The following is a 115,343-nucleotide window of genomic DNA, read 5'->3' as shown; positions in this document are numbered from 1 at the left end:
GCTCCATAAGCGGAAGCGGATCGATATTATCGTTCGTGACGGAAGAATCGAGGCGAGGACGTCGCAAAGTGTCTCCTTATGGGAAATCGGCCCCGGCTGTTTCCAAGGAGCTGAGCTGAAGCGCCTTCGCTGCTTTTCGATTCCATCCGGAGCGGGGATTGCGGATGCGTCGCTGCAGGAGACAGGGTTATTTGAGACCGTGGGCGGAATCGATTACTGGAATGCGGCTTGTGATACCTTTCGTTTGAATCACGGCCACTCTGCAGTAACGCTGATGTCGGACATTCGGCACATCCACAGCGACTTTATTCCGCAGGCGGACGTCGCTTGGCTCTCTTGCGAATGTGACGAATACTCAACGTTAGGAATGGCTTACGGTGGCACGGTGAGCGGCTTATCCCCTCATTATGCCAGGCTCGTGGCCCATTCAGGCGCCCGTGCTTGCATCATCGAGCAGGTTCCCGGCTTCTTTTCGTCGCGAACGTATCGGCAGATGCAGGGTCTTCTTCAAGCTGCGGGCTTCCGTTCGTTTTACGAGACCGTCATCGATGCCCATTCGTTCGGATCCGTACCGTCCCGGGTAAGAGGGTATGCGGTTGCATTCAAAGACGATATCGACTTTGCATGGCCGGCTGCCCCCAGTATCCCGGAACGCTTCCGGCCGACGGTGGGGAAGGTAATAGGTAGTGATTGGGAAGAGCGGGGGGCTTTTCTCCCCATTGAAGGGACGTACATGAGTAAGATTCTTGCTAAAGACGGGAAGACGAACAACTTTACCGCGGAGCACAACCATACGCTTGTTTCGCTGGACTCAACACGTATGGCGGCCATTCTGCAGTCTTACTCTCGCACCAATGCCACATCGTCGTATCTTCTGCATCCGGACGGCAAGCGCTGGCGCAAGTTCGTTTGGCAAGAGCTTGCCAGCTTCCTCCATATTCCGGAATGGTTTCAATTCCCGGAATGGATGTCGGAAAACCAAATCACGCAGCTCATCGGACAATCGGTCGATGCCAACGTGGTGAAGGCGATTGCGGTTGAGGTCGCTGTCTCTCTCATGAAGTTCGAGCTGGGGAAGAAGGTTCAGTCGGCCGTTTCATATCTGCAGGATAAAAAAGGGCAGTACGCCTTTTTATTCTAAGAAGAGGAGCAGCCGAGATGAACCGATATATTTTATTTGAATTCGAAGGGGTAACGTGTGTTGCGAAGAAGCAGCCCTTTGCCAAAGAAGAACAGCTCAATGGTTTCTATTATTATGACCTTGAGCATGTGGAGGAAGACGAGTATTTCCCTGCTTGGATCAAGAAGCGGGCCATTCTTTATTACTGGGGCAGCATAATGACCAGCAAGCCTCTTGAGGATGTGGAACGCAGCGGAAGCATGGATTTATTCGACTTGGATATAGGCGAGGATGGCGAAGAAATCTTTGTTCCCCATGAAAGCTTTGTCACGGATGTGCATTTTTACGACCTGAACTTCTACAATAAGGGCACGGCGAACTGCATTCTTGGCAAATCAACTGACTTTCATTCTATCCTTGCGGTTTGGGAGTGTGTCGATCCACACTTCTACGCTCCCGAGGAACTTCAGATGGATAGGGTTTGGGCGATGCCGAACAAAAACCCCTACATCTTGGGTCCCGTCAAGGATTTGCTCAAGGAAGAGCTCAAAGGTGGGTTTGTTATCGACCCCTTTGCAAATGAAAGCAGATGGGCACATTTAACGAATGATCTCAACCCAGAGATGGATACCAACTTCCACCTAGACGCCTACGATTTCCTGAAGCTTTTTCCGGATGAATCGGTCGATGTCGTTCTGTTCGATCCGCCCTATTCTCCACGTCAGGTCAAGGAAATGTATGAGTCTGTTGGAATGGATACCATGAGAGGGGAGAGGACCCGTTCATCGTATTGGTCCTTACTAAAAAAAGAGGTTGCCCGGGTTTTACGAGTAGGTGGAAAAGCTATTTCGTTTGGGTGGAACAGCATGGGTATGAACGACAAAAAACTGTTTCATATCAATCGCATCCGGCTCGTCCCACACGGCGGCGCGCGTAATGATACGATCGTTACAGTCTCCGTCAAAACGGCAAAGATGCAGACCAAACAAAGGCGAAAAAATAGATCAGCAGAGGAGCTGTCGGTGTGAAATTACACACTGCCACTGAAAATAAGAATGGATATCGATCGATATGGTGCAGGCTGGCCGAAAATGGTGGCTTCGTTTCGATGCGGACCTATTCGGCTAGCACGAGCGAGCGCTTGGTCCGAGAGCTCAACGAGATTGCAGAACCCGGGCGCCGGTACTTTGCTTTTCCGGAAGGGTTCAATGTAAGGGTGCTTCAATCCCATGACTTTTCTCTCGTTGTTCTTCAAGCGATTGAAGATCACCTGAAGCTTCCTGATGATACGAAGTATCTTCGCATCAAAGAGCAAGTCATCGAGCTTGCGCTGCGGGAGCACAGCATGTCCTCGGAAGCTATTGAGTTGATCGAAAAGGAAACCAGAAAATTCTTTGGTGGACGGCAATAAATAGAGCAACTGCAGACGTTTTGTTGGGTAGTTCGCTTTGACTTCCCTGCACGGAAGGACTTTATTCTTGTCCTTCCGGTGCAGAGGAGGACATTGGAGGATTATAAAGATGAAACAGGAGATTCTCGCGAACCGAATTGCTGACGTCTTGACGCGGAACGGTCGCCCGATGAATATCAAAGAAATTGCTCGCCATATACCGGACAAGCCAGAGACTACGATACGAGGGAGACTCTACGACGGCCTGATTAAGAGGTTCCAACGAGTTGCTCGTGGCGTTTATACGCTCATCGGTGAGAAAGCGATCGTCGTGGAAGGTGACGGCCGGGACTTATCGATATTCGATAATGAGAGTATCGACGCCATAGTCACTGACCATCCTTGGCAGGATGAACTATCCAATGCGGGGACGAATCGGCGCTTCGACAAGTCGTATAATGAAACCTCATTTCGGTATACAGTAGAAGATTTCAAGGAAAAGGCTCGCGTGCTGAAGCCCGGAGGTTTTCTCGTGGAAGTGCTGCCGGCAGAGAACGAGAATAACTTTAGATATTTGTACCAAGTCAAGGAGATGGCGATCGAAGCTGGATTTTCTTATTATAGCAAGGTTCCTTGGCGCAAAGGGGATTGCGTATTCAATACCGGCCGAAAATCCAAGAATACTGAAGATTTGATGTTTTTCGCGAAAGGGAAGCGGGCAAGGGCGCTTCGACCCGACCCGCAGCGTGGAGGTTTTATGAGTGGAACGGCGTTCATGCTGCCGACCGAGTTTAATTTTCAGCCAACGGCACCAAATAAACGGATCCATCAGGCTGAGAAGCCGGTTGAGCTTTATGAGGCCGTTCTGGAAGCCATCACGAAGCCTGGAGAGGTTGTCGTTGACCAATGCGCGGGAAGCGGTAATCTCGGTAAAGCTGCGATCAATCGCGGACGTTTCGCAGTCCTCTTTGAAATCTTAAAGGAAAACGTAGCTAAGATCGTTAAAAATCTGACGGACGAGAAAATTCCTGCCCTTTTCTAATCATCACTATACCCCTGCACGGGAGCGAACAAAAAATCGACTCCCGGTGCAGCGGGGTCAGTGGAGGTACTAAAAATTCATGCGAGAGGATTTTAACGAGCAGGTTTCGTTTATTCGGAATATCGGTACTTCGGTCAAAAACGGGAAAACATGGCTGTTCTTTGAAAGTCTCGTTTGTGAGGCAGCCGGACTTCAGCCCGGAGACCGAATCGAGATGACTGTTCTCACCGAAAAGAGGGCGCTAGTCTTTAAAAAATCGGATGCCGGTACCCATGTAGTGTCCCGCCGAAAGCGTGCAGGGCGATCAAAAGAGCGGCCGATTATGGATCGCTGCAACGAGGAAATCTCGGGAATCATCCGGCTGCGCAAACGAATTGACATCCTGGTTGCGGACGGCATCCTGATTGTCCGCGAAGAGCAGACGTTTGACTTCTGCGTCTTCGACAAGCCCGCTCTAAGGGGAAATGATCTCAAAAAGTTCAGGCTTCTAAGCCTACCCTCTGGAGCGGGATTCGCAACGAAGGCGCTCGAGTCCACCGGTTTTTTTGAGCCTGTCTTTGGCGGAGATATCCTTCCGGAAGCAGTCGAGACCTATACATACAATTTTGACGGGGCAGCTTACTGGGGCGACCTTCGCAGACTGTTCCCGGGCTATATTGACCCGGTGGATGCTGCGTGGCTCTCTCCGTCCTGCACGAACTATTCCATGCTGGTAGGGCAGGGGAGTGCCGGCGGATTTTTAGAGGGAATGGGACCGTTTTATGCAAACCTGGTCCTCGCCAGTCAAGCAAAAATCGTACTTATTGAAGAGGTTGTGCCGTACTTCGGGAGCCGAAGCTACGAACATTTACGTTCGCTGCTTCAGCATACGTACCCATATATCACAAGCAGGATGAACCTGAACGCGTATGACTTCGGGAGCCCAGCAGGCCGCAGTCGCGGATATGTTGTAATGTCTCAGTTCCCCTTGGATAACTTCAAGTGGCCAGAGCCTAAAATCCCGGATCACCGCCGGCCTACGATTGAACAAGTCATCGGCAAGGATTGGGAAAAGCGCGCTCCGTTTCGTGAAATACGCGGTACCGTGATGGAAGGGCTCCTGTACAAATCCGGTAACAACAACTTCAAAGCGGACAAAAACTATACACTGGTAAAGCCGACTGATACGCGGATGGCTGCCCTCGTTGCGTCGTATAGCAAAATTCAGGTGACGAGCTCTTATCTGCAGCATCCGGACGATCCGAATCTCTGGCGACCGTTTACGTCTTGGGAAGCCGGAAGAATTCTCGGCATCCCCGAGGACTTTGAATTTCCGGAAACCATATCCGAGACGAAACGGATGTACATGCTCGGTAACGGGATCGATAGCCGGGTGGTTAAAGCCCTCGGCATTGAGGCAGCATATCACATGATGATAACGCGCCTTAACGCCGGCATCGGGAGCCGACCCACTCCGGAACACGCTCTTTCTTATCCAGAGAGTTTGCTGACAGTAGAGGCAGACGGCCAGTATATATTCGACTTAGACGCATAATGTTCCCAACATCCCCTGCACGGGAGGGCTAATGATCAACCCTCCGGTGCAGCGGAGAGGTATGGGAGGAAATCGAGATGCTACATACGGATATTATAGATCAACAAAAACCGGAGATACCCGCTCCAAGCCTCAAAAATTCAATTTTGAAGCGGGCTTATAAGATCAAGGAACGCCTATACCTCGAAGCCAAGTATCTCGCTGAATATGGATTTGGCATCGGTCAGCCAATCACTTACCGCATCGATAACGAGGCCAAGTCCATAACAGTCTTTCCATCTGATGCCGGAGCCAAACGTCGCGTGGCCAAGACGACCCAAAAGTCAGGGAATACGGTACCTGTCATTGACATCAAAGTCGATGAAATTAAGTCCTTCTTTGTGAAGCATAACCAGGTCGAAGTAGAGATCCGCCGAGGGAAGATTATCTTTAGTGTTGATGAGAAGGAGAGCAGCGCGGAGAACGTCATTTCCTTGGAGGATGCGAAAACCGAAATAGAGTCCCGGCGAAAGCTTTTCTGCACCGTAGACATTGGTGAGATGGCCCAAGCGGCCAATATGAGCCCGAGCGGCCTATACGGTCTATTCCGCTGCTCACGAAGTGAGCTTGCTGCCTCGGAGGAGCACAAGGTCCCGCCGGCTTTTCGACGGAAACCCATTCGCGTTCTATCCCTATTCTCGGGCTGCGGCTCATTTGACCTTGGCTTTCGTGACGAAGGCTATGACATTATCTTCGCGAACGATCGCTACGATCAACGCACGATGAAGGACAGCCATGTACGGACATACCGGCATAACCTGGGCGAGCATATTGTCATGAAGGACATTATGCATCTTACAGAGTCCGAGATTCCGGAAGCCGATATCGTGATCGCCGGAATCCCTTGTGTTCGGTTTAGCACGCTCAACACGATCGACAATATTCGGAACGATGAATCGGATACGTACAACCTCTTGGAGAAAACAATGTTGATCATCAAATGGTCGAAGGCCAAGGTCCTTCTGTTCGAGAACGTCAGGAATTTTTTGACTGTGAAAGGCGGCATGTTCTTAAACCGTATAAAGGAGTTTCTGCCCGGCTTTCACGTTGCGGCCAATACCATTGATGCAACAACGCTCGGATCGCCCCAGAAGCGGGTAAGGGCCTTCGTTTTGGGCCTGTTCGGGCGGTTTCCGAACCTATCGGTGATACCTGTTCAGAAAAAGACGACAGTGAGAGACGCTTTTGCCAACATTGAGGGAGTCCATCAGCAGGATATCGGCTTTCTACCAACGGCCAAGACGCTCGAGCGCATGTTGCACGTGCCACCCGGGGGCAATGTTAAGTCCGTCCCGCTTGAGCTGCGTGCTCCGAACAAAAAGTTCAGCAATTACTTGGCCCGTCTCCGGCTAGACGGCTTTGCGCCGACGATTACCCACGTTCACGACGAAGCATTTACGCATCCAATCGAACACCGTTATTTGACGGTCAGAGAGACAGCGCGCCTGTACAGTTTGCCAGACGACTTTTCATTCATCGGCAGCCTGACGGCGATCTTCGAAATGCTGAAAAATTGCGTCGATTACAAGGTTTCGCGGTTCCTTGCCAAATCCATCAAGCAGCAGTTATTGCCGCTTCTGTAAATCCTATATCCCCTGCACGGGAGGTAAATCAAACCCTCCGGTGCAGCGGGGGGTATGGGAGGAAATAAAGATGTTCGACATGGAGGAAGAACAGCATTATCGGTTTGAAGACGCGCCAAACAAAATCAGTCCCGCTCCGAATCTAAAAAAACAGACCAACGAGACGCGGACAGTATGGCGGCTGCTTCAGGAGTTCGGATTGGAGTTTTTTGGTGTCGTTAGGCAGTGGAGCGCTATCTTCGGCCGAGACGGGACATATATCGTTTTGCATCATTTTCTGAACGAGGACCCGATGGACGAGCTCTTCGGAAAGGATAGCACTTATGCCTATTCACAAATACCGATGGGTGGAGGGCTATTTGATTTCCTTAACGCTCTATCGACGAGTGGGTACTCCATAATGCTTCCGGAGCAGGCGTATCTCGATGCTTTGGAAGCGGAGCTGACCGGCGCTTATGACTGGCATATGGACTCACCATGCCATAAGCTGTTGTTTGTCGCAAAAAAGAGCTCAACCACGCTGACGGTGGAGGTTTTCGGGGATAACATACCGTTTCCCCCTTATGGGGTGAAAGAGGCCATGCCTTGGCCGTCGTTGCGGCGGGTAGAAGAACAGATCGAGCTTTTTCCGATCGATCCATACCTTACTACGCCGCCGGCTTTACCGGAGCTGCCTAAGGGCGAACCAATGGCAATCGCCGAGTGTGTTCCGCCTGAATTGGAGCAGGAAACGGACGAAGCCATCGCCCGGGCGTTCCGCGAAAATGATATCTGCGTCGTCCCGGTATCGGGCGGCAAAGATAGCTCCGTCGTCATGCAAAAAAGCATTCGCTTTAAGATGCTAAACCCGGAATCCCGTGGGAAGCTTGTCATCGTGTCGGCTGGTACCGGCGTCGATAATGTGCTCATGCAAGCGCATGTTCGGCGCCTGATGCAAGCCGTGGAAAGTCTCGGCATGGATATCCCTTTCCTGATCGTGGAGCCACGGGTTGAGGACAGCTACATGGTCACCGTGTTCGGGCGCGGGTATTCAACCCCGTCTGACCCTAACCACAAATGGTGTGTCAGCCGCCTGAAGACAGGCCCGGGAAGGCGAGCGCTCGAGGAACTGGTGTCCGAAGGGCAACAGATCTGCCAGCTTCTGGGCCTACGCCAATCTGAGAGCCAGCGAAGGGCGTCCATCATCGAGCGGCATTACGCAGAAGAGTTCTACGGCAGCCATATTGTGTCGGGGATTCGGACGGTCGCACCCATCCGCTGGTGGACCGCCACGGACGTCGTTACCTACCTCGTCCGAAACGATACGCCATGGGAAGGGTATGGGAATCACCACCTGATCAACCTCTACGGCTCAGCGATGGCCGGTGGAAGTACTGCTGAATGTCCTGTGGGAGCAGCAATCCTTAGCGAAAGTGATGTGCGAACCTGCACGGGTGGTGGCCGCGCGAGCCGCTTCGGCTGCTGGGCCTGTACAGTTATTTCCGAGGACAATTCGCTTCGGAATCTCTCCATCGGCGCCGACGGCACCGGTGGTGATTATCCCGAACTGGAGCCTTATTACCGGATGCGTTCTTTCCTGAAGGCGTCCCAGGATATCCGCTACGGCGGAATGACTGGCTTCAAACGCGATAATCATGGCCGCCCGCGGTTTGAGAACGGATTTGGCAATTTGGGCCTCGACATGAGGACTATACTTCTTCGGAAAATGTTCGAGCTTGGCATTTCCATGAAGGATAAGGAAGTAGACGAAATTTTTAAAGAAGTCACGAGGCGCGAGCTCACCGAAGGAATCGCTGTCACGAATCGTTTCCGAAATGCGCTGCGCGCATTCTATTCGGTAGATCCGCTCGTCATGGCGGGCAGGTTCGACCCGATTTTGAACCCGACGGGAATGATCGATCGCCGAACCGATGAGGATGCAGCATCCATCGATCGGGTGCTGGCGATGATTGATTCCGGCGAGATCGTTCCATATTGGGCAAATGAGACAACTACCGATCAAAGGGGGAAAGAGGCACATGGAGACCGTTACTGTGTATATGCGCCTTGAAGATTTTCTGAGCTACCAAAAATATGGACAGGGCCATGCCGTCTTGAACCGTTATGCGTATGTCGAACGGTTTCAATGCGAGCTGGTGCAACTGCAAGTGCCTCTGTCTTTTCTTAGTGGGGTTGAGGACGATCTATCCTGTGAAGTAATTCGGAGAACATAGAAGGCAAATGAACCGGAGCGGGTAGTCCCGCTCCTTTATTAATAAATCAAATATGTCATAAAAACCCCTTGTATATGGATTAATTTTGATATATATTTATTTTGTCGTAAATATCCCTATAATGATATTTTTTATTCCACTTATTTAAGGGGGACTACCGGTTGATTAAACTTTTTCCTGATCTACTTGAGGAGTATCGTAAAAGAAAAAACCTAACACTTGAAAAACTGGGGTTCCAAACCGGTTATTCATCGGGTTATCTTGGAAAAATCGAAAGAGGCGACATATACGATCCGTCGGAAAAAGTAGCCAGGACAATCGCAGAAAAATGTGACTTTTCTCTGTACAGTACCTTAGTTTCTTATCGAAAGCACAGAAATCCAGTAAAGTTAGGCATTGACGTCATTGAGGAAGGCGAACCGGTTTCTGAAGAAGTAATGTTGGAAGCTTTAAGATTGAGAAAATATAGAATCTCTGCATATGTTAATCCATTTAAGAAGAACTGGGTTCTGGAGGATGATGACTGGAAGATTAAGAACTTGTTAGACTTAAGTTCCGAAACGGGTATTACTGAGTCAAGACTAGAGGAAATTGTAAGGAGCAACGATTCCTACTACCCAACCGAAGTTCAAGAAGCCGTTATGGTATGCGCTGCAATGAATAAAAAATTTCAAGAAGTGTTCGCACTTACATGTCCCGATATCCATGATAAAAGCATCTATCATTTTGCAGTTGCAGTCGATGAATATGTTGAAATGGAAAAACCGAAGCTCTTAAGAAAGTTCGATATTGTCAGCGATCAACTCTCTGCGGATGAAATCAATTTTTTGCAGGAAATGTTAAAAACATATCGCAAGCTCAAACTAAGGCCGGACAGGGAATAATGCATGCATTACTAAGGTATCATCATGCATAACTCCGACCGTAAGGAGAGAGTCATGAACGCAATGATGAGCTAAAAAAGGCCCGCGAAGAGATCGACCATCTTAAAAATCTTTGCTTCGAGCATTTGCAAGAAATCGTAAATTTGAGAACTGAAAATCGACATTTAAAAGATCAACTGGAAAGCCTAAAGCCCGAGAATTATTTAAACGAAAAAGGCAAAAAGCTCTTAAAGATAGCAAAAGACATTATTAAGGATTTGGATACCTATTAATACGCTGAGTACCTGGGAGGTCGGTAAAATATGATCGATTCGGAATATTACAAAGGTGTATTGTACGGGCATACGAAAGAGCCAGTCGAAGGATTTTCTATGGATGGCGAACAGCGGATCGTACCGGCTAAAACAAAGTTCCGCCATGTCAGCGCCGGAACGGATCGCAAACTCGCGCGGGCCATGATCGAAGGCGTGGACTACTTTTTTAACTTCGAACTGGATCAAGTCCATTTTCGTGGCCAGAAAAGTCACAAGACAACATAATGAATAACTTTGAACATGGAGGTTGAGTATGAGCAAACAAGAGATTTTAGACCAAATTGGTGATTTGATAGAAGATCTGCTGGACGAAGTGACTAAAGACCAGGAGGATTATGTACGCGATCTCCGCCGCAAATTCCAAGAGGTTGAAGCGCTCGTTAAGTAATTCAATGAATAGCTTTGAACTTCGAGAGGGGCGAAAAATCTCTATGGAAATAGTTGCTGGTAATAAGTACAAACGCGGGGAATACGTAGTGTTAGTTGTTAACGTTTCGCCTACCATAGTCTCTTACAAAACAAAATCAAAAAGATCAAAGTCAGGTTGGTCTAAGCGCGTGTTACTTGATCTTAAAAAGGATTTCGAAGTCGAGTTTTGCCAAGTATCTGAGTGAATAGATTTGAACATTAGGAGGTTCGCCATGAGCGCGTTGAAGAAAGTTGTGACCGAATTATCCGATGAGGATTTAAGAGTGGCATATTTCGAAATAAAAGAGTTTAGATATGAAAGTGGCGTGTTAAAGGATGGAATTGTAAGACAAGCACATAGAATGTTTGAAAATCTGATTGGTTCTGACCAAAGTCTTGGTGTTACCCCGAAGATGCAATTTTATTTGAAATTGCGAAGCGGAATTATGAGAGAGATACAACATATTGAATAAAGTTGTCCGTGAGGAGGGGATTTATCCGTGTTAAAAGCAGGTGACAAAGTTTTCCTAAGCCGCGATATTTTGCGGGGGCTTGGAACTGTTATAGCAATATCGAAAACCGAGAAAACAGCTAAAATACAGTGGCCCAATCCTTACAATATCAAGAGTCTCGCTAAGCCAGCTTACTATAAAATCAAGAGCCTTCTTGATGAAAATGCTAGGGAACTAAGAGATACAACATTTTGAATAAGGTGAGAACACAATGAATGGTTATTTTGAAAATTGTTCGTGCTGCGGCAAGAAGTTGAGATATGACATGGTAGAAAATATAGATTATTTTGAGCATCAAGAAAAGGACGGAGAAAGGTATTTTCTTTGTTCCGATTGTGAAGTATCTGAATGAATAAAGTTGTCCGTGAGGTGAAGCTATGGAAAATGAGACTAATGTAAAGCTGACTAAGCGAGAAATCGAATACATTCGAGAAATATTAATGAATATTGATACTTGGGAAGGTGACGAAGAAGAGGTCTGTCGCACAGCTTCCCGAAAGATGGAAAATGCCTATAAACGAGCGGTATTTCCAAGAAAGCGAAGTCAAGTCATTCAATGAATAGGAAGTACCATAAATGGCTAATGAAATAATTAGAAATCGTCGTTTGTAAAAAATGCCCCAAATACGGAACATTAATCACCCCGGACTGTACAGTGGCTTATTTATTATGAAGGTGATTGGTGTCCGTGCGGATTCAATCATCCTAACAACGCAATAAAATGAATATCAAGTGTACAAGGGAGTGTGAATGAGAATGGATAAGCAACAGGACCGGGTAAATGTAATTTTGGGAATGATGCTCGATGCTGGTGTGATTGATGATCGGAATAGAGAACTGAGTAGGGACTTGTTGACGGTACTCTATCAGCGGGCTTATGAAGATGGTCAAGTAACAGTCTGAATAAATTGTCCGTGGGGGAACTGACGAATGAACCGAGGAGATAGGGTCATTTTCCTTGAAGATATTTTAAACTGGAACAATTCGAATCGCAGAGCTAAAAAAGGAGATACAGGAAAAATTGTTTTTGTGTATGGCAATACCGCAACTGTAAAAAGAGATGATATAAGAAAACCTTGCCATGATGTACCAGTAACTTGTCTTAAAGTCTTTCAATGAATATACAGCGTACTATGGAGGATGCTATGTCCGAACCAATTTGGAAGCAAGAGATTAACAAGATCAATGACTGTCCACAAAGACAAGATTCAACTACCGATCAGATGTTGGACCTGCATTATGTCGCTATTAAGCTGGGTTTTTACGATGCTGCTGATTACATCAAAAAAGTACTTATTGAGAAGCGTTAGGTAATTCGCTGAATACGCTGCGTACTAGAGGGGCGATAGAATTTGTGGGCTAAATTCAAATACGGCGGCCGATCAGCTCATTGGTTTCCCGATCCAAAAAGAGCAGTAACGGCCTGTGGCAGAATTGTCATAGAAGGTCGCGTTCGGGTGATAACGGAACTGTCTAGTGACACAAATCCACCTACATTCATTAGGTGTTAGATCGGCCAGAAAATAGCGGTTATGCAGGGAAATTTGTGTCGTTAGACAGGAACGTTTTAAAAACCGTTGCTGCCGGGAGTGTCAGAAATCTACTCATACAACATTATGAATATGGAGGAAAATGGGGGGCCCAGGGTGCGTAATCAGATCATTCATGGAGACTGTCTAAAATTCATGCCACTAATACCGAGCGGCAGCATAGATATGATTCTCTGCGATCTTCCGTATGGTACGACCAAAAGCAAGTGGGATACGATAATCCCGTTTGATCAACTTTGGCTTCAATACGAGCGAATCATAAAGGAAAATGGAGCGATCGTTTTATTCGCAAAAGCACCTTTCGATAAGATGCTTTGGGCAAGCAATCCAAAACTATTCCGTTATGAATGGATTTGGGCGAAGAACAAGGCGACTGGGCACCTGAATGCTGAGCATATGCCAATGCAGTCGCATGAAAATATCTTGATATTCTACAAAGCTCTCCCTGTTTACAACCCGCAGAAAACAACAGGGCATAGACCAATGAATTTCACCCAGCGAGCGAACACCAGCACGGTCTATGGTAACGTTGAAGGAATTAATAAAGCGGGAAGTACGGAACGTCATCCACAATCGATATTACATTTTCCAGTAGTGAACAACGATGATCCGCGCCGCATCCATCCTAATCAAAAGCCAGTAGAATTGCTGCGGTTCTTGATAAGGACCTATACGAATGATGGGGATTTAGTTCTCGATAACTGCTCGGGCAGCGGTGCGACTGCAGAGGCTTGCATAAGTACAAACAGGGAATTTATTTGTATTGAGAAGGATCAGGAGTTTGTAGAGAAGTCCCAGCGTCGCATACGGAATGTGCAGACTTTAATTAACTTTTGACGATCCCGCTATGGGAATTGTACTGATGCTATCCGAGGATATTGAGCAGGGTAAGGAGTGTGTGCGAGAGGTCAGGGTCTTGCGGGATGTGCAAGAAATTCTTCCTGACGTCGCCTTCAAATCCCTCGCGTTTCTACATTATGTTATTTCAAAGCAGCAAAAGCTCGCGAACTAGAAGAGACAGCCGTTAAGTAATTCAGTGAATTTAGCCGAACATAAGGAGGGAAATCTCGTTGATTCAGAAAATTAAATCTTATCTAAAGCCAATACATCTCCACGCTTATAAGAAACCTGCGATGAAATTGCCGGAAATCACAGGATTATTTTATGTAATACCAGATCCAACACTACCGAGCAGATTGTGCTATGAAGTTATCTACCCTGATGGTGAGGTTGATTATGTTCCTCTCAGTGAAGTTGAAAATGGAAATCACCAAATTGTTTCACAGGATACTGAATGAATATCAATTTTCCACGAGGTGATTAAGGATGGTAAAACGAACATAGGAGGGTGAAAGTTAAGGGACCATGACGAGAACCGAAAGTGTGCGAAAACGATGAATTGGTAGAGGAGTTTGAGCTGGCTTGCCGCGCCGGTGACTATAAGTTTGCCGAGGAATACAAAAAAAGAGATTATCAGACGCTTGGACATGCTCAATAAGGTTGAGTCAACAACAAACAGTCAATGAATCATTATCTTCGACCCAGTTGGTGAGCAACGTCGTATGGAAGAGCTAGACAAATGGTTATCAAAAGAAGCTTCGGATCACGAATGAACTTCGATGAATAACATGCCAATAAGGGAGAACATGAGCATGACTAAAACTTGTTTAGGTTGCAACGCAGAATTTTCCGGCGACGTTTGCGATATTTGCTATGACGCTGCTGGGAAGACAGTAGAAAGAATCGATCATTATAAGGGATACGCTATCTTGAAGTATAGCTTTGAGGATGGATTTAGAGTTGATTTTGGAACAATGCGCTCTAAATTGGTTCCAGCGATAAAAGATGCGCGGGAACTGGTTGACTATAGTTTGTCGCCTGATATATGGGGTGGCGATGATCCTCAGTGAATATCAATTTTCCACGAGGTGAAAAGTAACGCGGCACGAACGGAAAGATGGAAACGAACGACTTCACGATGCCATGTAAGGAAATGGAGATTTTCAAACGGTTATTAGTAGCGGAGAGCAACAGATGCTTCAGCCTTTCATTGATGGGATTATGGACGACCTTTCCTGTCTAGTGATGATGGAAACATAGTGTTAATGAACCGGAGCGGGACCCGCTCCGGTATTTATTTTTAAAGCATACCTTTGCCGATTCGGCAAAACTATGCCGGATTTTACTCGCGGCAAACTTATGCTTTAATTCAGAAATTCCCGATAAAACGGACATTTAGGTCAAAAAAACAAGCCAAAACCCAACGAATTTGCGGTAAAGATATGCTTTAATAAAATATTTCCAGCAAACTTATACTTTACTACCTTCCCTAGTAACCGTTCCTCGATCGCTCTTTTACTTCTTACTTTGCTTCGGCGGGATCAGCTTTTCTTCAGCCTTTTTAGCTAACTGCGCAAATTGTGTGGCTAATTTTTTATCCATGCTCATGTCCTCCCAGGGCAGATATTTACTTACCATCCTTGCCCAATATTTCGAAAAATATACCCCACAATACTCATAATATCCCTGCACCTTCTCATATGCTTGTACCAATATGAAATTTGGATTCTTGGAATTATGTCCCTAGAGCTAATAGGGGGCAACCATCCTTGAAGGGAGTAGTGGAGAGGTGCTGAATAAAGATTTTTTTCGTCCGAATCAGTCATTGCCGAAAATCATTGCGGATCCTGTTGTTCCCTCCAAGGAGCGGGTTCGTCAGGTACGGGGAGACAAAATTAAAGACGTAAAATTCCCCGTTACAGAAGAGCAGCGTAAGGAGCTCCGCCGTCGTGCCGGGGCAGTCAGAGGGCAGGCCAAAAAGGAGACTGAATCGAATACCGAAATCCTACTTGCTGCTCTCAGAGAATTTCAGTTGCATCCGGAGAAGTACCCGCCCATTCCCTATAAAGACACTGGGACGTACATGCACGCGAAACCCCGCATGCGTGATTATCGTCTGTTGGAAGAACTGTATGTCAACCTGAACGAAAAGTCACGCCGCAGCTTCATTTATCGGCTCATGATGAACCAAATTGGAATGGGGGGCGGGCGACCGTGAGGGAAAAATTCAGTCGAGTCGATACAATCGGTAACCTGCTCCAAGAGATATCGCAGCCCCCGCGCAGACAACGATTTCTTGATAAATTGCTCGATATGATAGTAAAATCTAGCGAACCGAATCCTTGGGTCACGCTATACATTCGGGCGACAGATCTCGATTTTGCCCGGGCCGAATCGTTCCTTGATGATATGGAAGAGCTAACTGGGGGACTTCAGGTCACGTTATCGCAAATGATCGCCATATTGTACTATGATTTTATCACCCAGTTGCGGAAGACAAGTCAGCTGCACGAGATATTCAAATCGCTCGTCGAGCTGCGAAGAACATTTTCGCTGAAGCCGAGCGTGCTTGAGCTTTCCGAGAAAAACCCGAATCACTGGGCGCTGGAGGAGCGAAGAGTCGTGCTGAAAGGCGCAAAGATTCTGCAGCTGGAAGTTCCTATGTATGAGAAGTACGTTCGTCGCGGCGAATTCTTCTTGATGGAACTGCGCCAATTCGACGCTTCGTTTAGGATGACCGTTGAAGAACTGATATCCCTGCAGTTTCGTAACATGCTCGAGCATATCCGCCGCGGGAAGCATAATGATTTCATTCAGGATATCGTAGATAACTTATCCAGATATTCGTAGGCCGGCGCCGATCCGCCGCCAGTCCATTCCACCATGGTTAATATTTCCTCCATTTTTGCCGATAACATTAGTGAAAATATTAAATTTGGAGTGAATGATTATGGGGAAATTGTATGGTGTTATTGGAGTTTTGAGCATTAGCTTGCTGCTTGGAGCATGTACAGGGAATGGGGGCACGGATACCGCCGCAAAGAAACCAGCTGCTGACGCTACTGCTCCTGCTAGCAATTCAAAACCGACTGCATCCAACGTAACGGTCAATATGGGTGACCCGAAAGGCTTTAACGCCTATGAGAAGGGACAGACAGTTTCTTTTAACAATAACAGCACGGACCCGGATAAAAACCAAATCGTGTACTTCTGGGAATTTTATCGCGCCAGCGAATCCGACTCGTGGAAGCTTTTTAAAGAAGAAAAGGGCAATCCTGCTTCTTTCACCTTTACGGCCCCGGAGAAGGGCAAGTTTCAGGTCGGAATTGCCGTTATTGACTCTTATGGGGCTATCGGAGGGACCGATCCGGAATTCAAGAAGTTCATTGCTGATAACCAGTATTTCGGGTTGTATAAGGCACTTCCAGACATGAAAGCAACGATCGAGAAATCCGGCGCTATTAATAAATAATCTTAGTCGTCCTTTCCAAATTAACAAAACAAGGCCCGGAGCTCTCGGGCTTTTTTTCATATTGGGCTTAATTGATGATCGTTACGCCTAATGGCACCCAGAGACGCGGAATGTAGCCAAACGTGAACAGGAGCGGTACGGTGAAGCCCGACGAGAGCTCTCAACCATCGCAGAGTTTAGGACTCAGCCTGTGTGCTGTATAAGATTCGAAGGCGAAGAATAACCTTCCGAACAACCGCGGGCAAGCTGTCCGGCATTATGCTGCGAAAGGAACCGGCGTCCTGAGAGGCCGCGGCGGCGTTACCACCAATCTAATAGCTGGCGTGGCTAGGATGTCGGTATAGGTGTTGCAGAAGGAACCAGCGTGCTGCGACGGAGCCAGAGATCGACGTGGAGACTGGCGATAGGCTTGCAGCAGTGGGGCCGGGGGTGTTTGTTCCTACGACGGCGGACCAGCTATCAGCTTACGTGATGCGGGGGCACCTGCATCAATAGACAAGCGGCGCTAAACGATCGTTCCGCCGGAGGTAGTTGGGAAAACATCATACGTTCAGCAGGCAGCGGCGACGCGAAGGCGTCGTTCATCGATCATTACGTTGTGGCGGCCAGGGCCAAAGTGCGGTGATGATCGGTGATAGTTACGTCTCCGGGCGTTGCGGGACAACGGCATACGAACTTCAGGCGAACACAAGCGCGGCGATGGATGATTGGTCCAGAAGTAAGATTGTACTTTTGGAAAAATTAATCATTGCTACTTGACACTGAAGTTGGTATTGATTTATTATGAGGAAAATTTAGGTATGTAGGAAGGAGCGTGAGCGAGGATGAAAAAGGCATTTGGATATGAGCGCATTCAACAGTGGAGCCCATCGGAAGGCGACCATTTATTTATAAATGCCAAAAGCCTTATACCTCGCCACGCGGCCTTTTTTCGATATCCCTAACTCCCTGACGACAGGGAGGAATTGCAGGCAAAATTGCGTCATTTTTGACGCATTTGTCCGGATATGAAAAGACCGCTGGAGTCCAGCGGTCTTTTTGTTTTTATAAGGCGATGAGGGAATAAAGAAAAAAAATATAAAAAAAAAAGGGTTGACAGCAAAAATAACCCATGATAAGATCATAATCAGTAAAGCGGTAAAACATTAAAGCGATAAAGCACGAAAGCAAAAAAGTGTAACATTGTAAAAACTACGAAGAAAGGAAGGGATAGGCCATGAGAAAGCCATTATTTATGAATCCATGCGAGCAGTCTAATCAGCAACAGCCATTTGGCTATCATGAGATATCGATCATTCATGAGCATGCCGATATTTGGCGCGAGAGCGGCAGTAAAGGGGCATTTAGCAACCTTCTTAAAGCCTATATCCAGCCAATCAAAAGTAGTTTTTACGTGCCACGTTTGGGCCGTGCAATCCTAAAAAGAGGAGGAACGGCTCTAACGTGATCATGAATCGCGGACCGTTCTGAATCTGAATCCGTTGATCCATAGATTTGTACGTAAAAGGCTACTTGCACCCTTGGCGAGTGGTCCATTTGTGTTTGTCGTAATTCCGGACTACCGGGTTAGGCGAAACGATACAAGTGGAACCGCAATGGGCGAGTAGCCTTTTCTACACCGCAATAACGAACATATGTTTCATTGAGAGCGGGGTTATTGCACTCGTATTGAAAACGAGCGCCTCCAAGGGTTCAAAAGACCAAAGGTGAAGCCGGCTAACTCGCAATCAGCAAAATCGTCGATCACAGGTCAAATCCTGCTCGACCCTCCAAATACTTGGCGCATTAGGCAAGCGGTCTAAGCCACAGGACTTTCAATCCTGCATTCGCTCGGTTCGAATCCGGCAGGCGTCACCAAAATGCGGAATTAGTTTAACGGAAGAACGGGTGCCTCCCAAGCATTCGGTATGGGTTCGATTCCCGTATTCCGCTCCAATGGTTGGATAGCTCAGTTGGTAGAGCGATGGTTTGAAGAGCCATGCGTCGTCGGTTCGATTCCGGCTCCAACCGCCATGGAGGTCATGGCGAAATGGCCAACGCGACGGGTTGTGACCCCGTTATCACCGGTTCGATTCCGGTTGATCTCCCTATATTGCCTCTTAGCCAAGTTGGTAAGGCAGCGGCCTTTGAAGCCGCGATCCCAGGTTCAAGCCCTGGAGGGGCAGCCATGCGGCTGTGATGGAATGGCAGACATACGAGCCTCAGATGCTCGTGCAGCGAAAGCTCACCTGTGGGTTCAAGTCCCATTGCCGCACCAAAAAGTACATAAATGAACGGTTCGCAGAGTGTGAGTCGACCATGAGTTGGGTTCAGAGTTGTGGTTGAACGAAACACAAGCTGTAAAAAATCTGCCGGAGATTAACCCGCTCCAAGCAAGGATTTACCGTGTCCACAAGCTGGCGTAGCTCAATTGGCAGAGCAACTGACTTTTAATCAGTAGGTCAAAGGTTCAAATCCTTTCGCCGGCACCAATAGGGGAGAGTAGCGAAGAGGCTAAACGCAGCTGACTGTAAATCAACTCCCTTCGGGGTTCGGCGGTTCGAATCCGTCCTTTCCCACCATATCGGGATGTAGTTCAGCTTGGTAGAACGCTAGTTTCGGGTACTAGAGGTCATCGGTTCAAGTCCGGTCATCCCGACCATATGACGTAGTGGTGAAGCGGCATAACACACCTGTCTTTCGAACAGGGATACACGGGTTCGAATCCCGTCTACGTCTCCAATTCGGTTCCATAGTTCAGTTGGTTAGAACGCTGCGTTGTCAGCGCAGAGGTCAGGGGTTCAAGTCCCATTGGGCCGTCAATATGCTGTCGTAGCTCAGAACGGTTAGAGCATCCGGCTGATAACCGGAAGGTCGGTGGTTCAAGTCCACTCGACAGCACCATATTTAGGGTTATAGCCGATTTGGTAAGGCAGCGCACTGTTAATGCGTGCAATGCAGGTTCGAATCCTGCTATCCCTGCCATGGGATCGTAGCTCAGTTGGGAGCGCAGCTGCTTTTCAGGCAGCAGGTCGGAGGTTCGAGTCCTTTCGATTCCATCATTTATGTAGGGGTCCATGTTCCTCGGCGGCGAGTCTGCCTCCAAAGTAGACTGTGGTGGGTTCGATGCCCACGCCCCCTGCCAATCTTCGGGGTATAGAATAGCGGACTAATTCACGGGACTTTGACTCCCGCATCTCCGGTTCGAATCCGGATGCCCCTGCCACCGGGACGCTCAAGAAGTACATTCGACGATTTTGTTCGAATGGTTCGGTTCACTGCCGAACGTTCCGACAATTTGTTTTTCTGTCCATTGAAGCATGAACGACGGTTCAGATCGACAGGTTCTATTTGAGAGCTGACATCGTTAAAATGGACGGTCGCGTGGGCTTGTAGTTTAACTGGTAAAACACCCGACTCTTAATAGGTGAGAGTGCAGGTTCGAGTCCTGCCAGACCCGCATTTCTTCTGAGCGCCTCTGACGGAACGGCAGACGTAGCGAGCTTAAAATTCGTGGTCGAAAGACACTGAGGGTTCAAATCCCTCGAGGCGCACCAATATCGGGAAGTAGCTCAGCTTGGTCAGAGCACCTGCCCTGGGAGCAGGGGGCCGCATGTTCGAATCATGTCTTCCCGACCATATGGGATTGTGACGGAATGGTAGACGTAGTAGCTTAAGGAGCTGCGGATTGAAAGATCGTGGGAGTTCAAGTCTCCCCAATCCCATCATCATGAGGGCCTTTAGCTTAATGGCGAAGCAGTCGGCTCATAACCGGCCAAACGATGGTTCGATTCCATCAGGGCCCGCTAATCCAAGTACGAAAGGAAGAAGCCAACCTTGCATTACAGGTGAATCCCATGAAGACAAAAATACGACAATTCCCATTGATTCATGAAACGACGTTCCACAATACGACTGAAAAGGACCTTGAGTTTAGTGACGTTCTGGACCGAATTTCTCGTTTCATCGAGAGCGATCCGAGGGCTGTTTATCATCTCGTGGTTACGACGGATGCTCAGACCCATTCTGGCCACACGAAATTCGTAACATACATCGTAATATATCGTGTCGGCCGCGGCGCATGGCTGTGCAGCCGGCAAGTGATTCTCCCGAGGGAAATCCATTCTGTTCAAGAAAAATTGTCATTGGAAACAACCTTCTCAAGCGAGATTGCTGCCCATATCGGTTATGCTGAACGGAATCGCCTCGAAGACATCATTTTGCCGTATATCGACCAAGGGGCAGATATTCGTTTTATGGTCGATATCGATGGTGGTACGGGGGCGAAGAATAAGACGGCAGCCTACATTTCTGAAATGGTTGGTCGAATTGAAGCAATGGGTTTGATCGCACGGGTAAAGCCCGAATCGGTAATGGTGAGTGTTGCTGACCGCGAAACGAAAAGGCCATATCGGTTACGAGCTGCTTCTACTTAATTATAACGGCTTCCGGGTGAAAGGGGATTCCTCCAATTAGAGTCATGGACTTATACGTGTGAGCATGTACGAAGCACGGCCATGGTGACCAAATTCTCCTTCACCTTACGACCTTACATCAAGTGCTAAAATAGATCATTGCAGAGATGAAGGAAAAGAAGCCCATGTTACGGAAAAAGAAACCCCACCCAGTGTTGCTGTCCAAATGCCTTTCTTACGACCAAGATGAGCGCGACATAAATGTAAATCACAAGTATCAGATGATGATAGATTGCTGCAGGCATATCGGCAACTCCTTACATGTTGGTTTCGATATGCTTATTTACAAGTCATATGATTTTTGGTTTCGGTTGCTAGCTGATCAGGTCGTAGTTTTTTGCTACCTGCAGTGCGGTCACTAAAGCTTTGTTTTCCGCCCAAAGCTTTTGGTTCGATTTCTCCATTTCGGCATACTTTTGCGCTTCACTACCGACCAGCTCTTCCCATTCCTTGTTTTCATTCCGAAGACGAACAATTTCCTCTTGTGCTTCCTGCAGCTGCTGCACTAGCGAAGCATCTCTCTCTTCCGGAGCAAGGGCTTGAAGGCTGTTTCGCTCCTCAAGTTGCTTCTCTAAACTCGCATTTTTTTGTTGTAGACCTTCAATAAGAATGTTTTTTCCTTTGAGAAGTTCTTTGTTTTTTTGATACGTATGGTTCATATATTCATATTCGGCTTCAATTGCTCGTAAAGCGGCAGACAAATTACGAAATGAGGGTTGGCCATCGTCTTTAGATGGCGCGGAGTAAGTAGGCAGTGTAGAGAAATATTGCTTTATGGCCGGATCCTGATAGTCAATTTTTACAACGCCATTTTCGATATTACCGTATCGAATCGAGCAAGCTTTTTCGGTGCGGCCAAACAAAATCGAGGCTTGGGGAAAAATGTACTTATCCATGATATTCTTTGCTCTTCGCGAGTCCACAAACAACTTCAAGAGCAACATATCCAGATTCGACCACATTTTATTCTCATTCAAGAGCAATTCATTTTCATTCGAAACCGGATTTCCCTTCATTATATTCAGCTCCCATGGCTCATTTTATTATCATTCTTGCCGACAGGAACAAATATAAACGTTGCCCAGGGAAAAAGTTCTCAATTCATTCCTCAATTCATGACGAGGAATAAATTGATATCTATAAGTAATAATTCACTCCTTGGTTTCTGCCGGAAGCCTTGTTCATTCTGGGATAGGAAATCTACCGCGTTCATGTTACGGTCGCATGCAGAGATATCGATTATGTGGCCGTCCCTACCAACAAGCATGATACAGCAATTTTCATCCCCCTTTTCGAGAAGCAAGATAAAGATCGACCGGAGGAGTGGAAAGAAACATGGTGGAAAATGATTCTGTTTTCCACTGAAGAGCACGGAAGAATCTATAACAGCAATGTGGAGCATTATGCATTTAGCGGTGAGTATATCGTATTCAGCGAATGGGGGCGATACCGTAATGACAGGTTTACAATTCCTTTAGTGGACCCCAAACTATGGAATCAAATCCTCCCCTTTATCCTGGAAAGTGACTCCATGGATCAATACCATATGGGTGCGATATTAAAGCAATTGGGGGTGGAATGGGATTGGTACAATGGAGAGGATTTATACTATATGGACGGATTCTTAGATGCCTGGTTTTACGTCAAGGGGAAATCAGTCCCGCCGCTGGTTCCCGTTTTGAGCCTATAACCTCAATGGAAGCCAATTCGATGTTCCCCTCTTTTTTCAAATCAAGCTCTATGATATAATAATTGCATTACGATTCACAAAATTTTCCCTCCGTCCATTGCAAAATGATTCGTGTAGGGAAGGGTCAAGGCTACTAGCTAGCTAATAAACATAGGTTCGCACAATAGGAGACTATAAGGCATACGGGATACGTATGTCTTTTTTGCGTCTCCTTTTTGTCGTTCCGGAAAACATGGAGGTAATTAAAATGATGAAAAATCTCGCTGATCTCGTGACGTATGTGGTGGAGAAAACAAACGAGCGTCCCTTAAAAAACCTTGAATTTCGCACGTTCGTTTGCAACAACGGAACAGTTGTAGTTTGGGAGGACGGATCAGATACGCTTCAAATTCGTATCGTTAAAGGTGCTCCTGAACGAATTGACTTCACGTTTCCGAATGATCCTTCAGATAACAATCTTGTTAACTGAAGGAATTCGAGTACGTCAATGGTGAACAAGAGGACCGCTTACTTATCCACTTGAACCAAATGAGTAAACTGATGAGCGCATGCTTAGGGTGATAAGAGGGCTTGGCATATTTCATGTGCCGAGTCCTTTTTATTTCAATCGAGATATGGGGGGAGCATGCTTATGCAAATGGCAACGGCTTGTTGTCTGGCAGAACATGCTCAAAGAAGCGGGACTGAGTTCCCTTTGACTAGCGCGTCCCTCATTCGGGTGAGGACCCCGGTTTATACAGCATGCGGAGACGAACATCCAGAAATGGAACAGCTCCGCGATTGCTGCGGCAAACCCGCTCCACTCGACCCAACTACCCTTGGCGAGATTGGTGCGTCACCTGCAGGGAGGAGTTCAATAGCGATTTAAAGAGAAGTTCGATAGCTCACTGTCAAGAATTGGGTAATAAACAAGAATCAGGAGGATGGATAAAGATGGGTAAAGAGACGAGAGCAGGTTACGGGTACGGCATGCATCAACATGAAGCGGAGCGATACTTCATTGATTGGCTGAACAGGACTTACGGAGAGGACTCCTATCGGGGTGGCGGAAACGACATCACGGAGTGGTTGTCCAAGGATTGCGTCGAAATGCCGGTACCCGCTCAGGCTGCGAACAAGGCGAAAGCCACGAAACATTCGCGGGGGAGCGGTAAGCTGGTAAACGGGTTTCGGGTTACGAACGAAACGCCGGCGCTGCTGCGCCTTCAAATTTCTGCACAGTATGGTAGCCCTGTTGTCGTACCTGATGTTGTCGAGGAATACGCCCTAAAGCTTACTGACGCCAGGAAGATCGCCGACCGCATCGCTTTGAAGCATAATGCCGACGTGCATATCATCCCTTGTAGGCTCTGGCAGGATGAGCGAACCAAGCGCTTGTCCATAGCCGCCTGCTGCCTTGAGGTTACTCCTACGGGCGGAAAAGCGGCGAAACCGGGGAAGTGGCGTTTCGAGGTCGAGGTAAAGATTTAGCACCAATTGGGACCATAAATAAAAACGGGAGCGTGCAGGTATGAAACTCGCGGTCATTAGTTGCACCAAATTAAAGCAATCCTACCCATGCAGCGCGCAGCAATTGTACCAGCCCTCTTCTTTATTCCGCAAGTGCTGGCAGTACGTACAAACCCAGCGGTTCGATAAAGTCTATATTCTGTCCGCAAAGCACGGATTGACGGATCCGGATACGGTCATTGAGCCCTACGACCAAACTCTGGTTGGAGCGGGGAAGCAGGAGCTTATCCGCTGGTCCGAAAATGTTGCAAAGGATATAGTCGCGCTTCCTCCGGCTTCAGTAACTTTCTTCGCCGGAGGAAATTATCGAAAGTACCTCATTCCTCTGCTAGAGCGGCACGGCATTTCCTGCCATGTTCCTCTGGCCGGCTTGGGAATAGGGGAGCAGCTTGGTTTTTTTACCAAAGCACTCAACGGATAAGAAATGGCATGTCGATAGCTTAGCACGAAGTTGGCGGCAATAAATATGAATGAAATGGGAGTGATTTTGTGCGAAGGATTTCTCTCATTACAGAGTCTTCAGCACGGCCGAGTGAAGCGCTGCCGGCGTACCTGTTCTATCAGGGTAAACAAAGCCGGTGGATTAATAGCGTCATTGGGTATATGGTGGCCAGGGAATTTCCGCACGGCGATATCTACTTTCTGAGCCATTACGGTCATCGCATCATTGGCTTTGAAGAAATCGTCGAGCCGTATCCGAAACAGGAGAATCATCCTCGGAAAAGCGAAGCGGCGGAATTTGCCAATAAGGTCCTGGAATTCATATTCGCGATGGATGAGCTTCCCTTTGTCGAGATTCATACCGGCCGCACCTTAGCCGATCCGCTTAAGAAGCTGTTTGATGAACACCGCATTCCCTTCAGGATATTCGGCGATAGCGTCCCCCTCGGGGCGAAGCCTTCCTATTACCTGGATTTGATTGAGGAAGAGCGTAATAAGCGAAAGCTCAAGGATATCCAGCGTGAGAAGTGGCATATCACGTCGCTTGTTCGTTCGCAGAGCCCGCAGGAGGCCAGTGAGATTGTCACGAAGTACGGCAACCGCGCGCATGTCTTTGGGATCGAGCAAAACGTCCAAGAACTGAAGGGGCTGCTCGGGAATTATCAGCGGAAACGGAAGGAAGAGAGACAAGCGCTGCAGGAGCTGGAGAACGCGATGAAGCAGGAGGACCGTTCGGGTGAATTGGAAGGCTTTCTGCAACAGCAGAAATCCCTCGCCGATCTCCACTCCGATCGGAACTTCGAGCAGGTCAAAAATAAATTTGGAAAGAGCATTGCAAAATTGATTTTGTACCTGATCAAGCGCAACTACGCTCAGTTGATGGAAAACAAGATCGGCGAAGCACTACTGCGGTTGCAGATTGCTCTTATCAAATAATTCGGGGGTAATTGAGATGCAAGAGCCTATCTTTAACGAAAAACAAATGCTTCGTCTTGTGGAAAAAGATGCGTATCTGACATTCATGTATAACGATCTCCAGAAGAAGGGCCACGCTCCAGGTTATGCGCTTGAGGTCGTTTTCAACTCGAACGTACTGGAAGACTCCGTGTACACGGACGAATACAACAAGTGCCTATCAGCTTTTGAATATGGGCAGCGGGCGTTTGCAAACGGTATGAAATGCGTTCCGGCAAGCGACCATGAATTCCTGAATACCCATATCAAAGGTTTAAAGGTCGGCGAAGGTCTATCACTTATTCAGCAATGGATTGAAGGTTGGATGAAGGCAAACTTAACTATACCTGTCGATTCATCTGTAGAATAATTTTCGCTAAACGAGTTATCTTCCACAGGATGCAAGTAAAGTTGCGGCGCTGGCTCAAGATCCGGCTGCCCTTCGTACTGTTGTCGAGCATGGCTGCTAATGGATCATACTTAATGTAAATGCGCTGGTCATTCCGGAGCTACCAACATACGAGTGGTAAAATTCGTTAGGAGGCAGTTATGGAAATAAAAATCAAATGTCTGCCAGATAAACCAACTCTCTAATAACAGGTGTGAGGAAGGAGCGGGTACCGCCTTGCGTTATCCGTTTTGAGGTTCATTGTAGCCCCCTTCAGCGAGCTCCCTTCCGGGATAAGTAGCACTTGCGCGGTTCTTCGAGAAAGCGCAAGAGGACAAATAGAGTCCTGCCGATTTCCGAATCGATTTCACATGAATTCGGAAACAGGAGAGATGGAATATGGCTCGTATGAGTGAAGCTGCAATAGATAATGGGGTAGGAAGCATTCGCTGGTTCGGAGCAAAGGCTGCGCTTTCAAGTCGTATCATCCCGTACATTCGCAAAATGCACTGCTGGGTGGATGTATTCGGAGGTGGCGCCAGCATGACCGTTGCCCGAGATCCGTGGCGCGTTGAAGTGTTCAATGATGCGGACCATGACCTTGTGAACTTCTATCTCGTCTTACGTAGCGATAAAGAAAAGTTGATCGATGCCCTTATGTCACTTCCGACCAGTCGGTATCTTTATGAGAAATGGCTTCATGAAGAACTTCCGAGCGATCCGTTTGAGCGCGCAGTGCGGTGGTATTACCGGCTTCGCCAGTGCATCATACCCATGAGCAACGAAAATAGTGGGTGGAGGGCGAGCAAGGTAAAGAGCACGGCTGTCGATTATCAGAATGCGGTTGCTCGACTGGATGCTTTCGAGCGGCGATTCCGATCGGTAAATATCGAATGCCTGGATTTTCGAGAGGTCATCATGCGTTACGACGGCCCCGATGTATACTTCTTCTGTGACGCTCCTTATGTTGGTCGTGAAAACTGCTATAAAGGCGGCTTCCGATATGAAGATCACACCGAGCTTGCCTATATGCTACGCCACATTCAAGGCAAATGCATGGTAACGTACTTTGGCGATCCTCTGATTTTGGAGCTATACAAAGATTGGCATTATGTGACGTTCGATACGAAGGTCGGTACCGTGGCTAAAGCGGAACTTGGTCAAACCCGTAGAGTAGAAACGGAATATGTCTTCATGAACTATGTTCCGGAAAAATCGGGTCAGATCTCTTTTTTTTAACGAAAATAAAAAAAAGTGGTAATAAAAACTCAATAAGGGAGCTGTTGATATGGCGAATTGTCATTACTGCAAGCAAGAATTGGAGAACGGGACTTGCTGCACGAATGAAAGTTGTGACATTCACAGAATGAAAAATCTGTACTTCAAACCGTGGGACCTGTCGAAAGAGCAGATCGAAGAAAGACTTGTGGGTATCGACGTCCAATGGAAATGGACCGGCACGCAGTTTTCCTTCTCCGTCACTCCAGAGACTTTTCATGAAGTTCGGTCAAAGATCGAGGGGATCAATCGGGAGAACGGTTCGATTTTGTGGGATAGCAATATCGACTACGTGCTCTCGAGCCCCAAGGAAATCGAACAGCAGATTCGTGATACGTGGGCAGCGCCTGGGGAGCCGATTATCATTCGGTTTTATCCGACTGACGACCCGGATGAGGTACCGGAGGGTGATTCACTTGGCAACGATCGTTGAGCATGTGGAAGGCTACACGGACGTCCAAATCCATGAGGGCATCTTATGCGGCAACTGCGGGACGGGGAATACAATTCAAACCGAGGCCCGCTCCTGCCGCTGCGGAAAAAGGATGGAGCCGCATACGTTCGATTTTAGCAAGTGGGTCCCGGGGTATGTGGTCATCCGCTGTGACTGCGGCGCCAAACTCGACTGCACAGGATTTACGATTACCTGCAGGTGTGGCCGCGACTACAATTTTGCCGGTACAGAGCTTGCTCCACGTGAGTTTTGGGGTGAGGAAACCGGCGAAACTTGGCGGGATTGCAACTGACCCGGTTATAAATAAGACGCACGGGGGAGATTCGCTTTTGGCTGTCTCCCTTTTGCTTTTGGAGGATGGCGTAGGCTATGCAGATTACCTTTGAGCTCGAACAAGTGGAGGAATCCCCTCCTGCAGCCCCGCAGTCAAGGAAGCGAAAGACCCGCCGATTTCATCCCGCTCCGCAGGAGGTTTCGTCAACACTGATGTCGTTTGGCGAAGAGGACTGCGGCGCATATGGACCATGGATTGTGACTTTTAAAACGGACCGCGATTGTGTCGCTCTCGCAGATCGGCACTACTCGCGCGTTACGATCGGGGCGTCACAGTTCACGAGGCCCGGGGAGAACTTGGTACTTAGGACGCAGCTCGGTGATGCCGTATGGTGTTCATGGAAATCCGTTAAACGAAAAGATCGGTTTCGTGATGTCATCGAATCAACAATTTTCCGAAATGAGTCCCAGTATCTATCGTCGGATTTGGTGAAATGGGCGATCTACGCGAGCATTCAGAGATGGGGTGTGCCAGCCGAGGGTTTTATCACGTTTGTTAAGGATTCCGCCGTCAAATCGGAGAATCCGGGGGCAAACTACCTTCTCGCTGGCTTTAAGAAAGTAGGGAAAACGAAGGCCCGTAACCTGACCATTCTTCAGCTCTTTCCGGAAGACATACCGGAAGCCATTACAGAAGTCCATCTCATTCATATGCTGCAGATGGCGAAGGATCACATCAAGCTGGCGATGGATAACGGTGAGTTCGTCAGCGCGCTCGATTTGTACAACGATGCTTTACAAATCGAGCAGAAGCTCCGCCGGATGAAGAGTGAGAAGGCCAGGCGCAAGGGACAGAAGTGGGATCCATTCGAACCCAACGAGGACCCTATGGACTTCCTTTTCTCGATGTGTCCAGAATGGCTGCCCGCCGATGTGTTCGAGCTTGATGAAGTTCGATCAGCGTTTGAACTGTATTTCGGCGAGCTTTAGCCAGAATCGGGCGATGGATGGTAATAAATAATTGCGGCTTGGGCCGATGGGGGCGATAAAGATGCCGAAACCTAGACCGGTCGAAGTCCATGTGAACAGTACTGGGAAGAAGCAATATAAGCTGCAGGAGCTAATCCATAGCCGGAAGGGGTATGTCTTTGTTCCGATCGACGGAAAGAAAAAGACAGACCTTTTCAATAAAGGCTTTCTGGATGGCAGAAAAGAGCCGATTCGCCTCGAGTCGACTTATGATTCGTGCTCAGAGGCGACTCAGGTTCTTGCCTTCTCGGCTGCCGAGTTTGCAGGAAGGATCAAATCCTCCTACATTACCGGCATTGTTCCACTGGACCAAACATTTCTCATTTCCACTCGGGAAGCGGACCGCTTTATATCTGCGGTTTGTGAAGGGTGCGATCATTACGGCGAGCTGAACTGTTTCCGAAAAGGATTTCGCTGCGCCGAAGAAGATCGGGAGAAATATCGGGATAGTACCTGGTTTGAGTTAAAGAAAGAGGCTCGTAAGGAGCGGAAACGTCTTGCATTTCCCGTTAAGGGTTGAGGGATACAACGGCGCCCCTGCCACAGTAAGAATACCTTGGGCGCCCGCGGTTCTTTAATGTACCTCATAAAATCGTCGCAAGCAAAAGGGGCGGGCATAGAAACCCTTTTGGCAAGTGCGGAGCGATGACCCGACATCTCTCATATCGGTTGTCCTCATAGAACTGTGAGCTTCACAGCGAAATGAGGACTTATACATGCAGCGTTTTGAAAAGCCGACGGTTTCGTCATTCTTTTCCGGTATGGGCGGACTTGACTATGGGTTCAAGGACTTGTTCGACATTCATTGGGCGAACGAATTTAGCCCCCATGCCGCGCGAATTCATCGGGCAAACATTGGAGGAGACGTCCTGGTTGGAGATATTACGCAGGTGCCTATATCCCGTATTTCCCCGGCAACGGGGTTTATTGGCGGGCCAAGCTGCATCGACTACAGCTCAGACGGAGCAAATCGAGGTGAACACGGCGAGCATGGTAGGCTCGTTTGGGTATATCAGGAGATTACCCAGCAGCTGCAGCCCGAATTCTTTCTCTTTGAGAACGTCTCCGGACTCGTTCAGCGACACCCGGGAACGTTTGAGCGGCTGCTTTCTGGCTACGGTCGTATCGGGTATAACGTCAGCTGGTGCATACTGAATGCCGCCGATTTTGGTGTTGCTCAACACAGGGATCGTGTTTTTGTCGCCGGAATCCGCCGGGATTTGGGATTTCATTTCCGCTTTCCTAATCCCCCGAAAATCAAACGAACCGTAAGGGAAGCGATCGGTAATTTGCCCGCTCCGGACACCATCGGTCCGCGCGATCGGGTTCTCGGCTCCTTTCCCAATCATACCGTGACGTGGGAAAGTCCGACACCGGAGCGAATTATTGATGTCATCTTGAACCCGCGGAATCAACGTCGAGGGATGCGGAGATTGGAATGGGACAAGCCAAGCCCGACGATCACGGCGCATATCAGTAAAGATGGTAGGGAGCATTTACACCCTGTCAAAAATCGTCGAATCACGGTACGAGAGGCGCTGCGGCTCTCCGGTTTTCCTGACACCTTTATCATGCCGGCGGATGTACCACTAACCGCGCAGTACCGATGCATTGGTAATTGTGTGGCTTACCCGGTTGCTTCGGCTCTGGCGCAGGCCATGTACCAACAACTGATGTTCGAAAAACATCATCGGATTGTGAGCTAGACTTGATGCTTAACCCCATAGAGACTACCCCTGCTGCAGAGGGAATTCATCAACCTCCCCGTGCAGCTAGGGGAGGTATCTACTGGAGGCCATAAATATGAAAAATCCATATACCGATTTAACTTATGCACGGAGCTGTACCTGCAACGGATCCAATCCGGATTGCCCCGAATGCGGTGGACATAACGTGGTGCCGATCGGCAATATCCTCTTTTCGGAGATGCAGGTTGGCCTTACGTATATCGTAAAAATGTATGAGGGTAACATTGGGGAATGCATGCTAAAGAAATGGGATGATCAACATTTATGCATTGCCTACTTTTTCTTGGACGGTAATGGTGAATTGTCTGAGGATTCCGATTTTCAAACGATTGCTTTCCGGATCGATTTGTTTGATAAGATGAGGAACATGCAGTCCCGTTACCTCGAGATCGAAGACTTTGTTGGGTATCTTCGATATCATCGTTTTCTCGATCGATACGACCTGGATACGATGGCCAATATCGTAGCGGCAGGGGTTTACAATGCTTTCTATTGCAACTGCCTGCGTGATCATGATCGTAAACATGGAACCAGGCTCCGCTCGCTTGTTTACACAGAGCCGGACACATCGAAGAATCCGGGCGAGAGGCATTATCGAGCGCTGCTTCGATTTGTGAACCAAGAAATCCGGTCAGGTGTAACGATGATGTGGGCGTTTCGACAATTTGAAAAAGAAAATGGTATGTCGGTCATTGAGGTACTGTATGAAGTCGAGAAATCACTCGAGCAGTTTATGGCTGATGCCGTTTTGAACGCTCGTTCCTACAATTAGAAAGCAGAACGAAACGGAGAGAGATCGCTATGAAGAAAAAGCATGTCGAGATAAAAGAACATGATATCGTGAAGATCGTTGCCAACGTAGAGGAGCGGGGGCGCTTTGCCAAAGTGCTTCGGGTACGAAAGGGCGAGAGCGGAGAAACGCTCTATACCTTGAAAGTGAACCACTATTGGAACTCCTCGGAGATGGTGAACCGGCACGGCAAATGGGAAGGGCAGCAATGGATTGCTGTGGTACTTACCGCTCGAGACATCGAGCTAAGGAAGCCGGCGCCGCAGCCCCAAACCTTTTCTTGCCTCCGAAACGCGGTTTAGCATCATCTGCTAATCCCTAAATATGCTTGCCCCTCCTGCACAGGGAATCTTTAACCTCCCCGTGCAGGTGGGGAGGTATTTTTAGGGAGGACAATTGAACATGTCCAAGCAGAAAGATAAAAGCCACTTTTATAGGATAGGCCGTTTTCCTACGGATCGACTCGACCAGCTCCCGCATGAAATTGCCGCATATGCTACGGCCATCGGTGGCATGCCACAAAGCCATGCAGACGTCTTCGAGAAGCGAGGGTGGCTCATGCCTTACCTATTTACTTACGACGATTTGTTGTGGGGGCGTTGGTCATACTGGACCGACGTACTTATGAAGGGGACGATAAAAGGAAGCGGCCCGATACCGCAAATAGCGTGGACGGATCCGTGGCGCCCCGCGGCTGAAGCAACGAAGAAAATGTTCGCAAGCTGTTTGAATCATCACGAAGCGAACATCGACAACTTTGCAGATTGGCTCCTATGGGGCCTTGCTGCCACAAACGAAAAGCCACGGATATCCGAGAAGCTTAACGAGCATTATTACCGCGAGTTCGACCTATTCCTTGTACTCGATAACCCGACTGATTACTTATCCGGGGTTTTATGCGACGAGACAGGTAAAGGTTATAAGTCAGGTCTTGGCTATTACCCGACTCCGTTTAACATCTCCCGTATGATGGTCGAATTGGCGCATGGCGGTGGTGAGCCGGAGCGTATGAAGCGGCAAACCGTCCTCGATTCCTGTGTCGGATGCGGTGCCATGCTGCTGCCGGCATCCAATTACTTTCTTCGCGGCTACGGTCAGGATATTTCCGGAATAGCCGTCAAGCTATGTACCATTCAGATGTATTGGTATGCGCCTTGGTACGCCCGTCCGGGCCAAGTGGAGGGGTATGATGAAGAGGAAACGCCGATTCAGCTCATCCCAGCCATCCCGAACAAAAACGTGACGGCTGATCAGCTGGCGTTTGTGTTTTAAGGAGGGACGGGTGTGATGTCGAAAGTAATTAGCTTTCAGGATGCCACAGCAGCAAAGGAAGAGGCAAGAAAGCTGGATGCCTTGAAGTCGCATTTTCTCGAGCTGACATCTCAAATGACGCCTTCTCAGATTGCGGACATGTTGGATGCCCTCGAGAACAATGACCTTGAACGATTTCTTGCAATTACCAACCCGATCGTTGTTCGGAAAGTGATTCGAGACATGAATACGTCTCGAAGCGGGTTGGATAGGTAATAAATATACTCCTAACCGGAAGGAGGAAGTCCCTTTGCACGCCATCGGGGGCTTCCCCCGGCCGTGTTTGGGACGTCCCAAATGAATATCTCAAAACTCCTACTTCAAAAGGTTTATACGGTCAGTAGGAAGCACGATGCTCCCCGTCTCTGGCTGCAATCGCTTGTGTGCGAGACCGCGGGGTTTACGCCGGGCTCAGACTTATTTGTCCGTGTGGATGAGAATGAGAAGATGATTCTTATTCAAAATAAGCCTTTTGAGGATAGTGACAGCGTTTATGAAGTTAGCGTTTCTTCGAGGGTGAATCGTAATAGTGGACAGCCGAGGCCACTCGTCGATACTTGCGGCGCCAAATACTCATCCATTTTGTGTGTCCAAGATAAGATCGAGATCAGTGTCTTCCGGCACGATAGCTACTCACAAGTCGTTGTCCGCCCGCTTCGCTATCGCCTTTTCGAGAGCGATACCTTCGATTCTCCTTCAGACGAGCGTATTCGCCTGCTATCGATCTGCGCCGGCGCAGGGCTAGGATCATCCATGTTCGTGGACACGCATTCTTATACGGCCGTTCAGGAGGTCGAGATCGAAGAAGATAGCGCGGAGGTATTGAAGCATAATCTCAGGCATTCGTTTCTCTTCCAAGGGGATTTAAGGGATTGTCATACCGTGGCCAAAGCAAACGTTGCCTTCGTTACGCTCGACTGCGCCGAACATTCGTCTTTGGGGGATGGCGGACAGGGGTACTTCAACAATCTCATTCTCGGCACCTATAAAATTCTGAAGGCTGCTGAGCCGCGCTGCATTTTCTTTGAGAACGTACCCGCATTCTATGAATCTACCAGCTACTCAGATTTGAGAGAACTGCTTACACCCGATTTTCCATACTTGATCGGTCCTATCCAGATCGATAGCTACGACTTCGGTAGCATCGCGCATCGGACCCGATCCTATGCCGTCTACCTTCGTGAGAAAGAGGACTTCGATTTGTTTCGTGTACCAAAGCCGCCAAAGTTTCGTCGGTTCAAATTACGTGAAATTTTGGACCCAAGAGGTACACAGCATGAATGGAAATCGGTGGAAGCATGGTTTGAAAGCTTCTCGTCGAAGGCCGAGAAAGGGAATTCGTGGGCAGAACGGAGTACGGAGAAGACTTTTGTGAAACCAGACTGTATCGAGCTGCAGTGTATCCCGCGGCGATATCGTTCCCAATGCGCCAGCAACTCTTATGTGCTGAACGAGGACGGAACCCAGTGGCGGTTTCTGTCCGTGAATGAACTTCGTCGCATCTTTCATATCCCCGAATGGTTCGAATTCCCGTCACATATTCCGGTCTATCGAATCTACGAGATGATTGGACAATCAATCTGCGGACTCGTCATTCGTGCTTGGGCAAATGAGATCGCTTCGATGTTCTTTAAGCGGTATGCCGGTGTAAGAAAACAACAGGAAGATGTTGGATGGACCCGGGACCAAGACGGCCAAATCGGATTTGTATTCGCGTAGCAGGCAATATAGCTACGGATGAAGGAGTGCATATAGCAAATGGAGCAAATAGCAAAAAAAGAATTATTCGATTCGGTGTTCACGATTGCCTCGAAAGTCAAAGAGTTGCTGGAAACAAAGTACGGCAGCTAATACTACTGATTTCAAGGGAAATGCGGTGAAGCTTCGGACCTTCTTTCACAATTGATGACGGAGCAAGGGATCGAGCATCGAACGGTTAGAGGTTGGATTATTTATGATGATCCGTGCATAAACACGGATCGCGGTTATGAAGAGCATATATGGGTGGAAGTTGGAGAACTATACGTCGATGTGACGCTTTCCCAATTTCAGCCCTTTATGGATGAAGCGATTCCCCGTGTAATTGTTGGGGAGAAACCAAGTTTTCTTGTTTATGATGAACCGGACAGAGAATAATTTTAGAGAAACGGGGAGGGAGACCTCCTCGTTTTTTCTTTTTCAAAGAGTAATTTGTAAAAATTATGGTAAAATAAAAATAGCAATTAATCTCAAATCTACCAGGTGATCTTATGGTACGACTCTCAGAGCCTCAATTCAGGCACATCAAATCAGTGGAGAACACTCCCGCTTCAGTGAATGAAATACTCGAACTCAATCAAATTCTGAAGCGTAAAATCCGTATCGTTTCTGGGTATAGGAGAGCCATAAATCCTAAAAATGGTCTATTTGCCAAGTATCCTTATTTAAAATTGTTCTGGGACTATGAAAAAAATATCGGGTTAAACCCGAATCTTCTCTTCCCTAATTCTGAAATCTATGCTTGGTGGACTTGTAAGTTCAATCACTCCGTTCGGATGAAAGTCAAAAGTCGCATCAAATTTGTAGGCTGTAAAACTTGCGAGAAGATGGTGACTCCAATAAAAGGCTCGCTTCTTGAGCTATACCCAAATCTATGCTCGGTGGACTTGTAAGTTCAATCACTCCGTTCGGATGAAAGTCAAAAGTCGCATCAAATTTGTAGGCTGTAAAACTTGCGAGAAGATGGTGACTCCAATAAAAGGCTCGCTTCTTGAGCTATACCCAAATATCGCGAAGGAATGGGATTATGAGAAAAATTATCCGTTGCTTCCGACCGCAATCAAGCCTTGCAGACGCGAAAAAGTTTGGTGGATTTGTAGTGAGAAAGGGCATAGTTATCCGGCGCCGCCCGACAACCGTGTAAGACTCGGAACCGGCTGTAAACGGTGTGCAAGTAGTAAACCTCGCAGAAAGAGAAAATCATAGTTTTTTTCGATCTGGTTAAATCTCAAGTTTTAAATTCTCTAGCTCCTTCAGAAGTGTTTTCGAATAATAAAGATTTAGACTGAACAATAAAGTATTAGACTGAGATAATAAAGTTGTAGACTGAACGTCAGCGCACCAGCGCTGGCTACGGCAGCCGGCCCGAGCGGCTGCAGCTCGCACCAGCGGAGCAATCTAATACTTTATTATCTAATTTTTTCTCATAACATATCATAATCTTGGGGCAGTCTAAAACTTATTTTTTAAAAGCTGACGATTTTCCGATACAAAAACCGCGGCAAATCTGCAACATTAGTCTAATACTTTATTTTTCATAGACAAGAAGGTAACAAGCAGATTCTTAAAAAATATGGAATTCTCGATGTTGAATAAAAGAAAAATAGATCGGTAATACTGAAGAATATCCAGGCCGGCCGGTAACTGGATCACAAGCACACACATACATCTTGTTCGACTACATACTTGAGGTTGCAATGCGCAGTTATAGCCTTATCTTCGTCTAAGTCACAAGTCAGCATGAGCTTTACCGTGTGTCATAAGTAAAATGGAGTGCGCATCCAAATGAAAGTGGGCCAGCAAGACGTCGCTGGCCTGTTTGTGCTGTCATCAAATGGGCATGAAGGTTACTGGCCGGCGGCGTGATCGGGAGAATGATCCGGAGAACGATAAGGCGACCGGGGACGGCCGGGCTGCTTGCAGGTGAACCCGATGCACTGCGGGAACGCCCATCGATCGCTCTGGGAGTTGACGGGATGGCCATGCAGGAGTAGTATGAACCATCGCGGGGCGGCGGCACTTGCCGATTCCTCCCCGGGAGCGGACAACGAGCTGCAGGAACCCAGCGCGCGCGGGCGTCACCCACCTGATCGTCTCCGGACGGCTGGCGGAAAACATATGAACGAGAGCGACGCCCGCTGGAAACGTACCGGTCAGGAGCTACAATTAATTAATGCATTAATTTAACTTTTATTAATTGTTTCGATTTATTGATATAATCAATAGTATCTAGTCCAGTTCATCTAAGAATGAATGGTGGTGAAAGTATGCTATCACAAGATACTTTAGATCAAAAAGTTTCAACGCGAACATGCAAAATATGTGGTGAGTCAAAATCAATCATAGATTTTTACCACGAAATTGAAGATGGACCTAACAAGGGGACAAAAGCAAAGTTAAAGAAGTATTGTTTGCACTGTAAAGAAATTGTTCGTTCCACTAATCAACCCGTTGACTTAGGCTTAGAAGGACTTGAACCTCATCACAGTTTCTACATTCTTCAAGGTAAAGGAGACAAATACCGTGAAGTCATCGATTACGAAACAGCGCGAAGGTACGTCATTGAAGATGCAGCGCGTGTCGCCTCACCGAATCGAATTGTAAGGTTGTACGATCGGAAGGAATTTCGACGGTTTCTTTTTAATCGTGATGAGGGGCAATGTCATTTCTGCAGTGGACAGGCTGATACCATCAAACGTTTGATTCCCAAGAACCTCGGGGGACTGAAAACTCCGAGAAATTGCGTATGCTGCTGCAAGAATTGTCTTTACAAAGCAAATCGAAAAAAGTCGAATGAAAAATTATATGCAGTCCCTATAAAACGCATGGATGGATCCATAATATCTGCGGTCGAAAATCCAAGTACTGATCAGTTGAATCGAATCCTGGATGTTGATACGGTCCATATTTACTGCGACCATTCCCAAAAACCTAAACAAGCTCTATTTGGTTATGCTAATGTTATGGCAGGGATGGGAAGCATTTTCGTTGATTATGGTAGCTTAGAAACAAAAAGTAATTCCTCTCATTTTCTTGAGTTGAGAAGCCTCATTATGGCTTTAATGAATATTCCTGAAATAATTGCAACACGACCAGTGAAACCCCATAAATATATTATCTATTCTGACATTAATTACATCGAACAAATTGTTACCGGTCGAATAAAACGCTATGAAAGACAGACTGACGATATTTTAACCATCGCAGTAGACATTGAAGATCAATTCGGCATTTCCGTATCATTTGAATATTTAGGGGAGCAATCAACGGTTGGTTTTTATTACTTAGCCCATCGTTATGCAAGATCAGCTATCGGTATCGGGTCAGGGGTTGGTATCATGTTGAAGAATGGTGAGCATTAAACGAAGCGATAACTTCAATTGAATTTACAAACTCTTCTAACTCGATGTATAATAGATTCATTACAAAGCGTAAAAATTTTCACTTCCGTTCATGTGATTCGGAAGTGATGGGGAATGCTAATTTGATTAGCGAATAAAGATTGGGTTTGATATAAGGAGACCAATTGGACATACGGCATACGTGTGTCTTTTTTGCGTCTCCTTTTTTTCATGCCCGCAAACAAGGAGGCAATTCATATGCTAAATGTCCGTTGTCCAAACCGGTTGCCCAAGCAAGTTAAACGACCCGATTTTTATCGGATGCGTGTGACGAAGCCAGGCGATCCGCCGAAGTATCTTTATTCGTCGGAATCGAATGCCCGCTTCGACCTCATCCATCTTTCGTCAAGCCGGACTTATGCTGAATACTATCTACACAGTCCTGGATCGTTATTTGGTTACGATTTCGACGAACAGCTGATGGTCATGAAAGAAGAGGGTGAATGGTTTGCCTACTACGATGGCAGAAAGTTTTGGAATGAACAATTCTTGATTCAGGGAGGTAATAGAGATTATAGAAGAACGATATGAGTATATCGAAAGAAATCATCGGGTTGCAGTGTCTGATCGGTTAAAGAGCTATAACATGCTCGCAACCGATATTTGGGATTACATGGAGTTGGCCGGCTTTTCATTTCATGGCGTGATACGGGACTGGTCCGCCGTATTTTTTCACGGATTGTTCTATGTTCTCCATCACTTCGTCAATGACCAGCCGCAAGAGGATTGTATTCCTCCGGATAGCGGGTTCACTTGGAAGGAGATTTTTCAGCAGGGGTCCGAAGCCGGCGCGCTCTTTTCCTTCTTGGAACGGAGCGGGTTTCGGATGTTCGTTCCGGAGCAAGCAGCGATTGATGCTTTGCTCGATGACGGAGCGGATTGGCATTATCAAAGCCCGAAACACAAGTTTCAGGTGTATGCCTTCCATCCAAGCTGCTCCTTGCTGGTTGAAATCTATCTATTTGAGCAATCCCTCGCCCCTTACGGCGCGCGGAAGGAACCCATGTCATTCCCGAAGGACAGGTGCCAACCTTTTCTTGACTTCGACGTCGAGATCATTGACACGAAACGTGACCGAAGCCGCGTGATCGAAGGAGAAAGCCTGGATATTTTGGAGAAGGTAGACGAGGACCTGCTCGCTGCCACTCGCGCCAGAATAAAGAAAATCTATGATGAACACTCATTGATCGGATTGCTCAATTCAGGTGGAATGGATTCAAGGCTAACCCTGCAGCTCATGATCGAGCATGCGCTGAGAAATCCGGATCCGTCCAAAAAGATTTGGGTAATCAGCGCGGATACGTTGGTCGAGAATCCGGGTGTGAAGGCGATTATTCACGAGATGCGTGATACGCTGAAAGCCAATTTCTCATGGATTGAGTATCACATCGTGGAGCCGAGGGAAGACGATACCCTCCTGGTATGCATTATCGGGAAGGGGTATCAGGCGCCGTCCGTATCCTTCAAGTATTGCGTAAGACGCTTGAAGATCGAGCCGGCACGTGAATTTCTCGAAGCTGTCTTCCTTGAGGAAGGGGCTACCGAAGATACCTGCCTTGTTCTTGGAAGCCGTGAAAATGAGTCAGGAGAACGCAAGCGCAGCATCGTCAAGTTTTTTGGCGAGGATTTCTACGGTTCGCACCCTGTCGCGGGCATCCGGACGGCAAGTCCCATCCGTGATTGGACGCGGCAGGAGGTTGTAACCTACCTTGCATTCAATAAGGCCCCGTGGCGTAAAGGTGCTCGCAATAGCGAGCTTCTTGCTTTTTATAGCGGCGCGGCCGGCAACGAATGCCCCCTTGGAGCTGCCGTTGTCAATGATAACGAAGCTATGATGGCTTGCGGGAAGAATGCTCGCATGGGCTGCTACTTATGTACGATCTCCAATGACAAGAGCATGGGGAACTTGATCAAAACGACTCATCTTGAATGGGAGAAATATTACCAGTTTAGGGCGATTCTCAAAGCCGTTGGACAAGACATCCGTTACGGCGGCATGACGGGCTACCAACGCTTCGGTGGCTCTACAGCCAAAACGAAGCCCGGGAAACTCGGCAATGGGATCGGCGATCTCACCATCGACTGCAGGACGCATCTTTTGCAAGCCATGAAGCGTCTGGACATCGAATGGCGAGAAAGCGAGGTTTTGACAGCGTATCATATGGTGCTGCAGCGCGAGTCGGTGGAAGGTTTTCCAGTTACTGAACGATTCAGGCAAGCGATTTATGCTTTCCTTCCGTTTCAGAGTACAGGATTCCGCAGAATGCTTTGCGATCCCATCTTCGACCCATTCGGAACAGGGATCGATCAATGGACTGCGGAAGACGATGCTGCGATACGACGCATCATGGAAGAGAAAGCAAAATCGCAATTGGATACCGCATAAATAAATTGGAGGTATTTCAATGACTAATCCACAAGATATCAGCCGCATCATCCATAATGAACGGACCCACGCCAAGGAAATGTTTGAGAAAAAGGTTTATTCTCTTGAATTTGCCCTCGGCGTATTAGCCGGCTTGAACACCCTTGCCGGCCATTATCGGCTAACTTCTTTGATGGAAGATATTAAGAATGACGTCGAGTACCTGGGAGCCGGGAACTGGCGGGACGAGAAGATGAAAGAGTTTGGTTTTCATCGTCCTACTTGCACCGACAATCGAAAGGTATGGCGTTAAATTTTGCAGCGGCTTTTGACTGAATAACCCCATCAGGCGGGGATTCTGTTGGAGGCAATAGATATGATCAAGAAGCTGTTTATGAATGTTTTTTTTCATTGCGACGTTGGACTTAGACGAGGAGAAGGATGAAGAACTCAGTATTTCAGACCCTCTAAATCGAAGGCCAAACGGGCCACCTCCGACTTTTTAGGGGATGACTGGGAGACCGCTTAATGCAGCTTTTTTAGAGAAGACCATAGATTTCTCCGGAGGCGGAGCGGATTACATTTAATCCCCCGCCTGCGGCGGGGGAATTATGGAGGTAATAAAGATGGCAGAACAACTTTCTTTTTCACTTTTTGATTATTTCCCTTCTTTGAATGTGGCTGTAGTTGATCCACCTGTAAATGTCCTGGCGACCGCTCAGGCGCCGGAAACAGGTGCGGGCAGGAAAACCTACGCTTACGATTGCGGAGAGGAGCTACTAGGCGCTAGAAAGCATCTGGCGGCTGTCAAGTTCTCTGTCGAATGGCAGAAAGCTATTGAGGAAGACCCTAAGCAAGCATTTGAGTTGGTTTGCAAAAACGAGCTGTTAGGCGAGTTTAAGCCGGAGCAGCTCCGTGAAGAAGGGTTTTCTTCTCAGGCTGCCTATGCCATTAAACTGATTTGGGATCGGGTTTGCCAGCGACCGGGAGACGACCCGCAGCAGCGGGAGTATTTCATCAAAGCCGTCGGGGAGCTGCGATCCAGACTTGCGGAGGCCGCGACAGAAGATTTACTACGTGCTGCCATAAGCAATCTCAAAGAGGATATGTATAAGGCACGATATTCGACTTACGAACACAAATTGAAGAAAGAACCGGAATTGCTTCAATACCGATTTTGGCTATCTCTCGGCGATCGCTTTCGGTCGATCTTCTTTAGCAAAGGAAGAGGTTATCCCGACTATCACAAGATTTTCTCGAAAGCATTTGATTCGGAAGAGGGGAAAGACTGGCGGTGGGCCGAAGGCAAGAAGCGGGAAGGCAATTCAACCCGGAAAGAAAATATCGAGCGTTGGGAACGGAAGGTACCCGAGGAAGTGGTCCGCCAATCACAGGAGCCATCAGGCGTAAACAAACCGGAGGATTTGATCGAACACTACGGTTTTAGGGGAGTGCAGTTTGGTAACTGGGTCGAGGATGCTGCCGGCCGTTATCACGTGCTTTGCTGCGGCAATGCACTTGCTGATCTGACAAAAATCCTGGGACTTCCGAGAAAAGCTGCCTCGTTGTATGGAAGAACGGGGATGGCTTTCGGCGCGCGGGGCTCAGGACCTTTCGCAGCCCATTACGAAGCGAACACTAACGTCTACAATCTCACTAAGATGAAGGGCGGAGGCTGCCTCGTACATGAGTGGGCTCACGGACTGGACTGGAACCTTTTCTCATTCTCTCATAACTTCTCTAATGGGAGGCTGGTTGCTCTTTCCGGGAACGCACCTGGTAGCTTCTTGCCTAGTAACGTTGCCAGAGCATTCAAAGAGTTGATGAAGGAAATTAAAGAGGGTGAAGGACGACTTCGTATTGTCGTTCCGGATCCTCTGCTGCGTGAGACTGGTAGCTATGTTTCGGGGGTTGTGAACTATCTGGAACGGTTCAATTATGACGTAAATGCTGCGTTACTTGGACTGAAAGGTAGCAACTACCGAATTAGCTTGAGGCAATTTAAGGATATTGGCATCATGTATTGCAACATCTTAGAAAGGGAAGGTATGGAGGTTCCTACCGAATTCTTTGTTCCCACCGATGAGAGCAACTTTCTTCTCGATGCTAAAACACGTGGTCCGTATTGGAAACGGGATCACGAGTTGTTTGCTCGAGCGTTCGAAGCCTGGATTGAAGACGAACTTGCCAATCGGGGGATGACCAATACGTATCTTGTGTGCGGTACCCAATATGGCGGTCCTTATCCACAAGGAGATGAACGCGAGTCGATCAACGAAGCCTTTCGCCGTTGGTGGAAGGCACTTTCCGACTCGGGCATTCTCCATGAAGACCGGTTATGGAAGTAAGGGGTTGACGTTTTCCTATGTTGACAATTACATTCTCTAATGGAGGTTATTCACAAGTGAATAAGGCGAAGGATATCGAACAGGCGATTGAAAAGAAAAGAGAGGAGCTTAACCAGGCAGGTAATAAATACGATCTTCGTTCCGAAGTGATGTTGAGATTATCGCAGGAATTAGATGATCTCTTGAATATATACAGTAAGATCAAGCGTGCAGCCGGTTAGTTGGCTGCACGTTTTTTTTATTGGAACGGTTCTAATAACGAAATTGTATCTAATATATATACATATTAATAATATACTTAATTATTTAAATACTTAGTGGTGCATTTTTGCACCCCCAGGGCGTCCGATATGCAGGGAGGGTAATACCCCTGCATATTCAAGGGGGGAGGGGTGCAAAATGCAGGGGTGGAATTTCTTGTGGATATCTAGTTATGCACAAGAAAATATAGGGGTGCAAAATGCAGGGAGGGAGTTGAATAGCACCCCCCTGCAAAACGCAGGATGGTGGGGTGCATATTGCAGGGCCATTACTGACTGTGAAAATAAAGTAGAGTGAAGCTGTAGACTGAGAGGATAATGTCTTAGACTGACTGAATTGGCTTGCCAAAGCAGAAACAAATCTTCAATCATTAGGATGTCGAGCGATTTCGGAACCGTTACACGCTTGCTGCGTTTGCGTTCTCCTGACTCATTTTCACGGCTTCCAAGAACAAGGCAGGTATCCTCAGTAGCCCCTTCCTCAAGGAAGACAGCTTCGAGAAATTCACGTGCCGGCTCAATCTTCAAGCGTCTTACGCAGTACTTGAAGGATACCGATGGTGCCTGATGTGGTGAGATGATTCTGAACGCGCATACCAGGAACAAGATCCGACGCATGGGGTGGCATGCGGCACTCGATCGAAACTCCACACGACGATGGCGATGTTGCTTCCGAATAGCTAAGCTTAGCCGGCCCTGAACCAATGAACTGACGCTTTACGCATCAGGAACGAGAAACGACGTATGACGCCGATGTCAGCAAATAAAAAAGTCTTAGACTGAATAATAAAGTATTAGACCGTGATAATAGAGTTGTAGACTGGAATAATAATGTTTTAGACTTGAGGGCAAGCCAGGCGTTGCGGTAGGATGGCTGCGCTGCAGTTCGCGCTTCGGGTTCTTTCGGCGCGGGGATCCGCGCAAAGACAGCGTGCCGGTGACGGCTGCGGTCAGGGCGGCTGCGCTACATCTAACACTCCTGGTTCTTCCGGCTGCGATCCGCGCATAGGCGGCGCGCCGGTGACGGCAGCGACCGGGCAGCTACGCCGCAGCTCACACTCCTGGTTCTTCCGGCTGCGATCCGCGCACGAGGCGGCGCGCCGGTGACGGCAACGGCTGGGCAGCTGCGCCGCAGCTCACACTCCTGATTCTTCCGGCTGCGATCCGCGCATGGGCGGCGCGCCGGTGACGGCAGCGGCCGGGCAGCTACGCCGCAGCTCACACTCCTGGTTCTTCCGGCTGCGATCCGCGCACGAGGCGGCGCGCCGGTGACGGCAACGGCTGGGCAGCTGCGCCGCAGCTCACACTCCTGATTCTTCCGGCTGCGATCCGCGCATGGGCGGCGCGCCGGTGACGGCAGCGGCCGGGCGGCTGAGCTGCAGCTCGCTCTTTAGGTTCTTTCAGCGTGGGATCCGCGCAAAGGCGGCGCGCCCGGCGACGGCGGCAACCGGGTCGCTCTGCTGAGTCTAATACTTTATTTTCTGGTTTCCTCTTTTGACGCATCTTAATCGCGGGTCCAGTCTAAAACTTATTTTCGTTTGCTAACGATTTTGAAACCAAAAAAACGCGTCAAATCGAGAGTTACAGTCTAATACTTTTTTTCGAACACTAGTTCGATATGAGAACAAATTTCTGATAAATCGGCACGCTGGATGTTAACATAAAGTTAAACATAGTAAATAATACCCATATATTTACATCGTTTCCTGTGCTAATATATTTCCTGGGAGTAGGAGATTGCCCAATATGTGGCAGTGTAACTCAACGCACAAAATTTACTCACAGATTTTGATGCAATTCAAAGTTGAGTGTGGCATGCAGAGAAACTTTCTTTTAGGAAAAAACTAAAAATCGGAGGCGTTATCGATGAAATCGATCAAGCAAAAATTCTTCGCGGTTTTCTTGCTCATGATTATAACTATATTCGGAGCAAGTTCTGCTTTCGCATCTTCTGTAGCTGTTGATGCTTTGCCTGCAGGTGGCAAATCAGCATCTATTACTGCAAAAAGTGTTCCTGATGTTATAACGCTTACGATATATTCTGATCCTGGAGCAGCCAATGGTGGTAGCTCCGGTGGAGATGATTCTACTGCATTTGGCAACCACGCTTTTATTACGGTCACAAATGATACTACCTCAAATATCCAAGTTGGAAATTTATCGGCTATTACTCCACATACAACAGTTTCTGTTGGGACATGGGGAAACAAACCCGAACACAAAGGTGTATGGTACAACCTAGAAGAAAAGTTTGTTTCCCAGGGTTTTTATTCAAGTAGAGTATCTTTGAGTATGGAAATCACACCCAGCCAACTTAATACTGTGAATTCTATTATTCTCAACAACGATTCTTGGAGCACTTTAAGTAATTGTTCTACTTTCGCAGCTAAAGCATGGAACTCAGTAGCTACTTCATCTTCAAAAGTCAGTGCAGGAGGTATCAATACACCAAAGAATTTAGCGGATTCCATTAAGAGCAAAAGTTTCTATGTTACTGGCAGATCTGTTCCCTGGGATTATAAAATTTATTATGCCCAAGGCACAGGAACACCGATTTTAAGTCAGACTATGAACTAACTAGATTAAATAAATACCTCTTCATTGGTGGTAAGTTAATTGGTGAAATCAATTATCCCCAGTGGAGAGGTTTACTTTAATTTTATATGAAATCCCGTAGAATAGTATTCGTTTAGCAGAAAGGCGGTAAACAACAATGAAAAAAAGTTCTATAGGAATCATAATTCTAGTAGTAGTCGTAATAGGGGTGATTGCAATTCGGATGCTAACAACAACAGTTAGTCCTCAAAGCATCATGATTTCAGAAATAAATATAACCAGCGATTTAATCACAATGAAGGGTGATTTCGCCGCAAGTGCTGTTGATTATAAGGGCTACAAAACTGATTATAAAGACGGAAAATTATATGTGATAATCAAAGGGAGTTCAATAAATTTAACTAGGGCAAACGGTGCATTCAATATTTCAATTCCAAATAAATATGGGAAAATAGACGAAGTATATTTACAAGGAAACTCTGTATCGGATGTTCGGCTCATATGGCCTCAAAAATAAATCTTATTGAACATTGCAACACTCAAAAAGAAATCACTACACAAACGGACGACTAGAATCGGCGATCGAGAATGGCATGGATCGAGGAGCAAGCACGCTAGAATCCGAACAACAGGGCAAGTAGTCCGGAAACTGCTGCTGACCATCGCCTGCGAACATACTATAAAGCAGCGTTGGCCAGCTACTTGGTATCCACCGATCGGGAACGGAAAATGTGTGCTAGGTAGCCGAACGGCAACTCATCAGTTCAGGTCCGGACACCCGAGGACATTCGAATACAGCAGTTGTCCATTTGCGTACAGACTACCGAATCGATCGCAGTGGCACCGCCAGTCCAGTTGTCGGATCTTTTTCCCTGGAGATCACCGGTTCAGGGCTGGACGGCGTGTCATCGAAAAAAGTTGCCGGCCAACTGCGTGCGGACTGCTGGTTGAGTGTGGCGCAGCCAGTCGTCGTCTTGTTACCGGAATGAATGCATCAGATGTCAGTTCGGGGCCATCGGATCAGCAACCGGCTGGCGACATCGGATTTGCCGATCAAACGCGACAGCCCGGCGTCAGAGACGTCGGATTATGTTCCTGGATGTGAGTAGTGCTGGCGGATGGGTTCAGATCACACGTGCACAAACATCAAGAAGCAGTGGTTGGCAAGTGAACGCGTTGCTAGCTAGCTACGCTTTGAGACTCAACGCAGGCAGGGCATAGGTTCGTCAAGTACACCGAGATCTAAACCAATTCACCAGAAGACGTGGAGCGACATGTGGGGCTCACGGTTAGACGAACAAAATCTATGTTATAAAGGTGTGATGAATAAAGGCGATGAAGAATATCTACTTCCCAAATTACTTAGAAAACGATAGTTTCCCCCTGGAGCACTGTCTTGGACATGTCCAGGCAGACATAACTGGAATTTATGTGGTATTTGAAAAAAATCATGTATTCTATGTCGGTATGTCAATACATATAGAAAAACGTATTTCAAATATCGAGACACAACATCATCAACTACCAGCTATTTTAAAGAAACATCCAAACGCACGTGTACGGATCTTTGAACTCCCATGGTGGAAGTTGTCTGGGGGAGATCCAACTAGATTTGAAGTCGAGAATGGTCTGCGTTGCTTTGAAAGCAAAGCGATTCTACATTATAAGCCAATCTACAATCGGACCTTCTAGATGGCTGGAAATTCTAATTGCTTTCCTCTAAAAGGCTGCTCTATTGAGAGCGGTCTTTTTTGTAGTTCCGTTTGCAAGATTCGGGCCGCGTATTTGCCGTCTGGCGCGCCGATCGCACCAGTGGGCCTTCGCAGGGAGATAACCAAGAGCACGCGTACTGCAACTGCACAAGACCGGCTTCCGAAGTCATCGGGACACCTCCGGAACTGCGCCTGGCGTTGGCTAGGGACATCGATTCGGAAGCAACTATCAGAAGAAAGTAAAATATTTAGACTGAAAAAATAAAGTATTAGGAAAATAAAGTTGTAGACTGGCGCGCCAACGGCGGTCAGCTCGAGAAGCTGCCGCTCTCGCTCCTGGTTTCTTCCGGATGCGATCCGTGTACGGGGCGGCGCGCCCGGCGACGGCGGCGACCGGGTCGCTCTGCGGAGTCTAATACTATATTTTCTGGTCTTTGTCTTTTTACGCAGCTTAATCTCTGGTCCAGTCTGCAGGGAAAAACCAGAAGATGCGGCGTTCGGACTGCCGATCGAGCTTTGAAGCGTACCACAGGGCTACAGGCATATTCCGGGATACGTGCATCTGCAGATCACCAGTTCATAGAGGGGCCATCCAGAAGCCAACAGCCAGAGTTTCAACTTTCGGATTGGACGTAGGAAGTACCGCTGCCAAGCGTCGAAACTGCAGAAGCCGCAGCCCGTCCGGGAACGGAATAGGATGGAGCTGGCCAGGGGGCATCAATCTGGACAGCCATTGAACGAGATATTACCACGGCCGCGATAGCTCCCAACAACTGCAACTTTACGCTACTGGTTCTCTCCTGACACGTCCGGTGTTCCCGGAAGCACTAGGAGTGCAGTAATCGACGCATGTCGGCGCAACCGGCGACAGGACGCGGCCGGCGCTGCGATCGACACATGCCTGCGACGTCGTGCTGCTCCGAGAAGCAGCAGGCACTCCAAATTTCTCTGAATCTGTTCCGTCACCGTGATCGGCGGACGCCGATAGGATGTAATTCGTGGTAAAGTGTGACCTTCGACCATGAAGTGTTCTCTCGCTCTTTGTCTGCAATAAATGCTTTAAACAGCAGCGACAACAATATGATGCATATGCTGCCTGTTTTCCTGATTCATGCAGATTTAACCTCCTCGTTTGGTATCATAATAACAAATTTTGTTCCGAGTCCTTTCTGCGTGATGATCTCCAATTGTCCGCCCGCATGCAAGATTCTGCTCCTCATTTGTTCGATTCCGAGTCCCGATGAGTCAATCTCCCTCCGACGCACCTTGTTGTCTTCAAACCCCACACCGTCATCTTCATAAATCAGACAAAAGTTTTTGTTAGATTCCGTTATACGGAAAGTGACTTTGGAAGCTTGGGAGTGCTTTTTTGCATTGTTGAGCAGCTCTTGAGCGATTCGGAAAATATGCCGCTTCGTGGTCAAATCTTTGGTTTCAATGGCAGAAGCATGTTCGGCAGTAAAATCAAGTTCAAAGGGGGCGGCAAAAGCCTCCTTCTCCATGTACATCGTCAGCGTTTGGATCAAACCGACATCTTTTAGCAAATGGGGACTTAACTCAAAACAGCTTTGGCGCAAACTGGCATTGATCATTTCCACAAAATTAATCATATTGCCGAGCTGTTCCCGATCTTCTTCGGGCGTAGCATGCTTTTCCACCAGAGTGATTAACTTTCTTTTCAGAAAGAATAAGTCCTGCATCGTCGTATCATGAAGATCGGCAGCAATCCGACTCCGTTCCTCCTCCTGCAATTCGAACATGATTTTACGGAACCATTGGATGTCTTGTGCCGTTTCTTCTTGGGGAAGTTGGGAAGCCAATTGCTGCAGCCTCGCGGTCAGCTTGCGGACCAAGTGGACATTCTCCAAGCTAACCTCCAAATAGGAGGTAATCAAGCGCAGCCATTGGATTTCTTCGCTTCCAAGCAGCGTATTCGCTTTTTTGCGTGTCATGACCAAATAACTCGTATATTCTTCATGGTCATTCATCTCTATGCAGGTATAAAGCGGGTGATTGGGCATAGATGACGAGTTGACAAGCTGCCGAACTGCCGCAGTATTAATATCTCCCTCGCTAATAATTTCGGTATCGTCCTTATACCGGAACACAATGGCTCCCCCCATCACCTGAAGCGTATCCACGATATCGACAAGTATAATATCTTTCAATTCACGGAAACTGGAAATGGCTCCAAGGTTTTTGGAAATTTTCTTCAAAGCTGTTTGCAAGACGTATTTTCTCGGGAACAAAAATGGTTCAAACCGTGTTGTCCAATATTCCGCCGCGTAGAGCACCCATGTAATAATAATCAAGGAACTAATGAAAATGAATAAAATTTGTTTATCATCCACAACTTGGCTGAATAAGAATACATATGACCCCGTAAGCAGGCTGACTGGAACGATAGCCAGCAAGCCGGCGAACAAAATCCGCCGAATAATATTACCAAAATCATACAACTGGTTGGAAGCGATCAAGTATGCAAAAGAGATGGGAAAAAATAAAATAATCCAGCTTGTGTACACAGCATCAATAATCCAATACCCAACAATTACTTTTGGAAGAAAAGAGAGGCATGTCACAGGTAAAAATGAAACCAACAATGATAACCAAACGCTCTTAATGATGCTTGAAACGTAGGATTGTTGTTTCTTAACTTTGACATACAAGAAAGTTAAAACGCACATATTGAAAATGAAACCAATAATGAAAAAGCCCAAGGTAACTGAACCATTATAACGATAAATCGTATATGTCAAGGAAGGATAGAAGGACAATAGTCTAAATAAAAATCCTGTAATAGGAATTAAATATAGATATTTAAACTTTATTTCCGGAAATTTCAAATCTCCTTTTTCCTTAAAAAAGACCACTAGAAAATGAAAAAAAACAATTGGCAACGCCGTCATAAAGCTAGTAATTGCTATCTTCCCTATGATATCTCCCCGCACGGAAGCACCCAGGCTTATATAAATGATGGAAATGGTTAGAAATACAGCCGCGAGTAGCCTCGCTGATTGGGAACGGTTCATTTTTCTAAAGAGCATTACACCCATGAACAAACATACAGATCCCTCTACGAGCGGAATTATGTCATAAATGGTGGTACTATTGACGTTTAGGTTGATTTCGTATTCATGCCCGTCTCTTGAAATCAATAACGTATGAGCTTGTTCAATGGTTTGCCATTTTTGAACGAATGGTGATTCGTCGGGATACTTTCCATCAACTTGCTTGACAATATCTCCGATCTTTAAGTCAAGCTTAGCGCTGGCACCTTCCCGATCCACATCCATAATCACCCATTGTTGTTGTGGAGTCACCTTCAGAAAAATCCCAATATAAGGGTAATGGAATGTAATGAACGAGCACCAAATTTGTAAGACGACAAAAATCGACACGACCAGCCCTAAAAAATACTTTTTTCTCATCATAACCATCCTCCGTGTTTCATTTATTTGTTATTATACTTATGTAGTACAATTGTCCGGGAAGGGGGTGATCTCTATGCCTACAATCCAGCTAACCCCCCATTTAAATCGGGCCGTACATATGTTGAAAAGCGCCGAGGTGCGCAAAAATGAAATTCCTCCAATAGCTGAACTATCTTTGTCGAAAGAAGAATCTTCCGCACTGAGGAATACTTTCAATCGTTCTGCAGCAAGTAGGAAGAAAGACCTGTCAGAAGTTAGTATCAATTGGGATTGATTCTTCAAGTAATATTTTACCAGACGAAAGAAGGATTGTAATTAGCCGCGGCTAATCATGCAATTTTTTTGTTGTCACTCTCGCGTAGATCGCAACGCGAAACGACAACTAGAAGCCTCCCCTCGGGGATACGAAAAAGAGCCTCAGCTATTGGAGGCTCTTTTTCACTTATTTGAACAATTGTTGTAATACAATGACTGCTCTTTTCAAGTCCTCGTCACTTTTCCCATCCAGGATATTTACGGCTTCCAAAAATTTTTTATTGTGATTAGGAAGTCCATGATAATCAAATAGTTCTCTAAAATCAACATCAAGTGCTTCGGAAATCTTTTCCAATGTATTCAAGGTAATATTTTGTTCGCCGCGTTCAACGAATCCGATGTAAGAATGTTGCGTATTTACTAATTCTGCAAGCTGCTCTTGGGTAATGCCTTTTAATTTTCTAACCGATCTGATTTTTGCTCCAACGGATTTTAACACAGAACTATCCACATTATTCACGCCCCTTCTTGAAGTTTAAACTGGTTGTCGTAGCGTAATAAGAGTGACAAAAATTCAAAACATGATAAAATGGAATATATAATATCAATTTTGGATTCTCAATGATGGATTTATTATAAAAGGAGCTAACAGTTAGTATATGTCAAAAATGGATATTATATTTTTTATTGTATGGATTATTTTGGCAATTATCGGGTTTGCAAGCATAGAATATCCGAGATTGAAAGAAAAGAAAAAAGAAGAAGTTGATAAAAAATAGCCAATCAAAATCCGCTCTACTATAAGAGTGAATTTGATTGGCTATGATAAAGTCGTATTCTGTCGGATCGGTAATCCTTTCAGCCACCGGAGCCGTCATATATAAGGGGCCGATATATTGGAGGGTTCTTTGGAACTTCTTTGTTTGTTGCATTTTCGGCATGAACTACAGTGTTAGTTATTCCTATTACTGTTACTAGAACCAGCAGCAACTTCTTCATTGAAAGCACCTCCCATGATTTTTGAAAATTTTTCTTCTTGCTCTTTGGATGCATGTTGCCTGTTCTTCCAGTAGAGTGAAGTGCAACGAATAAAGTCAAGATCATTGTTATGAGAAACAGCATAAGACAGACAAAGAAGAGCTAAGTCTATTCCTACGCTGACATAACCTTTTCTACAAAAATAAATAGCTTTTTGATAGTTAAATTGTATGTAATGGCTTTTCCAAACAGGATTCTCGGAGTCTTTATATTGTTCAATCTCTTCCGAAAATCTATCCAAAATATGTTCAACATCAAAATTGTGTTTATTCGCTGATTCAACTACAGCTCTCATACCAGTTATAAGTATGGAAGAAGAATTTGAGGCAATGAAGTCTGCATATTCGTTATATACATCTTTGCCGAGAAATAAATCTATTGTATACATGTTTCCTTTTGCAAAAACGCCAAATTTTTCAACTTCTTTTCTGCCATCATCATCCAATACTTCGAACCAGCTTAAATCGGCATATGATTGTACATACTTTTTAGCTTCTTCATAATTCCCGGCTAGACTTAGAGACAGCCCTTTTAATAAAAAACCTTGTCCATAATAAACAACTAAAGGTCTTTCTGTCTCCAATGTTTTTGATCCGTTCATTCCTGTTAACATGCTGTAGACATACATCGCGCATGTTCTTAATTCATCTGCATATTGGCCGACCTCATTCCACTTTTGCAAAGTACAGCAGGTTTGCGATATCTTCAGAAGGGCATCTAATTGGATATTGTCTGGCAAATTTTTTATGAAAGGACTGAATTGTTGAATTGCTTTCCAATCTTCTTCAGAACCATTTCCCAGGGAAGCAAGAAAGATTCGATATTGAGCAATGCTCACTTTTTCTGACAATCGAATCTGCTCCTGATCGCAGAAATACTTAAAATAACGAATAGACTCCTTTCTTCTACCTTGTTTAAATAACGTTTCGGCCTGGTCAAATAAGATAGATGGAGTTTCAGCGTCATCCAAACAGGAGTCAAGTTCATCTTTTGCATCCTCCAGCATAGAAAAATCCCCTTTGCATTAATTACTATCATTTCAAATTTAAACCATAATACAAAAGAAATTTACCATATATTTCTATGGTGGTCAATAAAGAATTATCCAATGGTTAATTTTATATTTCGATGTTCAATTCGCTCATTTTGTTAAGTTCATCTAATTGCTCTTATAACTATATGAAATTGTAGAATAATGTAGAATTTGATAGGAAATGGTTCATTGTGCTCATTACAATATATGGAATAACATGGTATTATATGGAACGAAAAGTTTTGATGGCCACAAAATTTTTCTAGAGATTTTAACCAAATTAACTGTAAATTAGGAGGAAGTAGATTGAAAATGAAAAAAACAATATCCTCGGTTTTAGTAGCAGCACTTCTTTTAACTGCAACTTCTTCTGCATTTGCAAAATCGGAAGACGTAGTTACTGTAAATGTTGCCCAGAAAGATGCTCAGAGTTTCCTTAATGAATCTAAAGAAGTTTATGAGGACTGGAAGAATATTGGAGTTTTACAAATTGGTAAAGAAATAACACTTTATGATTTTGACGGTAATGTTACTTCATATTTATTTCCAGTCACAGATGGAACACTAGAACATGGTTATATTATTGAGAGTGCCATCCCTTCTCATCCAGGATTTTTACAGGCCACAACAAAAGGAAGTCATCCATATAAAAATATTGAGTCAAATAAAGCAATTTATGTAGGGCCATCTGCGTTTTTTTCTAAGATAGATAAAGATAATTTCACTGATCTGAGAATAAATAAAAAAATAAAAAGAAAAGATTTGAAGTCAAAGGGATCTTATACGAAAGAAGGTTTTTCTGAAACTGATGCTAAAAATGCAACAATTAATATCAATTACCAAGCACAGGCTCTAACCGCTACAGTATCTTCATCAAAAACAATTGTTGGAGTTCCGTACATAAAATGGGATTCCGCTATAGGATGTTCACCAACTGCTGCGGCAATGATTGCAGGATACTGGGGTAGTCAGTACAAGTCTAAATACGGGAAGTTGTTAAAAAGTGAAGATGGTAACACATCCTGGAGTAACATTGAGGTTGCGAAATCTATGAGTCAGCTAATGCATACCACAAATTCTCAAACACAACCTTTGTGGATTAAAATGGGTTCTGAAGCCTATTGGAGTAAACGAGGGTATAGTCTTGACGCCTCGTCCCCAGCTAATGGGTTTTCAAATTATAAAACAGAAATTGATGCCGAAAGACCAACTATTATTAATTACGCTAATGAAGATCCAACATACGGTGCACATTCTGTAGCTGGTATTGGTTATCAAGTAATGAGCGATGGAAAAACAAATGCAATCATTCACGACGAATACGTTGATAATGTTGTTATTTATTCATTTAGTTCTAATGTTTGGGGTATAAACAAACAAGTACCATTGAATTAATCATAAAAAAGATAGTGCTTACTATTTACTAAGCACTATCTTTTTTATGATTTTACTTATTGATAAAATTTATATTTTTATCTATAGACGAAACACACACAGTCACACTATTGTTCGATTCATCTAAACCAGTAATGAAATAAAATACAGGATTCTTAATATCTTCAGGCGCCTGTTTCTTTTCATCATCGTTCAGTATTCTAACATTAAATTCTTCATTTACATGCTTCAGCTTATACTTTTCATATGCCACAATCTTAGCTTGATCCGCGCTTACTTTTAATTTCCCAAAAATAGGACCTCCAATAAGGACTGTCTTACTTTCGGGATCATAATCAATAGGTATATCTGAATTTTCTGCTATAAAGCGTACCGGTGAGTATATATGTCCTTTATAGTACAGAGAAGTATATTCCTTATCCATCTCCTCATTTTTAATTTCAGAAGAACCGAATTTGTAATTAACAGGAAAGAAAAGTATCTCATCTTTACCTTGTGATGCCACTACAACAGCAGTAAAAGAAAAAAACACAAACACAATGCATATTAAACTTAATATTTTTTTCATAAGTACCATCTCCTCTTTTTCAAACATGTAACACAATTATATATGTTAATTTTTCCCAAGTCAACGCAGCAGAACTGTAGCCCACCGAAAGATGCGGACGTAAACAGCTGCTTTCCTTCATGCTGATGATCGCTAGTGAGCCGTGTCGGAAGTCCATGATTCGCCGCGACCCTTCGAAGCCAGTCAAATTGGTTCCGGAAGAAAAGGTAAGCCCAAGACAGATGACAGACAAATCGCAATATACTTCCTCCAGAACAAATGGGGATACTGAATCTGAGAATAGAACAATTACTATACTGTTTGAAACTCAGGACACTGATAACGCAGTAAATATCGATTTTAATTTGAAACAATAATTGTAAGAATAAACCGTCGAAAATAACGATAAAGATGAAATAAGGAGTTGATACTTTGAAAAAAATAATAATTGGAATGCTAATTGGATCGTCATTGACCATGGCTACGGCTGTAACGGCTTCAAGCAACATTCAAGCACTCTTATTTCCAGTTAAGTTCAAAATCAATGATCAATCCAAAGAAGTCGGGAGTGAGTATGCTACTCTCAATTATGAAGGTCATGTTTACGTTCCCATTCGTTTTGTTGCTGAAAGCTTAGGAGCTGGTGTTGGCTATAACGGAGAATCAAAAGAAGTCATTGTCAAACAAGGGCAGCCAGATATTGTTGACCCAAATCCTAATTCAAAAGATCTTATGCAGGTGGGGAATCTAATACTTGTTAAAGAAGGCAATCAAACCAAAGTTTCAGGGGTTTTCAAAATACCAAGACAGGCACAGATCGGTGCTAACTTGGCATTTTTGAATGATAAGGGGGAGCAATTAGGTTTTGTTATGTTTAATGATACTTATGAAGCAGGGACGCATAGCTTCGAGTTACTAGGGGATGGGGATTTCGTGAATTATTCCTCTGTTAAATTTCACATAGGTTACTTTAATGGTATCCGAGATGGAGGTCCCGTACCAAAGTAATTAGCAGGATGCCAGGGTGCGTTCAGTCGCTGGGGGTGCATATGGTGATCCGTACCTTATCAACTCAACCAAAAAGAACCTTGCGACGATACTTAGGATACCAAACGCAATAAAACCACTTAACTTTGTGGTTTCATTGCGTTTTATTTTCCTCTGCTCGGTAAGGGGCACTGATCGTTATCGTTTCGATGGTAAGGCCGGATAATTGCTCTAGCTGCGTTTCATAATAAGACTCCCGAATAATCTGAACATACCTGTTTTCAATCCAATCTTTTGCAAAAGAGTTGGCGGCATATACCGTCATATGCTGACCGACCATTTTACATAATGAACTTTTGAACCATGTTTCGATAGACGGACCCGAGATTTTTTTTATAAGTGACCTGACGATGCCATCCCAGATCCGTTTATCGTCTTCGGTAATTTCGCTTGTTAGCTTTTCCTTACGGATAGCATTGTATTGTTCCAGTTCATACGGCGATAATTTCTTCGGAGCCGTCTTATATCCGCTATCGATGATTTTTTTCATTTCCTCGGAGTAGTCATAGTTTTTTGGCAGCTCAACTTCCGAGTTTATATGACCTGCAATGAGCCGGAGAAAATCATCATGCTTTTTTTGCCTCTCTTGAGAGAGCCGATTGACTTGTTCTTCGGAAAGGTAAGGGATTGTTTTTCGTAAAATAAAGTATGTACTTTTGTTTGAGCCTTTCGCTTTGTCCGCACGCCAAAAGCGATAAACGAAATGGTGATTCTCTAAAATTTCGATTTGACGCTTCAGGGCCCGTTCATCTTTGCCCGTCAGTTCTTCGAGCGTTTTCATAGATGGCCATACTTTACGCTTGGTTTCCCCATGTTCGTCACGTTCAAAATCATGACGCATGAGTAGGATTAGGAGATACGCTGCAGAATCCCCGAGAATGCATCCCCAGTAATCCAGGATGTAATTTGGAACAACGGTCTGGCCGTTGATTAGTACGTGAATAGGCAAACCGAAGCGATCCAGATTAAAGTTGTTTACCTGAGCCTCAGTAAAATAAACTTTGGTAAGCTCGGGTTCTAAATATTGTTGTTCTTGGGGCTGACCGTCCAGACCCTTAATCTTTCGTTTTCGCGGAAGGTACTGGCCGGAGGGCTCATAGCGATAATATAAAGTACTGTCGTCTTTCGAACCGGTCATACAAAAAAATCTCTCCTTTACCTGCCCCACCCAAAATAGGCAATAGTTAAGAGAGACTAGGGTCTTCACTTTTTGAAGCCGTTGTGATAAAATAAAACCACAAATGCTTATTGGAAGTGAAGCTCCTATTCCTCTTGCATTTATCGTTCAACGCTTGGCGGCCAGTAGACGATAAATGTTGTCGTGATAGGGGCTTTTTTCTTTGCAAATTTCTAGTTTTCACTCGATTCTAGCCGTATCCGGCAGCTATCTGTGTATAGATCGAAATTATCGTTGGGTTAAAGAACAAAAAACACACAATAGAAATTGTGTGCGTCTTAACAAGGGTTGAAAAATCCACCTTTTTTGTAAAAAGGATAGACTTCACCCATGCTTGCACGCAATTCGACTATAGCATATTAATATTTTATGGTAAAGAGAATTTTGGTAGATAGAATCGAAATATGCGTATTGCCTTGTGTCCATACGTATGATACAATGACCTCAAATTCCATAGTTTGCACGCAAGGAATAGCCCGCGACTCAGGAATGATCCTGAATCACGGGCTGTTCTGATTTTTGCCGGATACTTTACCATCTTCATTGACTGTGGTAGAATTCAAGTATTACTTGCAAGATTTTATTTTTCTTCGCTGTCCATTTGATTCAGCGGAGAGTGGGGATGCCGAGAGGCTGATAAGGAATTGTAATGGACGTTTAAAGGACAGACGCTACCCGTATGTCCTTTTTTTGCTGCCGTTATCCCAGTGGAGACACATTTCATTTGAAATGTGTCTTTTTTTATTGGCATTAAATACAAAAAAGGAGGTTAGGTCATGGGTTCATGATCTAGGCTGTGGCTTGAAGTAGGAGGCAATAAAAAAATAGTCGGGAGGCATTTAAATTGCTACATACTGCTACTGATGTACTGGCAGGTCTTTCTTGGCGGGTGACCTTCCAGCTGGTATATTGTGGTATTGTCCAGTGCGGATAAGCGGCTCTACAAATGAAACTAGGAGCAACGCTTACAAAAAAACGAATTTGTTATGAATGAGAGGGGGGGCCGACATGAAACTACGCGCACTAAGAAAGATGCCAGGCTGGTACGAGATTGTGACTAAATGTCCGATTTGCGGACACAAAGGCTGGTGTGCGATTAACCATGAACAAGACACTGTGCACTGCATGAGGGTACCTTCCGACGATTATTTCGACTCCTTTCATGGGCGTCAATATCGTCATTACCTCGATCCGGACAAAGCACCAAAGACAAAGATCGAGGTCATCTTGAGTAATGCGGTTGATAAAAAGCCGAATTACCACCTGAATCGTGTCTACCGTGCCTTGATTCAAGAGCTCTCCCTTTCCAGTTTCCATACCGATCATCTGCGCAATGCCCGTCATTTAGAGGACGAAGTAATTCGCCTTCGTCAGTATCGAACGATGCCCGTTCCGGAGCGTTATAAGATTGCTAAAGCGGTTGGAAACCGTGTAGGCACTGTTAACGACCTACTGGGTGTGCCAGGCTTCTATTGTGAAGAGGGCCGTTATGGTCCGTACTGGACAATGGCCGGGGCATCGGGACTGATGTTCCCATTCCGATCGATTACCAACGAAATCACGGGTTGGCAGATTCGGGTGGATAATCCTCCTCTCGAATTAGATATGGAAGGCGCAATTAAGGGAGAAATCGTGAAGGAGCTTGAACCCGACGATCTTGGAAGAAGGCGCGCAAAGTGTAGCCTTATCATCCAGAATAAGACGCTCGAGGTTATCCTGATTGAAAAAGAAAAAAAGATCTGCAATTCCAAGTCCAGCCAATTTGTCTTCAGTGTCGAGCTCAAGCAGGGACAGAAGTACTGGTGGTGGAGCAGCGGATCCAAGGATAACGGTGCGTCCATTGGCGGCCCGATTCCTTATCATCTTGCATTGCCGCACCCGTGCCTACCGTACTGGAAAGTTGGTGAAACCCCGGAAACCTTGATTGATTGTTCTGAGGTCTGGGTAACGGAGGGAGCCGTCAAGGCGGATAAAGGTGCAGATGCACTGTGCAAACCGTTTTTCGGGTTGCCAGGCGTTGGTTCCTATTCCTTGATTCTCGAACCACTCAAGAAGCTAGGGTGCAAGCACGTCGTTCTCGCATTTGATGCCGACAGCGTGACCACTCCTGAAGTTCAAAAGGCTCTGGAATTATGCGCCGAATTCTTTGCGGTGAATACCGAAATGGCACTTAGCCTTGCTATGTGGGACAAGTCACTCGGGAAAGGCATTGACGATCTTACCGATAATGGCTATATTCCGCAGGTGTCATTAATGGTCGAATAAAAAAAACGGAAAATAAGAGAGGATGTAAAAATATGTTAAATCGTGTCATTCTAATCGGCAGGTTGACCAGAGATCCGGAGCTTCGCTATACTCCATCCGGAGTAGCCGTTACCCAATTTACACTGGCTGTAGACCGCCCTTTCACGAATTCGCAGACGAGAGAGCGGGAAGCCGACTTTATCAATATCGTGACGTGGAGGCAGTTGGCCGAGACGTGCGCGAATTATTTGCGTAAAGGACGCCTTGCAGCAGTGGAGGGCCGTATTCAGATTCGCAACTACGACAACAACGAGGGCAAGAAAGTGTACGTAACCGAGGTTGTTGCCGATAACGTGCGGTTTCTGGAATCGCAGAACCGGGAAAATCGCGATCAGGGCAATGGCGGAGGCAACAACCGGTACGGTGGGTCGCGCGAACAGCAGGATCCTTTTATCGATGACGGAAAGCCGATCGACATTTCCGATGATGATTTGCCATTCTAGAGACCGAAATATCTGGAGTGTGAGAAAATGCTTTGAAGCCGCGTTAATATTAGGTTTCATTGATTTTCAAACTGTGTAAATCAAAATGTTATGAGGGGAGTTGGTTCGTTTGAAGAATTCGGTTGTGCTTGAGACCATTGAGCATATAAAGACTGCATTGGAATTTTACGCAAACAAAGATCATTACTCCAACGGCCCTATATATTCGGGTGGAAATGACGTTCCTGGAGAAATCTATTCTCATTCGATCGAGGCAGATTCTGGCGAGGTCGCAAGGACTGCTCTTAATAAAATACACAGAATATGTGAGAAAATGCCAAGCGTCAATTACAGGACGTTGGTTGAAGGGGAAGAACGGTTATTCCGGTACGTTGACGATGTGATTGATTATATAGAATCAGTCGTCCATTTTGAGGTCGATTCTTATGATTTGAGAGTGAATTTAAAGGCTCTCATTAAACATGAAAATTGGACACTTCGTGATGATTGCGTAATCACCCGTGTGTAATCGCAAGAACTGGTTTTAAGTAATTACACAGAATATGTGTGTAATCACTGAAATTACAATCACTACGCGGGGTACTGGTGGATTACACAGGTGTACGTTCCTCAGTATTGCCATTTTAGAATCTGAATTTATGTGAAACGTGTAATGGAGTAGATAAATAATATTATATCACAGGAGACGTGAAAAATGGGCGCTATTGTGAAATTAGCTGAATATGAATCATTTATTGATCTCTGTTTAGCTGGTAAGGCTAGACCAGATCAAATAGATGATTATATTGATCAATGGCACGAGTCGGGTGAATCAGAGAAAAGGCAGCTTTGCGAATATTTAGGTTTTTCAACAGAAGAGTATTCTGTCTGGATGCATAAACCTGACTATTTTGCAGAGGTTCTTCTTTCGCGAATTGATGTTACGGCGGAAGATATGAGCCGAATGCCGCAAGGAAGCATTGTTGGGATAGCATGTCCAAAGTGCGAAGGTCATGAAGATCATATTAAACAGGTAGATGGTCTTTGGAGATGTAGCAACTGTGGAGATGTTAAAGAGGTCCGTTAGGATTTTACACACTTAATGAATTCATTGAGTGAGTAACTAATGAGAGGCATCTGATATGGTGAATCAGGATGCCAAATCGCATATCATCTGGATTGTAAAAAAGGGATCGGCAACTAAGCGTGTTGGGCTCATCGTGGTTGTGCTATTTTGTCCGATCCTGCTCATATCCCGCATTTGTATGCGGCTTTCTGGCCGATGAGAGGGTGGAAATAAATATGATGCATGATCAGAGTCAATCTGATTTGACTTGTTCGGAATGTCATTGCTGGCAAGTGGGAAGTTGCCTGCTGTCCGTCTTTACGGGCGGGGCTGCGGTTCCAAAGCTGGCTGAGGAGAGGGCATGTGATGAATATCGCGCTAAGGCAGGCGTTCCGGATCATCTATTTTTGGCGAAATAGACGCGGGGAGGTTATGAGGCATGACGAGAGATTCGCTCATAGCTACAGCGAAGGAAGCAAAAGAAACCGGGAAGCACGTATTCATCATAAGGCAAGCTGGATTAACCGAGGCGGTTGCAAGAGAGTACGTACCGATCGAGGATAGCCGGAAAGTTGCGGATGATGACTCTATTCTTCAGGTACTGATGGTCGATCAAGTTTTAGGTAGGTATGCAGATATACCTTATCTATTGCGGACATTCGATTAACCAGCAGTGCTCAAGTGGAACGAGGTTCTTTCGGCAATTGTTTCATGAGAAAATAGACCTTTTTCAGCCCAGAGTGGGGGCTATCATCAACAGCCCCCCACTCGCGGGGCTGTAAAAGGAGATTCCAGGCATGGCGAACCAGAAGAAAAACTACGGGGCAGTTTACGTTTGCGAGTGCGGAAACGTGATGGAATCCGATTTTCCTTATCAAGAACTAGACTGTCCTTGTAGAAAAAAGGTGAAGCGCAAGCATGACTGTGAATGTGCGGGGAAGTACGCAACATTCAAAGAATTATGTAACCATTATGGCGTCCATTTCCAGCCGATAGATATTTGGAAAATCGAGTTAGAAAATCCGCTAGATGAAGCACCTGACGGGCGATCGCTTTATTATTACGGCATCTGCCCGACATGCAATGGCTTCATGTCAGCAGGTAGTAGCTGCTCGGATTATCGCAGCACCGGCAGGAAACTGGTTGAGAATGTTGTTAAGACAATCATGACCTACGAGCCTTTCGGGAAAAAAGCTTGGGACTACACAGTTCTGCAGGCAAGGGAAATCGTAAGAACGTTTCTTCCCGATCCCTATAAAAGCTTGTGTGATGAAGAAATGGACATTCAATCAGTAGGCAAAACGATGCAAGAGATCGAATTTGTTTTGTTTACGGTGAAATGCGGTGATTCCCTGAAGCCCGGTGAAGCCGAAGAGGCGCACAAGAAGGCTCAGGAGATCATGAAGCGTTATTTGGTGCCCATTGGAGCATTTAAAGAGTAAAACTTCTTTACGCCCGGAGTGGGGGCATAGGTATCACGGCCTCCACTCGAAAGGGTCGTCGAAGGAGATAAGGAGTTATGACTGAAATCAACGAACAAACGGTCAGCCATGCGCTGGAGCCTGAAGTAACACAAGTACTCAAGCTCTCAACCGGACACATATCGGCGGAGACCAATTGTTTGCTTCAAGCAGGGAACCATCCTACTCTCACTATGTACGAGAAGGGGGATTGCGGGTATCTGATTCTCGTTCCCGCGGGATGGGAAGATACCTCCGATATTCCGAATGAGCTTTTGCAAATTCTGGAGATGGCGGTCAGCCTTGAATGCGAATGGGTCATGTTGGATCGTGATTACGATTATGCGGCAGGGCTGCCGAAATTCGATTGGTAGGTCAAAGGGGGAAGTGCAGGCGCAGGAGCGCTAAGGCACTTCCATTTTTAATTCCCCGCCGCGGGGGATCCATGAAGTGACGGCCCCCCGCGGTGAAAGGGGAGTCTCAGGAGGAAATAGATACTATGAACGCAACGAATGGAGCACTTTTCGTTTTTCACATCATTGATAATGGTCAGTCCAAACAAACCTTGTCTGATTTCGACCCGCATCGACTTGCCGTACACGCCGAAGCCTCTATATTCGGTTATTTAGCTGAGAACGGCCACGGTGATGACGAGGATGAGGAGCTGAAGACAGATGAAGGTTACGCAGAAATCGTACTTACGATTCCCGGAAGTGCGGTTCCTGAAATCGATGTTTGGTCTTACAGTTTCGATGGAGAAGTCAGCTTGCGGTACGCGTTCCAGCAATTTCGAGAAAATATCGAAGAGCTTGAAAAGTCGGGACTGCAGCAGCTTATCGTTCTCACTGAAGAAGAGCTCCAGGAGCGGGTTTACATGGCTATTGGCGGATTTTGTGATGGCACCTATATGGGCCTAAGTGCTTCGTCCACCTTGACGGAGACCAATCCCATCGAACTAGCTGATCAAATTGTTCACGTCGTTCGATCGGGCCGCTGGGACTCTTCTGTGAAGACGCAGTTGGACGATAAGCTCTGGTGCTTGCGCTGTGGGAAGGTTAAGTCGGATTCCCCTCATGCCATTTGTGAAAAGTGCAAGCAAAAGGGGCAATAAATATGTACCACTACTGCTTTGTCGATCGACAAACCGAGGAAGTGTTGGATGTTCGTTATGGAACTGAGGCAGCCCGCCAGGCGATCAAGGAGCGCGGGAGTAAGAAAGACATTGTTGTCCGGCCCATCATGCTTCGAACCGAATACCAATCCACTCACCATGATTTTCGGTCGGAAAAGGATGGTAAAGCATGGTTGCTTTATTTGGACATCGACGGTGCCACTGTTCTTGGTCCGGTTATTGTTTTGGATCAATGGGGCAAGTGGAGCGGGGAAGAATACCATACTCCGCTTGAAAGACCGCTGAATGTAAGGGGCTGATCACAAGTCCATCGAGGAAATCATCCGGCATGCTCTTGGTATGACCGAGGAAGAGTATGAGCAGGAGAAGGCGGCGCGGCGTGCATATGAAGCGTCCGATGAGTATAGGGCACTCCAGGAAGAACAATGCCGTATTGAGGAGATAAGAAGGTTAGAGGCGTTTCGGGCTGAACTGGAAAAAAACTACCCAACCACGGATACACTGCCGCTATCCCGTTCGAATCTGAACAAGTCCATTTCATGGTCGTCTAGCCGTTATAATCCATGGAAGAAGGGCGACGTGATTGCTGAAATCCTTATGCGGATAGAAGCTGGAGAAGACGGGTTTTGGGATTACGAATGCGGTACCTATACGGAATACCGGATAAGCTCGAGGAACCCGAAGGCTTTTCCATGGGGCCGCCGTTACCGTTTAGTGATCCGGAGCGGGACAGTAAAACTGGTGGTCAACAATGCGACGAAGGTAATAGAGTTTGTAATGAGATCGTAACGTTTATTCCTCAATGGAGGGGCAGCTTATTAAAAATAGCGCCCCTCTTCAAGAGGGGTGAAAGGGAGCGAATAAAAAATGAAAACTGCTTTTTCGATTTGTACAGGATGCGGTATGCCGGAAGAGTTTGGCGGGCCGGTGACGGCTTTCGAGAATAGTCTTTGTATCTGCGAACACAAACGAGTTGAGTGCGACAATTGCGGGCATAGGTTTCTGAAAAAGGACTTGTATCTGAACTGTACGTATCTTACCTTGTGCAAATGCTGTAATGGGGCCGAGCCGCATCGCGTGGACAATATGGCCGTCGGTTACTTCAAGAGAACGTCGGAGAAGGCCCATACTGCCATGTGCGTTGAAACGTTTGGTGAGGAGCTGCAGATTACAATCCGCTCGTACCATTTAGGGATCAGCGTGCTTTTCCCAGCCATGACCATAAAGGAGCTGATGAATCATTGGCTGAGCGAGGCGCCAGCATGGATGCATGGTGATATTCGGCTGCTCTTTGATTCGGCTATCCTCCGGCTCATTCCGGAACACATCTCGCGTCGTGAAATGGCGTCTCTTCGTTCCGAGTGGATTAAGGAACGAATGGGGGCCGCAGCGGTCGGAATATCGAAAGAATGACCGAATACGAACCTGCGCTGCTCGGGATCGATCTTACAAATCGAAAGCGGTTATAAACGATTAAAGGAGGGGTTCTATGGGAGCCTGGGGTGCTGGACTATTAGAAAACGATACGAGTCTGGATGCAAAGTGGATGTTCGAGGAGCATATTCAAAATGGAATTACTCCTGAATATGCCACAAAATTGACTGCCTCTTACTGGAAGGGGCTTTCTTCTCGGACCAAGACTTATGTCTATTTCGGTATCACGATGGCTCAACTTGAGCACAATTGCCTTCTGGAAAAAGTTCGCCTGACTGTTATCAAATTAATTGATGATGGCGGTTCTTTAGAAGGATGGGTAAATGATAGTTTCCTACGACGTAGGAAACGGATTCTATTTGTTTTAAGAAAACGACTAGAGTCCATGAAGGGTATTTGATCCCTGTTACGTTGTGAGAAAAAAGTCGTCCATCTCATTCTCAAATGCTTACCGATTTCTCATGGACTTAAGTTTTATTTTTTCGTCTGACCCCTTTCGAGAGGGAAAAATCATGGACCCTTGCGATTTAACGGGGGCCGGAATCGTGGGGATTTGAGAATGTCAGTCCAGCAGAATGAACCATAAAAATTTCAAACCTGGAGTGGTAATAGATATGTCGAATACGAATATGGTAATGTGCTGTTTGCCTGAGCCTGTATATGAATTGATGTGCGAAACCCTGCGTGCAGACTCGAACTCTAAAGCGTTTGACCCTGAGCTGCGAAGCGATATAGCTGCTTTAGTTGATATCCTGACCCTTGCAAGTCGGACCATTCCCGCCTTTCACTATCCTTTATCGGGGCTGCCCGAAGCGGTGCGGTATAATTTGCTTACTGATTACTACTTGACGCTTCTTACCGGTACGGTACTGGAACAAAAGCTGGACTGGAACCAAGAGGCGATTGTGGAAGTGAAGAAGGCCGCTCTAGCTGCGCTGAAGCATCATTGCTCGGTGGATCTTCCGTCTGACGATCCGAACAGCATACTGCTCCGTCAAGCGTCTGCCGTTTCATCAAATGATGAACTAAGCAAGCTTGGTTTCTCTTGCGAAGGAAAGTATCGAGAGAAGGGATGGGATGTAGACGAACACGTATTGGTTTGGAATCATCCAGATGGCCTATCGGTGTTGACAGAGGATTTCTTTGGTAAGTCCTTTACTTTCCTGGGGAAAAAACGGACAAATTGAAGAGGGATCTGGTGAATCAGCATCGGATCGCAAGATTTCTTGCAGAAGCAAATATCGTGCCCCCGGTGAACGTAAATAAAAGTGACGCCAAAAAGGCCGCTGGCCTCATGAAGTATGTTTGGCGGGATCTTGCTCAGAAGGATTTACACCAAGTTCTGCAGGAATATAATTATCGGGTACATTCATTGATCAAAACTGAAAATGGTGGTCGAATCGTTGAAGGGGAGCGGAGTACTTGCATCGGCTATATTTTCACGAGGGACCACGTGTTTATTGATGGTGGTCTGGACATTCCAGTGAAGGAATTAAGCGCCCTGGGCTTGTGACCCGCATCGGAAACGACACCGATTTCAGGTAAAATGGTTCAGCAGCAACCCCCGGCATACTATCGAGGGTTGCTTTTTTTTGTTTACTTCCTGTTGGAGATATCGGAAGAGAACAGCGATAAGGGAAATTTGCTGGCGAATCTATTGATTGTTATCCGGACAGCCTGATATAATATGGACATTACGATTGTATGATTTTCACCGCCGTTATAAAATTCGGCGAGTGAGGGAGCAGGTCCGGAAACGGACGAAAATATTCAGGCACCAAGTAGCCACGGAGACTATTAAGAACATGCCATAGGTATGTTCTTTTTTGGTTTCTGTGGCTTTTTTTTGCCAAAAACCAGGGAGGAAATAAAGATATGACTACACTTTTGGAGCAGCAGCAGCATGAAGAGGAAACGGTTGCTACAATGAGTTCGATATCGTTTGACGTTGAACATGACGTCATTATGGACGCGCTGACGCTTTGCGGGAAGATCGTTCCGAAGAAGGCCGTTGTGCCAATACTCACTAACGTCAAGTTTGATTTGAGAGGGAACACACTGTTTATTACTGCAATGGACGGAGCCGGAACCCACTGTATTCTTCAACAAGTGAAGGTTGAAAACAAAGGAAAGATAAACGGAAGTTATCTGTTTCCAGCAAAAGAGGGGATTGATCTCGTTAAAAGACTGCCACACGGCAGCTTGACCTTCACCAACAAGGAGGACTCGACGGTTCATATCTTCTATGGGGAAAGTGGTGAGGCGAGCCACAAGGTTCTTAGTTCGGAAGAGTATCCGCAGTTGCCGAAAATGGATGCAAGGGACATTTTGAGTGTCCCGATTGAAGTCATCAAGAAAGGTGCGATGGCCCATCGATTCGCATCCACGGACGAGGCTACGCCTGCGCTTACCGGCATCTTCATTCATAATCATGAAGGCAAGCTTGGATTCGTTGGAACGGACCGGCATCGGATTTATCGGTACGTCTCTGATGTAAGCATTGTGAACCAGGAGACGTTTTTGAATGCGATTATATCTGCAATCGGCTTCAAGCAGATTGTTGACTCGCTCAAGACGGAACAAGTGGAGCTCGCTATTTCGCATACCCATCTCATCATGCGGGATGCGAACATCGTTTACTTTGGTAGACTGATTGACGCAAACTATCCCGATACTGGTCGTATATTTTCGAACAAGGACCTCGGGACCTCTGTTACGCTGTCAAGGGAAAAGCTCGACGATACCTTAAATCGTGCACTTTCTTTGGAGGCCACGAATTATCGTGTGACCATGGAAGTCAACGAGGAAGGTCATTTCGAGTTGCATACCCAATCCGAAAACAGTGAGCTGCGTGAAGGGTTCATGAATGCAACGGTAGGTGAAAATTTCCCAGCAGTGAAATTCAATGGGAAATACCTGCGTGATGCACTTATGGTGGGTGATCGCGAAGCTAAGGTCATCACGATTCGAGTCAGCGGCAGTGGCCTGCCGGGGTTCATCACGTTGGATGGCGATCCTTCTGTAGTCAATATCGTTAACCCAGTCAGGTAATAGAAATATGGGTAGGGGGCGCCTGTTGGTGCCCCTACTATGGTGTTTGGAAATAAGAGCTACGCTCCAAGCGGTGGCTCTTTTTTTATTTCACTCAAGGAGGTAATAGAAATTGGCAGCAAATGACATGAAGCAAATGTTTGACAGGGTTTTGCGAAACAAAGTACGTATGGGGAATTATGAAACGACGGACCAAGATATGGTCTGCATCCGGAGCTTCTTCCAGTTTCCTGAGAACCCGTTTTCTGTAGCGGACTTCTGCGCCGGCAGTGGACGGGCTCTCGAGATTTTGACAGAAGGAACTTCGGCCGTGACGTTCGGCATTGAACCGAATGAAAAAAAATATTTAGAGCTCCGCAACCGGGTAAATAACGCTCTTTTTGGAGGTTATGAGGAATGCAGGATCAGTAGGGATACGTTCCGGCTGATATACCTAAATCCTCCCTTCGACGCCGATAGCGAGACGCTAGATGCCAAGGTCGAACGGAAGGAGAAGCGTTTCTTGCGCCATTTTCTGCAGTATGTGTCTTTAGACGGGATTCTCGTTTACAACATACCCCGAGGGAGGATGACCAAGGATATCGTGAACATCCTTGTGGCCAACTTGAGTGATATTCGAGTGTACCGGTCACACGATGATACCTATCATCAGGTCTACACGATTGGCCGGAAGCGATCCGAGAAGTTTATCGATCGGAATGAGGTCGCGCGGATATTATCGCTCATGGAGGAGGGAAGCAATTTGGAACGGCTCCCCTTATTAGAACAGCCGGTTTATAAGGTCTTCCGCGGAAACACGGCACCGAAGTTATTCCGTTCGTACTTCCTGGACGTTGATCACGTGCGCAAGGTTTCCCTGAATTCGGCCCTGACCCAGAAGGGGATGGAGTGGTCAACACCGCGAAAACCCTCGGAAAAACGGCAGCCGCTGCTTCCGGATAAGGAGATGCACCGCGTGCTCCGCATGGCTTCCGGTAAGCTGAACGGCAAAGTCGGAAGCGGTGACCTGCTACATGTCCTCAAAGGGATCGTGAAAAAGGAAACCGTTCAGAACGTGGAGGAAAGTCCGAGCGAGACAGTGATTTCCGATACGGAGGTTTACAAGATCAAGTTCAAGATTGTAGACCGACACGGTAACATGCGCGAGCTGCAGGGCTAAAAAAGCAAGAAGTAGGAGGCAATAGAGAGATGAAATGGATGGAATTTAAGCACAAGGACATTTACGTAAAGGTCCATTCGTCATTAATTGTGACACGAGAGGTAATAGAAAAAGATAAAAGCAAACGGCAGGAACTTGTTTACGCCAATGTCATCGATATCGACTCCCGGGTTCAAGCAGTTTTTGCTCAAGCTCACCAAGCCAAACGGTCGGGGGATATCAGTTTCTCCTTTCGTCATGCCCCGCGGATTGGTGAAAAAGATTACAATAAATCCTCCTTCTACGTGAAGGCTGTAGGGAAGTACAAGCATTTATCCCAGCGAGAGGACGAGACTTTCGTCACCGGCATCATCGCAAGCGAGAAGGTGCTGGATCGACAAAAGGACGGATTCATTATTTTTGCTTGGGATGGGGACGTGAATGAGAAGCTTTTTTGGGCAATTGATCGTTATTACGAAACACCATTGCTCGTAGAGTGGACGTCGTATCTATTCGACCAGCTCGTGAAGAACAATCAATTCGTGCCTCTAACCGTTCATGATTTCGTAGGCGATTACCCACATTTGGTTGCCTATGAACTTCTTGCCGGCGAGGACGTACTGGATGAATATGTCTCCCACGGTCTTAGGACCGGTGCCATTGTACTGACTGAAGACGAGCATGTGAAGGGGGCCATCTAATTTGAGCACAGCAGAAGAGTTGAAATTTGACACCGCGGATGATGCGATCCAAGCTGCGGAAGGTATTGCTGCGCAGTTCGGAACGACACTTGACGAAACTCTACCGGTGCTGGCCGAAGAGTCAGTCCCGGAGCTGCTGGATAAGGTTGAGCCGAAAACGCTCGCCGACATAGAAACCATCGGGGATTATTTGGGGATGTTCGGGGCCGATTTGATCCGGCGTTTGAACGACGAGTATGTTCCACTTCACCATCCCGGGAAGGACGAACCGCTCGCTGTACTTAGCGAAATCAAGCGTCCTCTTTTTAGTGCCCAAGCCCATGTGACGACGGCGCTAATCAAGGGATTCCGGAAACATCGCCGTTTATTTTTAATAGGTGAGATGGGGGTCGGAAAAACTTCTGTAAGCGTGGCGACTTTTTTCGCGCTGCTGAAGGAAACGCTCTACGGGAAGGGTCGCGTCATTTATATGGTACCGAACCATCTTACAAATAAAACCAAACGTGAGGTTGGCATTCTTCTCGATAAGAACCTGTTCGAGATCCATTACATCGAGGATTATGTCGATGTCATTCGTCTTAGGGATAGCGGCAAACTGAATGCCAAACCTCAAAAGATTGAAGTGTACATTATCGCTCGAGATACCGCAAAGCTCGGCTATATATATGAGCCGGTTGCCAAATGGGTTGATCGGACGTATACCAAAACCGTGATTAAGGACCATAATATTCAGGAGGTAACAAGAGGTGCTTTCCGAGGCTGGGTTTGTCCGGACTGTGGCTGCCAGTTGATGAAAGAGGACGGCATGGTTCCAATGGACCGGGACGACTTCTTAAATAAGCACGGGAAACCGACTCGCCGGAAGTATAATCTTGCCTGTTCGAATCAAGTACGGCTTTACAAAAATGCCGATCCAGAGAAGGATGAATATCGGACCTGCGGCGCCCGTTTGTGGGCAGCGAAGAACAAGGATAAAAGCAGTTTTTCCGGGGAGATGCGCCGACCTTCTGGACCTGCGCCGCGAAAAGTATCGCCAGCGGACTTGTTCAAGCGCTATTTCAAGCACAAGTTCGATCTTGCGATCGGAGACGAGTGCCATGAACTCACTGGCGGCAGCGCGCAGGCGCATGCATTTCACGTACTGATGAACTGTGCAAGGAATGCCATCGCTATGACCGGAACACTCATGAATGGCTACGCCTCCAATCTGTTCGAGCTCATTTACCGTATGTTCCCACAACGGATGAAGGAAATGGGTTTCGGCTGGGGCGAGGTTGGCAAGTGGATCGATCTATATGGTGTGCGTGAGCGGGTTACGAAAATCAAAAAGGATACTGCCATTAATAGTTCCAGTAACGGTTCATCTTCGAAAACCAGCATGAAGGAAATGCCGGCTGCCGCGCCTCAGCTCTTTACCGATATGCTGAGCGATGTTGCTGTCTTTATCCAAATGGCTGATATGTTCGAGGTTTTGCCGGAGCTGAAGGAAGGTCCTATGAACGTATCCCTTGAGGGTGAGCGGAGATTTGTTTCATGTGTAACGAAGATCGTGCGACAACCCGGGCGCAAGAAGCGGAAGCCGCGGAAAGCGATGAGGCTTGTTGCCCCTTCCTGGTACCTGAAACGGAATTTGGAAGAGGTGACCAGAAAGCTTCGGAAAGCCGTGGAAGAAGAGCTTGCGAAGGGTCAAACGGTCCTGCTCGGTAGCCTGCTCAATACGCTGTTGTCTTATCCGGACGTGCCTTTTAATTTCAAAGGCGTTTATCATCCGGATACAGGTGAAGAAATCGTTTCGCCTGATTTCCGTCTTAGCGATCGGCTCATCTACCCAAAAGAGTTGCAGCTGATCAAGTACGTGAGGGCGAGGCTTAAGGCCGGCCGCAAGGTAGGGGTTTATGCGACCTATACCGGGGAGCTGGGGACACTGCAGCGGCTTCGGATGCTCTTGGAGGAACGAGGGATTAAAGTAGCACTCCTAGAGTCGCATGTAGACGGGCCGGAGAGAGAAGAGTGGATTGCGAAGCGGGTCCAAGAAGGATGTCAGGTTTTATTATCAAACCCTGTTTTAGTAAGTACCGGCCTCGATTTGCTCGACTTCGCATCCCTCTATTTTTACCAAACCGGATACCGGCTCTCGATCGTCCGTCAGGCCAGCCGGCGCCATTGGCGTATCGGGCAAAAGGAAATCTGCGAAACCGTGTACAGCGGTTACGCTGAAACCATGCAGGAGTTGGCAATTAACCTGATGGCAGCCAAAATGAGTGCCGCTCTGGCGCTGGAAGGGCAGTTTAGCCAGGAAGGACTTGCGGCCTTGACTGAAGGATCCGGGGGAAGTCTCGCGACGGAGCTTGCCAAGCGCTTCGTAGGGAACAAGGTGGATGGTGTCGAGAGTGCTGAGTCCATTTGGGGCAAAATGTCGATCGATGCGACCCAATTTATTTCCCGGCTTTCCGCCGCGCCACCTCCCGCTCCGATCGTTGGCAGAGATGAGGAAACGGAAACCGTGGTTGATGTTTGGGATGCGTTCTCGCAAATGGAGGCGGAAGCAACAGAGCGAAGCTTTTATGGCGAAACGTTACAGGCTGCACTACTTGCTTGGGCGAAGGAGAACGTTCCGCAAGACCTGTATGGGCGTTTTGAACAGCAAGTGGCTTATGTTGCTGAGAACGTTCAGACGGGTGTGGATAGCTTTGTCGTATCTAGGGAATCCTTGTCCGGTAATTATGAACTGAAATGGGATTATAACGCGGCGCCTGCAGATCAAGCGGATTTCCGGAGATGGATTTATTCGCTGACCAACAAACCGGTTGAGCAAACAGTGGCCGCAAGTGGGGAATGGAAGTTGGAGCTTCTCGTTGAAGGTAAGAAGCCGAAAACGAAGACCAAGAAGGTCTACAATGTTTCGGAAGGTCAGATTGCGTTCAACTTCTAAAAAAATTAGATGGTGTGGGGCGGCGATGATCCGCCTCATTCCTATGAAGGAGCAGCTCATAAAGATGATTACTTATGCGAGATCGATCAAACAAGCAAAAGAGGGAAGTCGGTGGTAGCTTATGACAGAGGCCGCTACGGAGCTAAAGGAGATTCAGAAAGAAGCGGGCGATATTCTATACCCAGTTGGAATGAATCAATCCGGCGACCAAATCAAAAAGCGGCTTCTAACCGCCTAAAAACAAAAAGAGAAGGTGTAGGGACGAAATCCTTACACCTTCTCTTTTTGCGCTTTATAGGCCAGTAGCATCTACTATGCCCCAGTTAAACAGCACTTGAATGTTTCCCAAAATAGGAGAAAATTCCTCCTATGTTAGTGTCATCTGAAAATGCACGTAACATCATTTCCCAATTCTTTGTTGAGAATATCTGATGATCAGGTAGTGTGGTAGGTTCTTCACCTGTGCCAATCATATATTTAATTTTTTCAATTACTTCCTTTGGCGTGTCCGCCTTCAATTTAAACCGAGTATTTAGTTCTGCGAAATCCCCCATATTGATACTCCCTTCAATCAATTTTGTCGATTGCGTCAAAGGTATTTTTCGCAACTGCGGACTTCTTCATAAGCAGCAAAAAGATGCTGTATCTTATAACCGATTCAATGCAGTCATTTTGATGTAAACCAATGGGGACCGGAATCGAAGTTCGATTTACTTGATAATCCATCAAATTGTAACGCACCAAGTTTCGGAACGTATATTTATTAATTCCGTTATTCGCGATAACGGTATACACCTGGGCGGGATGTTTATGTCCCTGAATCTCTTGGATTTCTTTTAAACTGAACAGCTTTTCGGGCAGCGTCGAGACATCGTAATTCTTGGCCCGTTCCGGAAATTCCTTTTTGAAATAATGAATTGATGCATTTCGGAGTAAGGGGAGTAGAGGTGCTTTGTTCAAAAGATCGTTTAGTTCGGAGAATGACCTGTGTTCCAGAAATTGCTCGATCTCAATATGTTCATAGCGGCGTTCATACTTGAGCTCACTAGTCAGAAGCGAATGGAAGCCAGCTCGATCCAGCAGGATGCGTTTGTTAAATAGAGAGGCGAGGTTATCGTCAACATCGTAGAGTTCTCTCTTCTTCCTAACTTCGAAACGAACTACATCGTTGATACTAAAATGCTTCACAGATGGCTTAATGTTCTTTAACGCATACAGATAAGAGCATCCCAGGTAAGTGGCCGCGTCCTCAATACTGAGATCGAAGCCATTTTCTATCATTGCTAAGCTTTGGTGAACGAGCTGTGTGATCGTTTTGTCTTTGCCGTCGATTTTTACAGTATTGGAGTCCCGCTGCTTCCAAACGCGTTTTTTAGAGCTGTTTTCCAAGTCTGCCACATCCTAAATTATAGATATATATAACTTATCATAAGACTGCTAATAAAGTGAGGCAATAGATTCTAATAATTTTTTTCTAAAATGATTTTGAGTTTTCCATTTTCCGTTATATGATAATTTCAAACAAAGCAAATACTGGAGGATTGGTCTACATGACCGGGAAGGCAAAGATTTATCCAACCTGCCGACTTTGCGACAAGATGAATGCCGAAATGACCCATTGTGCCATCTACGGGGCTGTGGCGCCGGAGAACATTAACAATACCGCCATCGGGGCAGCTTGCGTGAAGTCTGGCGAATATGTACGGCTCTTCAATGCCGTGCCGAATGAATATAACTATGGCCGGCTGCCGAATGGAAAGGTGGTAGACGAGAAGGCCGATGGCGAGCTGCTCATTTTCGATGTCAAAGATGAGCGTGAGGGCTTTAAGCACCAGCACGGAATGACACTGGAAGAGTGGGCAAAGCAAACCTTTAAAAATAAAGGTAAGGAGTAGGTATGAAAAGGTTCGAAACCGAGATGGAAAAGAAATAACGGCACATTTTTGGTCTCTATTCTGCGCAGCATTAAACATATTTCTTGCACCATTTGTTGCAGTACTCAAGAAATTTCTATTTGACCTACCGTTTGCGCTGAGAGGTTCAACTGGATTTCACATTTTGAATGCATTGACTTGTGCTATATCTGCCGTAAATATCAGGATAAAGAAAGCTGGGTTGGTCGTTATCACCCTCGTATTGGCCTTTGTCGGTGTGGTTTGGGCTTTTAACGATGGACCTTATTAATTATTCATTCGTGGAGGCGAAATTTAATGATTGTGACTGTGAGGGAGCTAATCGAAAAGCTCAGCCAGTTTGACATGAATCTACCTGTAAAGTTGGAATACGACGGTTCAAATGTAGAAATAATCAGTGTAGAAAAGGTTACTGAAGATAGAGAAACATTCGTCATCATTGAGTAATAAGGGGGGGAATTACGGTGTTTATGAAAAAGAGAAATCAATCGGTGGCAGTCATTGCTATTTCTTTAGCACTTTTAACCGGATGCTCCGAGGGATCCTTAACGTCTTCTCAGGCTGTCTCGAGCAATAAGCAGGTAACCGCTGAGGAACATTCGACTAAAACTGAAGTGTCCGCAACAACATCCAGGAGCGGTGAAGCTCAGATCATCGGTCCGTTCTTTTCAAGAACAAACCAACATGCGGATAAAGAATTAATCCAGAGGATCAACGAAGACTCCAAAACGCTCGATATTGCCATCTATGGCTTGACGCATACCGGTATTGTAAATGCCATTATCGATGCAGAGAAGCGGGGCGTCAAGGTAAGGGTAATTACCGATCATCAGGAAGGTTCTACCGAATCGCAGAAGAAGCTTTTGAAACAGATTAAGGATGCCGGTATCCCGGTTAAAGAAGGTACCCATACCGGGCTTATGCATGACAAATTCACCGTCTTTGACAACAAAATGGTAGAGACAGGCTCGTTCAATTATACAAACGCGGCTAGTAACATTAACGACGAGAATATTTTGTTTGTAGTTGATCCGAAAGTTGCCGAAAGCTATACCAAGCAGTTTGAAGCGATGTTTAGCGATACATCAAACTTTACCGATTGGAAGTAACGGGTATTTTATTAATAAAATGATTGCAGTATATTACAATATTAATACATTATTTTATTAATTAATAAATTGATGTCATTCATTGGAGCAAAGACAAGGGTATCAACTTTACATGTCGGAAGGAACTAAGATGGAAGCGGGCGCCACGTTCGTGGGAAGAATGGAACGGAAAAAGCGAAGATGCTCTTATAGTGGCTCCGGGGTAAACAACCTTATTCGAATGGAACTACTTTAGTCAATGTGAAAAACAAAATCTAAGGGGGTTTGCGATTGGCCTTTTGGAAATGGTTCTTTACTCTAGACAGACAAATCGAATTTTGGGCAGTAGCATTAGCCTCTGTACCTATTATTAATGGCATTACTTTTTATGCAAGTGTGTTGAACGATCATCTGCCACCCTATTATTTGCCTGTATACTTCAAATTGCTTTTCGTGATTTTGTATATGTTTCTACGATTTCGGCTGGTTATGAGAAAGCATAAGGTGGCTTGAGTGAGCAATCAAGGGGGAAACCTGAATATTCATAATTTAAGGAGAGAGCTATATGTACGAAATCGTCTTAACCGACAAAAGTAATTGCCCTCATTGTGAGAAAGCCGTACACTTCCTTCATGATGGAGATGCCGAGAATCCGAAATTTTACATATGTTTTCCATGCAATTTTGTTGGCCAGGTTGACGTGGGTCCTGTAACGCCAATCGAAGATAAGCGGATCATCTTCGGGATAACTCAAAAAATTGTCATGCCGCTTAGAATGAATGGGCTGGAATGCGTCGAACAGGTATTATACACGAGGACATATTATGTGCTAAACGATTATGTCAAGCAGGTGGAAAATGCCGTGGCGGAAGAGAGACAATCGGTGATCGAAGAACTAGTTCTGGAAGGAAAAGCTGTTCGTCAACCGGAACCAGGAGGATCAAAAAGCTTCTTTGGTTACCATCATTTGATGCAATTCTTTGACCAATATGAACAGGATCTAAATTATACAAAATACGAATTTAAGGTAACGGCATAGGAGGGGCATTAACCCGGATTTTGTGGTGGAAATGATTTGAAAGGGAGAGAGAAATTAATGTTTAAAAGAATGCTCTTAAAATTAATAGGACTCGATTGTGAAAGTATGCTGGATATCCAAAAAGGGCTATATCTACTCTGTAAAAAGTATGAAAATCCCGAAATAACTAAGGATTACCCGGAACAGCTATTACAAACATTAAAGGCGCAGGCTGAAAAATCAAAGCAACAAGTCGATTATATTTTCAACGAAGCATATAAGATGGAACCTTGGTATCAGGACGGTGAAATCAATAATCCCAGCGCAAGATCCGAATAGGCAAAAAGGACTGGGAAAGTAAAAGCGGGCCGGCCACTAAGTTTCACTTTTGGGGCGAAATCATCGAGATAGGGGAATCAGATCGGTCTATACATTATATTATGGAGGTCAAAATCGTGCCCAATTTAATTCAGAACTTGATTCATAAATGGAAGTTTACTGAAAAGCAAGCGGAAATTGTGTTTCAGCGAATTCAGTCTGGCGGCAGGATTGTACTTAAGGGCAGTCCAAGAACGGATTTGGATCAATTACAAGCAGATTTGGTCCAATTTAAGGGAGAACCCCAGTTTGTGGTTGTGGATCGCCAGGAGACAGATGATGTTCTTTTAGAGCAAATAGTGGCAAATCCGAACGTGATTGTGATATTGCCGGCGCTTGAATACTCAGAGGAAAACCACAGGGCATATTATGAGAGGGATCAATTTGTAAGGAAACGAGTAGGTCCTCTTGTCCATATCATTATCGAGCTTGATATGGGCCGTGTATTGAATTTCAATGTTATCACGATTCACGATGAATTGCTCTTTGAAGCGGAGAAGAAACTTGATCGAGTGAAATCGGAATATGCCAATAAGCCGTATGGGAATGGCGGGCAATTTATCAGATTTTGGTGGCTGAAAGGACTGTCAACCGCAGAGAGAGCAGCTGTGCAACTCGCGGAGCTTAATCGATCCGTGGAGAACGGCGGATTGAGTGGCTGGTATCAGGACGGCAACCGGGCGCGGTCAGATATCGATGGACTGATTGAATGTGCTACCTTCGGGGAATCCCAGAAGATTGAAGGGTTTGCCTCCTTTCGCAACTGGCTTTTGGAAATCAAGAATACGTATTTCCCGGCTGTATGGGAAATCGATTGGGATAAGGAAGAAACACAAATCCCGGCGAGTCAGTTAGAAGAAAAGCTGACGGGGCAGTACTATGGATGGGAAGACCGAATGGAACGGTTCGACGAGCTCCTTACGATCATGGGTAGAGATGAAGGCAGAGCGTAAGCAGGATGATAACATGTAATTGACGGTTTAAATGTGGTATTTCTTTCTGGCCATCCAGTTTTGAACGCTGGGTGGCCATTTTTTTTCGTTTGACCCAACCCTATTTTTCCGGTCATTTAGGAATACCGCTATGTTTATTCTTATATATTAATTGTTTAATATGTTTATTTAATGAATAATATGTTTATAGAGTCCGGAATCGTAGATGTAGTAGGGGATGAGACTCCTTGATGTCCGGTTTTTTATGGCTAAATGTCCAGATATTTAGGGTAACCAGTCCGCAAAGTTAGGGTGAAATGTCCTGTGGATAGTGGTCAAGCTACCGGGGCTGTCGGGTGGATTGTCCGGAAAAATCGGGTAGTGTCCGGATTTTCATGGCGATATGACCGGAAAAATAGGGTCATTTTAGGGTGCGCGATCAATGTCCGGGGAAATAGGGTCAATGGATGCGGCCCGTATTTCAATATGTCCGGAGAATAAGGGTGGATCAGCTGCAATGACCGGTGAAATCGGGCGAGACTAGGGACCATGTGTACTTTCCAAGTCTATGCGCGGGCGCTTATCCATAGAACAAACCCATTGATCAAGCGAATGAGAGTTCTCACCCGATTTTAGAGGACATATGCGGATAGAACTGCCCGATTTTAAAGGACATATGGGCATCATGGTCAGGAAGCTTCCCGATTTGACCGGACAAATAGACGAAAAAGAAAAATTTTTCTTCACCATATTTAACCGGACATATGCTTGGTAATGTTCTGAAATCTTTTCTTCCGCCATGCGCCGGAATGGGAATTGAGCTGCATTTAGGCCACCCGAATTTTGCGGACATATCCTCCAACCCCGCTCTACGCCTAGATTCTCCCGTTTTCATGTCCGGAAAAATACGCTATCATAGGTGTGTGAGGTGGGACTTGCATGAGTGAGAATGTTTTGGAAGATTCCTTTACAGTAGAGAGCGGGCAGCTTACGTTAAAAGTTCCCGAGGTTCCAGCAACATTTAAGGATTATTATTGGATCAATCAACATAAATCCCTGATTAATGCAAGTCAAGACCTATCGTTGATGGAGCGACGTCTTATCTTCTCGCTAGTGTCGCTTGTGCAGCCGGATGACGAGGATTTTAAGACGTACACAGTGCAGATCAAGGACCTGTCTGAACTCATGGGGATTACCGATAAGTCCATCTATGACCGCGTTGAAAAAACCATCGATCAGCTTCAGAAAAAACAGCTGATTCTCACGGATCCGGATAATAATACCGAACACAAGATCACATGGGTTCAGAGTGCCAAGTATTTCCGGGGCGAAGGCCGCGTCCGTATTAAGCTTGGCGAGGATTTGAAACCGTTTCTACTGAACCTGAAGCGACAATACACAAAGTTTCGTTTAAAAAATGTAATTAAGCTGCGATCGGAGTATTCTTGGCGCCTTTACGAGCTACTGAAGGAAAGGGAATTCCGGAAAGAACGGATATTTAAAATAACGGAACTGAGATTTCTACTGAGTATTCCAGACGATAAATATAAGATGCTCAAACATCTGCGGGAGCTGCTGGAAAACGCGCAGAAAGAACTCGAGGAAAAGACGGATATTACGTTTACCTACGATGTACATAAGCGAGTAGGGCGCTCAGTGGACTCCTTTATCTTCCGTATCTCGAAAAACGCGAACACCCGTACCGAGGAAGAGGCTAACTATGATGCTGAGCGTCTGCTTAACCTGCTTGTCAGTAACGGTGTTCATAGGAACAAGTCGCTGCAGTTGGCCAAGCGGTATCATCCATTCTATATTGAGGAAAATGTTCGGCAGGCCATCCATATGGATGCTTCTGGCCAACCGATTCGCAACTTGGCGGGCTTTATTGTCAAAGCGATTGAAGACAATTATGCGAATTCGATCTACGATACGCCGCTGGACGATACGCTCTTTGGAATCGAACTGAAAAATATCGGCGAGAACATGGCCGAGATGACCGAAGCCGATGTTAAGGTCCTCAATGAGATCGTCTCAACGTACAAGACGTTGCTCAACCGCGGTACAGCCAGGACGCCGGAAGAGCTGCAGAGGATCGGGGAAGAGCGTGACGAGTTGCTTGTCCAAAACATCGAAAAAATTCAGGCCCGTCGCAAGAACCAAAAAAAGCCACCGCTACTCATAGAAGACGTTGCCGACGATCCTTACCTGAAACGGGCATATGATCGGTGGGAAGAGAAAGCTGATAAATATCGCTTTTAGAATGCTTCAACTAGAGGGACAGTATCGATCCTGGGGAATCGCATGCGGATATCTTGCTGAAGTACTCCATACTGCAAACGGACCTGGAACGAAAAGAATTTGTCGCTGAAATAATAGTACGGATGCATGGATGATTTGTACCTAAGAGAAAACGCCTCTCCCAATGGATGGCGTTTTCTATCAAAATCCGCGTAGGTGGCGGCGGGCTACAAGCGCAGCTAAATAGGTGAGCTCGAGGAGGATCCAAACCTGAATGACGTGTAAATAAAGCGGATTTAATGATGTGTGAATCATGCCGAATCCAAAGCTTGCCAATAACACGGCGACGACGTAAAGACTATTCATCAGTGCCTTGCCAATCATGATTATCTGAAAAACGCCATCGTTGGAATAAAGCTGCAGCAGCAGTGATCCGCAAAACACAAGGGACATTGACCAATACCGCGATAGGACGAGCTTGAAGTAAAAGAGAAGCATGTGAGCCAATGCAGGCAGGTGAAAGTCGGGCAGGTTGATCGTCCATATGAACATTCCAAAGACGAAAGCTATTAGACCAACAAACGACAATATGCAGACGAGTTTCTGGAGAGTCTTCATAAAGTCTGCCAAGTTCAATTCCTTGAGCATATGTTCAACTCCCTTTACATTATACTACCACAAAATGCATGTAATAAAAGCGAGTAGCAAATAATATACCATGATCTACCTATAGGCTCCCACTCCGCGATTTGTTACGCTTACTGTAGGTGATGAGTTATGTATGTCGATCCTATGCTATGTGACGAGGCGGACGAGCCGTTTGAGTCCGAAGGGCATATTGGGGAGCTAAAGGTATCTCCATAAAATCACAAGTACAAAAAAGCTCAAAATGATCCCTTTACTTGCCAGTAAAGGATATCTGTTTGCGACTAATAAAGATTTAGACCGAACAATAAAGTATTAGACTGAGATAATAAAGTTGTAGACTGGCGCGCCAGCGGCGGACAGCTCGAGCGGCTGCAGCTCTCGCTCTGGTTTCTTCTGGAGGCCATCCGCGCACGGGGCTGCGCGCCGGTGACGGCAGCGACCGGGTGGCTACGCTGAAGTCGCGCTTCGGTTCTTCCGGATGAGGCCAGCGAAGGGGCGGCGCGCCCGGCGACGGCGTTGACCTGGTCGCTCTGCGGAGTATAATACTTTATTTCCTGGTTTCGTCTTTGACGTATATTAATTGCGGGTCCAGTCTAAAACTTATTTTAGTTTGCTAACGATTTTGGGGTACCGCCAACAAAACGCGGAAAACGTACGCTAAGCGAAAACTTATTCAAACAAGCCGGAAATTCCGTACGATAAGGAATTCCGGCTTGTTTTGTGCAAGCACTATGGAAGATCAACTTTTAGACCGTATTGCTTCTTTGCTTCCCCACCGGTTATGAAGTCTTCCTTATCAACGGGAAGAGTATTTGCAAGCTCGTCCAAGGTTTCAATAATGCCCTGAATTTCATCCTGGATCCCCACGTTAGTGCGGCTTTCCACAAACATTTTGAGGAAACTTACACATTAACCGCCTCCTTGATCCGCCTCATAAAAGGCATCTATAACGTCGAATAACTCATCGGACAATAGATTTATCTCTTCGTCGGTGCATGACTCCAAAAAGGCCATTGTCTCATTCATAGCTTTCGTTAATGCGTTGCAAATATCATTCGAGTCATCCTGGAAAACGGGGTTCGGTGTAATGCAGACGCTTTTTACGCTCAATCATCCATTTTACTTTTTCGTAGTCGAGCATGACGCTAATACCTCACTTTTGTTTTGTATGGCACCTAATCTTCATTTGAAAGTTGTTTAAGAGGCCGTAACCCTTTCAAAGATGCGATTTGTTTTATATCAAATTTGTATTCGCCTAAGAAATTAATGTGTTCCCATCCAAGAGGGGAAATATGCTTCAACAATTCTTCATTCAATTGTTTAGTGCTTTTTCTATATTCCGTTGCTTGTGTTAAATAAACCGTATTCCATACACTGATTGTTGCATTGATGAGAATGTTCAATGCGCTGGCCCGTTGGAGCTGATCTTGTAGAGCGCGTTCACGCAGCTCGCCGTGTTTGCCAAAAAAGATCGCTCTGGCCAATGCGTTCATCGCTTCACCTTTGTTCAACCCCCGATTGATCTTCCGCCGCAGCGCTTCACTTGAAATGTAGTCCAGGATGAAGATGGTTTTCTCGATACGTCCCATTTCCCGGAGTGCAGTTGCTAAACGGTTTTGACGAGCATATTTCCGAGTTTCCCCATAATCAGCGAAGCCGAAACCGTTTCTTCCCGTATGGAGTGCGCGAGCCGCAATACATCATCGTAATTCTCCTGAATGATCTTTGTATTGATTTGGCCGCGCAGCAGCTTCTCCAGTTTCGGAAAATCGCTAGGCTTCCCAATGGTATAAAGCTTGGAATCAGAAAGGTCGCGTAGCCGCGGCGTAAAGCGAAAGCCAAGAAGGTGTGTCAAACTTTCTACGACCGTCTTGAAGAATTGTTGGCAGGTTAATTATGCCGTCGTAGTTTTTTTGAAGAAATTGTCGGTTTTAAACTCGTTTTAAACTTGTCCCGTTATAATTTCAAGTTAATGAAGACAGGAATTGGTTTGGAGGAGGAATTTTAGAAGCGAAAAGGATTGGGATGTCGTTGTTCAATTGTTCTGTAGAAATTGACAATATTCGGAGCGGTTTGTCGAAAGAGAGGGGCGAAAACGTGAGATGGATTTATTTTCTTAACATTCCTTTATTTAGATAGTTGGATCGGGTGTTGAGTTTTCACCGCGGGGGATTATTTGAATTTTCAGCAGGAGGCCCTTTATGAATAAGCAAGTATTCCGCAAGACGTCTTTGGAGCAGCTGTCCACTCCGGATAAGCTGGATGTGCTGGTTACAATAACCCGCCGCCCGCATTGGATCGCCCTTGTATCGATCGTAATGGTGGTCGCAGCCGTCTTCATCTGGAGCGTGACGACGACAATTCAGGTATCGATTGAAGGTGATGGGGTGTTTACGACACCTCTAGGTGTGGCACAGGTATCCGCCGGCGCCGACGGACAGCTAACGGACCTTGCCGTGGAACCGGGGCAGCTTGTGAAGCGGGGGCAAACGATCGCCCGTATGTATAATCCTGCATGGGCGAAGGAAGGGCAGGCGGGAACCGTCCTGGAACAAACGAGGATCGTCAGCATGCAGCAAGGGGTCGTCCTGGCTGTACATCATACGGTTGGAGAATGGGTAAAGATCGGCGATCCGATTATCGCTCTGCAAGCAGGGAATCCGCAGAGCGATATGGTGGCTGTCGTATACATGCCTCTGCAAAAGGCTAAAGCACTTGTTCCGGGAACCGCGGTATGGGTGAGGCCGAACCGCCCCTCCTCCGAGGACCGCTCCGTGCTGAGCGGCGAGGTGCTTCAGACGGCGACGGTTCCGTCGGACCGAAATCGTATGCTGCGCATGACAGGCAATGCCGCAATGGTGGATAAGTGGGTGCAGCAAAGTCCGGTGGTGGAAGTAACGGTTCGCTTGAGCCGGTCGCCAGGTGCTGTGAGTCCAACTGCCGACCGGCAGGGGGCTGCGGCGCAAGCCGATCCGGTTTTCGCGCCGCAGCCCGGCATGCTGTGCCATGCCGAGTTTTTTATACGAACCATCCACCCTGTCGAGTGGTTATTTTAACGGAGGTGAATGGGGAACTATGCTGCATCACATTTCGAAGCTCCTTCGCGGACGGGTCAAAACGCCAACGATACTTCAGATGGAGGTCATTGAATGCGGAGCCGTATCACTCGGCATCATTCTCGCTTATTACGGTCGGCATGAGCCGCTTGAACAGCTCCGAACGGCATGCGGCGTGTCCAGAGACGGCAGCAAGGCCAACAATATTATGAAGGCCGCACAAAACTACGGCATGCTGGCGAAGGGATACAAAAAAGAACCGGGCAGCTTGCGCAAGCTCAAGCCGCCGTTTATCGTGCATTGGAATTTCAACCATTTCCTTGTAGTGGAGCATTTTGGCAAGGGGAAGGTATACCTGAATGATCCGGCGCACGGTCCGACCGTCGTACCGGAAGAAGAATTCGATAAATCATTCACCGGCGTCATCCTTACTCTTGAGCCTGGGGATCAATTCCGTCGGGGAGGCAGACCCTTCTCCGTTATCAGTGCCTTGAGAGAGCGGCTGCGGGGGACTGGCCCGGGGCTTGCGTACCTGATGATGGCAGGAACGTCTCTGGCAGCGTTAGGTGTGTTGGTTCCGGTGTTTCTGAAAATTTTCATCGACCGAATGCTGCTCTCCGATCAGTCGGAATGGCTGCCCGCGATGCTGCTGGGGATGGGTGCCGTAGCAGCTTTGCGCATGATGCTGACCGCACTGCGGGAGCGCGTACTGCTGCGGTTCGAGACGAGAATATCGCTGGGGATGTCGGGAGCGTTCGTATGGCACCTCCTTCGTCTACCGGTACAGTTTTTCGCTCATCGTTTCCCCGGAGAATTGGCGGGTCGGGCCCAGCTGAATGATCGTGTAGCGGCGTTTCTGACCGTACGTTTGGCGGGTACGTTCATCGATTTGATTCTGGTCGTCTTGTACTTCGTTTTTATGTTAGCCTATCAATCCTGTCTGGGCTTTGCAGCACTGGGGATTGCTTTGCTGAATGTCGTCTACCTCCTGTACGTGTCACGAAACCGGCTTGATCAGAGCCAGAAGCTCCAGGCGGATGCAGGCAAATTCAGCGGGGTGTCTGTAGCGGGAATGCTGAACATGGAGACGCTCAAGGCAAACGGCAGGGAAGCGGATTTCTTTGCGCGTTGGGCCGGATACCAAGCGAATCTGGTGAACTCAGAGCAGAAGTTCCGTCTGTCGGCGCAATATTTGGCTGCGGTTCCGCTGCTGCTGGAGCTCCTGAATCGAACGCTCATTCTGACTGTTGGCTGTTGGCTGATCGGGAAGGGTGAATTCACGGTCGGCAAACTTATAGCATTTCTGGCTTTCGCCGATGGATTCCTGCAGCCGGTGAAACAGCTCGTCTCGATGGGCAGCGAGCTTCACGAGATGAAAGGGAATCTTATGCGCCTGGACGATGTCCTCACGCATCCCGCCCACGCCGTAAGCGGCATCGCAGCGAAGGAAGAACTGTCGCGAAAGCCGGACGTGAAGACCGGTTCCAAGCTGAGCGGAAGTCTGGAGATCAAAGATGCGGTATTCGGATATAGCCCGCTGGAAGCGCCGCTGATTGACGGGCTCAGCCTCCGACTGGATCCGGGCGAGAGCGTGGCTATCGTGGGCGGCTCCGGCAGCGGCAAATCGACGGTCGCCAAACTGGCGGCGGGTTTATGTGAGCCTTGGTCGGGTTCGGTGCTGTTCGATGAGAAGGAGCGTTCCTCTCTCCCGGGGCCGCTGCTCGCTCATTCCATCGCCATGGTTGACCAGCATATTCATCTGTTCGAGGGAACGGTTCGAGATAACTTAAGCTTATGGGATCCGACGATTCCTGAGGAAGTGCTCGTGCAAGCGGCCAAGGACAGCTGCATTCACGAAGTGATCAGCGCGAGGACGAAAGGGTATGATCATTACGTGGCGGAGCGGGGCGGGAACCTTAGCGGCGGGCAGGCACAACGAATCGAGATTGCGCGGGCGCTGGCACAGCAGCCTTCGTTGATCATTTTGGACGAAGCGACGAGTGCGTTGGATCCTCTGGTAGAGGCGGAAATTTACCGCAACATCCGGCGAAGGGGGTGCGCCAGTCTGATCGTCGCCCACCGGCTAAGCGCGATCCGGGATTGCGACCTGATTATCGTTCTGGAGCACGGCAAGGTCGTGCAGATGGGCACCCATCAGGAGCTGTCGCGCGAGGCAGGACCGTATACCCGGTTGTTTGAGGTCGCCTTGGAAAGGAAAGACGTATCATGAACGAAGAGCTGCTTGCCTCCCTGGCCTCGCTTCACCGTCGGGATGAGGCTTGGCTTCCGTTGAACGAAGCGGGGGTCTGTTATTACGTCGTTACCGGTACGGTGGATTTATATGCAATACCGATGCTCGCCGAAGGAAGGCCGGCGGGCGGGCGAACCTTTTTGATGCGTATTGAGGAGAAAGGATTGTTTTTTTCGCTTGCGGGCGAAGGGGATTTACGGATCGTTGCGGACGTGCCGCCGGGGGCAGAAGTTTGGCACCTTCCGGTGCAGCGAATGATGGACATGCTCGAAGCTGCCACTGCCGAAGATCGGACCGGATGGCTCGGTAAAATCAATGAGTGGCTGCTTGCACTAGGCCAAGCCGCAGCCCCAAGTTCCACGCCGGTAGGAGTCAGGATTCCAGATACTAGGGCTGCCTGGATCGCTTCCTCCGAAGGCAACGTTCTTAGAGCCTACACAACAAATCAGGTAAGCGAACGTCCGGGCTGGGAAGAGGAGTTGCTTGCGTATCACCGCTTGATCTCACAGACACTTGCTCTGAAGAAGGAAGAAGCAGAACAGGAGCAGCGGGGCCGGCTTCTGGCGCGTCTTGCGCAGGATCGTCTTCTGCTGGAGCAGTCGGTTGCCAATCTGTCCCGAGTTACCGAATGCCGCGGGAGCCTCATCGGAGAGGACGGCGGGGACGAAGACCCGTTGGTCGCCTGCTGCAGGAAAGTCGGCCAGTTTATCGGCATTTCCATTCGGACGCCGAAGGCGCGTGGGGACGGCAAGCCGGAAACGCCGGAGCGGGTGTTTCAGGAATCGGGCGTAGCGTACAGGCGGGTTGCTCTGCGCGAAGGCTGGCATCGCGACGATCATGGCCCGCTGCTCGCTTTTCTAGAAGATGGGACCCCAGCCGCACTGCTGCCAAGACGTTCGGGCGGATATGAGGCTTGGCTTGAACCGCTCTCTGAGTCACCGATCATCATCAACGGGCCGGCTGCCTTCTATTTTCAAGCGTTCGCTTACGAGCTATACCGACCGCTACCGAACCGACCGCTTAAGCTGTGGGATTTGGCGAAGCTGGCCTTAACGCAGAGGCTACAGTCGGATTTGTGGCGCGGCATCGGATTTGGCCTTCTGTCCAGTATCTTGGGACTTTGCTTCCCGGCGGCTACAGGTATCGTTGTCGATCGAATTTTGCCCAACTTGCAGGGCCAGCAGCTCATGCCGGTATTCCTGCTGCTCGCTTCCGTCGCTTTTGCCATCTTCGGCTTCACGGTTGCGCAGTCTTCCACCTGGCTTCGCGTGTTTAGCGCTTGGGATGCCTCCTTGCAAAGTGCGGTATGGGATCGTCTGATGCGCATGCCGCTTCCGTTCTTCCGCCAGTTCAACGCGGGCGATTTGGCGAGTCGATTCAGCGGTATCAATATGTTTTTTCGCATCTTGTCCAATTGGCTGCTGACGGGAATGGCAGGAACCTTATTCGCGGTCCTGCAGACGGTCCTGCTGTTCATGTACGACCCATCGCTCGCATGGCCAGCTCTCGGTCTTGTCGCCTTCTATGCCGGGGTGTTTGCTGCTTTCTCCTATCCGCTGATGAGGCTGGCGATCCAGAAGACTGAGCTGGAGGGCAGCGTTACCGGCATACTGGTGCAATTGCTGAGCGGCTTGATGAAGATCCGGGTATCTGGGGCCGAAACGCGAGCCTTCCATCAATGGAGCAAACGTTACGGAGAACAGCGCGCCTACGCGTACCGGTTAAGAGCTCTGCACAACGTTCTGCTCGTCATCAACAGCGGATACACGGTATTGGCGGGTTTGCTGCTGTTCTGGCTGGCGGGAAGAAGCAGCATCGCACCTCCGCCGGGAGCATTCGCTGCATTTTACGCCGCATTCTCGACGTTAATCGGTTCCATCATCGGGCTTTGCGCCTCTACTCTCCCGCTTTTTGATCTTATTCCGCTCTACCGGCGGATGAAACCATTGCTCGATGCTCAGCCGGAGTCGGAGGCGACGCGGTATGACCCCGGGGAGCTGTCTGGCGACATCGAGATCAGTCATGCCACGTTTCGCTACGAGGAAGATGGCCCGCCGATCTTGCATGATTTGTCCCTGCGCATTCGGGCCGGAGAGTACGTGGCGCTGGTTGGCTCGTCGGGCAGCGGCAAGTCCACGCTTCTTCGTCTGCTGATCGGCTTCGACCGGCCTCAATCGGGTGCGATCTATTATGACGGCAAAGATTTGAATGGTCTGGATCTTCGAGCCGTCCGCAAGCAGTGCGGGGTCGTGCTGCAGAACGGCGCGTTATGTGCAGGGGACATTGCCGACAACATCATCGGGCAGAGCGGCGGCATGACGCATGAAGATGCCTGGAATGCGGCGCAAGCGGTAGGTCTTGATGAAGACATCGCGAAGCTGCCGATGGGGATGCATACCGTTTTGTCCGATGCGTCTGGACTCTTGTCAGGGGGCCAGGTGCAGCGGATTTTGATCGCCCGCGCTATCGTACATAAGCCGCGCATTGTCTTCCTGGACGAGGCGACAAGCGCGCTGGACCAGCTCTCCCAGGAAAAAATAACCTTCATGCTGGACCGAATGAATGTCACACGCATCGTCATCGCTCATCGGCTGAGCACAGTCCGTCATGCCGACAGGATTCTCGTAGTCGAACAGGGGAAAATTGTAGAGGAAGGAACGTATGAGCAATTAATTCGCCGAGGAGGTCTTTTTGCCAATTTGGCGTCCCGTCAAGTGATGTAAAGGAAGGAGTTGGCAGATTATGCATCCGCTTCAGATCAAACAGCTAACGCCGCTAACCAGCGGGCCTTATCTGAGATTTACTTATAAATCGTATCGCGCGTGTCTGCAAGATCATGAAAGCTTCGCAGATAGTGGCTTTATCGCCTTTGGCACCAGTCTTTACGATGTGCCCGCCGGCATGATTGTCGGACACGTCAATTGGCAAAATGGCGAAAGCAAGCTGCTGTCGGTGTTCGTTGAAGAGAGGTTTAGAAAGCGAGGCGGGGGTCGCGCTCTACTTGAAGCGCTGATGAAGTATTTGGCTGAGGAGGCCATTTCCCGGATTGACACGGAATACTATGCTTTGCCTGCCATCTCCCCGTTCGAAGCGCTGCTGGCGGCGGGAGGGTGGGAGCGTCCCGCCTTGTTTAGCACGTACTACCGATTCGAGATAGAGAGATTAAAACAAGCGGATTGGCTTGCTCGGAATCGGCTTCCTCCCCGCTATCGCATTGTACCATGGTCGAGAGACATTGCAGAGAGGATCACCGCCACCCTTGAACAAGGGGAAGCGGGCAAAGACGGTTATTTCCTGCCAGACAGGAAAACGGAGACGATCTGCCGGGACTGTAGCTTCATTTTGATGGATGGAGACAAGCCTGCAGGATGGTCGATTGTCGATCGCGAACTCAGCGACGTACTGTGCTACCGCGCCGTATTCTTGCGGAAGGAATATCGCCGGTCGTGGCTGGGCATTGCGCTGGCGTCGCGTACATCGAACGCCGGATTGGCATCGGGAATTCCATACGGCGTCATTCAAGTCAAAGCAGGCAACGATCAGATGGAGGGAATCATTCGACGGCTGGTCATACCGATGGAGCCGAAAGTGACGGAATTTCGATTATCTGGCAAGCAAATCGGGAAATAAAGTTGATGACTGGATAAGCGTGTTCAACAGGAATGATTTATTGGAGCTGTTTGTTGCATTTGCAGGAAGTTTCATTTTTTTGAGGGTATTGTCGTTTTTTTTAACTAGTTTTAAACTTATCCTCTTATAATGAATCTAATGGGATAGAGCATTAAAAATGAGGAGGATATCGGATGAATTGGACATTGAAAACAGCAAATCAACCATTTGAGCAGTTAAAAGCGCGTGCGTCTTCGGACGAAGCACGCGGTGAGCGGGAGCTGGATGAATCCGAGCTGGAAATGGTTTCCGGCGGGTCGGAGTGGTATGTTGTTGGAGTTAATCAAACCCCTCCAAAGAAATATTGATCGACAGGATTACCGCCACACTTAAACGAAGTAAAGCCGGCAGAGATGATTATTCCGATCCGGGCCGGAAAACGGATTGGCTTTGTCCCATTGGTTTTTACAGTCAGAAAACAGAAAGCGTTATTTAAAAAATAACCCGGCATAACGTTTACACGATGAAGTGTGACGGTTGCCGGGTTTTTGCTGTCCATAACTTGACAAATCCCGGACGATCAATATCTTGAGCTTTTTCATTGCACAGAGATAGGTGTACATAATTCTTCGAACTTCGGTGATCGTAATTTTCCTTCTTTCGTGAAACACTGAAATTTGATTTTGCAACTTAATACTGGCTCAATATACCTCCAGCCTTTATCCTCGTGCCTTATGAGTTGTTTAGAAACCTGATTAAATTCACGTATTACTTCAGTGCTAGGCGGAAATTCCAACACACCCACATATCTTCCATCTACGGTTAGACCCCATCCGAAACCGCCTTTAAGCCTTACAGACGATATTTGGCACGTAATGAACTGATAAGCTTTAACCTTAACCATGTTCTTAGAGCGAGTATCCAAATGGATAGTGGCATTCGGATTATATTGAACGATTCCTTCTAATCCCAGTTCTTTCGCCTTTTGAAACAGTTCATGACCATCATCAAAAACGGGGGTAACAGATAAAGTCTCTGATGCTTCTACTACAGAGGATAATAGCTCTATTCGTTCTTTAAAGCTCTTTTCCAGTATCGGCGTGCCGTTCAAATACAATATATCCCATAGGGGAAAATGAGCCCTCAATGTAGTAGAAATTTGCTTAACAGCTGCCTCTTTTTTCGTATTGAATCTGGCCATTGCATCGTCCCACCAATATTTTGGTGGTTGATCTTTTGGCTGTGTTAAGTCGAATGCTATACATTCCCCATCCAAGATTGCTGATTCTATTGGAAGTTTTATATTCATCAATTCAGGAAACCGTGATGTGATCTCGGTGCCATGCCTTGAAAAAGCCCTAACCTTACCTTCATCATAGTGAATCAGTGTTCGAAAGCCGTCCCATTTCAAACTTGATATCCAGTTCTTCTTTATCTGATTCGGCTGCAGCGGAGTTAGCAGCATTGGCTTTATCGGTTCGTTCAACATTAGGCAACACCCTCCAATATAAACATATCATGGGGTCGAACCTAATTGTATATGGAATCATTGGGTGAGCTGAGAATTATGTACATCTTTTTTATGTGCAATTTTATGTAGATATCTCAAAATAGACGGCATACGCGGCATAATCAGCAGCCATGATTGTGTCCGTATGTAGACCAGGTACCGAAATGAAATGCCGTCGCGTTTTTCCCGAAGTCACGGCAGCCGCCGGCGCCGCGCTGGGTAAGGGGACGATCGTTGACGGCGAGCTTGCCGTATGCGATACGGCGACGGGAAAACCCGATTTGAGGCAATGATGGCTCGTTTTCACTCCACACGGTGAATGAAGGTGACGCCCGGTCTTTGCTTCGTAGCTTATGACTTTTTGGCTTATATGGGTGATGACGTTACCGGTCTCCCACTAATGACTCGAAAGGCAATGATCGAGGAAGCGGTCAAAGAATATGAGCTGATTAAATGGATCCGGTATTTCGAGAGCGGCTTTGTTCCTTTGTTCGAACAATGCAAAGCCCAAGAGCTCGAGGGGCATGATTAAACGAAGATATGGCAGATACATTAAGGGGTAGAGCCACATGCCCATCAAGTTTCTAACCCTTTCGACTTGTTTTGGTTCAGCAGGAACTAACGAAACGTTTGGTGGCTGTATCGAAACAGGTATCTATTAACGGTTAGTAAGGGATAGCCAGGTACAATAAATTTGATTTTGCATTTTTTCTTCAAAATCGTATAATCCATTGACTATTGGCAATGATAATGGATATAATATAAGTATGATTTTGCGAAAATATTGCAAAATGGAATGGGGTAATGATCATGCTCCTTGAATTTAGGACGAAAAACTTTAAATCCTTTCAAGATGAGTTAGTTTTCTCAATGACACCAGCACCTAAGCAAAAAGGTCTGGACTACAGTATCCTTAAGGAAAAGATCGGCATCAAGCTTCATAAGGGGCTAAGTTCGGCAGTAATTTATGGACCGAACGCATCCGGTAAAACCAACATCATTGGTGCAATGGATGTTATGAAGAATATCGTGTTAAGAGGGCATATACGGAACGTTGATACCAAGTCCCATGCAAATCCTGCATCCACTCAGTTGGAGTACATCCCTAACAAGGATAACCTTAATAAGGTTCCAGTAGACTTCGGTATTAAGTTCATTAACGAAGGCTTTTTGTTCGAATATAAACTGTCTTTGGATCTTGGACGATTTCTGGATGATGAGTATAATCGAAAGGTCTTATCAGAAGTTCTTTATGTGGATGAAAAGGTAATTTTCTCTAGAGACAATGCTGAGATAGAGTTTCCTACTGCACCCGAATTCATTAAGAAGTACATCGATGGATTCGATAGAAATGAAGCTCGAGTTGCCATTAAACTTGTGCAGAAAAACTTGAACAGGGAAGAGCTGTTCCTGATGAACGGCTTCAAGAACATGTTCAGTTCGTCATTGGCAAGCATTATAAGTAACTGGTTCGAAGATAAGTTCATGGTTTTCTGCCGAGCGGACTCCTTGCAAGTAAAACCCTCGAACTCCAAGAAGGCTACTCTTTATCTCAGTAATGTCGTTAATCAAGCAGCCCGCATCTTTGGGGTCAATTCGAACGCCTTGGGGTATTTGAAGAATGATGATGATTCCGAACCTAAACTCGTTTCACTAGTCGGTGGGCATGAAGGTAACAGACCTATTCACGCAGAAGACTTCGAGTCCTTCGGAACAATCCGTTTCGTCAACATGTTTCCGATAGTACGGAATGCTCTGTTGTCAGGGGGCACCTTAATTGTTGATGAGTTCGACGCGTCCATTCATCCAATAGCCCTAATGTCCCTTGTGAATGTCTTTCATAATGATGAGCTGAACAAGAAAAATGCGCAGCTGATCTTCAACACCCATAACCCGATATTCCTCAACTCGAACCTGTTTAGACGGGATGAGATCAAATTCGTAGAGCGTGATGAAGTTACCTTCTGCAGCAACCATTATTCGCTATCCGATTTCGGCACTTCCGGCAGGGAGGGTGTGAGAAACGGCGGCGACTACATGAAGAATTACTTCGTCAACCAGTACGGGGCTATCAAAGACATCGATTTTACCTCTGTTTTTGAAAACCTATGGGAAAGCAGAGGTGAACAGATTCAAGATGCCACCGATCAGGAAGAGTAATAAACAATATTTTTTCACAGTAGAGGGTGAAACTGAGAAGTGGTATCTTGATTGGCTTCAAGAAGCAATCAACGCTGATCCCGCGGCTACGCATACTGTATCGATAAGAAGTAAGGTCGAGAAGAACCCATTAAAATATGCGAAGGGCATTCCGATCATTGATAAAGTGGAGATTACTCATTGGTTTGATTACGAAAGTCATGGCCATATTGAGGGCTTCCTTGAGGTTTTGGATCTGCTAAAACTGGCTAACAGCCTTAAAGGCAAGCAAATCAAGTACCATTTGGGGTATAGCAGCCTGACTTTCGAACTCTGGATGGTTTTGCATAAGGAAGACTGTAATGCCCATGTCGAACATAGATCCCACTATCTTCGTAATATTAACAGCGCCTACGATGAACGGTTCACTGAACTCGGAACGTATAAGCATGAGAGCAACTTTAAGCGAGTACTTCGGAAGCTAACGCTGAATGATGTAAGGGATGCAATAAGAAGAGCCGCTAGAATTATGCAACGTCATGAAGAAAACGGCGTGCGACCTCTCGAGCACCGAGGGTTCAAATATATTCGAGAAAACCCTTCACTTACAGTCCATGAATCTGTCGCCAAGATCCTTCAGGATTGTGGACTTCTATAACATCATACTCATTGAAGAAGGCGACCTGAGCAGGTCGCCTTCTTACGTCTTAGGGTACTGCAGATTTATTGAAAACCGGCACCTATTGAAAACGGGTACAGCCGAGACACGTATCTTGGCTACACCCGATGAGGAAACAAAGGTACTCATGGCTACCATTATGGCAATGGGTACGAATATTGGCTTAACCAAAATGGCCGAAGCAACTCCGGATATTTCACACCGGCAGATGGCCAACGCAGCTCAATGGCGACTTTATGAAGATGCCATGAACAAAGCGCAGGCTGTTCTCGTCAATTACCACCATAAGTTGTCGCTTCCCTATTATTGGGGGGATGGCACCACCTATCAGACGGGATGCGTGTTCAGATCGGGATATCCAGTTTCATATATACGTGAAATCAATATAAGTGTTCACACGTATTCCGTCCGATGATTTGATCCTATTTATTGCCGCGACGGCAAGGAAATGCTTCAAAGTACTCGCGGCAAAATTTTGCTTCAAACTCCGCTGACGGGCATTATTACAGGCTTTCTGGTAAATGAGAGCATTGATTTCATCTTATTTTCTTAGGATGTTACGGCAATGAATAGCTTCAAATTCCGCACTTACGGCAAAATTTTGCTTCAAAAAAAGTATATAAATGATTCAAACTACACGCTAAGATGCGGGCCATCTGGTATTGGCGAAAGCAATTCCTGCCGTTCTGGATACGCTGCTCCCGAAAATGCCTTGGCTTTTCACCGCGAAGGGTGGCGGACTCTGCTCCAATCCGCTTTCCGATTCAGCCGGAGGTGGCAGCGGCTGGACTTTGGTCGCCGGGACCGCAGCGCAACCAGGTACTTTTGAATTGGATACAAGCGGAAAACTACCTGCCGGTACGTGGATCAGACGCACGATGGACAATTCAGCCGGTGCAACCGCAGTGAACGGGACATACGTTTTGAATATGGACTCGTCGAAATTCGCGACGTTCTTCTGCTAGCCTGCTATATCCGCGTCTGGTCCGGCGGCTGCGAGTTGCAAACTTTGAACGGGGCGGTCGCTGTGAATATCCCATACGAAGCATTCGTGCCGGAAGAAGTCGTACCCTTTTTCTTGTCAAGGCGACAGTAGCACCGGATGTAGCTTCATTCAGGTTCGGCTTCAATATTTCCGCCGCACCCAATCAAGTTGCAATAGTTGATTTTGGCTGCACTTACGTGTTCGGAATGACCGATTTAGCAGTATAAACAATAAATAACCCCCCGCTAGCCTCATATGGCTGGTGCGGAGGGGGGGGGTATGTGATACCGTACAAGCTCCATTTTAAGATTTTTAGGAGTATATCCTAATTTTATTTCGAATTTTTGGGAAGAAGTTTCTTTAGAATTTGTAGTATGTAAAGAAGGATGCCAATTATCGTCAAAAGCAGGAAGTACACAGGTTCATTGTTGTCTACAACAAGGTAAATGTGAAATATACTGAGTAACCCCACTATTACATAAAAACAAATTATTGTTAGAAGAACATAGATAATTACCATAAATATATTACTTCCCCCTCTCACGAAAGGTGAAAAATCGTGAGTATCGTAAACATACCCACGATTTCAACTTTAATATGTAAAATTAAATCTATCGTACCATTCCGTTTGCGAGAAGCCTTTAAAGTCGATGCTAAAGTAAGCTAAAACAACTTCGGCAATACCAGGAATGTATCTATGATTATAGCCTAATGCAACTGCTGCTGTCTGTCCAGCATAAGACTTAGGAACACGAATTTCTTGTTTCCCATAACCATCTTGTTGCGTTGTTCCTGACGATATTACGTCTACATCCCATGAGTCTCCTTCAATTTGTTTTTTATCAACCTCATTTACATATTGAAAAGTTCCTCCGTTTGAACGCCAGTAATTGTAACCTGTTGGATCACCATAGGGTACAGCCATACTTTGCCATGCCATTGCTAGTGAATCTGTGTAACAGTTTACAGGTGCTTTTGCCCACTTATATTGAGCATATACTGTATAACTATTTTCGTTAGTATTTGGAGCGGTGTTTTTCACAGCAATTCCATACATCGAAAAATCTCCCTCAGTCAAGTCCATTGTAGATATTTTGTCTGAGGAGCCTGCAATTATGGTGTTTCCGTTTTCATCAACATCAACTCGCGAAGGATTAAGTGCCTCAGCTTTAATTTTCTTACCTCCATTACTAGCAATGTCCGTTTTCAGATTTAAGGGCAATTGGGAAATTTCGTTATCAGTTGTGAACGACATACATTAAGCAATACGTAAAATGAATCCGGGTGTGCAAAGAAAATAAAGTTTTAGACTGGAATTGCTAATTCTGCGAGGGAGTATGAAGATGTGGAATCGTCTCATTATGAAAAATAAGTAGTAGACTAACCCGTGATTACGAAGCGGTAAAGACAAAAAACAGATAATAAAGTTTTAGACTACTCGGGCCGCTGCCGTCGCTGGCGTGCCGAACGCAAAGCCGGGCCGCATCTGGAAGCACCGGGAACGCGATTTGCAGTTGATCGAGCCGGCGGCCGTTGCCGGTGAGATGATCGCAGCGCGGCCACAGCCGGAAGAAACCAGGAACGTGAGCTGCAGATGATCGAGCTGGCGGACTCGTCCCCGGCGCACTGATCGCTTCGAAGCTGCCTCCGGAAGAAACCGGGAGCGAAAGCTATAACAATACGGGCCGGCCGCCGGCGCTGGCATTTAGTCTACAACTTTATTATCTCAGTCTAATACTTTATTGTTGGGTCTAAATCTTTATTATTCGCAAACACCGGTACCGCCGAAAAACAAAGCCCTTGGAAAAGCATCCCTTGGGCTTCTTTTGCAATCAAGAAAATTTTCACGATAAAATAACCGGCGGCTTCCGGTAGGTTTCGTCCATCGCCGGGGCGCCGCTCCTTCGCGGGCCGCATCAGGAAGAACCAGAAGCGCGCACTACAGCATAGCCATACGGGCCGCCACCGTAACCGGCGGGCCGCCTTTGCGCGGACGAGGAACTGGCTTTATTGTTCCGTATTTTCCCCACGACAACCCGCGCGAAACCACGCCGATACGGCATTCTCACCCCATATATACGCGTGATATCAATATACGTGTTTGCACACGTTCTCCGCCGTGCCCGCGCGACTCCCCGCCATGATGTGGTGCTGCCTGCACCTTTTCCCGCTCCGACGCGGCGTCTTTTTGGCCGATGGCCTGACGCTCCCCTGATTCTGCGGGCGCCACCTTCGACGTTGCGCTTCCTTATTTCCGCTTGGCGATCCCGACCCCATGTATCTATACCCTGTTGAGATATTTTGCCGCTTCCTTCGTACCTAGCTTCCCACAGCCTACCCGACTCATGAATACTTCAACGCCGGATGCATATAAGTTTTGTCTGGACTATTGACTTCTGGTTTGAGATATGGCTCTTCCCCTTAACAACCCGTTTTCGCGCGCAGCGCCCGACCAGCCCCTCCCCCAATCGGAGGCTGTTACTGGATCCGGATAAAGGAGTAGGTATGCTGCCTGCAACTAGGTCAGAAAACAGCTAATAAATAAACACGGTTAACGTAACAGAGTAGAAATCTGTAACTAGGTACGGATCTAGGTACAAATAATAGAAGGAATGGTATTAAGGGAATAGATACGAGAAAAAGTAAGGTATGATGGGGAGCGGGATGATTGAAAGCGTGCAAACACGTATATTGTTTTCACGCGTATATATGGTATAATTAGGATATAATAGAGTTGTGAGCGATGTGCCGTTTGGCGCGCGGGGCCGCGGGCTTCTTCTCCCCTGTCGGGACGTGAGTGCTGTTCGAGCGGCGCCGGCGTGCTTGGTCAGGTTCGTCTGCGTTGGAGCGGGGTAATATCTTTCCTCGCGTTGCCATTGTTCGATTGGTTTGAGGGAAAGGTTTGCGGCTCGTTCGTTAAGCACTCTGAAATGGAAGGTGTTCTTATCATGACAGCATACTTTTATAGAAGCTTTAGTCCGACGGGCTCACCTTATCTACAGCTCTATGAGCAGGCATATGAGCGCGGGCTTGAAATTGTCTGCACAAATGAAATGGATGTTGGTTGTCATGCGATATTAGACTATAAGTGGATACTCGTCTCTCCGTGGGATACCTTTAATTCAAACCATGCTTTCGGGATCGCCCATGAGATCGGTCATTTTGACTGCAACCAAAATCGTCCGAAGTTCATAAAAAAGGTGTTTTCATTTTGTAATCATTGTCGAGACCGAAATGCGTTTCTTTTTTATCCCATTGTTATTTGGGAAGAGGTATTTGCTTGGAAGAATGCTTATTCCATATGCAAGACATGCAACATAAATATTCATGGCTTTAAGCATCAGGCTTTCAAAGCTTTATGGTCCTATGTAAGATCGTATCTTTTGGGGATATGCTTCGAACTCGTGATCGTTCTAGGTTGTATATGTTTTTCGCTCCTTATTACGTATATGGGGACAGGGAACAAGAACATTTTCGAGTTGTTCTTCGCTCAACAATTCATTCCATCCGTAATCAGCAGCTATCTTACATACGAGTGCTTTATTCTCTTAGCAGCGATACGAGATTTTAAAACAAGCAAGGCTCATCCATTACACCATCTAGATCGGCCGGATGCTTTCAGCAAAAACAACCACGATACCGATATATAATCAGGAATAAAAGGGAGTGCAGACGCGTGAATGAAATCGAAATCCGATACCTGAAGAATACCTTATCTCTGAAAAACGTTTCAGACAAAGAGAAATTGGAGCTGATTGAAAAGTATGTGGATTCATTGAGCGGGAATGAAGGTACATATATCGTCACGTTCTATCAAATGGCTTTTCGTTCTCATCGGGAAGAAAATGAGGTTACGAAGATCACGGAGAATGGGTTTAAGTCGCAACACTGCCCGATTCTGGAGACGGGCCTTACCTACCAGGAAGCTCGGCAATTAACCGATTCTCTTAACCAGCAACTTATGGAAAAGTCGATGGATCCCGACTTTCGGGACATGCTTCGAACCGAGGAGGGCCTCAATTTTCTTAAGCAGCTAGCAGCAGGGAACCGGAAATATGCCGGCGCAATTCTTAAAGGGTTGTAATTTATGAGGGGGTATACTTTTGAAAAAGGAGAAGGACATTCGGGAGTACGCCTCCCGATACGGCTTTACGATTCGGAGGATGCCTAGTCAAGGCGGAATCAAACTAATGGATTCTTACGGCAACGAACGGATTTGTTCAAGCCTGCAAACGGCCGATGACACGATTCGGATTTACCGGGACGAACCGCTTACCTCTCCAGTTTACGAAGTGGGGGATAAAGAACTAAAGGGTCGGATACCGATTGCTGCTAAAAATTCCGAGGCTGCCAAGCGGAAATATCGTGAAAGAATTAGAATGCTAAATCCTTCGGCCGTACTGGAAGCTCGTAAACTTGGGCGCCGGACTACAGAGAAAGACAATTAGGAAATCGAAGTGTTGTATTTTTGTCAAGATGTGATTCAAACTGTATTGTCCGAAGTGCAACGAAGTAATTGAATGAACAGGGGGAGGGGTTGTTGCAAATGAAAGATGAGTCAATTGATTTTATGAAGAATGCCTACGAGAATAATCCTACCGTTCAGGAATGGTGTGCAAGAGCACTAAGATCAGGTCGGAAATATAGCCCTGCCACTCTTGACCTTGATCAACTTGTTAAGGAAGGCAAGGCCGAACAAATTAAGCTTCCTGATAATCCCAAAGAAGCAAAAAAAATCGTTGAGCAAATGATTAATAAACATTTCCGTGAGAACAAATGAGACTGAACTTGGGTTAACCGGGTGGCGGAATGGGTAAACGAAGCATGCAAAGACGTTAACGCAGAGGGTGGGCGAAAGCCAGCATCGTAACGGATGACCTCACCCATGCAGAGTGCAAATCCCTGCCCCGGTATTGATACGAATTAGCGGATGCAAAGGAGGGTCCAGTACGTACCCATTTAAGGTATGTTACTCCTTTAAGTTGGGAGAGCCATATGCTGCGGTAACTGTCGAACGGAGAGGAAAGGAATTTGTTATTCAGCCAGGAGTATCAATCGTTCGATCGGATGTATTGTTCACAGAATTGCCTACTGATTTTGTCGTAGTCGATCAACAAGGATAAGCGGTAAATCCTTGCGGCCGCTTCTTGATTTCTACCGAAACCTTCGACCCGTATCATGTGATGGTCGATTGGCAAGGAAATATTAAAGGAGGATGATTTAGTATGTCCAACAATTGGAGTAACGAAGAGCTTTTGAAAGCAATAGGAGAGAAGGTCGTTACTTTTACAATAGATCCGGCCGATATCGGAAAAATCGAGCCGTTCAACCCTCTCGGCGAGTACAGTAAGGTGACTATGTTGGATATGTTCAATCGCAACTATTTTCACGAATTAAGGCCCTATGAGGAAGTATCGGCCATTATCGATATTTCCCGAGCCGAATATGATGCGGCTGCCCAAACAATTAAGTACAATCTTCAAACCATGAAAAATATGAGAAGGAACGTTTCGGATTATATCGGTACAAAGGAAGGTACGGAATGAAAGCTGCAGATAAATTCAATCATGTTCTGAAGTTGATGGAATGGGGTGCCGACGAGTCGTCTGCAGAATTGATTCTCGACTGCATTTCAACAAAACGAAATATATTAATCGCCGGGGCGCTCGCTACAGGCAAGACACTGTTTCTTAAAGAGTTAATCTCAATGACTGACCCTTCGACTAAGTTTGGATACATTTCCAGAAGGGATAGGTTCACTCAATATAACATTCATTCTGTTGACGCCCATCGTGTGACTAAAACATTTAATTTGATGCATAAGCATGTGCAATTTATTACACATGAAGATTCTGATTTTTTTGTCGTTGACGATGTTCGCCCAGAAGATTTTAATCAAATGACCGATTATCTTAATGCCAATGATTTGAATGGAACGCTCGGAACCTGTTTTTTAAGAAACAGAGACGATCTCAAATTTATTTTTGATCAGCAGCTCAAGTATTACGACCTTATGATTCATCTTCTCGGCTTTCAGCGAATCGATAAAGTGGTCCTAGTAGGAAGGTAAATATCGAGAAAGCGGAAACAAACTGAAATACATTTTGAAAGGAAATGCCGTCATGAGGAACCAAGAACCTATGGTGAAAGAACTAACGCTCGGTCATGTGGTGAAAGTTCAGCAGGTTATCGATTTTATCGTGCTGGCTGAGCTGCAAGAAGGACGCCGATATGGTAAGCAAATCGACCAGGTTATTACCCAGATGCTCAATGGCGTCGGGGTCAACGACTCCTACCTTGCTCAGCGAATGAAAGTATTGGCCGAGAAAGGACATGCAACAAGCAGGTGGGAAGACGATAACCGGTACAACAGGTATTACGAAATCACCGAATCTGGAATCGAATATTTCCAGCAACTTCTCCTCGAGCTTCCCGAACGCGTAAACTTAGCGCTCAAAGTATATAACTTGTTCGATAAAACGCTGATGAAATACAGTAAATAAAGGGGGAGACCGGGTGATCCATTCATATCTTAGCGAGAATTGGTCTCAGCTTGTGATCTTTCTTGTGCTTCTCGTTGGTGTTGTGTGCACTATGATGAATCCAAGAAAAATATTTGAAGAGTTCATGGAGCATTTGAGAGTGACTTTTTTATTGGGGGCCTTCGTGGCCATATTTATGATCGGTATAACCTACTTCAATATTTTCTGACAATTTGTTTAGTAAGGGGGAGTTTCTTTAGTGTTCAAGAAGAAGGATTCAAAAAGAAGTATAGGTTATATAGAATCATTCAATATTATTGATTTTATTGTTATGCGATTGAATCGAGGGCTAACTCTTAAAAGTGCATTAGAGCAAATTAAACTTAATGATACTTATATTTCAATGATTGAATCCGATTCACCCATTCCTTTACATGAATTTGATGACCACTCTCATTATTTTATAGCCATTTTGGAAGTATTGCGCCTGGCAAAAGATTTAGAACCTTATCGAATTTGCGATGCCCTCGTTATTCTGAAAAACAGGCTTTACCACGATGTTTATTGTGGGGAGTCAAACACTTATTTGTTTGGCAATAGACTCCTTGAGGATACCCTTGAAAAATTTGCCAAGAGCATCATCGATCGTACCAATCCTTGACACAAAATTGGACCATCGGCTTCCATCAGAACTGTTTTTAAAGGGAGGAGAGCATGGAACTGAATTATGAGGAAGTTGTGGCCGCGCTAAAGGAAAGATTTCCGGAGGGCACTGTTAAAAAGCGCGAAGATACCCAGAGAGCTTATATCCCGAATCAGGTCTACACTGATAGGGTGGAACAGGCGACCGGAAGCCGGTGGAATAAAGAGATTAAAGAGCTGGATATTAATGTCCCATACCGTTATGTAAAAGCGATCCTTCGCGTCCACATTGGGCCGCATTTCCGTGATGGTTACGGATTCGGGATTATGAAAGGCGAACCTACCAAGGAGCCACATAATATCGAAAACGCCGTCGATCAGGCCGTCAACGACGCACTACGAGAAGCACTGGATAGCTTTGAGATGGGATGGAGGGACCTTGCTCCCTATAAACAAGGTGAAAAAGATTGGGGCAGCAACCCTGCTCTCAAACATTTGCTGAATGCCGGACCTCCGCCGGCGACGGGATCCGGAAGTCCCCCTGTTCAGCAATTTGCGAAAGTTCATCATCGGTGTATTTTCGTAAACTGCGGGGAACATCTTACCCAAGAGGAGTGGGACTTGCTTGGCAAAATACCAAACTTTAACCGTGAGAAGATGATCTATTGTTATAATCATATTCCTAACCAATACAAACGCAAACTTCCAGAACCAGTGTTAAAAGAATTTGATGCTAAATGGGCTACACGATCGTAGCAAGAAGGAGGGGAGCTACATACCCACAAAACCGCTTTATGATGAGTATCAGAAATACCAGGATGCCTGCTCATGGACACCGTATCCGCCCATTGATTATGATAGTTGGGTCAAGGTGCAGCATTACAAATTGCTGGAATATCGTTCGGCCATTACATTCCGGCTGCAGAACTTTACGATATCTACACTTATCAATTGGGTTGTCCTGATTACAATGAATTTCTGGACGGTTGGCCCGTTATATAAAAAAATTTGGCTCGGAGGCTCGATCTTCTTTACATTTTGCACCGCGGCGCTCATTCTTCACGTTTTTCGACTGGATAGGAAAGGACGGGTGCTGCATGCTTTTATTAAAAGCAACTCGAATGGGGGGGTACAATGAACTTTATTCAACGGTTATTTAGATTGGCTACTTCCAAACAGACGCAACCTTATGCCGGGAGTGCGTTTCACTCACCCGCTCCGGAAAATTTGGGCTTTGTAGAAAATACGTTTCTATCCTGCATTGAAAGCCACTTCAACGAAGTATTCAACAATCATGAGGACTATTGGGCAGTCGTAAAGAATCGCCTGCTAGCCGAACAGCCGGAAATTTCAGAAGAAATGTATTCGTGGATGCTTCTGGAATTTAAACGATTCTTGGTGATGAATATATACCTCAAAAGCGTCCCTATGTACAATTCATCCGTTGACGAGATTTGGCATACAGCTTTAATGTTTACCAGGCAATATCAGGGGTTCTGCGAAGAATTGCTGGGAGAAATGGTACACCACGCCCCGCACGTAGGGAAAACGATGCCCCCGGGGGAACATGATCGGGCGAAATTCGAGCTCATCTACTCCGTGATTTTCAAGGTATACCCGGAGAATAATTTCTTACTAGGGAGTTTTGGCCAATCCAAATTGAATCCCGAATTTATCGATCTCGTCATCAAGATGAATCGGTCAGTGAGCCAAAACGTCGTAATCTCGCAATACTTCAAAGTAAATCAGGATACCTTGTTTGCAGACTCAGTAACGGATGTTGTGACTCAGATTACTTACCACCTAAGACGAAAAGCAATGCAAGAAGTTCCGAAGAGAGTGGGAAGGAATGTTAACGCACCAGCCAGATATTCCGTAAGGAACTATACCGGGTCTGAACGGCCATCCGCTGGTATCGTAAACTCTTCGGCAAAAAGCAGGCAGAGCGATTATAGTGATAACAGCACGCTCACCAACATTCTGTTATTCAATATGCTCGTTGATAATAATAAACGCGGAGACGGCGGAGGCTCTTCCTGCAGTGGCGGCAGCGGTTCGCATCATGGATCCGGAGGAGGATCATCTTGCAGCAGCGGCAGTAATTCATCTTGCAGTAGCGATTCTTCCTGCAGTAGCTCATCTTGCAGCAGTTCGTCATGTTCATCGTAAGTCTAGGAGACCGCTTTGATGTTCACCAACTACACTGCAGATCTCGCTCTCCCGGTTCAATCCGCGCGCGGGCTGTGTACTGGTGACGGCTGTTTGGTGATAATAAAATCTAAGACTTTATTCTCTTTGTACAGAAGCACGTTTGCCGTCGGTCCGACCGTCCTCGGGCGGATAGAGACGGCACCCATGCTTCTCCCTCTGCCGTCTAAAGCGGTCGGCGTGCGCCTCAGAGGCGCAGTAGTTCGCCTGCAGCATGTATGCCGTCGGCACGGCTGTCCTCGGGCGGTATATTCGACAAGCATCACGCGTTCTTCCGACTGCCGTCCGGACCCACCCGCAGAGCTGTTCGCCTGGAGCACGGATGCCTTCGGACCGACCGTCTTCAGGCGGAATGATACGACACCCGCATGCTCCCCGTTACAGACCAGAGTGATCGTTGGTCGCCGCCGCACGGTGGTTCCCCCGCAGCACGAATTACCGTCGGCGTGTCCATCCCAAGCATCTGATGCATGCATCCTCGTGCCTCCCGCTGCCGTTCGGGCGACCAGCGCCGTCGCCTAATGATTCTCTGAAGCACGGATGCCTTCGGTGCCGGCATCACCCCGACGAATAGCGAATGCTCACTACCGTGGCCATGAGTTACCGGCGGCCGTCGTAGCATCGTGTCGGTCGGACTACCATGCATTATACTGTCAGGCACGGTCATCTCCGGCAAATGCGGCCCAGCATCAGCTCCCCGATGCCATCCTAAGCATTCGGTGGCCTTTGCTGTCTAGCGTCGGTTCGACTGCCGGCACGTATACCGTCGGTACTTGGGGTACAGCCGACATACGTGTAAAAACAGGAGGTAGACCGCGACTACCCGGATAATGAACAAGTGACGATCAACAAAGATGTTGAACCAATTCTCAAACGTCATGTTCGAAAAGATGGTCCTGAAGGCGTTGCCACCTTAGAAAAGGCGATTTATGAACGCCTTCCGGAACGAAGCATTATTGATGTCCAAGGAAAATAATGTGTTAGACTGAAAATAAAGTTGTAGACTGACGCACCCTCAACTGCGGCCGTACCGGGTAGATGCAGCTCCATTTTACCCGGCATCGTCGGATGGTCGGGCGATAGTCGCTGCCTCAACGGCGCTCCTATTGTGTCCCGATTGGCCCGAATTTGACGATCGACGCGCGAGCCGGCTGTAGCCCCCCAACGCCCACACCGTTCCCCGGATTAATCGAGACCCGCGACGGCAGCCGATTCCCAGCAGTTGCAACTTATACTCTCCTGCTTCTCTCTGGACGAGGCCCGCGGCGCGACCGGTGAACGTCGGCTACAGCAGCCAAGCCGCTACGTTGCAGTTCACACTCCTGATTCTTCCGGATGCGTCCGGCGCTCGGGCAGCGTGCCGGTGACGGCGACGGCCTGGCGACTGTACTCATGCTCCCGATTCTCCCGGATGCGATCCGCGGGGTGCACGACGATGAAGGCGGTGACCGGTGTCAGCAGAAAATAAAGTATTAGATTGTGAAAATAAAGTTGTAGACTGGCGCGCCAGAGGCGGCCAGCTCGAGCGGCTGCAGATCTTGCTCTGGTTTCTTCCGGATGGCATCCGCGCACGGGGCTGCGGGCCGGTGGCGGCAGCAGCCAGGTGGCTGCGCTGCAGCTCGCGCTTCGGGTACTTCTGCATGCGGTCTCGCTCACTGGCGGCGCGCCGGTGACGGCGGCGGCCGGGTAGCTACGCTGCAGTCGCGCTTCGGGTTCTTCCGGATGCGGCCCGCGAAGGGGTGGCGCGCCCGGCGACAGCGGCGACCGGATCGCTCTGCGGATTTTTCGAACACCAGATATTCAAAAGGCGTTAAACTATCGGGCAGTAAGATTGCGGTGAACCCTACCACAGTAGGAGGAATTTTAAGGCGAGCTTATTGCTGTTGTAGTAGTTGATAGTTATTTGTTTTCAAACTGAATATTAGGAGCGATAATTCCAATGGCTGACCTAATAATCTCAAATAATAATGTCCCTATCGAATCAACCGAGAATCCGATTGTATTCATATCTGATTTGCATTTTGATTATACAAAAAGTAAATTGAAGGCAAAAGCAGCTTCGCAAATGAAAAGTGATTTTATTACATTTATAAAGGAGCGGTATGCTGACAGCATATTATGCTTGGCAGGAGATTTTTTTGATAGCTATAAAAAGACACTTTCGTTTGTGAAAGAGCTAGAGGAAAAACAAATAATAGGTTTTTTCGTGCTTGGAAATCACGATTATTGGAACAACGGGACAAAGAGTCATCTGGATATTATCAATCTGTTTTCTGATGAAACGCAAGATAATCAATATTTCAAATTTCTTGTTACTGGCCGTAAATATTATTATAACGATATTTGTGTTATTGGAGATACTGGTTGGACGAGTTTTCGGCGTGGAAAGCGCCAAGTAACGCTGAAGCAGTTTATGGGTTTTCCCGATGCAAAAAAAGTTAAGGATTTTAGCCCTAAAAAGATTATAGCTTTACACGATGAGTGGGTGTCTTTCGCTAACGATGTATTAAACAAAGAAGAAAAGGTATTAATAGTTACCCATTTCCCTATGGTTGATTTCACGAAAGAAGATAAAGACTGTTGGTGGAGTTCAACAACTGTACTCAAAGGCGACAATAGTTGGCGAATATTCGGACATACCCACAGAAGCGAACAGCAATATAACAACGTTTCATCACAGCGAGGATACAACAATAATGATGCGGAAGATTTGGAACGAAAATGTATTAAGCAATACTCGTCCTATTCTTTTGGCAAAATCGAAAAATCAGTTGACCAACATAGCATTATTGCTTTGAGTAATTTTGAGTCCATATCAAATTTCCACTCTCCTATCGTTGTGTCGAACGACAAAAATGAATTGGCATTAGTTTCAACCGTAAAACGAAGGGGGTATAAGCGGTGCGCTGCAAACAAGCATAATTTTACAGTTCTCGCCAATTCACCAGTAGCTTATCTTGAAAGAGTAAAAGAGATAACTAATGGGTATTTAAGAGATACATATATCGGATATATTTTTTCTGGGCGTATCTCCAGGCAAGTGGTAAAAGCTATCTATCACTCAATTGCAATCTTAGAAAGCGGAGATTTTTCAGATGTAAGAGCCTTTATTACTGCCGCTGTAATAACTGGATATGTTTTTAACAGAATGCCCTTCCTTATTGAAGGAATGCGTCCATTGGATGACTATGATGTAGTGAGATTTTGGTTAATGTTATTAACAATAAAGCATTATGGAATTGACATGGAGTCGATTAATACAGTGCGAAGTGACAAAAAGAACCGTATCACATTTTGCAACGTTGATATGTATTTGCCAGCAGTAAACGACTTGTCGCTCAATGCAGATGAGGTGCAAATGTTGATGCAGAAAACGCCGTTATTACCTCGACCAATCGCACTATTAGAAAATCAAAATACCTAATAGTGCCGTCTGTAACGTCTGAACCAGCTCGTGCACCGTGATGAAATAAACGGTATACGTTGCTTAATCGCTTCCAATCCGACAGCTAAGCTAGATGTGTCTTGCCTGCCTACGCTTACGGTTGCCGTTATAGACAGCGCGGTGAACCGTATCACAGTTATTCATTACGCTCCCACGTAATAACCCCCAATAAAAAACAGGTCACTTAATGGTATTCATTACCATCAAGTGACCTGTTTGTGTATGTCGGCTGTACCCGCTTGAGCGGCTTCAGCTCATTCTTCTGCTTCTTCCGGATAAATCCAGGCTTTGCGATCAGCACGCCGGCAACGGCAGCCAGGCGTACAGTCTACTTTATTATTTGATTTTGTCTCTTAACACTTCATAATCTCAGACCAGTCTATAACTTATTTCTCATAAGCTGGCGGTTTTCCACCCATAAACTCTATCGAATCAACTTCACATGTCTATTACTTTATTATCTTTGTACACCAAGTCAATCGAAAAGAAGCGAGTTATTTTGAGGTGATCGGTGGTAAGCATTACGTATGAGGGGTCCCCGCCAGCATTCGTTAATGTCGGCTGTCCGAAGAAAATAAAGTAGACTGAAAAATAAAGTGTTAGACTGTGAAAATAAAGTTGTAGACTGGCGCGCCAGCGGCGCCAGCTCTCGCTCCTGATTTCTTCAGGATGCATCCCGCGAAGCTGCGGCGGCTCTCGCTCTGGTTTCTTCCGGATGCCATCCACGCACTGAGCTGTGCGCCGGTGACGGCAGCGGCCGGGTGGCTACGCTGCAGGTCGTGCTTCGGGTTCTTCCGGAAGCGGCCCGCGAAGGGACGGCGCGCCCGGAGACGGCTGCGACCGGGGCGCTCTGCGGAGTCTAATAATTTATTTTCTGGTTTCGTCTTTTGACTTACCTTAATCGCGGGGCCAGTCTAAAACTGATTTTCGTTTGCTAACCGATTTTGAAACCAAAAATATGTGTCAAATCAAGAGTTACGGTCTAATACTTTATTTTTTTCGAATATCGGCGGGACCCCTATGAGCGATTTGGAGTGGGAGCAGCTTCATATTCGGATACAGCCGACATACGTGTAAAAATAGCTCATAGAGTAGCGCCAGCCATTTGCCTACACCTACCTATTTGTCCATAGGCCGCCGCATAGGCTCCGTAAAGGTTCTTAATCACATCCGTGTCGGGCTGGTAGATCCTATTGGCCTCAAAGAACCTTGCTTGCAATGCCCTCATTTGCCTATCAATATCCACTACTTTGCCGCAGTCAAGACTGGCCCTAAATTCGGCCCACCACCAAAGTAACGCCACTTTAGTCCTCCAATCCACGTTTTTTTGAGGATCAAGCCAGTCATAGAGCCGCTGTAGGTAATTTTCAAACGGGTTCAAAATCTCCCTAGACACTGAAAGCTCAGGTTGTCTTCGAAGCCAGTCTAGCCAGCTATCCATCCAAATATTCAACTCGTCCGCGGTCATTGCACCGTCCTCCTTTCCATGCTACAGATTATGCTACTAAGGAATGTACATATGTTAGTCTAATTGGGGTAGCGCCAACATTTTGACGGTTTTATACGCTTAGCATTAGCGAAGCTGTCACCAAGTGCCAACTAGAACACCTTTTTTCGTTGCTTTTATGTGTTTTGGTAACTATATCTAGACTGTGATCTAAAATTCACGTATCTCGGCTGTACCCGATATTGGCCAGTCGACGACTCTCCATTTCAACAAGCAGAACTGCGCCGGACTAACCGAAATCGGTCAGTAAAATGCCCCTACACCTATACATTAAAAAAATAATAAAAAGATTTTGATTTTTCATAGGGATTTGGTACTATATTAATTAATATATTATATAATAAATTAACTAATTAATATCGAGTAGAGGGGAATGGTTTGGGTTTGGAAGAATTTATTCAGCGCGCTCTCGGCGCCGGCGGTCACCTTTCAAAGCTCGTTCAAGGATACACGCCGAGGGCACCACAAATTCTCATTTCAACCAAGGTAGGCTATGCCTTCGGGCAAGGCCGCCATCTTCTTTGCGAAGCCGGTACCGGTACTGGTAAATCCCTCGGATATTTAATACCTGCAGCACGCTGGGCAGTTGAAAACAAGAAGACGGTTATCGTCTGTACGCACACGATCCCTCTTATGACGCAGATCGTGAACGTTGAGCTGCCCCGTGTCGCTCAGATATTGAAGATGGAGAACTTCAACCTCAAGTATCAGCTCGTCAAAGGCAAAGACCACTACATATGCAATACGAGACTCCAATCACTCTGGCAAGAAAAACTCCGAAGCTTCGATCAAGAAGCGAAATTGGTACAGCGTATTTTCAAAAAAGTGAACGAAGAACGTATAGGCGATCGCACCGCGCTCGGCTTCGACATCGAGGATAGCTTGTGGAGAAAAATTAGTGCTTCGAATTGTCCGGCCGTCACCAAACCCGACAATTGTATGCTGGAAGTCTTGAAGGAGAAAATGTATAAAGCGCACATCATTGTTACAAATTTTGCCTATTTCTTCAATGACCTTAAAATGCGAAAGAAGACAGGCAATGGTTCTCTTCCCCCTTATGATGCGGTAATCTTCGACGAGGCGCATGAGATCGAGGATGTTTGCTGCAACGTGTTTGAGAAGGAAGTAGATATGAACCGGTTTGAAATATTGTTCGACACCTTATTTCAGCGAAATTCCTTTAATGATTTGGACAAGGCCACCCAATTAGAACTTACACAAATGCGACAAATGTTCCACCGGAAGATGGATGAAGTCTATGCTTTGGTCGGGAAGGGAATGAAGGACGAAAACGGGAGGCCGATTGCTTTTAAGCTATTGGGTCAGAAGATCGATGTATCCGAGGTTTGTTCCCTTTTGGGCGCCTTTATCGAAAAAATAAAGAATCTCAATTTGCGTGGTGTCTCCGACGTCTTGGATCGTCTCTTTGAGGGAAACGACGATCTTGATTTTATCGGTGAGAATGCAAAACGATCATGGGCCTATTGGGTGACCGTACACGGAAAAAATAATGTCACACTCCATGCGGCGCCGCTCTACCCGAAGGTCATCTTGACACAGGGACTGTTCGATAAAGTTCCGGTTATTCTGGCCAGCGCAACGATATCGACGGTAACAAATTCAGGAAAAACGTTCTCCTTCTACGCCGGCCGCATTGGCGTGAAGGATTACGATAGCATCATCGTGGATAGCCCCTTCGAGTATGAGAAAAAGACGATGATCATTTGTCCCGATGATGCCCCTGATCCGGTCAGCCCCGGGTACCATAAATATTTGGTGGAAAAGCTCGAAGAAATACTGATGTACTCCGGCGGCCGCATGCTCGCTCTGTTCACAAGCTTTGAGACGATGAACCAGGTAGGGAAAGACCTCCAAACGTATTGCACGGAACGCGGGCTAAACCTCTTAGTTCAGTTTCCCGGCTGCGATCGGGAGAAAATCATCCAGCAGTTAAAGAGCGATCCTCGGACCATCGTACTGGGATGCTCGAGCTTTTGGACAGGGGTAGACGTCGCCGGCGATGCCCTCACAACCGTTGTGATTGCTAAGCTGCCCTTTCCAATGCCGAACGAGCCGCTGATTCAAGCGCAACTGGCAGTAATCGAACAGGCCAATCGAAGCAGTTTCTTTGACTACCTCTTTCCAAAAATGATGGTGAAGCTGAAACAAGGCTTCGGGCGCCTTAATCGTTCCATGAAATGCCAAGGAGCTGTCATCATATTGGATAATCGGATTTTGACTAAGCGCTATGGAAAAATGATCATTAGCAACCTTCCCAAGTGCCAATACTCGACAAAACTTCAGGACATTGTAAAAATCCTACCTTGTTAATGAAAGGAAGTCGATCATTTTGATGGGACGATCCCATTTGGTTATAAGTACAGGCTTAACGTTATCCATTCTCGCCATGGCCCATGAAAAAATTACGTTGCCAGTCATCGCCGTTACGGCCGTCAGCGCGCTTCTTCCAGATATGGATGAGCCAAATGCGCTCCTTGCATCAAGGACGATTCCAACTCCGTTTTTAAGGGCGCTGCAGTTCTTCCTTATAGCGGTTGGGGTTTACTTGTACTTCTCAACAAAATCCCATTCTGTATGGACGGACGCGACGGCTGCGCTCGTAGCGCTGCTCGGCTTTATGCCTACTCGCACGCTGCGAGGGATCGTGATGTTCCTTCTTGGCATTGGACTTATCGCGTTCGGACACTCCTATATCCCATGGAATTACGTGATCGGGAGCATCCTGGTCATTTGTTCCATCGTCAAGCACCGCGGCCTGACCCATACTCTCTATGCGGCCATTGGCTGGCCCACTGTCCTTTTCTTCGCTTCGCATCAGCATGACGATGCGTTATGGATTGCCGGCGGGCTATCGTATCTCATCCATTTGATTTGCGATATTCCAACCGATCGCGGAATCCGGCCGCTGCCTCCGTTTAAATTCCGCCTAAAACTGCGGATCATGAGTACCGGTACTTGGTCCGGTACGATTTTCGAAAATCTCTGTATCGGCCTTACATGCGTTTTCGTTTGGTTCGTATTCTTTCATGGCGGTAATTGGCATCAAATCATTTTGTAAAGGGAGCGATTCACTTGTTCGAACAAACTCTTACTCCTAGCGCAGTCCACGAACAATTCTTTACTCATTTCCAGAATCGATTCCGCTTGACCTGCCGCGAAATTGAAGTACTCAAGGAGCTCGCTTTCCAAGGTCCCAGCAATAAGAAGCTTGCCGAAAAAATGAAAATTAAGGAGAAGACTATAAAGAATCACATTGCAAACATTCAAGGCAAGACTGGAACCCGATCCACCAGGGAGCTGCAAGCCTTGATTTTACGTAACACTTTAGCTCCTATGCTGCTAGACCTTCCCAAACCAACGTCAGGAATTGCCCAGATGAAAGAGAAACGTGATTCTATTTCAGATCAACAAAAACGTCTTGTGATAAAATAGCGTACTGAAATCTTATAAACCTCAAAAAAATACTCGATAAAGGATGCTGATGGAAATGAAGTTTCTCGTTGAAGGAAAAAGTATCAAACTCCCGAAAATCAACTTCAAATTATTATTCTCTCGAAATATCGATCAAATCGACGATCATATGGAAGCCGTTTACGAGTCTTTTTCTATCTTGAGTGATAAAGCCCTTTCCATCATGGATGATCTCCAAATCCCTGTTCCTCATAAATACAGACCCCTGCTAATCCGCTATGCCGAATCTGCCCAGAGGATAGTTGAACGAATATTAAATCGTAGTCTACGTTTTTCCGAGATACTACAAACAAATCCCGATAATCTGAACACAGCACCACTCTTTAAAAAAATGTACGGATGGAGAATGGAGCCTCTTAAGTTTTCATACCGAGATTCCATCCATGAATGGATTGAGACTTATTCAAATCTAATCGGACAATCTGAGTCCTATATTAACTTTCTTAGAGATATTCAGGTCACTAGCAGTAACCCGCTTGAGACACAACAGAAATTAGAAGAAGTCAATAAAAACCTTGAGGAATATAAAGCGAAATATGCTCAGTATACGAATTGGTCCAATTTGTTACAACATAATGATATTCCCTCTCTTCTTCAGGATAATGTCTTTGTTGCAAAGTATGGGTTCTGGGTTGAACGGGAACAGGTAGACATAAACAAAATAATTGCACAAGATATTCAAATGGAAAGGTTATTGCTCGAAAAGCTGGACAGCCATCTAAAAGACTTTCGAAAAGGAAGAATTCGACTTATCAGATGCATTCGTGATGTTCGGGAACTAGAACAATTATCCGAATCATCATCATTTTTCTGAGAATCATAAACTCTCACTATCTTTGATGGGAAGTGCGATCTTTGTTTTTTTGATTTCAGAACTGAATCGTATTTTGATAAGGGATTAGGCGGATTAAATATGGTCTTGTATTTAAATGGCGTGATTCTAGGAATTAAGACCGAATCAATAGATGAGATTATGACATAGGGAGGTTTTGAAGGTCGAAACACACTTGGGGATTTGAATAATCATCTATTTGCTCAACTGGAGCGATTGTCTGATGAGGAGCTGGTAGGAGAACAGTTAGTTGAGGAAATCAATAGGGCTAAAGCAGTCACGAGAGTTGCGTCAGAAATTATTGCAAACGGCCGTCTCGTACTTGATGCAATCAAAGCCGCCGATGATAGACTGAATAAAGATATGGTTAATCAGAAAATGCTGGAGGGATATCGATATTTGCCAAAAATGTTTTGATGATATGCATATGGTTCAGGATAGTGACGACATTAAATTTGTTTGTGACAGTGAATGCGGATATGAGGAAACAGGTTGGAATCAGTTAAAGTTTCCGCTATAAGGAGAAAATCACTATTGAGTTGGATTATCTTAAGCGACCAAAGGTAAAGAACGTGGGTTGATACTGAAATACATGATCCTTGAAAATTGAATAGTGCGGCAAAAATCAAGTCATGGTAATATTTTCATGAGTGGAGGTGCAAGGTGAGCGTGGAGACCAAAGTAACCTATAAAGGCATCAAGACACCAGTGCGAACTTATGGCTTAAATGATGATCAGCAGCACTTTGAAATCCAATTGTCCGCTGAAGAACTGGACAATGCCGAGCTTCATTGCCAGAAGGTGCTTATAAAAATTGGAGTAGACAACTCCGCCACTATCAAGTTTGCAAATTCGGAAACCAAGTATTTTTTAAACTATGGTCATTATCGAAAAGTGGGAAAAACAACAAAATGGCGAGATAGCAAAGGTAAAATTGTCGAAGATTCAGTTGTCAATAAAATTGCCGATCAACAAAGAGAAGAGGCAAGATTCAGGGAACGTCAAAAGCAAGTTATGCCAGTCATCAGTGAACGTCATACCTTAATTACAGAACTTTCAGCTCTTGTTTATCTCATGGAAAAGGCGATCAAAGAAAGAGAATTTG

General features: G+C 46.5%; 120 protein-coding genes, 19 tRNA genes and 2 pseudogenes (2 of these 141 running past the window's edge). 126 read left to right on the top strand and 15 right to left on the bottom strand.

Going from position 1 to position 115,343, the window contains the following annotated elements:
* The 43 genes from AC0LWT_RS24495 to AC0LWT_RS24285 all read left to right on the top strand — a co-directional run.
* A protein-coding gene (locus AC0LWT_RS24495; protein WP_474683895.1) for a DNA cytosine methyltransferase crosses the window boundary here: on the top strand, positions 1-1,141 show its 3' portion. Its footprint begins 248 nt before the window's first position; only the last 1,141 of its 1,389 coding nucleotides appear in the window; its start codon lies beyond the left edge, outside the window; it ends in the stop codon at positions 1,139-1,141.
* 17 nt (positions 1,142-1,158) lie between these two features.
* The gene (locus AC0LWT_RS24490) at positions 1,159-2,148 is read left to right on the top strand and encodes an LPD28 domain-containing protein (protein ID WP_474683894.1); all 990 of its coding nucleotides are present in this window, start codon (positions 1,159-1,161) and stop codon (positions 2,146-2,148) included.
* On the top strand, positions 2,145-2,531 hold the full coding sequence (locus tag AC0LWT_RS24485; protein WP_474683893.1) for a hypothetical protein: 387 nt from the start codon (positions 2,145-2,147) through the stop codon (positions 2,529-2,531). Before AC0LWT_RS24490 ends, AC0LWT_RS24485 begins: the two co-directional genes overlap by 4 nt.
* Positions 2,532-2,640: 109 nt before the next feature.
* Positions 2,641-3,552, top strand: a complete 912-nt coding sequence (locus AC0LWT_RS24480) for a DNA-methyltransferase (RefSeq protein ID WP_474683892.1) — start codon at positions 2,641-2,643, stop codon at positions 3,550-3,552.
* Between the two features lie 79 nt (positions 3,553-3,631).
* Complete coding sequence (locus tag AC0LWT_RS24475) at positions 3,632-5,086, top strand: DNA cytosine methyltransferase (protein ID WP_474683891.1); 1,455 nt, start codon at positions 3,632-3,634, stop codon at positions 5,084-5,086.
* A gap of 77 nt (positions 5,087-5,163) precedes the next feature.
* Entirely contained in the window at positions 5,164-6,708 is a 1,545-nt protein-coding gene (locus AC0LWT_RS24470) for a DNA cytosine methyltransferase (RefSeq protein WP_474683890.1), read from the top strand.
* 70 nt (positions 6,709-6,778) lie between these two features.
* Positions 6,779-8,758, top strand: a complete 1,980-nt coding sequence (locus tag AC0LWT_RS24465; protein WP_474683889.1) for a phosphoadenosine phosphosulfate reductase domain-containing protein — start codon at positions 6,779-6,781, stop codon at positions 8,756-8,758.
* Between the two features lie 324 nt (positions 8,759-9,082).
* The gene (locus AC0LWT_RS24460; RefSeq protein WP_474683888.1) at positions 9,083-9,805 is read left to right on the top strand and encodes a helix-turn-helix domain-containing protein; all 723 of its coding nucleotides are present in this window, start codon (positions 9,083-9,085) and stop codon (positions 9,803-9,805) included.
* A gap of 302 nt (positions 9,806-10,107) precedes the next feature.
* A complete protein-coding gene (locus AC0LWT_RS24455; RefSeq protein WP_474683887.1) occupies positions 10,108-10,344 on the top strand; it encodes a hypothetical protein in 237 nt (78 codons plus the stop codon).
* A 28-nt stretch (positions 10,345-10,372) separates the two neighbouring features.
* Positions 10,373-10,507: a hypothetical protein gene (locus tag AC0LWT_RS24450; RefSeq protein WP_474683886.1), complete on the top strand. Its 135-nt coding sequence runs from the start codon at positions 10,373-10,375 to the stop codon at positions 10,505-10,507.
* Positions 10,508-10,760: 253 nt separating this feature from the next.
* On the top strand, positions 10,761-11,000 hold the full coding sequence (locus AC0LWT_RS24445) for a hypothetical protein (RefSeq protein WP_474683885.1): 240 nt from the start codon (positions 10,761-10,763) through the stop codon (positions 10,998-11,000).
* A 27-nt stretch (positions 11,001-11,027) separates the two neighbouring features.
* Positions 11,028-11,234 (top strand): hypothetical protein, encoded by a 207-nt coding sequence (locus AC0LWT_RS24440; protein ID WP_474683884.1) that lies wholly within the window; start codon positions 11,028-11,030, stop codon positions 11,232-11,234.
* A gap of 182 nt (positions 11,235-11,416) precedes the next feature.
* Positions 11,417-11,599 carry a hypothetical protein gene (locus AC0LWT_RS24435; protein WP_474683883.1) on the top strand — a complete coding sequence of 61 codons (183 nt, stop codon included), beginning with the start codon at positions 11,417-11,419 and terminating at the stop codon, positions 11,597-11,599.
* Between the two features lie 196 nt (positions 11,600-11,795).
* Positions 11,796-11,942 (top strand): hypothetical protein, encoded by a 147-nt coding sequence (locus AC0LWT_RS24430; RefSeq protein WP_474683881.1) that lies wholly within the window; start codon positions 11,796-11,798, stop codon positions 11,940-11,942.
* A gap of 27 nt (positions 11,943-11,969) precedes the next feature.
* Entirely contained in the window at positions 11,970-12,158 is a 189-nt protein-coding gene (locus tag AC0LWT_RS24425) for a hypothetical protein (protein WP_474683880.1), read from the top strand.
* A 26-nt stretch (positions 12,159-12,184) separates the two neighbouring features.
* Positions 12,185-12,349 (top strand): hypothetical protein, encoded by a 165-nt coding sequence (locus AC0LWT_RS24420; RefSeq protein ID WP_474683878.1) that lies wholly within the window; start codon positions 12,185-12,187, stop codon positions 12,347-12,349.
* A 336-nt stretch (positions 12,350-12,685) separates the two neighbouring features.
* Entirely contained in the window at positions 12,686-13,426 is a 741-nt protein-coding gene (locus AC0LWT_RS24415) for a DNA-methyltransferase (RefSeq protein ID WP_474683877.1), read from the top strand.
* Positions 13,427-13,659: 233 nt separating this feature from the next.
* Positions 13,660-13,887: a hypothetical protein gene (locus tag AC0LWT_RS24410; RefSeq protein WP_474683876.1), complete on the top strand. Its 228-nt coding sequence runs from the start codon at positions 13,660-13,662 to the stop codon at positions 13,885-13,887.
* A gap of 354 nt (positions 13,888-14,241) precedes the next feature.
* Positions 14,242-14,499 carry a hypothetical protein gene (locus tag AC0LWT_RS24405; RefSeq protein ID WP_474683875.1) on the top strand — a complete coding sequence of 86 codons (258 nt, stop codon included), beginning with the start codon at positions 14,242-14,244 and terminating at the stop codon, positions 14,497-14,499.
* A gap of 719 nt (positions 14,500-15,218) precedes the next feature.
* A complete protein-coding gene (locus tag AC0LWT_RS24400; protein WP_474683874.1) occupies positions 15,219-15,647 on the top strand; it encodes a hypothetical protein in 429 nt (142 codons plus the stop codon).
* A gap of 95 nt (positions 15,648-15,742) precedes the next feature.
* The gene (locus AC0LWT_RS24395; protein WP_474683873.1) at positions 15,743-16,279 is read left to right on the top strand and encodes a hypothetical protein; all 537 of its coding nucleotides are present in this window, start codon (positions 15,743-15,745) and stop codon (positions 16,277-16,279) included.
* A 100-nt stretch (positions 16,280-16,379) separates the two neighbouring features.
* Positions 16,380-16,901 carry a hypothetical protein gene (locus AC0LWT_RS24390; protein ID WP_474683872.1) on the top strand — a complete coding sequence of 174 codons (522 nt, stop codon included), beginning with the start codon at positions 16,380-16,382 and terminating at the stop codon, positions 16,899-16,901.
* A gap of 1,216 nt (positions 16,902-18,117) precedes the next feature.
* Positions 18,118-18,348 (top strand): hypothetical protein, encoded by a 231-nt coding sequence (locus tag AC0LWT_RS24385; RefSeq protein ID WP_474683871.1) that lies wholly within the window; start codon positions 18,118-18,120, stop codon positions 18,346-18,348.
* A 332-nt stretch (positions 18,349-18,680) separates the two neighbouring features.
* Positions 18,681-18,758 (top strand) — tRNA-Glu (locus AC0LWT_RS24380).
* 4 nt (positions 18,759-18,762) lie between these two features.
* A tRNA-Gly gene (locus tag AC0LWT_RS24375) sits at positions 18,763-18,836 on the top strand.
* 2 nt (positions 18,837-18,838) lie between these two features.
* Positions 18,839-18,914: transfer RNA gene (locus AC0LWT_RS24370), tRNA-Phe, on the top strand.
* Between the two features lie 2 nt (positions 18,915-18,916).
* Positions 18,917-18,988 (top strand) — tRNA-His (locus AC0LWT_RS24365).
* Positions 18,989-18,994: 6 nt separating this feature from the next.
* Positions 18,995-19,069, top strand: a tRNA-Gln gene (locus AC0LWT_RS24360).
* A 1-nt stretch (position 19,070) separates the two neighbouring features.
* Positions 19,071-19,158 (top strand) — tRNA-Leu (locus tag AC0LWT_RS24355).
* A 138-nt stretch (positions 19,159-19,296) separates the two neighbouring features.
* A tRNA-Lys gene (locus tag AC0LWT_RS24350) sits at positions 19,297-19,372 on the top strand.
* Positions 19,373-19,376: 4 nt separating this feature from the next.
* A tRNA-Tyr gene (locus AC0LWT_RS24345) sits at positions 19,377-19,462 on the top strand.
* A gap of 3 nt (positions 19,463-19,465) precedes the next feature.
* Positions 19,466-19,542, top strand: a tRNA-Pro gene (locus AC0LWT_RS24340).
* Between the two features lie 3 nt (positions 19,543-19,545).
* Positions 19,546-19,622: transfer RNA gene (locus tag AC0LWT_RS24335), tRNA-Glu, on the top strand.
* A 3-nt stretch (positions 19,623-19,625) separates the two neighbouring features.
* Positions 19,626-19,700 (top strand) — tRNA-Asp (locus AC0LWT_RS24330).
* Between the two features lie 6 nt (positions 19,701-19,706).
* Positions 19,707-19,784 (top strand) — tRNA-Ile (locus AC0LWT_RS24325).
* A 5-nt stretch (positions 19,785-19,789) separates the two neighbouring features.
* Positions 19,790-19,865 (top strand) — tRNA-Asn (locus tag AC0LWT_RS24320).
* Between the two features lies 1 nt (position 19,866).
* Positions 19,867-19,939: transfer RNA gene (locus AC0LWT_RS24315), tRNA-Glu, on the top strand.
* A gap of 91 nt (positions 19,940-20,030) precedes the next feature.
* Positions 20,031-20,106: transfer RNA gene (locus AC0LWT_RS24310), tRNA-Gln, on the top strand.
* A gap of 246 nt (positions 20,107-20,352) precedes the next feature.
* Positions 20,353-20,437: transfer RNA gene (locus tag AC0LWT_RS24305), tRNA-Leu, on the top strand.
* Positions 20,438-20,441: 4 nt separating this feature from the next.
* A tRNA-Pro gene (locus AC0LWT_RS24300) sits at positions 20,442-20,519 on the top strand.
* 3 nt (positions 20,520-20,522) lie between these two features.
* A tRNA-Leu gene (locus AC0LWT_RS24295) sits at positions 20,523-20,605 on the top strand.
* Between the two features lie 9 nt (positions 20,606-20,614).
* A tRNA-Ile gene (locus AC0LWT_RS24290) sits at positions 20,615-20,686 on the top strand.
* A gap of 51 nt (positions 20,687-20,737) precedes the next feature.
* Positions 20,738-21,316 carry a ribonuclease H-like YkuK family protein gene (locus AC0LWT_RS24285; RefSeq protein WP_474683870.1) on the top strand — a complete coding sequence of 193 codons (579 nt, stop codon included), beginning with the start codon at positions 20,738-20,740 and terminating at the stop codon, positions 21,314-21,316.
* Positions 21,317-21,669: 353 nt separating this feature from the next.
* Here the strand turns inward: AC0LWT_RS24285 and AC0LWT_RS24280 are convergent, their stop codons facing one another.
* Complete coding sequence (locus AC0LWT_RS24280; RefSeq protein WP_474683869.1) at positions 21,670-22,371, bottom strand: hypothetical protein; 702 nt, start codon at positions 22,369-22,371, stop codon at positions 21,670-21,672.
* A gap of 227 nt (positions 22,372-22,598) precedes the next feature.
* Between AC0LWT_RS24280 and AC0LWT_RS24275 the strand changes: the two genes are divergently transcribed.
* The 4 genes from AC0LWT_RS24275 to AC0LWT_RS24260 all read left to right on the top strand — a co-directional run bounded on the left by AC0LWT_RS24275 (position 22,599) and on the right by AC0LWT_RS24260 (position 24,975).
* Positions 22,599-23,045: a hypothetical protein gene (locus AC0LWT_RS24275; protein ID WP_474683868.1), complete on the top strand. Its 447-nt coding sequence runs from the start codon at positions 22,599-22,601 to the stop codon at positions 23,043-23,045.
* A 247-nt stretch (positions 23,046-23,292) separates the two neighbouring features.
* Positions 23,293-23,514 (top strand): hypothetical protein, encoded by a 222-nt coding sequence (locus AC0LWT_RS24270; RefSeq protein ID WP_474683867.1) that lies wholly within the window; start codon positions 23,293-23,295, stop codon positions 23,512-23,514.
* Between the two features lie 464 nt (positions 23,515-23,978).
* A complete protein-coding gene (locus AC0LWT_RS24265; RefSeq protein WP_474683866.1) occupies positions 23,979-24,515 on the top strand; it encodes a hypothetical protein in 537 nt (178 codons plus the stop codon).
* Positions 24,516-24,555: 40 nt separating this feature from the next.
* Entirely contained in the window at positions 24,556-24,975 is a 420-nt protein-coding gene (locus AC0LWT_RS24260) for a DUF6884 domain-containing protein (RefSeq protein WP_474683865.1), read from the top strand.
* Between the two features lie 98 nt (positions 24,976-25,073).
* Here AC0LWT_RS24260 and AC0LWT_RS24255 read toward each other — a convergent pair whose 3' ends face one another.
* Positions 25,074-25,355 (bottom strand): hypothetical protein, encoded by a 282-nt coding sequence (locus tag AC0LWT_RS24255; RefSeq protein ID WP_474683863.1) that lies wholly within the window; start codon positions 25,353-25,355, stop codon positions 25,074-25,076.
* Here AC0LWT_RS24255 and AC0LWT_RS24250 point away from each other — a divergent pair.
* The 24 genes from AC0LWT_RS24250 to AC0LWT_RS24135 all read left to right on the top strand — a co-directional run bounded on the left by AC0LWT_RS24250 (position 25,326) and on the right by AC0LWT_RS24135 (position 46,425).
* Positions 25,326-25,931 (top strand): hypothetical protein, encoded by a 606-nt coding sequence (locus AC0LWT_RS24250; RefSeq protein WP_474683862.1) that lies wholly within the window; start codon positions 25,326-25,328, stop codon positions 25,929-25,931. The genes AC0LWT_RS24255 and AC0LWT_RS24250 overlap by 30 nt on opposite strands.
* Before the next feature lie 16 nt (positions 25,932-25,947).
* Positions 25,948-26,319: a hypothetical protein gene (locus AC0LWT_RS24245; RefSeq protein WP_474683861.1), complete on the top strand. Its 372-nt coding sequence runs from the start codon at positions 25,948-25,950 to the stop codon at positions 26,317-26,319.
* A 417-nt stretch (positions 26,320-26,736) separates the two neighbouring features.
* On the top strand, positions 26,737-27,576 hold the full coding sequence (locus AC0LWT_RS24240) for a DNA adenine methylase (RefSeq protein WP_474683860.1): 840 nt from the start codon (positions 26,737-26,739) through the stop codon (positions 27,574-27,576).
* A gap of 49 nt (positions 27,577-27,625) precedes the next feature.
* Positions 27,626-28,048 carry a hypothetical protein gene (locus tag AC0LWT_RS24235; RefSeq protein WP_474683859.1) on the top strand — a complete coding sequence of 141 codons (423 nt, stop codon included), beginning with the start codon at positions 27,626-27,628 and terminating at the stop codon, positions 28,046-28,048.
* A complete protein-coding gene (locus AC0LWT_RS24230) occupies positions 28,032-28,361 on the top strand; it encodes a hypothetical protein (protein ID WP_474683858.1) in 330 nt (109 codons plus the stop codon). The genes AC0LWT_RS24235 and AC0LWT_RS24230 overlap by 17 nt, the downstream gene beginning before the upstream one ends.
* A 77-nt stretch (positions 28,362-28,438) precedes the next feature.
* The gene (locus AC0LWT_RS24225) at positions 28,439-29,332 is read left to right on the top strand and encodes a hypothetical protein (protein ID WP_474683857.1); all 894 of its coding nucleotides are present in this window, start codon (positions 28,439-28,441) and stop codon (positions 29,330-29,332) included.
* 61 nt (positions 29,333-29,393) lie between these two features.
* Positions 29,394-29,891 carry a hypothetical protein gene (locus tag AC0LWT_RS24220; RefSeq protein ID WP_474683856.1) on the top strand — a complete coding sequence of 166 codons (498 nt, stop codon included), beginning with the start codon at positions 29,394-29,396 and terminating at the stop codon, positions 29,889-29,891.
* 196 nt (positions 29,892-30,087) lie between these two features.
* Positions 30,088-31,077: a DNA cytosine methyltransferase gene (locus AC0LWT_RS24215; RefSeq protein WP_474683855.1), complete on the top strand. Its 990-nt coding sequence runs from the start codon at positions 30,088-30,090 to the stop codon at positions 31,075-31,077.
* Between the two features lie 97 nt (positions 31,078-31,174).
* Positions 31,175-31,891, top strand: coding sequence for a hypothetical protein (locus AC0LWT_RS24210; RefSeq protein WP_474683854.1), 717 nt, complete (start codon positions 31,175-31,177; stop codon positions 31,889-31,891).
* 29 nt (positions 31,892-31,920) lie between these two features.
* Positions 31,921-32,211: a hypothetical protein gene (locus AC0LWT_RS24205; RefSeq protein WP_474683853.1), complete on the top strand. Its 291-nt coding sequence runs from the start codon at positions 31,921-31,923 to the stop codon at positions 32,209-32,211.
* Between the two features lie 100 nt (positions 32,212-32,311).
* Positions 32,312-33,181, top strand: coding sequence for an N-6 DNA methylase (locus AC0LWT_RS24200; protein WP_474683852.1), 870 nt, complete (start codon positions 32,312-32,314; stop codon positions 33,179-33,181).
* A 15-nt stretch (positions 33,182-33,196) separates the two neighbouring features.
* Positions 33,197-33,436, top strand: coding sequence for a hypothetical protein (locus AC0LWT_RS24195; RefSeq protein ID WP_474683851.1), 240 nt, complete (start codon positions 33,197-33,199; stop codon positions 33,434-33,436).
* Between the two features lie 81 nt (positions 33,437-33,517).
* Entirely contained in the window at positions 33,518-34,939 is a 1,422-nt protein-coding gene (locus AC0LWT_RS24190) for a DNA cytosine methyltransferase (protein WP_474683850.1), read from the top strand.
* A gap of 183 nt (positions 34,940-35,122) precedes the next feature.
* Positions 35,123-35,356, top strand: a complete 234-nt coding sequence (locus AC0LWT_RS24185; protein ID WP_474683849.1) for a hypothetical protein — start codon at positions 35,123-35,125, stop codon at positions 35,354-35,356.
* Positions 35,357-35,469: 113 nt separating this feature from the next.
* Positions 35,470-35,871, top strand: a complete 402-nt coding sequence (locus tag AC0LWT_RS24180) for a zinc-ribbon domain-containing protein (RefSeq protein WP_474683848.1) — start codon at positions 35,470-35,472, stop codon at positions 35,869-35,871.
* Positions 35,872-35,890: 19 nt separating this feature from the next.
* Positions 35,891-36,184, top strand: coding sequence for a zinc-ribbon domain-containing protein (locus AC0LWT_RS24175; RefSeq protein ID WP_474683847.1), 294 nt, complete (start codon positions 35,891-35,893; stop codon positions 36,182-36,184).
* A gap of 1,061 nt (positions 36,185-37,245) precedes the next feature.
* Complete coding sequence (locus tag AC0LWT_RS24170) at positions 37,246-38,340, top strand: HNH endonuclease (RefSeq protein WP_474683846.1); 1,095 nt, start codon at positions 37,246-37,248, stop codon at positions 38,338-38,340.
* 237 nt (positions 38,341-38,577) lie between these two features.
* A complete protein-coding gene (locus AC0LWT_RS24165) occupies positions 38,578-38,910 on the top strand; it encodes a hypothetical protein (RefSeq protein WP_474683845.1) in 333 nt (110 codons plus the stop codon).
* 295 nt (positions 38,911-39,205) lie between these two features.
* Positions 39,206-40,765 (top strand): phosphoadenosine phosphosulfate reductase domain-containing protein, encoded by a 1,560-nt coding sequence (locus AC0LWT_RS24160; RefSeq protein ID WP_474683844.1) that lies wholly within the window; start codon positions 39,206-39,208, stop codon positions 40,763-40,765.
* Positions 40,766-40,784: 19 nt separating this feature from the next.
* On the top strand, positions 40,785-41,057 hold the full coding sequence (locus tag AC0LWT_RS24155) for a hypothetical protein (protein ID WP_474683843.1): 273 nt from the start codon (positions 40,785-40,787) through the stop codon (positions 41,055-41,057).
* A 313-nt stretch (positions 41,058-41,370) separates the two neighbouring features.
* On the top strand, positions 41,371-43,092 hold the full coding sequence (locus tag AC0LWT_RS24150) for an LPD1 domain-containing protein (RefSeq protein WP_474683842.1): 1,722 nt from the start codon (positions 41,371-41,373) through the stop codon (positions 43,090-43,092).
* A gap of 56 nt (positions 43,093-43,148) precedes the next feature.
* Positions 43,149-43,313 (top strand): Spo0E family sporulation regulatory protein-aspartic acid phosphatase, encoded by a 165-nt coding sequence (locus tag AC0LWT_RS24145; RefSeq protein ID WP_474683841.1) that lies wholly within the window; start codon positions 43,149-43,151, stop codon positions 43,311-43,313.
* Between the two features lie 1,905 nt (positions 43,314-45,218).
* Positions 45,219-45,929 carry a hypothetical protein gene (locus AC0LWT_RS24140; protein ID WP_474683840.1) on the top strand — a complete coding sequence of 237 codons (711 nt, stop codon included), beginning with the start codon at positions 45,219-45,221 and terminating at the stop codon, positions 45,927-45,929.
* Positions 45,930-46,065: 136 nt separating this feature from the next.
* Positions 46,066-46,425 carry a hypothetical protein gene (locus AC0LWT_RS24135; protein WP_474683839.1) on the top strand — a complete coding sequence of 120 codons (360 nt, stop codon included), beginning with the start codon at positions 46,066-46,068 and terminating at the stop codon, positions 46,423-46,425.
* Between the two features lie 2,304 nt (positions 46,426-48,729).
* Here the strand turns inward: AC0LWT_RS24135 and AC0LWT_RS24130 are convergent.
* Positions 48,730-51,054: a sensor histidine kinase gene (locus tag AC0LWT_RS24130; protein WP_474683838.1), complete on the bottom strand. Its 2,325-nt coding sequence runs from the start codon at positions 51,052-51,054 to the stop codon at positions 48,730-48,732.
* Between the two features lie 73 nt (positions 51,055-51,127).
* Between AC0LWT_RS24130 and AC0LWT_RS24125 the strand changes: the two genes are divergently transcribed.
* The gene (locus AC0LWT_RS24125) at positions 51,128-51,328 is read left to right on the top strand and encodes a hypothetical protein (protein WP_474683837.1); all 201 of its coding nucleotides are present in this window, start codon (positions 51,128-51,130) and stop codon (positions 51,326-51,328) included.
* A 168-nt stretch (positions 51,329-51,496) separates the two neighbouring features.
* Here the strand turns inward: AC0LWT_RS24125 and AC0LWT_RS24120 are convergent, their stop codons facing one another.
* Together AC0LWT_RS24120 and AC0LWT_RS24115 are read right to left on the bottom strand one after the other, a co-directional pair.
* A complete protein-coding gene (locus tag AC0LWT_RS24120) occupies positions 51,497-51,820 on the bottom strand; it encodes a helix-turn-helix domain-containing protein (RefSeq protein WP_474683836.1) in 324 nt (107 codons plus the stop codon).
* A 441-nt stretch (positions 51,821-52,261) separates the two neighbouring features.
* Positions 52,262-53,353: a DNA-binding protein gene (locus AC0LWT_RS24115; RefSeq protein ID WP_474683835.1), complete on the bottom strand. Its 1,092-nt coding sequence runs from the start codon at positions 53,351-53,353 to the stop codon at positions 52,262-52,264.
* A 339-nt stretch (positions 53,354-53,692) separates the two neighbouring features.
* Between AC0LWT_RS24115 and AC0LWT_RS24110 the strand changes: the two genes are divergently transcribed.
* Entirely contained in the window at positions 53,693-54,775 is a 1,083-nt protein-coding gene (locus AC0LWT_RS24110) for a C39 family peptidase (protein WP_474683916.1), read from the top strand.
* Positions 54,776-54,827: 52 nt separating this feature from the next.
* Here the strand turns inward: AC0LWT_RS24110 and AC0LWT_RS24105 are convergent, their stop codons facing one another.
* A complete protein-coding gene (locus AC0LWT_RS24105; protein WP_474683834.1) occupies positions 54,828-55,343 on the bottom strand; it encodes a hypothetical protein in 516 nt (171 codons plus the stop codon).
* Positions 55,344-55,754: 411 nt separating this feature from the next.
* Here AC0LWT_RS24105 and AC0LWT_RS24100 point away from each other — a divergent pair, with 411 nt between their 5' ends.
* Positions 55,755-56,330 carry a stalk domain-containing protein gene (locus tag AC0LWT_RS24100; RefSeq protein WP_474683833.1) on the top strand — a complete coding sequence of 192 codons (576 nt, stop codon included), beginning with the start codon at positions 55,755-55,757 and terminating at the stop codon, positions 56,328-56,330.
* A gap of 133 nt (positions 56,331-56,463) precedes the next feature.
* On the opposite strand, the gene AC0LWT_RS24095 is transcribed toward AC0LWT_RS24100, so the two are convergent.
* A complete protein-coding gene (locus AC0LWT_RS24095; RefSeq protein ID WP_474683832.1) occupies positions 56,464-57,507 on the bottom strand; it encodes a DnaA N-terminal domain-containing protein in 1,044 nt (347 codons plus the stop codon).
* 1,047 nt (positions 57,508-58,554) lie between these two features.
* Here AC0LWT_RS24095 and AC0LWT_RS24090 point away from each other — a divergent pair.
* The 18 genes from AC0LWT_RS24090 (at position 58,555) to AC0LWT_RS24005 (ending at position 73,186) form a co-directional block, all read left to right on the top strand.
* The gene (locus tag AC0LWT_RS24090) at positions 58,555-59,811 is read left to right on the top strand and encodes a toprim domain-containing protein (protein WP_474683831.1); all 1,257 of its coding nucleotides are present in this window, start codon (positions 58,555-58,557) and stop codon (positions 59,809-59,811) included.
* 32 nt (positions 59,812-59,843) lie between these two features.
* Positions 59,844-60,293, top strand: a complete 450-nt coding sequence (gene ssb / locus AC0LWT_RS24085; protein WP_474683830.1) for a single-stranded DNA-binding protein — start codon at positions 59,844-59,846, stop codon at positions 60,291-60,293.
* Positions 60,294-60,402: 109 nt separating this feature from the next.
* Entirely contained in the window at positions 60,403-60,801 is a 399-nt protein-coding gene (locus tag AC0LWT_RS24080; protein WP_474683829.1) for a hypothetical protein, read from the top strand.
* Positions 60,802-60,987: 186 nt separating this feature from the next.
* A complete protein-coding gene (locus tag AC0LWT_RS24075; protein WP_474683828.1) occupies positions 60,988-61,359 on the top strand; it encodes a hypothetical protein in 372 nt (123 codons plus the stop codon).
* A gap of 418 nt (positions 61,360-61,777) precedes the next feature.
* Complete coding sequence (locus AC0LWT_RS24070; protein ID WP_474683827.1) at positions 61,778-62,005, top strand: hypothetical protein; 228 nt, start codon at positions 61,778-61,780, stop codon at positions 62,003-62,005.
* A 130-nt stretch (positions 62,006-62,135) separates the two neighbouring features.
* Positions 62,136-62,780 (top strand): hypothetical protein, encoded by a 645-nt coding sequence (locus AC0LWT_RS24065; protein ID WP_474683826.1) that lies wholly within the window; start codon positions 62,136-62,138, stop codon positions 62,778-62,780.
* A gap of 77 nt (positions 62,781-62,857) precedes the next feature.
* Positions 62,858-63,172 (top strand): DUF5983 family protein, encoded by a 315-nt coding sequence (locus AC0LWT_RS24060; RefSeq protein ID WP_474683825.1) that lies wholly within the window; start codon positions 62,858-62,860, stop codon positions 63,170-63,172.
* A gap of 125 nt (positions 63,173-63,297) precedes the next feature.
* Complete coding sequence (locus tag AC0LWT_RS24055; protein WP_474683824.1) at positions 63,298-63,909, top strand: hypothetical protein; 612 nt, start codon at positions 63,298-63,300, stop codon at positions 63,907-63,909.
* 2 nt (positions 63,910-63,911) lie between these two features.
* Positions 63,912-64,229: a hypothetical protein gene (locus AC0LWT_RS24050; RefSeq protein WP_474683823.1), complete on the top strand. Its 318-nt coding sequence runs from the start codon at positions 63,912-63,914 to the stop codon at positions 64,227-64,229.
* A 40-nt stretch (positions 64,230-64,269) separates the two neighbouring features.
* Positions 64,270-64,719, top strand: a complete 450-nt coding sequence (locus tag AC0LWT_RS24045) for a hypothetical protein (protein ID WP_474683822.1) — start codon at positions 64,270-64,272, stop codon at positions 64,717-64,719.
* 78 nt (positions 64,720-64,797) lie between these two features.
* Positions 64,798-65,343: a hypothetical protein gene (locus AC0LWT_RS24040; RefSeq protein ID WP_474683821.1), complete on the top strand. Its 546-nt coding sequence runs from the start codon at positions 64,798-64,800 to the stop codon at positions 65,341-65,343.
* Positions 65,344-65,419: 76 nt separating this feature from the next.
* On the top strand, positions 65,420-65,764 hold the full coding sequence (locus tag AC0LWT_RS24035; protein ID WP_474683820.1) for a hypothetical protein: 345 nt from the start codon (positions 65,420-65,422) through the stop codon (positions 65,762-65,764).
* Positions 65,765-65,978: 214 nt separating this feature from the next.
* Positions 65,979-66,551, top strand: coding sequence for a hypothetical protein (locus AC0LWT_RS24030; protein WP_474683819.1), 573 nt, complete (start codon positions 65,979-65,981; stop codon positions 66,549-66,551).
* An 11-nt stretch (positions 66,552-66,562) separates the two neighbouring features.
* Positions 66,563-66,877, top strand: a complete 315-nt coding sequence (locus AC0LWT_RS24025; RefSeq protein ID WP_474683818.1) for a hypothetical protein — start codon at positions 66,563-66,565, stop codon at positions 66,875-66,877.
* A 362-nt stretch (positions 66,878-67,239) separates the two neighbouring features.
* Complete coding sequence (gene dnaN / locus AC0LWT_RS24020) at positions 67,240-68,415, top strand: DNA polymerase III subunit beta (RefSeq protein WP_474683817.1); 1,176 nt, start codon at positions 67,240-67,242, stop codon at positions 68,413-68,415.
* Positions 68,416-68,527: 112 nt separating this feature from the next.
* Complete coding sequence (locus tag AC0LWT_RS24015; RefSeq protein ID WP_474683816.1) at positions 68,528-69,574, top strand: DUF6094 domain-containing protein; 1,047 nt, start codon at positions 68,528-68,530, stop codon at positions 69,572-69,574.
* A gap of 29 nt (positions 69,575-69,603) precedes the next feature.
* A complete protein-coding gene (locus AC0LWT_RS24010; protein ID WP_474683815.1) occupies positions 69,604-70,254 on the top strand; it encodes a hypothetical protein in 651 nt (216 codons plus the stop codon).
* A gap of 1 nt (position 70,255) precedes the next feature.
* Positions 70,256-73,186 carry a DEAD/DEAH box helicase gene (locus AC0LWT_RS24005; protein ID WP_474683814.1) on the top strand — a complete coding sequence of 977 codons (2,931 nt, stop codon included), beginning with the start codon at positions 70,256-70,258 and terminating at the stop codon, positions 73,184-73,186.
* Positions 73,187-73,509: 323 nt separating this feature from the next.
* On the opposite strand, the gene AC0LWT_RS24000 is transcribed toward AC0LWT_RS24005, so the two are convergent.
* Both AC0LWT_RS24000 and AC0LWT_RS23995 read right to left on the bottom strand, forming a co-directional pair.
* Complete coding sequence (locus tag AC0LWT_RS24000) at positions 73,510-73,740, bottom strand: hypothetical protein (protein WP_474683813.1); 231 nt, start codon at positions 73,738-73,740, stop codon at positions 73,510-73,512.
* 13 nt (positions 73,741-73,753) lie between these two features.
* Complete coding sequence (locus AC0LWT_RS23995) at positions 73,754-74,575, bottom strand: hypothetical protein (protein ID WP_474683812.1); 822 nt, start codon at positions 74,573-74,575, stop codon at positions 73,754-73,756.
* Between the two features lie 161 nt (positions 74,576-74,736).
* On the opposite strand from AC0LWT_RS23995, the gene AC0LWT_RS23990 reads away from it, so the two are divergent.
* From AC0LWT_RS23990 to AC0LWT_RS23960, 7 genes are all read left to right on the top strand, one after another.
* The gene (locus tag AC0LWT_RS23990; protein ID WP_474683811.1) at positions 74,737-75,081 is read left to right on the top strand and encodes a hypothetical protein; all 345 of its coding nucleotides are present in this window, start codon (positions 74,737-74,739) and stop codon (positions 75,079-75,081) included.
* Between the two features lie 315 nt (positions 75,082-75,396).
* Complete coding sequence (locus tag AC0LWT_RS23985) at positions 75,397-75,546, top strand: hypothetical protein (RefSeq protein WP_474683810.1); 150 nt, start codon at positions 75,397-75,399, stop codon at positions 75,544-75,546.
* Positions 75,547-75,569: 23 nt separating this feature from the next.
* Positions 75,570-76,208, top strand: a complete 639-nt coding sequence (locus AC0LWT_RS23980) for a phospholipase D-like domain-containing protein (protein WP_474683915.1) — start codon at positions 75,570-75,572, stop codon at positions 76,206-76,208.
* 544 nt (positions 76,209-76,752) lie between these two features.
* Positions 76,753-77,226: a hypothetical protein gene (locus tag AC0LWT_RS23975; protein WP_474683809.1), complete on the top strand. Its 474-nt coding sequence runs from the start codon at positions 76,753-76,755 to the stop codon at positions 77,224-77,226.
* A gap of 57 nt (positions 77,227-77,283) precedes the next feature.
* On the top strand, positions 77,284-77,544 hold the full coding sequence (locus tag AC0LWT_RS23970) for a hypothetical protein (RefSeq protein ID WP_474683808.1): 261 nt from the start codon (positions 77,284-77,286) through the stop codon (positions 77,542-77,544).
* Between the two features lie 116 nt (positions 77,545-77,660).
* Positions 77,661-78,536, top strand: a complete 876-nt coding sequence (locus AC0LWT_RS23965) for a rhodanese-like domain-containing protein (RefSeq protein ID WP_474683807.1) — start codon at positions 77,661-77,663, stop codon at positions 78,534-78,536.
* Positions 78,537-79,454: 918 nt separating this feature from the next.
* Entirely contained in the window at positions 79,455-80,774 is a 1,320-nt protein-coding gene (locus tag AC0LWT_RS23960; protein WP_474683806.1) for a replication initiation protein, read from the top strand.
* 180 nt (positions 80,775-80,954) lie between these two features.
* On the opposite strand, the gene AC0LWT_RS23955 is transcribed toward AC0LWT_RS23960, so the two are convergent.
* From AC0LWT_RS23955 to AC0LWT_RS23945, 3 genes and pseudogenes are all read right to left on the bottom strand, one after another.
* Positions 80,955-81,401: a hypothetical protein gene (locus AC0LWT_RS23955; protein ID WP_474683805.1), complete on the bottom strand. Its 447-nt coding sequence runs from the start codon at positions 81,399-81,401 to the stop codon at positions 80,955-80,957.
* Between the two features lie 729 nt (positions 81,402-82,130).
* Entirely contained in the window at positions 82,131-82,292 is a 162-nt protein-coding gene (locus AC0LWT_RS23950; RefSeq protein ID WP_474683804.1) for a hypothetical protein, read from the bottom strand.
* 284 nt (positions 82,293-82,576) lie between these two features.
* A pseudogene (locus AC0LWT_RS23945) lies at positions 82,577-83,265 on the bottom strand (Tn3 family transposase); the annotation flags it as partial.
* Positions 83,266-83,602: 337 nt separating this feature from the next.
* On the opposite strand from AC0LWT_RS23945, the gene AC0LWT_RS23940 reads away from it, so the two are divergent.
* The 5 genes from AC0LWT_RS23940 to AC0LWT_RS23920 all read left to right on the top strand — a co-directional run bounded on the left by AC0LWT_RS23940 (position 83,603) and on the right by AC0LWT_RS23920 (position 90,685).
* Positions 83,603-84,457, top strand: a complete 855-nt coding sequence (locus tag AC0LWT_RS23940) for a hypothetical protein (RefSeq protein WP_474683803.1) — start codon at positions 83,603-83,605, stop codon at positions 84,455-84,457.
* Positions 84,458-84,476: 19 nt separating this feature from the next.
* Positions 84,477-86,687: an NHLP family bacteriocin export ABC transporter peptidase/permease/ATPase subunit gene (locus AC0LWT_RS23935; protein ID WP_474683802.1), complete on the top strand. Its 2,211-nt coding sequence runs from the start codon at positions 84,477-84,479 to the stop codon at positions 86,685-86,687.
* On the top strand, positions 86,684-89,431 hold the full coding sequence (locus AC0LWT_RS23930; protein ID WP_474683801.1) for an NHLP bacteriocin export ABC transporter permease/ATPase subunit: 2,748 nt from the start codon (positions 86,684-86,686) through the stop codon (positions 89,429-89,431). Before AC0LWT_RS23935 ends, AC0LWT_RS23930 begins: the two co-directional genes overlap by 4 nt.
* Before the next feature lie 19 nt (positions 89,432-89,450).
* Complete coding sequence (locus tag AC0LWT_RS23925) at positions 89,451-90,338, top strand: GNAT family N-acetyltransferase (protein ID WP_474683800.1); 888 nt, start codon at positions 89,451-89,453, stop codon at positions 90,336-90,338.
* 173 nt (positions 90,339-90,511) lie between these two features.
* Positions 90,512-90,685 (top strand): hypothetical protein, encoded by a 174-nt coding sequence (locus AC0LWT_RS23920; RefSeq protein ID WP_474683799.1) that lies wholly within the window; start codon positions 90,512-90,514, stop codon positions 90,683-90,685.
* Between the two features lie 230 nt (positions 90,686-90,915).
* Here AC0LWT_RS23920 and AC0LWT_RS23915 read toward each other — a convergent pair whose 3' ends face one another.
* Complete coding sequence (locus tag AC0LWT_RS23915; protein WP_474683798.1) at positions 90,916-91,806, bottom strand: ATP-dependent DNA ligase; 891 nt, start codon at positions 91,804-91,806, stop codon at positions 90,916-90,918.
* A gap of 185 nt (positions 91,807-91,991) precedes the next feature.
* Here AC0LWT_RS23915 and AC0LWT_RS23910 point away from each other — a divergent pair, with 185 nt between their 5' ends.
* The 5 genes and pseudogenes from AC0LWT_RS23910 to AC0LWT_RS23890 all read left to right on the top strand — a co-directional run bounded on the left by AC0LWT_RS23910 (position 91,992) and on the right by AC0LWT_RS23890 (position 95,610).
* Positions 91,992-92,120 (top strand): hypothetical protein, encoded by a 129-nt coding sequence (locus tag AC0LWT_RS23910; protein ID WP_474683797.1) that lies wholly within the window; start codon positions 91,992-91,994, stop codon positions 92,118-92,120.
* A gap of 517 nt (positions 92,121-92,637) precedes the next feature.
* Positions 92,638-93,987 (top strand): AAA family ATPase, encoded by a 1,350-nt coding sequence (locus AC0LWT_RS23905; RefSeq protein WP_474683796.1) that lies wholly within the window; start codon positions 92,638-92,640, stop codon positions 93,985-93,987.
* Complete coding sequence (locus AC0LWT_RS23900) at positions 93,965-94,624, top strand: RloB domain-containing protein (protein ID WP_474683795.1); 660 nt, start codon at positions 93,965-93,967, stop codon at positions 94,622-94,624. Before AC0LWT_RS23905 ends, AC0LWT_RS23900 begins: the two co-directional genes overlap by 23 nt.
* Positions 94,625-94,751: 127 nt before the next feature.
* Positions 94,752-95,008, top strand: a pseudogene (locus tag AC0LWT_RS23895) (Tn3 family transposase); the annotation flags it as partial.
* Positions 95,009-95,307: 299 nt separating this feature from the next.
* The gene (locus AC0LWT_RS23890) at positions 95,308-95,610 is read left to right on the top strand and encodes a hypothetical protein (protein ID WP_474683794.1); all 303 of its coding nucleotides are present in this window, start codon (positions 95,308-95,310) and stop codon (positions 95,608-95,610) included.
* A gap of 612 nt (positions 95,611-96,222) precedes the next feature.
* Here AC0LWT_RS23890 and AC0LWT_RS23885 read toward each other — a convergent pair.
* Positions 96,223-96,885, bottom strand: a complete 663-nt coding sequence (locus AC0LWT_RS23885) for a hypothetical protein (RefSeq protein ID WP_474683793.1) — start codon at positions 96,883-96,885, stop codon at positions 96,223-96,225.
* 2,421 nt (positions 96,886-99,306) lie between these two features.
* Between AC0LWT_RS23885 and AC0LWT_RS23880 the strand changes: the two genes are divergently transcribed.
* The 11 genes from AC0LWT_RS23880 to AC0LWT_RS23830 all read left to right on the top strand — a co-directional run bounded on the left by AC0LWT_RS23880 (position 99,307) and on the right by AC0LWT_RS23830 (position 108,386).
* Entirely contained in the window at positions 99,307-99,714 is a 408-nt protein-coding gene (locus tag AC0LWT_RS23880; protein WP_474683792.1) for a hypothetical protein, read from the top strand.
* A gap of 19 nt (positions 99,715-99,733) precedes the next feature.
* Complete coding sequence (locus AC0LWT_RS23875) at positions 99,734-100,078, top strand: hypothetical protein (protein WP_474683791.1); 345 nt, start codon at positions 99,734-99,736, stop codon at positions 100,076-100,078.
* Between the two features lie 98 nt (positions 100,079-100,176).
* Positions 100,177-100,410, top strand: a complete 234-nt coding sequence (locus tag AC0LWT_RS23870) for a hypothetical protein (RefSeq protein ID WP_474683790.1) — start codon at positions 100,177-100,179, stop codon at positions 100,408-100,410.
* Positions 100,411-100,855: 445 nt separating this feature from the next.
* Entirely contained in the window at positions 100,856-101,176 is a 321-nt protein-coding gene (locus tag AC0LWT_RS23865; RefSeq protein WP_474683789.1) for a hypothetical protein, read from the top strand.
* Positions 101,173-101,700 (top strand): P-loop NTPase family protein, encoded by a 528-nt coding sequence (locus AC0LWT_RS23860; protein ID WP_474683788.1) that lies wholly within the window; start codon positions 101,173-101,175, stop codon positions 101,698-101,700. The genes AC0LWT_RS23865 and AC0LWT_RS23860 overlap by 4 nt, the downstream gene beginning before the upstream one ends.
* 52 nt (positions 101,701-101,752) lie before the next feature.
* The gene (locus AC0LWT_RS23855) at positions 101,753-102,133 is read left to right on the top strand and encodes a PadR family transcriptional regulator (RefSeq protein WP_474683787.1); all 381 of its coding nucleotides are present in this window, start codon (positions 101,753-101,755) and stop codon (positions 102,131-102,133) included.
* Positions 102,134-102,371: 238 nt separating this feature from the next.
* Positions 102,372-102,773 carry a hypothetical protein gene (locus AC0LWT_RS23850; protein ID WP_474683786.1) on the top strand — a complete coding sequence of 134 codons (402 nt, stop codon included), beginning with the start codon at positions 102,372-102,374 and terminating at the stop codon, positions 102,771-102,773.
* A gap of 53 nt (positions 102,774-102,826) precedes the next feature.
* A complete protein-coding gene (locus AC0LWT_RS23845) occupies positions 102,827-103,510 on the top strand; it encodes a Rad52/Rad22 family DNA repair protein (RefSeq protein WP_474683785.1) in 684 nt (227 codons plus the stop codon).
* 378 nt (positions 103,511-103,888) lie between these two features.
* Positions 103,889-104,923: a glycine-rich domain-containing protein gene (locus AC0LWT_RS23840; protein ID WP_474683784.1), complete on the top strand. Its 1,035-nt coding sequence runs from the start codon at positions 103,889-103,891 to the stop codon at positions 104,921-104,923.
* An 877-nt stretch (positions 104,924-105,800) separates the two neighbouring features.
* Entirely contained in the window at positions 105,801-105,938 is a 138-nt protein-coding gene (locus AC0LWT_RS23835; RefSeq protein ID WP_474683783.1) for a hypothetical protein, read from the top strand.
* 963 nt (positions 105,939-106,901) lie between these two features.
* The gene (locus tag AC0LWT_RS23830; RefSeq protein WP_474683782.1) at positions 106,902-108,386 is read left to right on the top strand and encodes a metallophosphoesterase; all 1,485 of its coding nucleotides are present in this window, start codon (positions 106,902-106,904) and stop codon (positions 108,384-108,386) included.
* A gap of 1,105 nt (positions 108,387-109,491) precedes the next feature.
* On the opposite strand, the gene AC0LWT_RS23825 is transcribed toward AC0LWT_RS23830, so the two are convergent.
* Positions 109,492-109,875, bottom strand: coding sequence for a hypothetical protein (locus AC0LWT_RS23825; RefSeq protein ID WP_474683781.1), 384 nt, complete (start codon positions 109,873-109,875; stop codon positions 109,492-109,494).
* Positions 109,876-110,292: 417 nt separating this feature from the next.
* On the opposite strand from AC0LWT_RS23825, the gene AC0LWT_RS23820 reads away from it, so the two are divergent.
* The 6 genes from AC0LWT_RS23820 to AC0LWT_RS23795 form a co-directional block, all read left to right on the top strand.
* Entirely contained in the window at positions 110,293-112,245 is a 1,953-nt protein-coding gene (locus AC0LWT_RS23820) for an ATP-dependent DNA helicase (RefSeq protein ID WP_474683780.1), read from the top strand.
* 22 nt (positions 112,246-112,267) lie between these two features.
* Entirely contained in the window at positions 112,268-112,993 is a 726-nt protein-coding gene (locus tag AC0LWT_RS23815) for a metal-dependent hydrolase (RefSeq protein ID WP_474683914.1), read from the top strand.
* A gap of 14 nt (positions 112,994-113,007) precedes the next feature.
* Positions 113,008-113,367 (top strand): LuxR C-terminal-related transcriptional regulator, encoded by a 360-nt coding sequence (locus AC0LWT_RS23810; RefSeq protein WP_474683779.1) that lies wholly within the window; start codon positions 113,008-113,010, stop codon positions 113,365-113,367.
* A 55-nt stretch (positions 113,368-113,422) separates the two neighbouring features.
* A complete protein-coding gene (locus tag AC0LWT_RS23805) occupies positions 113,423-114,220 on the top strand; it encodes a hypothetical protein (protein ID WP_474683778.1) in 798 nt (265 codons plus the stop codon).
* A gap of 201 nt (positions 114,221-114,421) precedes the next feature.
* On the top strand, positions 114,422-114,655 hold the full coding sequence (locus AC0LWT_RS23800) for a hypothetical protein (RefSeq protein ID WP_474683777.1): 234 nt from the start codon (positions 114,422-114,424) through the stop codon (positions 114,653-114,655).
* 246 nt (positions 114,656-114,901) lie between these two features.
* A protein-coding gene (locus AC0LWT_RS23795; RefSeq protein ID WP_474683776.1) for a hypothetical protein crosses the window boundary here: on the top strand, positions 114,902-115,343 show its 5' portion. Its footprint extends 68 nt past the window's final position; the window shows 442 of its 510 coding nt (coding positions 1-442); the start codon lies at positions 114,902-114,904; its stop codon lies beyond the right edge, outside the window.

This window comes from Paenibacillus sp. sgz302164, from assembly GCF_056120505.1.
The sequence above is the reverse complement of the archived record's forward strand: the minus strand, read 5'-3'. Positions and strand labels throughout refer to the sequence as shown.

Bases quoted from the DNA above. Each gene is read 5' to 3' on its own strand.
- AC0LWT_RS24490 (WP_474683894.1), top strand. From the start codon at position 1,159: ATGAACCGATATATTTTATTTGAATTCGAAGGGGTAACGTGTGTTGCG.
- AC0LWT_RS24480 (WP_474683892.1), top strand. From the start codon at position 2,641: ATGAAACAGGAGATTCTCGCGAACCGAATTGCTGACGTCTTGACGCGG.
- AC0LWT_RS24475 (WP_474683891.1), top strand. From the start codon at position 3,632: ATGCGAGAGGATTTTAACGAGCAGGTTTCGTTTATTCGGAATATCGGT.
- AC0LWT_RS24470 (WP_474683890.1), top strand. From the start codon at position 5,164: ATGCTACATACGGATATTATAGATCAACAAAAACCGGAGATACCCGCT.
- AC0LWT_RS24465 (WP_474683889.1), top strand. From the start codon at position 6,779: ATGTTCGACATGGAGGAAGAACAGCATTATCGGTTTGAAGACGCGCCA.
- AC0LWT_RS24455 (WP_474683887.1), top strand. From the start codon at position 10,108: ATGATCGATTCGGAATATTACAAAGGTGTATTGTACGGGCATACGAAA.
- AC0LWT_RS24450 (WP_474683886.1), top strand. From the start codon at position 10,373: ATGAGCAAACAAGAGATTTTAGACCAAATTGGTGATTTGATAGAAGAT.
- AC0LWT_RS24445 (WP_474683885.1), top strand. From the start codon at position 10,761: ATGAGCGCGTTGAAGAAAGTTGTGACCGAATTATCCGATGAGGATTTA.
- AC0LWT_RS24435 (WP_474683883.1), top strand. From the start codon at position 11,417: ATGGAAAATGAGACTAATGTAAAGCTGACTAAGCGAGAAATCGAATAC.
- AC0LWT_RS24430 (WP_474683881.1), top strand. From the start codon at position 11,796: ATGGATAAGCAACAGGACCGGGTAAATGTAATTTTGGGAATGATGCTC.
- AC0LWT_RS24425 (WP_474683880.1), top strand. From the start codon at position 11,970: ATGAACCGAGGAGATAGGGTCATTTTCCTTGAAGATATTTTAAACTGG.
- AC0LWT_RS24420 (WP_474683878.1), top strand. From the start codon at position 12,185: ATGTCCGAACCAATTTGGAAGCAAGAGATTAACAAGATCAATGACTGT.
- AC0LWT_RS24405 (WP_474683875.1), top strand. From the start codon at position 14,242: ATGACTAAAACTTGTTTAGGTTGCAACGCAGAATTTTCCGGCGACGTT.
- AC0LWT_RS24395 (WP_474683873.1), top strand. From the start codon at position 15,743: ATGATAGTAAAATCTAGCGAACCGAATCCTTGGGTCACGCTATACATT.
- AC0LWT_RS24390 (WP_474683872.1), top strand. From the start codon at position 16,380: ATGGGGAAATTGTATGGTGTTATTGGAGTTTTGAGCATTAGCTTGCTG.
- AC0LWT_RS24385 (WP_474683871.1), top strand. From the start codon at position 18,118: ATGAGAAAGCCATTATTTATGAATCCATGCGAGCAGTCTAATCAGCAA.
- AC0LWT_RS24285 (WP_474683870.1), top strand. From the start codon at position 20,738: ATGAAGACAAAAATACGACAATTCCCATTGATTCATGAAACGACGTTC.
- AC0LWT_RS24280 (WP_474683869.1), bottom strand. From the start codon at position 22,371: ATGAAGGGAAATCCGGTTTCGAATGAAAATGAATTGCTCTTGAATGAG.
- AC0LWT_RS24270 (WP_474683867.1), top strand. From the start codon at position 23,293: ATGATGAAAAATCTCGCTGATCTCGTGACGTATGTGGTGGAGAAAACA.
- AC0LWT_RS24265 (WP_474683866.1), top strand. From the start codon at position 23,979: ATGGGTAAAGAGACGAGAGCAGGTTACGGGTACGGCATGCATCAACAT.
- AC0LWT_RS24260 (WP_474683865.1), top strand. From the start codon at position 24,556: ATGAAACTCGCGGTCATTAGTTGCACCAAATTAAAGCAATCCTACCCA.
- AC0LWT_RS24250 (WP_474683862.1), top strand. From the start codon at position 25,326: ATGGATGAGCTTCCCTTTGTCGAGATTCATACCGGCCGCACCTTAGCC.
- AC0LWT_RS24255 (WP_474683863.1), bottom strand. From the start codon at position 25,355: ATGAATCTCGACAAAGGGAAGCTCATCCATCGCGAATATGAATTCCAG.
- AC0LWT_RS24245 (WP_474683861.1), top strand. From the start codon at position 25,948: ATGCAAGAGCCTATCTTTAACGAAAAACAAATGCTTCGTCTTGTGGAA.
- AC0LWT_RS24240 (WP_474683860.1), top strand. From the start codon at position 26,737: ATGGCTCGTATGAGTGAAGCTGCAATAGATAATGGGGTAGGAAGCATT.
- AC0LWT_RS24235 (WP_474683859.1), top strand. From the start codon at position 27,626: ATGGCGAATTGTCATTACTGCAAGCAAGAATTGGAGAACGGGACTTGC.
- AC0LWT_RS24225 (WP_474683857.1), top strand. From the start codon at position 28,439: ATGCAGATTACCTTTGAGCTCGAACAAGTGGAGGAATCCCCTCCTGCA.
- AC0LWT_RS24220 (WP_474683856.1), top strand. From the start codon at position 29,394: ATGCCGAAACCTAGACCGGTCGAAGTCCATGTGAACAGTACTGGGAAG.
- AC0LWT_RS24215 (WP_474683855.1), top strand. From the start codon at position 30,088: ATGCAGCGTTTTGAAAAGCCGACGGTTTCGTCATTCTTTTCCGGTATG.
- AC0LWT_RS24210 (WP_474683854.1), top strand. From the start codon at position 31,175: ATGAAAAATCCATATACCGATTTAACTTATGCACGGAGCTGTACCTGC.
- AC0LWT_RS24205 (WP_474683853.1), top strand. From the start codon at position 31,921: ATGAAGAAAAAGCATGTCGAGATAAAAGAACATGATATCGTGAAGATC.
- AC0LWT_RS24200 (WP_474683852.1), top strand. From the start codon at position 32,312: ATGTCCAAGCAGAAAGATAAAAGCCACTTTTATAGGATAGGCCGTTTT.
- AC0LWT_RS24195 (WP_474683851.1), top strand. From the start codon at position 33,197: ATGTCGAAAGTAATTAGCTTTCAGGATGCCACAGCAGCAAAGGAAGAG.
- AC0LWT_RS24190 (WP_474683850.1), top strand. From the start codon at position 33,518: ATGAATATCTCAAAACTCCTACTTCAAAAGGTTTATACGGTCAGTAGG.
- AC0LWT_RS24180 (WP_474683848.1), top strand. From the start codon at position 35,470: ATGGTACGACTCTCAGAGCCTCAATTCAGGCACATCAAATCAGTGGAG.
- AC0LWT_RS24175 (WP_474683847.1), top strand. From the start codon at position 35,891: ATGAAAGTCAAAAGTCGCATCAAATTTGTAGGCTGTAAAACTTGCGAG.
- AC0LWT_RS24170 (WP_474683846.1), top strand. From the start codon at position 37,246: ATGCTATCACAAGATACTTTAGATCAAAAAGTTTCAACGCGAACATGC.
- AC0LWT_RS24165 (WP_474683845.1), top strand. From the start codon at position 38,578: ATGCTAAATGTCCGTTGTCCAAACCGGTTGCCCAAGCAAGTTAAACGA.
- AC0LWT_RS24160 (WP_474683844.1), top strand. From the start codon at position 39,206: ATGTTCGTTCCGGAGCAAGCAGCGATTGATGCTTTGCTCGATGACGGA.
- AC0LWT_RS24155 (WP_474683843.1), top strand. From the start codon at position 40,785: ATGACTAATCCACAAGATATCAGCCGCATCATCCATAATGAACGGACC.
- AC0LWT_RS24150 (WP_474683842.1), top strand. From the start codon at position 41,371: ATGGCAGAACAACTTTCTTTTTCACTTTTTGATTATTTCCCTTCTTTG.
- AC0LWT_RS24140 (WP_474683840.1), top strand. From the start codon at position 45,219: ATGAAATCGATCAAGCAAAAATTCTTCGCGGTTTTCTTGCTCATGATT.
- AC0LWT_RS24135 (WP_474683839.1), top strand. From the start codon at position 46,066: ATGAAAAAAAGTTCTATAGGAATCATAATTCTAGTAGTAGTCGTAATA.
- AC0LWT_RS24130 (WP_474683838.1), bottom strand. From the start codon at position 51,054: ATGATGAGAAAAAAGTATTTTTTAGGGCTGGTCGTGTCGATTTTTGTC.
- AC0LWT_RS24125 (WP_474683837.1), top strand. From the start codon at position 51,128: ATGCCTACAATCCAGCTAACCCCCCATTTAAATCGGGCCGTACATATG.
- AC0LWT_RS24115 (WP_474683835.1), bottom strand. From the start codon at position 53,353: ATGCTGGAGGATGCAAAAGATGAACTTGACTCCTGTTTGGATGACGCT.
- AC0LWT_RS24110 (WP_474683916.1), top strand. From the start codon at position 53,693: ATGAAAAAAACAATATCCTCGGTTTTAGTAGCAGCACTTCTTTTAACT.
- AC0LWT_RS24105 (WP_474683834.1), bottom strand. From the start codon at position 55,343: ATGAAAAAAATATTAAGTTTAATATGCATTGTGTTTGTGTTTTTTTCT.
- AC0LWT_RS24095 (WP_474683832.1), bottom strand. From the start codon at position 57,507: ATGACCGGTTCGAAAGACGACAGTACTTTATATTATCGCTATGAGCCC.
- AC0LWT_RS24090 (WP_474683831.1), top strand. From the start codon at position 58,555: ATGAAACTACGCGCACTAAGAAAGATGCCAGGCTGGTACGAGATTGTG.
- ssb (WP_474683830.1), top strand. From the start codon at position 59,844: ATGTTAAATCGTGTCATTCTAATCGGCAGGTTGACCAGAGATCCGGAG.
- AC0LWT_RS24075 (WP_474683828.1), top strand. From the start codon at position 60,988: ATGGGCGCTATTGTGAAATTAGCTGAATATGAATCATTTATTGATCTC.
- AC0LWT_RS24070 (WP_474683827.1), top strand. From the start codon at position 61,778: ATGACGAGAGATTCGCTCATAGCTACAGCGAAGGAAGCAAAAGAAACC.
- AC0LWT_RS24065 (WP_474683826.1), top strand. From the start codon at position 62,136: ATGGCGAACCAGAAGAAAAACTACGGGGCAGTTTACGTTTGCGAGTGC.
- AC0LWT_RS24060 (WP_474683825.1), top strand. From the start codon at position 62,858: ATGACTGAAATCAACGAACAAACGGTCAGCCATGCGCTGGAGCCTGAA.
- AC0LWT_RS24055 (WP_474683824.1), top strand. From the start codon at position 63,298: ATGAACGCAACGAATGGAGCACTTTTCGTTTTTCACATCATTGATAAT.
- AC0LWT_RS24050 (WP_474683823.1), top strand. From the start codon at position 63,912: ATGTACCACTACTGCTTTGTCGATCGACAAACCGAGGAAGTGTTGGAT.
- AC0LWT_RS24045 (WP_474683822.1), top strand. From the start codon at position 64,270: ATGACCGAGGAAGAGTATGAGCAGGAGAAGGCGGCGCGGCGTGCATAT.
- AC0LWT_RS24040 (WP_474683821.1), top strand. From the start codon at position 64,798: ATGAAAACTGCTTTTTCGATTTGTACAGGATGCGGTATGCCGGAAGAG.
- AC0LWT_RS24035 (WP_474683820.1), top strand. From the start codon at position 65,420: ATGGGAGCCTGGGGTGCTGGACTATTAGAAAACGATACGAGTCTGGAT.
- AC0LWT_RS24030 (WP_474683819.1), top strand. From the start codon at position 65,979: ATGTCGAATACGAATATGGTAATGTGCTGTTTGCCTGAGCCTGTATAT.
- dnaN (WP_474683817.1), top strand. From the start codon at position 67,240: ATGACTACACTTTTGGAGCAGCAGCAGCATGAAGAGGAAACGGTTGCT.
- AC0LWT_RS24010 (WP_474683815.1), top strand. From the start codon at position 69,604: ATGAAATGGATGGAATTTAAGCACAAGGACATTTACGTAAAGGTCCAT.
- AC0LWT_RS24000 (WP_474683813.1), bottom strand. From the start codon at position 73,740: ATGGGGGATTTCGCAGAACTAAATACTCGGTTTAAATTGAAGGCGGAC.
- AC0LWT_RS23990 (WP_474683811.1), top strand. From the start codon at position 74,737: ATGACCGGGAAGGCAAAGATTTATCCAACCTGCCGACTTTGCGACAAG.
- AC0LWT_RS23985 (WP_474683810.1), top strand. From the start codon at position 75,397: ATGATTGTGACTGTGAGGGAGCTAATCGAAAAGCTCAGCCAGTTTGAC.
- AC0LWT_RS23980 (WP_474683915.1), top strand. From the start codon at position 75,570: ATGAAAAAGAGAAATCAATCGGTGGCAGTCATTGCTATTTCTTTAGCA.
- AC0LWT_RS23975 (WP_474683809.1), top strand. From the start codon at position 76,753: ATGTACGAAATCGTCTTAACCGACAAAAGTAATTGCCCTCATTGTGAG.
- AC0LWT_RS23970 (WP_474683808.1), top strand. From the start codon at position 77,284: ATGTTTAAAAGAATGCTCTTAAAATTAATAGGACTCGATTGTGAAAGT.
- AC0LWT_RS23960 (WP_474683806.1), top strand. From the start codon at position 79,455: ATGAGTGAGAATGTTTTGGAAGATTCCTTTACAGTAGAGAGCGGGCAG.
- AC0LWT_RS23955 (WP_474683805.1), bottom strand. From the start codon at position 81,401: ATGCTCAAGGAATTGAACTTGGCAGACTTTATGAAGACTCTCCAGAAA.
- AC0LWT_RS23950 (WP_474683804.1), bottom strand. From the start codon at position 82,292: ATGTTTGTGGAAAGCCGCACTAACGTGGGGATCCAGGATGAAATTCAG.
- AC0LWT_RS23940 (WP_474683803.1), top strand. From the start codon at position 83,603: ATGAATAAGCAAGTATTCCGCAAGACGTCTTTGGAGCAGCTGTCCACT.
- AC0LWT_RS23935 (WP_474683802.1), top strand. From the start codon at position 84,477: ATGCTGCATCACATTTCGAAGCTCCTTCGCGGACGGGTCAAAACGCCA.
- AC0LWT_RS23930 (WP_474683801.1), top strand. From the start codon at position 86,684: ATGAACGAAGAGCTGCTTGCCTCCCTGGCCTCGCTTCACCGTCGGGAT.
- AC0LWT_RS23925 (WP_474683800.1), top strand. From the start codon at position 89,451: ATGCATCCGCTTCAGATCAAACAGCTAACGCCGCTAACCAGCGGGCCT.
- AC0LWT_RS23920 (WP_474683799.1), top strand. From the start codon at position 90,512: ATGAATTGGACATTGAAAACAGCAAATCAACCATTTGAGCAGTTAAAA.
- AC0LWT_RS23915 (WP_474683798.1), bottom strand. From the start codon at position 91,806: ATGTTGAACGAACCGATAAAGCCAATGCTGCTAACTCCGCTGCAGCCG.
- AC0LWT_RS23910 (WP_474683797.1), top strand. From the start codon at position 91,992: ATGAAATGCCGTCGCGTTTTTCCCGAAGTCACGGCAGCCGCCGGCGCC.
- AC0LWT_RS23905 (WP_474683796.1), top strand. From the start codon at position 92,638: ATGCTCCTTGAATTTAGGACGAAAAACTTTAAATCCTTTCAAGATGAG.
- AC0LWT_RS23900 (WP_474683795.1), top strand. From the start codon at position 93,965: ATGCCACCGATCAGGAAGAGTAATAAACAATATTTTTTCACAGTAGAG.
- AC0LWT_RS23885 (WP_474683793.1), bottom strand. From the start codon at position 96,885: ATGTCGTTCACAACTGATAACGAAATTTCCCAATTGCCCTTAAATCTG.
- AC0LWT_RS23870 (WP_474683790.1), top strand. From the start codon at position 100,177: ATGAAAGATGAGTCAATTGATTTTATGAAGAATGCCTACGAGAATAAT.
- AC0LWT_RS23865 (WP_474683789.1), top strand. From the start codon at position 100,856: ATGTCCAACAATTGGAGTAACGAAGAGCTTTTGAAAGCAATAGGAGAG.
- AC0LWT_RS23860 (WP_474683788.1), top strand. From the start codon at position 101,173: ATGAAAGCTGCAGATAAATTCAATCATGTTCTGAAGTTGATGGAATGG.
- AC0LWT_RS23855 (WP_474683787.1), top strand. From the start codon at position 101,753: ATGAGGAACCAAGAACCTATGGTGAAAGAACTAACGCTCGGTCATGTG.
- AC0LWT_RS23845 (WP_474683785.1), top strand. From the start codon at position 102,827: ATGGAACTGAATTATGAGGAAGTTGTGGCCGCGCTAAAGGAAAGATTT.
- AC0LWT_RS23840 (WP_474683784.1), top strand. From the start codon at position 103,889: ATGAACTTTATTCAACGGTTATTTAGATTGGCTACTTCCAAACAGACG.
- AC0LWT_RS23830 (WP_474683782.1), top strand. From the start codon at position 106,902: ATGGCTGACCTAATAATCTCAAATAATAATGTCCCTATCGAATCAACC.
- AC0LWT_RS23825 (WP_474683781.1), bottom strand. From the start codon at position 109,875: ATGACCGCGGACGAGTTGAATATTTGGATGGATAGCTGGCTAGACTGG.
- AC0LWT_RS23815 (WP_474683914.1), top strand. From the start codon at position 112,268: ATGGGACGATCCCATTTGGTTATAAGTACAGGCTTAACGTTATCCATT.
- AC0LWT_RS23805 (WP_474683778.1), top strand. From the start codon at position 113,423: ATGAAGTTTCTCGTTGAAGGAAAAAGTATCAAACTCCCGAAAATCAAC.